Source organism: Pseudomonas sp. fls2-241-R2A-110 (assembly GCF_030209165.1).
Taxonomy (GTDB): domain Bacteria; phylum Pseudomonadota; class Gammaproteobacteria; order Pseudomonadales; family Pseudomonadaceae; genus Aquipseudomonas.
The window spans coordinates 57,672-173,014 of record NZ_JARVSN010000007.1 but is presented as its reverse complement, the minus strand read 5'-3'; the positions used below and the strand labels follow the sequence as shown (position 1 = coordinate 173,014).

Annotated in this window: 93 protein-coding genes, 3 tRNA genes, 1 other RNA gene and 1 pseudogene (2 of these 98 cut by a window edge); 44 read left to right on the top strand and 54 right to left on the bottom strand. The window is 57.7% G+C overall.

What is annotated here, in order from left to right:
* From QRN31_RS06170 to kdgD, 3 genes are all read right to left on the bottom strand, one after another.
* Positions 1-52, bottom strand: the start of a protein-coding gene (locus QRN31_RS06170) for an MFS transporter (RefSeq protein ID WP_259155310.1). The gene continues 1,316 nt to the left of window position 1, outside the view; only the first 52 of its 1,368 coding nucleotides appear in the window; its start codon is at positions 50-52; its stop codon lies beyond the left edge, outside the window.
* Positions 53-204: 152 nt separating this feature from the next.
* Entirely contained in the window at positions 205-1,650 is a 1,446-nt protein-coding gene (locus QRN31_RS06165; protein WP_285430819.1) for an aldehyde dehydrogenase family protein, read from the bottom strand.
* A 61-nt stretch (positions 1,651-1,711) separates the two neighbouring features.
* Positions 1,712-2,623 (bottom strand): 5-dehydro-4-deoxyglucarate dehydratase, encoded by a 912-nt coding sequence (gene kdgD / locus QRN31_RS06160; protein WP_109627960.1) that lies wholly within the window; start codon positions 2,621-2,623, stop codon positions 1,712-1,714.
* A 237-nt stretch (positions 2,624-2,860) separates the two neighbouring features.
* Here kdgD and QRN31_RS06155 point away from each other — a divergent pair, with 237 nt between their 5' ends.
* Together QRN31_RS06155 and QRN31_RS06150 are read left to right on the top strand one after the other, a co-directional pair.
* Positions 2,861-4,138: a phospholipase gene (locus QRN31_RS06155; protein WP_285430817.1), complete on the top strand. Its 1,278-nt coding sequence runs from the start codon at positions 2,861-2,863 to the stop codon at positions 4,136-4,138.
* Between the two features lie 14 nt (positions 4,139-4,152).
* A complete protein-coding gene (locus QRN31_RS06150) occupies positions 4,153-4,344 on the top strand; it encodes a hypothetical protein (RefSeq protein ID WP_285430816.1) in 192 nt (63 codons plus the stop codon).
* Between the two features lie 140 nt (positions 4,345-4,484).
* On the opposite strand, the gene QRN31_RS06145 is transcribed toward QRN31_RS06150, so the two are convergent.
* From QRN31_RS06145 to QRN31_RS06130, 4 genes are all read right to left on the bottom strand, one after another.
* A complete protein-coding gene (locus QRN31_RS06145) occupies positions 4,485-5,234 on the bottom strand; it encodes a FadR/GntR family transcriptional regulator (protein WP_222589771.1) in 750 nt (249 codons plus the stop codon).
* Positions 5,235-5,424: 190 nt separating this feature from the next.
* Positions 5,425-7,152 carry an ABC transporter ATP-binding protein/permease gene (locus QRN31_RS06140; protein ID WP_285430814.1) on the bottom strand — a complete coding sequence of 576 codons (1,728 nt, stop codon included), beginning with the start codon at positions 7,150-7,152 and terminating at the stop codon, positions 5,425-5,427.
* A gap of 96 nt (positions 7,153-7,248) precedes the next feature.
* Positions 7,249-7,809, bottom strand: coding sequence for a response regulator transcription factor (locus tag QRN31_RS06135; protein WP_007901386.1), 561 nt, complete (start codon positions 7,807-7,809; stop codon positions 7,249-7,251).
* Positions 7,802-9,064 (bottom strand): ATP-binding protein, encoded by a 1,263-nt coding sequence (locus QRN31_RS06130; RefSeq protein ID WP_259155316.1) that lies wholly within the window; start codon positions 9,062-9,064, stop codon positions 7,802-7,804. Before QRN31_RS06130 ends, QRN31_RS06135 begins: the two co-directional genes overlap by 8 nt.
* Positions 9,065-9,383: 319 nt before the next feature.
* On the opposite strand from QRN31_RS06130, the gene QRN31_RS06125 reads away from it, so the two are divergent.
* A complete protein-coding gene (locus QRN31_RS06125; RefSeq protein WP_090175552.1) occupies positions 9,384-10,100 on the top strand; it encodes an SIMPL domain-containing protein in 717 nt (238 codons plus the stop codon).
* 131 nt (positions 10,101-10,231) lie between these two features.
* On the opposite strand, the gene QRN31_RS06120 is transcribed toward QRN31_RS06125, so the two are convergent.
* Positions 10,232-10,594 carry a DUF6124 family protein gene (locus QRN31_RS06120; protein ID WP_285430811.1) on the bottom strand — a complete coding sequence of 121 codons (363 nt, stop codon included), beginning with the start codon at positions 10,592-10,594 and terminating at the stop codon, positions 10,232-10,234.
* 1,574 nt (positions 10,595-12,168) lie between these two features.
* Here QRN31_RS06120 and QRN31_RS06115 point away from each other — a divergent pair.
* The 8 genes from QRN31_RS06115 (at position 12,169) to QRN31_RS06080 (ending at position 22,946) form a co-directional block, all read left to right on the top strand.
* Positions 12,169-13,794: an ABC transporter substrate-binding protein gene (locus QRN31_RS06115; protein ID WP_090175557.1), complete on the top strand. Its 1,626-nt coding sequence runs from the start codon at positions 12,169-12,171 to the stop codon at positions 13,792-13,794.
* A 303-nt stretch (positions 13,795-14,097) separates the two neighbouring features.
* Positions 14,098-15,699 carry an ABC transporter substrate-binding protein gene (locus QRN31_RS06110; protein WP_285430809.1) on the top strand — a complete coding sequence of 534 codons (1,602 nt, stop codon included), beginning with the start codon at positions 14,098-14,100 and terminating at the stop codon, positions 15,697-15,699.
* 172 nt (positions 15,700-15,871) lie between these two features.
* On the top strand, positions 15,872-17,305 hold the full coding sequence (locus tag QRN31_RS06105) for an OprD family outer membrane porin (protein WP_285430807.1): 1,434 nt from the start codon (positions 15,872-15,874) through the stop codon (positions 17,303-17,305).
* A 78-nt stretch (positions 17,306-17,383) separates the two neighbouring features.
* Positions 17,384-18,979, top strand: a complete 1,596-nt coding sequence (locus QRN31_RS06100; RefSeq protein WP_285430805.1) for an ABC transporter substrate-binding protein — start codon at positions 17,384-17,386, stop codon at positions 18,977-18,979.
* 72 nt (positions 18,980-19,051) lie between these two features.
* Positions 19,052-20,062 carry an ABC transporter permease subunit gene (locus QRN31_RS06095; protein WP_285430803.1) on the top strand — a complete coding sequence of 337 codons (1,011 nt, stop codon included), beginning with the start codon at positions 19,052-19,054 and terminating at the stop codon, positions 20,060-20,062.
* Positions 20,063-20,075: 13 nt separating this feature from the next.
* A complete protein-coding gene (locus tag QRN31_RS06090) occupies positions 20,076-20,987 on the top strand; it encodes an ABC transporter permease subunit (protein ID WP_090188310.1) in 912 nt (303 codons plus the stop codon).
* 10 nt (positions 20,988-20,997) lie between these two features.
* Positions 20,998-21,966 (top strand): ABC transporter ATP-binding protein, encoded by a 969-nt coding sequence (locus QRN31_RS06085; RefSeq protein WP_090175571.1) that lies wholly within the window; start codon positions 20,998-21,000, stop codon positions 21,964-21,966.
* Entirely contained in the window at positions 21,966-22,946 is a 981-nt protein-coding gene (locus QRN31_RS06080; protein WP_222589761.1) for a peptide ABC transporter ATP-binding protein, read from the top strand. Before QRN31_RS06085 ends, QRN31_RS06080 begins: the two co-directional genes overlap by 1 nt.
* A 117-nt stretch (positions 22,947-23,063) precedes the next feature.
* On the opposite strand, the gene QRN31_RS06075 is transcribed toward QRN31_RS06080, so the two are convergent.
* Positions 23,064-23,315, bottom strand: a complete 252-nt coding sequence (locus QRN31_RS06075) for a hypothetical protein (protein ID WP_285430801.1) — start codon at positions 23,313-23,315, stop codon at positions 23,064-23,066.
* 356 nt (positions 23,316-23,671) lie between these two features.
* A pseudogene (gene prfC, locus QRN31_RS06070) lies at positions 23,672-23,845 on the bottom strand (peptide chain release factor 3); the annotation flags it as partial.
* 551 nt (positions 23,846-24,396) lie between these two features.
* Between prfC and QRN31_RS06065 the strand changes: the two are divergent.
* The 4 genes from QRN31_RS06065 to QRN31_RS06050 all read left to right on the top strand — a co-directional run bounded on the left by QRN31_RS06065 (position 24,397) and on the right by QRN31_RS06050 (position 28,268).
* Complete coding sequence (locus QRN31_RS06065) at positions 24,397-25,497, top strand: alpha-xenorhabdolysin family binary toxin subunit A (RefSeq protein WP_285430799.1); 1,101 nt, start codon at positions 24,397-24,399, stop codon at positions 25,495-25,497.
* A gap of 18 nt (positions 25,498-25,515) precedes the next feature.
* Complete coding sequence (locus tag QRN31_RS06060; protein WP_285430798.1) at positions 25,516-26,520, top strand: alpha-xenorhabdolysin family binary toxin subunit B; 1,005 nt, start codon at positions 25,516-25,518, stop codon at positions 26,518-26,520.
* A 132-nt stretch (positions 26,521-26,652) separates the two neighbouring features.
* Positions 26,653-27,639 carry a hypothetical protein gene (locus QRN31_RS06055; protein ID WP_285430797.1) on the top strand — a complete coding sequence of 329 codons (987 nt, stop codon included), beginning with the start codon at positions 26,653-26,655 and terminating at the stop codon, positions 27,637-27,639.
* Positions 27,640-27,713: 74 nt separating this feature from the next.
* Positions 27,714-28,268 carry a protein-tyrosine phosphatase family protein gene (locus QRN31_RS06050; protein WP_285430795.1) on the top strand — a complete coding sequence of 185 codons (555 nt, stop codon included), beginning with the start codon at positions 27,714-27,716 and terminating at the stop codon, positions 28,266-28,268.
* 66 nt (positions 28,269-28,334) lie between these two features.
* Here the strand turns inward: QRN31_RS06050 and QRN31_RS06045 are convergent, their stop codons facing one another.
* Positions 28,335-29,918, bottom strand: a complete 1,584-nt coding sequence (locus tag QRN31_RS06045) for a peptide chain release factor 3 (protein ID WP_007942808.1) — start codon at positions 29,916-29,918, stop codon at positions 28,335-28,337.
* A 364-nt stretch (positions 29,919-30,282) separates the two neighbouring features.
* Between QRN31_RS06045 and QRN31_RS06040 the strand changes: the two genes are divergently transcribed.
* The 5 genes from QRN31_RS06040 (at position 30,283) to QRN31_RS06020 (ending at position 35,355) form a co-directional block, all read left to right on the top strand.
* Positions 30,283-30,999, top strand: coding sequence for an ABC transporter permease (locus QRN31_RS06040; protein ID WP_090175580.1), 717 nt, complete (start codon positions 30,283-30,285; stop codon positions 30,997-30,999).
* A 20-nt stretch (positions 31,000-31,019) separates the two neighbouring features.
* On the top strand, positions 31,020-31,913 hold the full coding sequence (locus QRN31_RS06035; protein ID WP_285430793.1) for a glycine betaine ABC transporter substrate-binding protein: 894 nt from the start codon (positions 31,020-31,022) through the stop codon (positions 31,911-31,913).
* A 12-nt stretch (positions 31,914-31,925) separates the two neighbouring features.
* Positions 31,926-32,579: an ABC transporter permease gene (locus QRN31_RS06030; protein ID WP_090175586.1), complete on the top strand. Its 654-nt coding sequence runs from the start codon at positions 31,926-31,928 to the stop codon at positions 32,577-32,579.
* Positions 32,576-33,745, top strand: coding sequence for an osmoprotectant ABC transporter ATP-binding protein OsmV (locus QRN31_RS06025; protein WP_208670009.1), 1,170 nt, complete (start codon positions 32,576-32,578; stop codon positions 33,743-33,745). Before QRN31_RS06030 ends, QRN31_RS06025 begins: the two co-directional genes overlap by 4 nt.
* Before the next feature lie 446 nt (positions 33,746-34,191).
* Complete coding sequence (locus tag QRN31_RS06020) at positions 34,192-35,355, top strand: type III PLP-dependent enzyme (RefSeq protein ID WP_285430792.1); 1,164 nt, start codon at positions 34,192-34,194, stop codon at positions 35,353-35,355.
* Between the two features lie 201 nt (positions 35,356-35,556).
* On the opposite strand, the gene QRN31_RS06015 is transcribed toward QRN31_RS06020, so the two are convergent.
* Positions 35,557-36,324 carry a tetratricopeptide repeat protein gene (locus QRN31_RS06015; protein ID WP_285430790.1) on the bottom strand — a complete coding sequence of 256 codons (768 nt, stop codon included), beginning with the start codon at positions 36,322-36,324 and terminating at the stop codon, positions 35,557-35,559.
* Positions 36,321-37,001, bottom strand: coding sequence for a Fe2+-dependent dioxygenase (locus QRN31_RS06010; protein WP_285430788.1), 681 nt, complete (start codon positions 36,999-37,001; stop codon positions 36,321-36,323). Before QRN31_RS06010 ends, QRN31_RS06015 begins: the two co-directional genes overlap by 4 nt.
* Positions 37,002-37,205: 204 nt before the next feature.
* On the opposite strand from QRN31_RS06010, the gene QRN31_RS06005 reads away from it, so the two are divergent.
* Positions 37,206-39,524, top strand: coding sequence for a TonB-dependent receptor (locus QRN31_RS06005; RefSeq protein ID WP_285430787.1), 2,319 nt, complete (start codon positions 37,206-37,208; stop codon positions 39,522-39,524).
* 233 nt (positions 39,525-39,757) lie between these two features.
* Positions 39,758-42,286 (top strand): PepSY domain-containing protein, encoded by a 2,529-nt coding sequence (locus QRN31_RS06000; RefSeq protein ID WP_285430786.1) that lies wholly within the window; start codon positions 39,758-39,760, stop codon positions 42,284-42,286.
* Between the two features lie 131 nt (positions 42,287-42,417).
* Here the strand turns inward: QRN31_RS06000 and QRN31_RS05995 are convergent, their stop codons facing one another.
* From QRN31_RS05995 to ptsP, 4 genes are all read right to left on the bottom strand, one after another.
* Positions 42,418-43,959 (bottom strand): alkaline phosphatase D family protein, encoded by a 1,542-nt coding sequence (locus tag QRN31_RS05995; protein ID WP_285430785.1) that lies wholly within the window; start codon positions 43,957-43,959, stop codon positions 42,418-42,420.
* A 163-nt stretch (positions 43,960-44,122) separates the two neighbouring features.
* Positions 44,123-45,862 (bottom strand): PTS fructose-like transporter subunit IIB, encoded by a 1,740-nt coding sequence (locus QRN31_RS05990; RefSeq protein ID WP_285430784.1) that lies wholly within the window; start codon positions 45,860-45,862, stop codon positions 44,123-44,125.
* Positions 45,863-45,873: 11 nt separating this feature from the next.
* Positions 45,874-46,815 (bottom strand): 1-phosphofructokinase, encoded by a 942-nt coding sequence (gene pfkB, locus QRN31_RS05985; protein WP_285430783.1) that lies wholly within the window; start codon positions 46,813-46,815, stop codon positions 45,874-45,876.
* Positions 46,815-49,676, bottom strand: a complete 2,862-nt coding sequence (ptsP, locus tag QRN31_RS05980) for a phosphoenolpyruvate--protein phosphotransferase (RefSeq protein WP_285430782.1) — start codon at positions 49,674-49,676, stop codon at positions 46,815-46,817. The genes pfkB and ptsP overlap by 1 nt, the downstream gene beginning before the upstream one ends.
* A gap of 283 nt (positions 49,677-49,959) precedes the next feature.
* Here ptsP and cra point away from each other — a divergent pair, with 283 nt between their 5' ends.
* Both cra and QRN31_RS05970 read left to right on the top strand, forming a co-directional pair.
* Entirely contained in the window at positions 49,960-50,955 is a 996-nt protein-coding gene (gene cra, locus QRN31_RS05975; RefSeq protein WP_222589750.1) for a catabolite repressor/activator, read from the top strand.
* 3 nt (positions 50,956-50,958) lie between these two features.
* Entirely contained in the window at positions 50,959-51,735 is a 777-nt protein-coding gene (locus QRN31_RS05970; RefSeq protein WP_285430781.1) for a TatD family hydrolase, read from the top strand.
* Here the strand turns inward: QRN31_RS05970 and QRN31_RS05965 are convergent, their stop codons facing one another.
* The 5 genes from QRN31_RS05965 to QRN31_RS05945 form a co-directional block, all read right to left on the bottom strand.
* The gene (locus QRN31_RS05965; protein ID WP_285430780.1) at positions 51,736-52,125 is read right to left on the bottom strand and encodes a hypothetical protein; all 390 of its coding nucleotides are present in this window, start codon (positions 52,123-52,125) and stop codon (positions 51,736-51,738) included.
* A gap of 175 nt (positions 52,126-52,300) precedes the next feature.
* The gene (locus QRN31_RS31535) at positions 52,301-53,005 is read right to left on the bottom strand and encodes a methyl-accepting chemotaxis protein (protein ID WP_502942452.1); all 705 of its coding nucleotides are present in this window, start codon (positions 53,003-53,005) and stop codon (positions 52,301-52,303) included.
* A gap of 1,511 nt (positions 53,006-54,516) precedes the next feature.
* Entirely contained in the window at positions 54,517-55,353 is an 837-nt protein-coding gene (gene ampE, locus QRN31_RS05955) for a regulatory signaling modulator protein AmpE (RefSeq protein ID WP_285430777.1), read from the bottom strand.
* Entirely contained in the window at positions 55,350-55,910 is a 561-nt protein-coding gene (gene ampD, locus QRN31_RS05950; protein ID WP_285430775.1) for a 1,6-anhydro-N-acetylmuramyl-L-alanine amidase AmpD, read from the bottom strand. The genes ampE and ampD overlap by 4 nt, the downstream gene beginning before the upstream one ends.
* A gap of 63 nt (positions 55,911-55,973) precedes the next feature.
* A complete protein-coding gene (locus QRN31_RS05945; protein WP_285430774.1) occupies positions 55,974-58,181 on the bottom strand; it encodes a DUF1631 domain-containing protein in 2,208 nt (735 codons plus the stop codon).
* A gap of 284 nt (positions 58,182-58,465) precedes the next feature.
* Here QRN31_RS05945 and nadC point away from each other — a divergent pair, with 284 nt between their 5' ends.
* Positions 58,466-59,314 carry a carboxylating nicotinate-nucleotide diphosphorylase gene (gene nadC / locus QRN31_RS05940; protein ID WP_285430773.1) on the top strand — a complete coding sequence of 283 codons (849 nt, stop codon included), beginning with the start codon at positions 58,466-58,468 and terminating at the stop codon, positions 59,312-59,314.
* Between the two features lie 50 nt (positions 59,315-59,364).
* Here nadC and QRN31_RS05935 read toward each other — a convergent pair whose 3' ends face one another.
* The gene (locus QRN31_RS05935; protein ID WP_285430772.1) at positions 59,365-59,670 is read right to left on the bottom strand and encodes a DUF6388 family protein; all 306 of its coding nucleotides are present in this window, start codon (positions 59,668-59,670) and stop codon (positions 59,365-59,367) included.
* A 316-nt stretch (positions 59,671-59,986) separates the two neighbouring features.
* On the opposite strand from QRN31_RS05935, the gene QRN31_RS05930 reads away from it, so the two are divergent.
* Positions 59,987-60,784 carry a hypothetical protein gene (locus tag QRN31_RS05930; protein ID WP_285430771.1) on the top strand — a complete coding sequence of 266 codons (798 nt, stop codon included), beginning with the start codon at positions 59,987-59,989 and terminating at the stop codon, positions 60,782-60,784.
* 7 nt (positions 60,785-60,791) lie between these two features.
* On the opposite strand, the gene QRN31_RS05925 is transcribed toward QRN31_RS05930, so the two are convergent.
* The 16 genes from QRN31_RS05925 to rlmE form a co-directional block, all read right to left on the bottom strand.
* Positions 60,792-60,867, bottom strand: a tRNA-Thr gene (locus QRN31_RS05925).
* A gap of 131 nt (positions 60,868-60,998) precedes the next feature.
* The gene (pnp, locus tag QRN31_RS05920; protein WP_046045794.1) at positions 60,999-63,104 is read right to left on the bottom strand and encodes a polyribonucleotide nucleotidyltransferase; all 2,106 of its coding nucleotides are present in this window, start codon (positions 63,102-63,104) and stop codon (positions 60,999-61,001) included.
* A gap of 195 nt (positions 63,105-63,299) precedes the next feature.
* Positions 63,300-63,569: a 30S ribosomal protein S15 gene (gene rpsO, locus QRN31_RS05915; RefSeq protein WP_003176135.1), complete on the bottom strand. Its 270-nt coding sequence runs from the start codon at positions 63,567-63,569 to the stop codon at positions 63,300-63,302.
* Positions 63,570-63,686: 117 nt separating this feature from the next.
* Entirely contained in the window at positions 63,687-64,604 is a 918-nt protein-coding gene (gene truB / locus QRN31_RS05910; protein WP_208670029.1) for a tRNA pseudouridine(55) synthase TruB, read from the bottom strand.
* A 3-nt stretch (positions 64,605-64,607) separates the two neighbouring features.
* Positions 64,608-65,009, bottom strand: a complete 402-nt coding sequence (gene rbfA / locus QRN31_RS05905; protein ID WP_008149016.1) for a 30S ribosome-binding factor RbfA — start codon at positions 65,007-65,009, stop codon at positions 64,608-64,610.
* A 159-nt stretch (positions 65,010-65,168) separates the two neighbouring features.
* Entirely contained in the window at positions 65,169-67,697 is a 2,529-nt protein-coding gene (infB, locus tag QRN31_RS05900; RefSeq protein ID WP_285430768.1) for a translation initiation factor IF-2, read from the bottom strand.
* Between the two features lie 27 nt (positions 67,698-67,724).
* A complete protein-coding gene (nusA, locus tag QRN31_RS05895; RefSeq protein WP_007900474.1) occupies positions 67,725-69,206 on the bottom strand; it encodes a transcription termination factor NusA in 1,482 nt (493 codons plus the stop codon).
* Positions 69,207-69,253: 47 nt separating this feature from the next.
* A complete protein-coding gene (gene rimP, locus QRN31_RS05890) occupies positions 69,254-69,712 on the bottom strand; it encodes a ribosome maturation factor RimP (protein WP_010463487.1) in 459 nt (152 codons plus the stop codon).
* 138 nt (positions 69,713-69,850) lie between these two features.
* Positions 69,851-69,927: transfer RNA gene (locus tag QRN31_RS05885), tRNA-Met, on the bottom strand.
* Positions 69,928-70,023: 96 nt separating this feature from the next.
* Positions 70,024-70,109: transfer RNA gene (locus tag QRN31_RS05880), tRNA-Leu, on the bottom strand.
* A 22-nt stretch (positions 70,110-70,131) separates the two neighbouring features.
* On the bottom strand, positions 70,132-70,518 hold the full coding sequence (gene secG, locus QRN31_RS05875; RefSeq protein WP_090175639.1) for a preprotein translocase subunit SecG: 387 nt from the start codon (positions 70,516-70,518) through the stop codon (positions 70,132-70,134).
* Positions 70,519-70,522: 4 nt separating this feature from the next.
* Positions 70,523-71,278: a triose-phosphate isomerase gene (gene tpiA, locus QRN31_RS05870; RefSeq protein ID WP_285430767.1), complete on the bottom strand. Its 756-nt coding sequence runs from the start codon at positions 71,276-71,278 to the stop codon at positions 70,523-70,525.
* 66 nt (positions 71,279-71,344) lie between these two features.
* Complete coding sequence (gene glmM, locus QRN31_RS05865; RefSeq protein ID WP_285430765.1) at positions 71,345-72,682, bottom strand: phosphoglucosamine mutase; 1,338 nt, start codon at positions 72,680-72,682, stop codon at positions 71,345-71,347.
* 16 nt (positions 72,683-72,698) lie between these two features.
* Positions 72,699-73,550 (bottom strand): dihydropteroate synthase, encoded by an 852-nt coding sequence (gene folP / locus QRN31_RS05860; RefSeq protein WP_285430764.1) that lies wholly within the window; start codon positions 73,548-73,550, stop codon positions 72,699-72,701.
* Between the two features lie 8 nt (positions 73,551-73,558).
* Entirely contained in the window at positions 73,559-75,469 is a 1,911-nt protein-coding gene (gene ftsH / locus QRN31_RS05855; RefSeq protein ID WP_017336469.1) for an ATP-dependent zinc metalloprotease FtsH, read from the bottom strand.
* Between the two features lie 218 nt (positions 75,470-75,687).
* Complete coding sequence (gene rlmE, locus QRN31_RS05850; protein WP_208670033.1) at positions 75,688-76,317, bottom strand: 23S rRNA (uridine(2552)-2'-O)-methyltransferase RlmE; 630 nt, start codon at positions 76,315-76,317, stop codon at positions 75,688-75,690.
* 105 nt (positions 76,318-76,422) lie between these two features.
* Between rlmE and QRN31_RS05845 the strand changes: the two genes are divergently transcribed.
* Positions 76,423-76,731: a YhbY family RNA-binding protein gene (locus tag QRN31_RS05845; RefSeq protein ID WP_007942889.1), complete on the top strand. Its 309-nt coding sequence runs from the start codon at positions 76,423-76,425 to the stop codon at positions 76,729-76,731.
* 9 nt (positions 76,732-76,740) lie between these two features.
* Here the strand turns inward: QRN31_RS05845 and QRN31_RS05840 are convergent, their stop codons facing one another.
* From QRN31_RS05840 to grpE, 8 genes are all read right to left on the bottom strand, one after another.
* Complete coding sequence (locus tag QRN31_RS05840) at positions 76,741-77,145, bottom strand: MFS transporter (protein ID WP_285430762.1); 405 nt, start codon at positions 77,143-77,145, stop codon at positions 76,741-76,743.
* A 28-nt stretch (positions 77,146-77,173) separates the two neighbouring features.
* Positions 77,174-77,650 carry a transcription elongation factor GreA gene (gene greA / locus QRN31_RS05835; protein ID WP_033058235.1) on the bottom strand — a complete coding sequence of 159 codons (477 nt, stop codon included), beginning with the start codon at positions 77,648-77,650 and terminating at the stop codon, positions 77,174-77,176.
* A 2-nt stretch (positions 77,651-77,652) separates the two neighbouring features.
* The gene (gene carB, locus QRN31_RS05830) at positions 77,653-80,874 is read right to left on the bottom strand and encodes a carbamoyl-phosphate synthase large subunit (protein WP_090175657.1); all 3,222 of its coding nucleotides are present in this window, start codon (positions 80,872-80,874) and stop codon (positions 77,653-77,655) included.
* A 120-nt stretch (positions 80,875-80,994) separates the two neighbouring features.
* The gene (gene carA / locus QRN31_RS05825) at positions 80,995-82,131 is read right to left on the bottom strand and encodes a glutamine-hydrolyzing carbamoyl-phosphate synthase small subunit (RefSeq protein WP_285430761.1); all 1,137 of its coding nucleotides are present in this window, start codon (positions 82,129-82,131) and stop codon (positions 80,995-80,997) included.
* Positions 82,132-82,390: 259 nt separating this feature from the next.
* Positions 82,391-83,197 carry a 4-hydroxy-tetrahydrodipicolinate reductase gene (gene dapB / locus QRN31_RS05820; RefSeq protein ID WP_090175663.1) on the bottom strand — a complete coding sequence of 269 codons (807 nt, stop codon included), beginning with the start codon at positions 83,195-83,197 and terminating at the stop codon, positions 82,391-82,393.
* Positions 83,198-83,206: 9 nt separating this feature from the next.
* The gene (gene dnaJ, locus QRN31_RS05815) at positions 83,207-84,331 is read right to left on the bottom strand and encodes a molecular chaperone DnaJ (protein WP_090175666.1); all 1,125 of its coding nucleotides are present in this window, start codon (positions 84,329-84,331) and stop codon (positions 83,207-83,209) included.
* A gap of 297 nt (positions 84,332-84,628) precedes the next feature.
* A complete protein-coding gene (gene dnaK, locus QRN31_RS05810) occupies positions 84,629-86,545 on the bottom strand; it encodes a molecular chaperone DnaK (protein ID WP_285430760.1) in 1,917 nt (638 codons plus the stop codon).
* A 102-nt stretch (positions 86,546-86,647) separates the two neighbouring features.
* Positions 86,648-87,214, bottom strand: a complete 567-nt coding sequence (grpE, locus tag QRN31_RS05805) for a nucleotide exchange factor GrpE (protein WP_285430759.1) — start codon at positions 87,212-87,214, stop codon at positions 86,648-86,650.
* A 240-nt stretch (positions 87,215-87,454) separates the two neighbouring features.
* Between grpE and recN the strand changes: the two genes are divergently transcribed.
* Entirely contained in the window at positions 87,455-89,128 is a 1,674-nt protein-coding gene (gene recN, locus QRN31_RS05800; RefSeq protein ID WP_285430758.1) for a DNA repair protein RecN, read from the top strand.
* A 75-nt stretch (positions 89,129-89,203) separates the two neighbouring features.
* Here recN and fur read toward each other — a convergent pair whose 3' ends face one another.
* Complete coding sequence (gene fur, locus QRN31_RS05795) at positions 89,204-89,608, bottom strand: ferric iron uptake transcriptional regulator (protein WP_003197684.1); 405 nt, start codon at positions 89,606-89,608, stop codon at positions 89,204-89,206.
* A gap of 97 nt (positions 89,609-89,705) precedes the next feature.
* Between fur and QRN31_RS05790 the strand changes: the two genes are divergently transcribed.
* Positions 89,706-90,233: an outer membrane protein assembly factor BamE gene (locus tag QRN31_RS05790; protein ID WP_285430756.1), complete on the top strand. Its 528-nt coding sequence runs from the start codon at positions 89,706-89,708 to the stop codon at positions 90,231-90,233.
* 60 nt (positions 90,234-90,293) lie between these two features.
* On the opposite strand, the gene QRN31_RS05785 is transcribed toward QRN31_RS05790, so the two are convergent.
* From QRN31_RS05785 to QRN31_RS05775, 3 genes are read right to left on the bottom strand one after another with little or no spacing between them, the layout of a single operon-like run.
* On the bottom strand, positions 90,294-90,608 hold the full coding sequence (locus QRN31_RS05785; protein WP_285430754.1) for an RnfH family protein: 315 nt from the start codon (positions 90,606-90,608) through the stop codon (positions 90,294-90,296).
* Positions 90,601-91,035 carry a type II toxin-antitoxin system RatA family toxin gene (locus QRN31_RS05780; protein WP_285430752.1) on the bottom strand — a complete coding sequence of 145 codons (435 nt, stop codon included), beginning with the start codon at positions 91,033-91,035 and terminating at the stop codon, positions 90,601-90,603. The genes QRN31_RS05785 and QRN31_RS05780 overlap by 8 nt, the downstream gene beginning before the upstream one ends.
* Positions 91,036-91,042: 7 nt before the next feature.
* Positions 91,043-92,446 carry a sodium-dependent transporter gene (locus QRN31_RS05775; protein WP_285430751.1) on the bottom strand — a complete coding sequence of 468 codons (1,404 nt, stop codon included), beginning with the start codon at positions 92,444-92,446 and terminating at the stop codon, positions 91,043-91,045.
* Between the two features lie 118 nt (positions 92,447-92,564).
* On the opposite strand from QRN31_RS05775, the gene smpB reads away from it, so the two are divergent.
* A complete protein-coding gene (smpB, locus tag QRN31_RS05770; protein WP_007900551.1) occupies positions 92,565-93,047 on the top strand; it encodes an SsrA-binding protein SmpB in 483 nt (160 codons plus the stop codon).
* A 151-nt stretch (positions 93,048-93,198) separates the two neighbouring features.
* Here smpB and QRN31_RS05765 read toward each other — a convergent pair whose 3' ends face one another.
* Entirely contained in the window at positions 93,199-93,966 is a 768-nt protein-coding gene (locus QRN31_RS05765) for a GntR family transcriptional regulator (protein ID WP_010463546.1), read from the bottom strand.
* A gap of 262 nt (positions 93,967-94,228) precedes the next feature.
* Here QRN31_RS05765 and QRN31_RS05760 point away from each other — a divergent pair, with 262 nt between their 5' ends.
* The 8 genes from QRN31_RS05760 to ssrA all read left to right on the top strand — a co-directional run bounded on the left by QRN31_RS05760 (position 94,229) and on the right by ssrA (position 103,335).
* Positions 94,229-95,923 carry a lactate permease LctP family transporter gene (locus QRN31_RS05760; protein ID WP_285430748.1) on the top strand — a complete coding sequence of 565 codons (1,695 nt, stop codon included), beginning with the start codon at positions 94,229-94,231 and terminating at the stop codon, positions 95,921-95,923.
* Positions 95,924-96,074: 151 nt separating this feature from the next.
* The gene (locus QRN31_RS05755; RefSeq protein WP_285430747.1) at positions 96,075-96,899 is read left to right on the top strand and encodes a (Fe-S)-binding protein; all 825 of its coding nucleotides are present in this window, start codon (positions 96,075-96,077) and stop codon (positions 96,897-96,899) included.
* Positions 96,896-98,350: a LutB/LldF family L-lactate oxidation iron-sulfur protein gene (locus QRN31_RS05750; protein WP_285430745.1), complete on the top strand. Its 1,455-nt coding sequence runs from the start codon at positions 96,896-96,898 to the stop codon at positions 98,348-98,350. Before QRN31_RS05755 ends, QRN31_RS05750 begins: the two co-directional genes overlap by 4 nt.
* Positions 98,350-99,021, top strand: coding sequence for a LutC/YkgG family protein (locus QRN31_RS05745; RefSeq protein ID WP_285430743.1), 672 nt, complete (start codon positions 98,350-98,352; stop codon positions 99,019-99,021). The genes QRN31_RS05750 and QRN31_RS05745 overlap by 1 nt, the downstream gene beginning before the upstream one ends.
* Positions 99,018-101,837 carry an FAD-binding and (Fe-S)-binding domain-containing protein gene (locus tag QRN31_RS05740; protein ID WP_285430742.1) on the top strand — a complete coding sequence of 940 codons (2,820 nt, stop codon included), beginning with the start codon at positions 99,018-99,020 and terminating at the stop codon, positions 101,835-101,837. Before QRN31_RS05745 ends, QRN31_RS05740 begins: the two co-directional genes overlap by 4 nt.
* A 117-nt stretch (positions 101,838-101,954) precedes the next feature.
* Entirely contained in the window at positions 101,955-102,227 is a 273-nt protein-coding gene (locus QRN31_RS05735; RefSeq protein ID WP_285430740.1) for a PA2433 domain-containing protein, read from the top strand.
* A gap of 348 nt (positions 102,228-102,575) precedes the next feature.
* Positions 102,576-102,842 (top strand): PA2433 domain-containing protein, encoded by a 267-nt coding sequence (locus QRN31_RS05730; protein ID WP_259155445.1) that lies wholly within the window; start codon positions 102,576-102,578, stop codon positions 102,840-102,842.
* Positions 102,843-102,937: 95 nt separating this feature from the next.
* Positions 102,938-103,335, top strand: a transfer-messenger RNA (tmRNA) gene (gene ssrA, locus QRN31_RS05725).
* 1,309 nt (positions 103,336-104,644) lie between these two features.
* Here the strand turns inward: ssrA and QRN31_RS05720 are convergent.
* Positions 104,645-108,400, bottom strand: a complete 3,756-nt coding sequence (locus tag QRN31_RS05720; RefSeq protein ID WP_285430739.1) for a hypothetical protein — start codon at positions 108,398-108,400, stop codon at positions 104,645-104,647.
* A 912-nt stretch (positions 108,401-109,312) separates the two neighbouring features.
* Here QRN31_RS05720 and pstS point away from each other — a divergent pair.
* The 6 genes from pstS (at position 109,313) to QRN31_RS05690 (ending at position 114,547) form a co-directional block, all read left to right on the top strand.
* Complete coding sequence (gene pstS / locus QRN31_RS05715; protein ID WP_285430738.1) at positions 109,313-110,344, top strand: phosphate ABC transporter substrate-binding protein PstS; 1,032 nt, start codon at positions 109,313-109,315, stop codon at positions 110,342-110,344.
* A gap of 73 nt (positions 110,345-110,417) precedes the next feature.
* A complete protein-coding gene (gene pstC / locus QRN31_RS05710; RefSeq protein ID WP_285430737.1) occupies positions 110,418-111,383 on the top strand; it encodes a phosphate ABC transporter permease subunit PstC in 966 nt (321 codons plus the stop codon).
* Complete coding sequence (pstA, locus tag QRN31_RS05705; protein WP_285430736.1) at positions 111,383-112,276, top strand: phosphate ABC transporter permease PstA; 894 nt, start codon at positions 111,383-111,385, stop codon at positions 112,274-112,276. Before pstC ends, pstA begins: the two co-directional genes overlap by 1 nt.
* 2 nt (positions 112,277-112,278) lie before the next feature.
* Complete coding sequence (gene pstB / locus QRN31_RS05700) at positions 112,279-113,112, top strand: phosphate ABC transporter ATP-binding protein PstB (RefSeq protein WP_405046064.1); 834 nt, start codon at positions 112,279-112,281, stop codon at positions 113,110-113,112.
* Between the two features lie 101 nt (positions 113,113-113,213).
* Positions 113,214-113,912 carry a hypothetical protein gene (locus QRN31_RS05695; RefSeq protein WP_285430735.1) on the top strand — a complete coding sequence of 233 codons (699 nt, stop codon included), beginning with the start codon at positions 113,214-113,216 and terminating at the stop codon, positions 113,910-113,912.
* Complete coding sequence (locus tag QRN31_RS05690; RefSeq protein ID WP_285430733.1) at positions 113,912-114,547, top strand: hypothetical protein; 636 nt, start codon at positions 113,912-113,914, stop codon at positions 114,545-114,547. Before QRN31_RS05695 ends, QRN31_RS05690 begins: the two co-directional genes overlap by 1 nt.
* Positions 114,548-114,642: 95 nt before the next feature.
* Here the strand turns inward: QRN31_RS05690 and QRN31_RS05685 are convergent, their stop codons facing one another.
* On the bottom strand, positions 114,643-115,343 hold the 3' portion of the coding sequence (locus tag QRN31_RS05685) for a saccharopine dehydrogenase family protein (protein ID WP_285430732.1). Its footprint extends 544 nt past the window's final position; the window shows 701 of its 1,245 coding nt (coding positions 545-1,245); the start codon falls outside the window, past its right edge — the gene reads right to left on this strand; its stop codon occupies positions 114,643-114,645.

The following is a 115,343-nucleotide window of genomic DNA, read 5'->3' as shown; positions in this document are numbered from 1 at the left end:
AAAGCATGAGCAGAATCAAATAGCGGACGTGGGTCGGCTTGGTCGCTTGCATGTAGATGTACTCCCACTGATTATTTTTATGCGGGTAATAACGATTTCTTTTTGTGGGAGCTGGCCTGCCAGCGATGCGGACACCTCGGCGTGTCAGTCACACCGCGGTGATGCCATCGCTGGCAGGCCAGCTCCCACAGGTATTACGGTGTATCAGGAGCCGATATAAGAGGTCTTCACAACCGTGTAGAACTCTTGCGCGTAGCGACCTTGCTCGCGGGAACCATAGGATGAACCTTTACGCCCACCGAATGGAACGTGGTAATCCACACCCGCCGTCGGCAGGTTGACCATCACCATCCCGGCCTGGGAGTGACGTTTGAAGTGGTTGGCGTACTTCAGCGATGTCGTGGCGATACCCGCCGACAGACCGAATTCGGTGTCGTTGGCCATGGCCAGTGCCGCGTCGTAATCCGCCACGCGAACCACGTTGGCCACCGGGCCGAAGATTTCTTCGCGGCTGATGCGCATCGCGGCTTCGCTGTCGGCAAACAGCGTTGGCGCGAGGTAATAGCCTTCGGTGTCACAGGTCACCAGACCGCCGCCGCTGACCAGACGTGCACCTTCGGACTGGCCAATGTCGATGTACTTCATGTCCTGTTCAAGCTGAGCCTGGGAAACCACCGGACCGATGTCGGTGCCGGTTTTCAGGGCGTGGCCGACCTTGATCGACTTCATGCGTTCGGCCATGGCTTCGACGAATTTGTCGTGGATGCCGGCGGTGACGATGAAACGACTCGAAGCCGTGCAGCGCTGACCGGTGGAGTAGAACGCACTCTGCACCGACAGCTCGACCGCTTGCTTGAGATCGGCGTCGTCGAGAATGATCTGCGGGTTCTTGCCACCCATTTCCAGCTGAACCTTGGCCTGGCGCGAGACGCAACTGACCGCGATCTGACGACCCACACCGACCGAACCGGTGAAGCTGATGCCGTCGACTTTCGGGCTCTGCACCAGCGCATCGCCAACCACTCGACCGCTGCCCATCACCAGGTTGAACACGCCGGCCGGGAAGCCTGCGCGGGAAATGATTTCGGCCAGCGCCCAGGCGCAACCTGGCACCAGATCGGCCGGTTTGAGCACGACGCAGTTGCCGTAGGCCAGGGCCGGGGCGATTTTCCACGCAGGGATCGCAATCGGGAAGTTCCACGGGGTGATCAGGCCGACCACACCCAGCGCTTCGCGGGTGACTTCAACGTTGACGCCCGGGCGCACCGACGGCAGGTAATCACCGGACAGACGCAGGGTTTCACCGGCGAAGAACTTGAAGATGTTACCGGCGCGGGTCACTTCGCCAATGGCTTCGGGCAGGGTCTTGCCCTCTTCCCGGGCCAGCAAGGTGCCGAGCTCTTCGCGACGGGCGAGGATTTCAGTGCCGACTTTATCCAGCGAGTCATGGCGAGCCTGAATCCCCGAAGTCGACCAGGCCGGGAACGCGGCGCGAGCGGCGTCGATGGCCGCGTGGACCTGGGCCAGATCGGCCTTGGCGTAGTTGCCGATGGTGTCGGTCAGTTCGGACGGGTTGATGTTGGCGCAGTAATCGCTGCCTGCCACCCATTCACCGTTGATGTAGTTATCAAAACGCTTTGAATCTGCCACGAGATGTTCTCCTCACGCAAAAGGCCGCTGATCACTCAGCGGCCTTGTTTAATCGGGTGTGTTATTGCGCACCTTGCTTGTCGATCAACGCGGCGAGCATTTCGTACTCTTCGCCGGTCAGGTCGGTCAGCGGCGCACGCACTGGGCCTGCGTCATAGCCGGCAATTTTTGCCCCGGCCTTGACGATGCTTACCGCGTAGCCGGCTTTGCGGTTACGGATGTCCAGGTAAGGCAGGAAGAAGTCGTCGATGATCTTGCCGACAGTGGCGTGATCTTCGCGGGCAATGGCGTGGTAGAAATCCATCGCGGTTTTCGGGATGAAGTTGAACACCGCCGACGAGTAAACCGGCACGCCCAGGGCCTTGTAGGCCGCTGCGTACACTTCGGCGGTCGGCAAACCACCCAGGTAGCTGAAGCGATCACCGAGGCGGCGACGGATCGACACCATCAACTCGATATCGCCCAGGCCATCTTTGTATCCGATCAGGTTCGGGCAGCGCTCAGCCAGACGCTCCAGCAACGGTGCGGTCAGGCGGCAGACGTTGCGGTTGTAAACCACCACACCGATTTTTACCGATTTGCACACGGCTTCAACGTGGGCGGCGACGCCGTCCTGGCTGGCTTCGGTCAGGTAGTGCGGCAGCAGCAACAGGCCTTTGGCGCCCAGACGCTCAGCTTCCTGTGCGTATTCGATGGCTTGACGGGTCGAACCACCTACACCGGCCAGAATCGGCACGCTGGTTTCGCAGGTGTCGACGGCAGTCTTGATGATTTCCGAATATTCGCTGGCCGCCAGAGAGAAGAACTCACCGGTGCCGCCCGCGGCGAACAACGCCGTGGCGCCGTATGGGGCCAGCCATTCGAGACGCTTGATGTAGCCAGCGCGATGGAAATCGCCCTGGGCATTGAAATCGGTGACCGGGAAAGACAGCAGACCGGAAGAGAGGATGGACTTCAGTTCTTGTGGATTCATTATTCGAACACCCTGGGTAGCGACGTATGTTTGTGTGAGAAACCGTTCAGCTTTCGCCGAGTTGTAGGTCATCGTACAACTTAAATAATAACCGTCAACTGCATTTCATCGCGAACCTCACATTTTGAGTCGGAAAGGTATTTTCTTGACGTAGGAAATTTCTCTTCTATGATTCGAATGACTGTATATACATACAGTTAATTGGATTTGTACCGACGACATATCAAGGAGCTAGAAATGTCAGGTCTGCACACACAACCGCAGGAAAACCCCAAGCAGGTCATCGTGAACCTGGACGACCTTTTTACCGAACAGGGCGTCGCCATCGTCGATGGCGATTCGCTGGTATTGCATCTCGGTGAACACAACGACGTACCTTTGCCGGGCGGCGAAGCGCCAAAAAACAAGCCGCAGCTGAGGTTCGAAGGCGGCGAACACACGGCCATCGGCGACAGCACCCTGCTGCGTTTCATCAAAGACGCGCCTGCTGTCCCCGCGTCTCAGGTTGAACTGCACTTACCGAACGGATTGGCGCTGACCTATGGCCAGATCGTTGCGCTGAGCGCTGATTTTTATGGCATCCCCGATCAACCCGCCAGCGCTGCCGAGCGTATACAGCGATTCAACAACGCGTTCAATTCGCTGGCCGTGTTGCCGGCGTCCAATGCCGAGGCCAAGTTGATTCTCGGCGTCATGCAGAAGGAAATCGCTGCCGTTAAACAGGCCATCAAGGACGGTAAACAACCTCATGAGGCGTATGACGCCCTCGGTGATACGTTGTCCGAAGAGTGGAACAGAATCACGGGCGGCGGCAGTGTTGTCTCCGCACTGTTTCCGCTGGGGCGCTACCTGAAACTGGCCGCCAACAACGCCGACCACTTTGGCGAATGGGCGCTACTGGCCTATATCGCCGGGCATGCGGCAGCCCTGCAACACGCGGTGAAAGCGCACAACAGCGGCGATGAAAAGCAGCTTGAACTGGCCTACGCGATGAACGCGTTTGCCGATCACTACCTGACCGACCTGTTTTCCGCCGGTCACTTGCGCGTGCCCCGCAAGCAGCTGGCAGCGGTGGTCACACCGAGTGACCTGGGCTCATTGATTACCCGCTTCATGCACGACGAAGACAGCAAGTTCGGCCTCAATGTGCGTAACGCCAACGGTGCGCAATGGCGCGCCTATGGCGACAAACGCTACTTCGACGACCTCTCCAGCGCCAATCGCGCCCAGGTGAATCTAGCGGTTCAGGTGTCGGCGGATGAAGTGTTTGCGGCGTATCTGAGCGGCATTGCGCCGTCGCCCGGCAGTTTCGGCGCGCTGAAGAATCTGCCGGATTTGCAGGCGGTGCTGAACTTGGCGGGCAATTTTTCGCCGCTGTTCAGGATGGACGGCAACAAGGTGTTGCGACGCAAGGACGTCAACAACTTGAACGACACCGCCACCGTCGATGACTGGTGGGGCTGGAGCACTTACTTGCTGCTCAAGGACTACAAACCAACGGGCAACGTGGCCTGATAAGGAGATCAACGATGAAGATTAAATTGAAACTGGAATTGGCTTCGGGGCAATCGATGAAGGGCGCGCCGCTGGAATTGCTGGCCAAGGGAGTGGCGATTGCGCGGGGTGTGGTTGATGAGTGTGGGAGTGTGACGTTTGATGCCAGGCCTGGGACGGCGCAATTGGCAGTGCGGGTGGATCGGTCGACTTTGAACGAGGGCTGAGGTTACTGCTTTTAGGCTGACGCCCTCATGGCGAGCAAGCTCGCTCCCACAATAGATTTTCGATGAACACAGAACTTGTGGGCATCCAGGATCAATGTGGGAGCGAGCTTGCTCGCGATGGCGTCCTGTCAGGCAGGCAATTACCCGCGCTGTGCCTCTGCCTCTTCATGCGCATGGCGCAGTCGTTCGCGGCTGTTGGTCAGGTGCAAACGCATCGCCGCCCGCGCCGCATCCGAATCCTGACGCGCAATGGCATCGTAAATCTCTTCATGCTCACGGCTCAGGCGATTCATGTAGTGCTGCTGGTCATCATGGGCCAGCCGCGCGGAGTTGAGCCGGGTGCGCGGAATAATGCTGGTGCCCAGGTGGGTCATGATGTCGGTGAAGTAGCGATTGCCGGTCGACAGGGCGATTTGCAGGTGAAACTGGAAATCCGACGCCACGGCATCGCTGGCATGGGAGACGCTTTCGTTCAATGCATCCAGAGCCGCTCGCATCAATGCCAACTGCTCGGGCGTGCGACGTTGTGCGGCAAGGCCGGCGGATTCCACTTCCAGGCTGATCCGCAGCTCCAGAATCGCCAGCACGTCACGCAGCGTGACGACCGTGGCCGGGTCGATACGGAAACCGCTCGGGCTCGGTGTGTCGAGCACGAAGGTGCCGATGCCGTGGCGGGTTTCCACCTGGCCTGCGGCCTGCAAGCGGGAAATCGCCTCGCGAACCACGGTGCGGCTGACGCCATGGGCATCCATGATTGCCGACTCGGTGGGCAATTTGTCGCCACGTTTGAGGTGGCCGTCGCGGATCTGCTCGGACAGCACCGTCACCAATTCCTGTGCGAGGCTGCGGCGCTTGCGAGGGAGGCGGGGTGCGTCGATCGGGTTTTCCATGGTGAACGTCTTTCTCGAAAAATTCGGCTGAAACCGCATCATAGCTCAACACGGTTGTACGATCACCGTCAGCATCCACTATCCCCTGTGGGAGCGAGCTTGCTCGCGATGGCGGAGTGTCAGACACCTTTAATGTTGGATGTCATGCCGTCATCGCGAGCAAGCTCGCTCCCACAGGGATTTGTGGTGCTTATGCGGTCACGGTCTGGTCTACCAGATGCCCGCTTTCAATGCGCACATGCCGTGGGTGGAAACGCTTCAGACTGCTGCGATGGCCGACGCTGACGATGCTCAGCCCCGGAATCTCATCGATCAAGGCCTGATACAACGACCCTTCATCCTCTTCGTCCATCGCCGAGGTCGCTTCGTCCATGTACAGCCACTTCGGTGCAAACAACAGTGCGCGGGCAAAGGCCAACCGCTGCTGCTCTCCCGGCGACAACATGCGCTGCCAGTGATTGGCTTCGTCCAGACGCGCAACGAGGTGCGGCAGACGGCAGGTTTCCAGCACATGCACGTAACGTTCATGCGGGTACGTATCGCCGGCCTGTGGATAACTCAGCGCTTCGCGGAGCGTACCAATGGGCAGATAAGGTTTTTGCGGCAAGAACAGATAACGCGAGGTCGGCAGACGAATACTGCCGTGACCGGCAGGCCACAGATGCCCCATCGCTCGCAGCAAGGTCGATTTGCCACTGCCGGAACGCCCGCTGAGCATCACGCGCTCACCCTCCTCCACCGTCATCTCGGCGTTGGTCAGCAGGTGACGTCCGTCAGCCAGATCAAGACCGAGGTTGTGCACGCGCAATGCCGTACCCGCGTTCTGCACGTCGATGGCTGGCGCACGTTCTTCGTTGTCAGTCATGGCCTGGCGGAAACTCAGCAGACGATCACAGGTAGCGCGCCACTCGGCGAGGTCCTGGTATGCACTGATGAACCAGCTGAAGTTCTCCTGAACATTGCCGAACGCGGAGTTGATTTGCATCAGCTCACCGAGCTCGATCTTGCCGGCAAAGTAACGCGGCGCCGCGACCATGAACGGGAAGATGATTGCGATCTGAGCATAACCGGACGTGAAGAACGTCAGGCGCTTGGACACTTTCATGATGTCCCAGAAATTGTGCCAGACCAGACCGAAGCGACTGCTCAGGCGACGGTTCTCGTTGGGCTCGCCGTTGTACAACGCGATGCTCTCGGCATTCTCGCGGACCCGCACCATGGAGAAACGCAAGTCGGCTTCGAAACGTTGTTGGTTGTTGTTGAGGCCGATCAAACGACGACCGATCACATGCGTCAGCCAGCTGCCGACGGCGGCGTACACCAGTGCGCACCAAAACATGTAGCCGGGGATCGTGAAGCCAAATACTTCGATGCTGCCCGACACGCCCCACAAAATGATCGAAAACGACACCAGGCTGACGATGTTCCGTATCAGCCCAAGGCCCAGGCCCAAGGTGTTGGTGGTGAATTTATTGAGGTCTTCGGAAATCCGCTGGTCCGGGTTATCGGTGTAGCCACCCTGCTCCAGCTGGTAGTAATTCTTGCTGCCCAGCCAACGGGCGAAGTGTTTTTCGGTGAGCCAGGCTCGCCAGCGAATGGTCAGCATCTGGGTCAGATAAAGCCGGTACACCGCGCCCAGGATCGCCACCGCCGCAATGCCGCAGAAATACAGAATCAGCTGCCAGAAGGCCGCTTCGTCCTTCTTTTGCAGGGCGTTATAGAAGTCTTTGTACCAACTGTTGATCCACACCGAAATCGCCACGCTGAACAGCGACAGCGCAATCACGGCGATCAGCAGCGTCCAGGCCTTGCCCTTCTCTTCGCTGCGCCAGTAAGGCGTGGTCATCGCCCAGACTTTGCGAAAAAACTGCCCGCGCACAGCATCGTTGACCGCGGAATATTCAGCGTTCTCATTCATGGATAAGGCTCGATAAAGAAAAGAACACACACGAACCGATCATAGATGATCGGTTCGGGTTACTGCGAGGGCTGGCGATAACCGTTCAGCGCTCGTTCAGCGACGGACCGGGCGCTTCTGCAGTTTGCGCTGCAGCGTGCGGCGGTGCATGCCCAGGGCGCGGGCAGTGGCGGAGATGTTGCCTTCGTGCTCGGTCAACACGCGCTGGATGTGTTCCCACTGCAGGCGGTCCACCGACATCGGGTTTTCCGGCACCAGGGTGTCGAGGTCGGCATGCTCGGAGAGCAGCGCAGCCAGCACGTCATCGGCGTCTGCCGGTTTGCACAGGTAATTGCAGGCGCCACGCTTGATCGCCTCGACGGCGGTGGCGATGCTGGAGTATCCGGTGAGGATCACCACGCGCATTTCCGGGTCGAGTTCGAGCAGTTTGGGCAGCAGCACCAGACCCGAGTCGCCGTCCATTTTCAGGTCCAGCGCGGCGTAATCAGGGATGTCGGCCTGGGCAATGGTCAGGCCTTCTTCGGCGGAACCGGCGGTGCTGACGCGAAAACCACGGCGGGCCATGGCGCGGGCCATTACGCGGGTGAAGGTTGCATCGTCGTCCACCAGCAGCAAATGCGGCAGTTCTTCGCCTTCAACTTGGATCTCGTCACTCATGTTCGTCTCCTCGGGCGACACGGGGCAGGCGCAGCTCGGTGAGCGTGCCGCCTTCCTCATGACTGTAGAGTTTCACTGAGCCGCCGGCGCGTGTCACGCTGGCCTTGCTCAAAAACAGGCCCAGGCCGAAACCTTTGCCCTTGGTGGTAAAAAACGGTTTGCCGATCTGTTCGGCGATGGCCAGCGGCACACCGGCGCCGTGGTCGCGAATGCTGATGGTCAAGTCTTCGGCATTCCAGTCCAGCGTCACTTGCAGCCCTTCGGGGCACGCATCGGCGGCGTTGTTGAGCAAATTCAGCAGGGCTTGCGTCAGGTCTGGCGGCGGCGCCATGCGCGGCACGGTCCCTTGGCCCAGGCGCTGGAAACGGTAGCTGGCTTCCGGGCGCATCAGGTGCCAGCGGTTCAGCGCCTCATCGAGCCAGTCAGTGACGTCCTGCATTTCCACCGCCAGGCGGCGATTGGCTTCCGCCGCTCGAACCAACTGCTGCAAGGTCTCCTTGCACAACTTGACCTGGTCCTGCAGCACGCTCAAATCGTCCTGCAGCAGCGGGTCTGGATGGTCCTGACGCATTTCCTTGAGCAGCACGCTCATGGTCGCCAGCGGCGTGCCCAATTCATGCGCGGCGCCCGCAGCCTGGGTCGCAACGGCCAGCAGCTGTTGGTCGCGCAGGCCTTCTTCACGACGAATGGCGCGCAGCTCTTCCTGACGTCGCAGTTCTTCGGCCATGCGCGCGGCAAAGAAGGTGATCACGGCGGCGGCGAGGGCAAAACTCAGCCACATGCCGTAGATCTGCAGGTTTTCCCGGGCGATAGGGAAGGTTTCCAGCGGATAGAACCGCGCCAGCAGCAAGGTATAAAGCGCCAGGGCGATACCGGACAGCACCACCGAATAGCGCCACGGCAACGTCACGGCGGCGATGGTCAGCGGCACCAGGTAATAAGAGACGAACGGGTTGGTGGAGCCACCGGAGAAATACAGCAAGGCGCTGTGGATAAACAGATCGCAGGCCAGTTGCAGGGCATATTCGAGCTCGGTCACCGGCCACGAAGTACGCAGGCGAACCGCCGTGAATGCGCACAACAGCATCGAGCAGCCGAGGGTCATCGCCAGTTGCACCCATGGCAACGGCAGCAGATCGAACCAGTAGGCCAAACCCACGGAGCCGGCTTGAGCGGCGAGCACCAAAGTGCGGATGATCGTCAGCCGCCAGAGGTTCTGGCGAGTCGCGGAAGTGATTTGTACGGGGGCGAGCATGAGCTCTCCTGATGAGCGCTCCAGGCGGATCGCACGGAGTATAACCAAGCACGGGGGCTGGCAGGCAAAAGTGCGGCAAACAGCCACATGGCACAAAGGAGTGTGGCGTCTATAAGGCAGCCATCGCGGGCAAGCCCGCTCCCACAGGTTCACTGTTGTATTTGTGGGAGCGGCCTTACCCGCGATGGGTCGTAAAGCGGCCACCTGCCTTTCATCTGTATAGAAGTTGTAACTGTGCGAACCGGACCATTACCGCTAGAGTCTGATGGTTTCACGCAGGCTCGGACTTTAACCCCTGCGCATCGCCCAAGGAGTTTTCATGCACAGTTTCCGCCGCAGCGCCGCCCTTCTTGCCCTCAGTGCCGGCACCGTTGCCAGCCTCCCGGCCCTGGCCGCCGACGAGCTTCATTACAACCAGATTTCCCTGCGCGCCGAAGTCAGTCAGGAAGTGCCCCGCGACCTGATGATCGTGACGCTCTACACCGAAGAACAAAACACCGACCCGGCCAAACTCGCCGCCGACGTCAGCACCACCATGAACAAGGCGCTGGCACAGGCTAAAGAGGTCAAGGAAATCACCCTTCGCCAGGGCAGCCGCAACAGCTACCCGATCTACGACACCAAAGGTCAGAAAATCACCGGCTGGCGTGAACGCGCCGAACTGCGCCTGGAAAGCTCAGACTTTGCCGCCCTTTCCAAGCTGACCGGCGAACTGCTGACCGACCTGAAAATGGGCGGCATGGACTTCGCCATCGCCACACCAACACGCAAAGCCAGCGAAGACGCGCTGCTCAAAGACGCCGTCACCGCCTTCAAGGCCCGCGCCCAACTGGCGACTGACGCACTGGGCGGCAAGAGCTACAAAATCGTCAATCTGAACCTCAACAGCAACGGCTATCCACAGCCCTACATGCGCGGCCCGATGATGATGAAAGCGGCGAGCATGGACAGCGCACCGGTGACGCCAGAAGTTGAGGCAGGCACGAGCCAGGTCAGCATGACGGCGGATGGCGCGATTGAAGTGTTGATGCCTTGATTGGCTGATCCGTCTAGAAAAACGGCGATCATTGACGTGGTCGCCGTTTTTTATTGCCTGCCAAAAGCCCGGAGAAACCAGCAAGTGCTGTTGAGTCCTACACCATCGATGAACGATAACGTGGTCTCTGATCAGCCCTGCGGATCGACGTTATCCAGCGCCCTATTCACCGCCAACTCCGCGAGCATGATGATCTGCTGAATCGCCAACACCGTATTGCGCTGCGGACCGATCAGGTTTGTGGCGAAATCGCTGGCCATGACACTCGCGGAAGCCAGGGACTCGCAGGCTTGAACCAACAGGCTTTCGGTGTCCATGTTCGGAGCGACCAGGAACATGGTGCTGGGACGACGGGGGGTTGCCGTGTATTGATTCGGGGGATCGAGGTAGTAGTCGAGGGCGCGTTTTATGGCTTCGCGGTCTTTGAGTAAAGTCTCGGAGGGTAAATCTTCAGCTTCGGATGTGGTGGGTGGATCGGGGATTAACTTATCCATGGAAAAACTCCTACTTGAAATGGGAGCCATCCAATGTCGTTTCCACACGACAAATAGGTGGCGGCTGCACGCAGGGTGGAAATACCGGTTAGTAGGACCCGGCCAGACCGAAGCCTGCCCACGCACAGCCGCCAGGACGCAGTTTGCAGACGAACGAAGACGTCGGCAACGAATACGATGGTTCAGCTATGCGGCTACTAAGAGATCCAGGTTTCCACGCCTGGTCGCTGAAACTGCAGCGACAGCCAGAGATTAGACATACCGCTTCCTACCCGGCAACCTGAAAAATGCGTGGGAAAGCTCTGTGTTTCTTACACATCGTTCAACACAAAAATGGAACGCGGAGCGTCCCTGGCTGCATTCCCACGCGGAGCGTAGGGAACGATCAATGGGCAGCAGGAAGAGATTGGTCGGCTGGCAGGCCAGCTCCCACAGTGGACCGGGTACACCTGAAAGAGACTGGTCGGCTGTCAGGCCGCCATCGCGGGCAAGCCCGCTCCCACAGGGTTCGGTGTACATCCGCAGGAGATTGGTCGGCTGGCAGGCCGCCATCGCTGGCAGGCCAGCTCCCACAGTGGACCGGGTACACCTGAAAGAGACTGGTCGGTTGGCAGGCCGCCATCGCGGGCAAGCCCGCTCCCACAGGGTTCGGTGTACATCTGCAGGAGATTGGTCGGCTGGCGGACCGCCATCGCCGGCAGGCCAGCTCCCACAATGGACCGGTGTCCACCGCCCGCTCCTCACCACTCAACAGGCCGAGCGGTAGCTCGCCTGCAGCTCTTGATCTTGATCTGGCTTTTGATCTGCCCGCCCCGTCGGCAGGCTGAGTGGAGGCGTTCGTCTGGGGGGTAGGCGCGCAGCGCCGTGCGGCGGAGCCGCACACATCGAGAGGAGGTCGTCGCGAAGCAGACCGGAGGCGATGCCCCCAGATGAATGCCGGAACGAAGGAACACCGAGCCCCAGCGAGGGGCCGAACGTCGGGGCAAAGCCTTTTGGTTCCTTTTTGGCGTTTGAAAAAGGGACTCGCCGTAAGGGCGAAACCGCCAGCCGCCGTTACCGCAGCAACGGATATGTACACAAAACCACCACAATCAACAAAGGTTGCACCCGCCGGTACTACCTGAACACCCAAGCCCCAGGCCCAAGCCCGAAACCCAACACCCGATGTCCACTGACCAACAGTAACAAAACAATCTGCCCGCACAGACACAACAACCCCTTAAACAACAATCACCTACCCACCAAACAAGAACTCAATCTCATTCCCCCCCACGATCCCCATATCCCCCCCTCAATGACGGGTATAAATAAGTAACACCGCGCCCCAATCGAGTGCGCAAAACGTCCAGATCGCCCCGCACAAGTGCATCGGACGCACCGAAAAAACCCTGCGCAAACGGTCAAATGAACATGAATTTATACATATGCGACATTAAGGTACGTTCGTGCCACTGTTTAATGCCTGTGGTCGCTCAGGATCTTGCAATGGGTATGGCCCCTGCATAAGTATCCGCAGGCACGACTCACGAGGTCGTCCTCTAATTCCAAAAATGACAACAAATCATGAGGCCAACATGCTTAAACACGCGGTCATTCCGTTTTTAGTCGGCGCAAGCTTGTTAGCTAGCGCACCATTCGCCCAAGCAGCGACTAACCTGGTGTTCTGCTCCGAAGGGAGCCCGGCCGGTTTCGATCCAGGTCAGTACACCACCGGAACCGACTTCGACGCCTCTGCAGAAACCATGTTCAACCGTTTGACCCAGTTCGAACGTGGCGGTACCGCTGTCATTCCTGGTCTGGCGACCAGCTGGGACATTTCCCCGGACGGCCTGACGTACACCTTCCACCTGCGTCAAGGCGTCAAGTTCCACACCACCCCGTACTTCAAGCCCACTCGTGAGTTCAACGCCGACGACGTGCTGTTCACCTTTAATCGCATGATTAACAAGGATGACCCGTTCCGTAAGGCGTACCCGACCGAATTCCCGTACTTCACCGACATGGGGATGGATACCAACATCACCAAGATCGATAAAGTCGACGACAAAACTGTCAAGTTCACCCTGAAAGAAGTTGATGCTGCGTTCATCCAGAACATGGCCATGAGCTTCGCGTCCGTGCAATCCGCCGAGTACGCTGCCCAGCTGCTCAAGGAAGGCAAAGCCGCCGACATCAACCAGAAGCCGGTCGGCACCGGTCCGTTCGTGTTCAAGAGCTACCAGAAAGACTCCAACATCCGCTACACCGGGAACAAGGACTACTGGAAGCCTGACGACGTCAAGATCGACAACCTGATCTTCGCCATCACCACCGACCCGTCGGTGCGTATCCAGAAGCTGAAGAAGAACGAGTGCCAGATCACTCTGTTCCCACGCCCAGCCGACCTGAAGGCGCTGCAAGAAGACAAGACTCTGAAAGTGCCTAACCAGGCTGGTTTCAACCTGGGTTACATCGCCTACAACGTGATGGACAAGATCAAGGGCAGCGATCAGCCAAACCCGATGGCCCAACTGAAAGTGCGTCAGGCACTGGACATGGCCGTCAACAAGCAGCAGATCATCGACTCCGTTTACCAGGGTGCTGGTCAACTGGCCGTCAACGCCATGCCACCAACCCAATGGTCCTACGACACCACCATCAAGGACGCGCCGTACAACCCTGAGAAAGCCAAAGAGCTGCTCAAGGAAGCCGGCATCAAGGAAGGCACCGAGATCAACCTGTGGGCGATGCCAGTACAGCGTCCGTACAACCCGAACGCCAAGCTGATGGCTGAAATGCTGCAATCCGACTGGGCCAAGATCGGTATCAAGGCCAAGATCGTGACCTACGAGTGGGGCGAGTACATCAAGCGCTCCAAAGGCGGCGAAAACGGCGCGATGCTGATTGGCTGGAGCGGCGACAACGGTGACCCGGACAACTGGCTGAACGTGCTGTTCGGCTGTGATTCGCTGCAAGGCAACAACTTCTCCAAGTGGTGCGACAAGAAGTTCGACGGCATCGTTAAAGAAGCCAAGCGTACAACCGACCAGGCCAAGCGCACCGAACTGTACAAACAGGCACAACACGTCCTCAAAGATGCTGTGCCAATGACACCTATCGCTCACTCGACGGTGTTCCAACCCATGCGCGACAACGTGCAGGACTTCAAGATCAGCCCGTTCGGCTTGAACTCCTTCTACGGCGTCAGCGTCAGCAAGTAAGGTTTTGCAGCGGCGACGTTTTTAACGTCGCCGCTGCTTTATCTGCCGAGAAAGCAGGAATCCGCCTACGTCCAAATCCGCTGCGTCGTACAGCAGAGGTTCAGGACGCGTCGCCTTTTCCCACGAGTCTTTCGGACTCTACGCATTTACTGCCGGACCCACGGTACATACCGTCGGGATCCGACCAGTTCATGTGTGGACTCTCGGTTCTTGCTGCACATGATGGTTTGAGATCAATGATGCCTCCACGTCCCAGGACGGGACGGCGGCTCATTGTCAAAACACTAAACAAGAGGGAGCGTCATGCGCCATACCTTGGTTTTATCCGCATTGCTGGGCACCGGCCTGTTGGCCGCCACTTCCATCAGCCAGGCCGCCAACAACAGCCTGGTGTTCTGCTCCGAAGGCAGCCCTGCTGGCTTCGATACCGCGCAGTACACGACCTCGACGGATAACGATGCCGCCGAGCCGCTGTACAACCGATTGGCAGAGTTTGAAAAAGGCGCCACCAACGTCGTGCCAGGCCTGGCAACGAGCTGGGATATTTCCGAGGACGGCCTCAAGTACACCTTTCACCTGCGCGAAGGGGTGAAGTTCCACACCACCCAATACTTCACGCCAACCCGTGATTTCAACGCCGATGACGTGCTGTTCACGTTCAATCGCATGCTGGATCCACAGCAACCTTTCCGTAAGGCTTATCCGACCGAGTTCCCGTACTTCAACGGGATGAGCCTGAACAAGAACATCGCCAAGGTCGAGAAGACCGGGCCGCTGACCGTGGTCATGACGCTCAACAGCGTCGACGCCGCGTTCATCCAGAACATCGCCATGAGCTTCGCCGCCATTCTGTCCGCCGAATACGCCGACAAGCTGCTGGCCGAAGGCAAGCCTAGCGACATCAATCAGAAGCCGATCGGCACCGGCCCGTTCGCCTTCAAGAGCTACCAGAAAGATTCCAACATTCGCTACACCGGCAACAAGCAGTACTGGGACCCTAATCGGGTCAAGCTCGACAACCTGATTTTCGCGATCAACACCGACGCCTCGGTGCGCGTGCAGAAGCTCAAGGCCAATGAGTGCCAGATCACCCTGAGCCCGCGCCCCGCCGACGTGGCCGCACTGAAGAACGACCCGAAACTCAAGCTCATCGAGAAGCCCGGCTTCAACCTTGGCTACATCGCCTACAACGTCCGCCACAAACCCTTCGACCAGCTCGAAGTGCGCCAGGCACTGGACATGGCCGTGAACAAACAAAGCATTCTCAACGCCGTGTACCAGGGCGCCGGCCAACTGGCGGTCAACGCCATGCCGCCGACCCAATGGTCTTACGACGACACGATCAAAGACGTTGCCTACAACCCGGAGAAAGCCAAGGAACTGCTCAGGGCTGCCGGCGTGAAGGAAGGCACCGAAATCACCCTGTGGGCGATGCCGGTTCAGCGCCCTTACAACCCCAACGCCAAATTGATGGCCGAGATGCTCCAGGCTGACTGGGCGAAAATCGGCCTCAAGGTCAAGATCGTCAGCTATGAATGGGGCGAGTACATCAAGCGCACCAAGAATGGCGAGCACGACATCAGCCTGATCGGCTGGACCGGCGACAATGGAGACCCGGACAACTGGTTGGGCACGCTTTACAGCTGCGACGCCATTGGCGGCAACAACTACTCGATGTGGTGTGACCCCACTTACGACAAGTTCATCAAGCAGGCCAAGGTCGTCACCGACCGTGACCAGCGCACCGAGCTCTACAAACAGGCGCAGCACTATCTCAAGCAACAAGTGCCGATCACGCCTATCGCCCATTCGACGGTCAACCAACCGTTGAGCGCCAAAATCGAAGGATTCCAGGTGAGTCCTTTCGGTCGCAACGTGTTCTCGGGTGTCAGTATCGACCAATAACCGATTAGCCAGAAACGCTGGGGGCGCTTTGCGCCCTCAAGCAAGCGTATTGCCGTAATTCGCCAATCCGGCCTACAGCAAACGTTTGCCATGCCTTGAATGAGTTCTAAACCAAATAGCCGGATCACCCAAAAAGACCGGCATTAAAAAAAGAAAGTAAGGAGCTTCACCCATGAAACTGAGCAGCACCGCGTTATTGGCCCTGGCCATCAGCAGCGTAACCGCCACGGCTTACGCAGAAACCCAAAGCCAGGAATTCACCCCGGTTACGGTCAACACCAAAAGTGCTCAAGCCGATGCAACCGGTTTTGTCGCAGGCAGCACGGTGACTGGCAGCACGCGTAACTGGTACGCCAACGAACAACTGAAACGTGGTGGCAAGTTCACTTACCGCAAAGACGGTGTAGCGACCCCGACTGATCGTCGTATCAACTGGGTCCAGGGCACCATCGTCAAATACAACTCCGGCTTCACCGAAGGCACCGTGGGTTTCAGCACTGAAGTGGCGGCCTACAACGCTGTCGCGCTGGAACGTGACCGCGAGAACCTGGCGTCCAACAATGGCGGCGCACCGGGCTCTCGTCCAGGCGCGGGCAACAACCGTACCCTGACCAAAGAAGGCGGCGACGCCCAAGGTCAATGGAGCAAAATCGGCCTGGCCAACATCAAGGCCCGTGTCTCCAATACCACCCTGACCGCCGGCCGCATGAACTTCAGCAGCCCGCAGGTCGACGTCATCGGCAACCGTCCGCTGCCTTCGAGCTTCGAAGGTGTGGCGATCCACAGTGAAGAACTGAACAACCTGGCCTTCGACCTGGGCTCCTTTGACCGTGTTTCGCCACGTACCGAAGAAAGCCTGAGCAAGTTCCGCTCCGAATACGGCAACTCCAGTGCCGAAACCGATCGCGTCAACACCGGTGGCATCACTTACACGCCATTCGCCAGCCTGACCACCAGCCTGTGGGGCACCCAGGCCCAAGATCTGTGGAACCAGTACTACTTCGGCGCCACCCACGTGCTGGGCGACAGCCAGGTCGTAAGCCTGACCACCGGCCTGAACTACTACAAAACCGTTGATTCGGGTTCGGCCAAACTGGGCAAGATCGACAACCAAGCCGGCTCCCTGTCGTTCGGCCTGACTCACCAGGCTCACAGCCTGACCTTCTCGTACCAGGAAATTAACGGTAACGAGTACTTCGACTACCTGCATGAAACCAACGGCATCTACCTGGCCAACTCCCTGCTGTCGGACTTCAACGGTCCGAACGAGAAGTCCTTCCAGATCGCCTACGGCCTGAACATGGCCGAATACGGCGTGCCGGGCCTGAAGTTCAACATCTACCAGGCTCGCGGCTGGGGCATCGACGGTACTCACTACACCGGCAACGAAGGGGTAGCAGGCAAGGGTTACGACGGCATCCAGAACCAGGACGGCGAAACCCATTACGAATACGGTATCGGTGCTTCGTACGCCGTGCAGAGCGGCCCTCTGAAAGCGACCGCGATTCGCGCGACCTACACCGCTCACCGCGCCAGCGAAAACCAGGCGGATGGCAGCATCAACGAGTTCCGTCTCGTGACCACCATCCCGTTCAACATTCTGTAATGCACCTGCCGAACGGCTGATTCAGTGATGAATTGGCCGTTCGGCTTTTGTCCTTTAACCGATTGCAGAGGGTTCTTGATGAAAATGCTTCCCCTACGTGCGGCCATCGCCGCCGCGTTGCTGAGTGTCGCTGTTGGCGTCTCGGCCAAACCCCTGGTGGTCTGCACCGAAGCCAGTCCGGAAGGCTTCGATATGGTCCAGTACACGACTGCAGTCACCGCCGATGCGGTGGCCGAGACCATCTTCAATCGTCTGGCGGACTTCAAGCCCGGCACCACTGAAGTGATTCCGGCACTGGCCGACTCCTGGGACATCAGCGAGGACGGTCTGAGCTACACGTTCCACCTGCGCAAAGGCGTCAAGTTCCACACCACCGATTACTTCAAGCCGACCCGCGACATGAATGCCGACGATGTGGTCTGGAGTTTCCAGCGTCAGCTGGACCCGAATCACCCATGGCACAAACTGTCGAGCGTGGGCTTCCCGTACTTTGAAAGCATGGGCTTCAAGGAACTGCTCAAAAGCGTCGAGAAAGTGGACGACAACACCGTCAAGTTCACGCTGACCCGTCGTGAAGCGCCATTCCTGGCCGACATCGCCATGGCCTTCTCCTCGATCTACTCCGCCGAGTACGCCGACCAGTTGTTCAAGGCCAACAAGACCGGCGACCTGAACAACAAGCCCGTCGGCACCGGCCCGTTCGTGTTCCAGCGCTACAACAAAGACGCCCAGGTTCGCTTCAAGGCCAACCCGGACTACTTCCGTGGCAAGCCGCCAGCCGAAGCGTTGATCCTGGCAATCGCCACCGACAACAACGTGCGCCTGCAAAAGCTCAAGGCCAACGAGTGCCAGGTCGCGCTGTATCCGAAACCGGATGACATCCCGAGCATCAAGAAAGACGAAAAACTGAAAGTCGATGAAATGAACGCGATGACCGTTTCCTACATCGCCATGAACACCACGCACAAGTACATGAGTGACGTGCGCGTGCGTAAAGCCATCGACATCGCCTTCGACAAGGCCGCTTATGTCAATGCGCTGTTCGGCAAAGGCAACGCCACGGTCGCGGTCAACCCGTACCCGGACACGTTGCTGGGCTACAACCACGACCTGAAGAACCCGCCTCGTGACCTGGACAAGGCTCGCGCCTTGCTCAAGGAAGCCGGTGTACCGGAAGGCACCACGTTCACCCTGTTCACCCGTAACGGTGGCGGCCCGACCAACCCTAACCCGATGCTCGGCGCACAAATGATGCAGGCCGACCTGGCCAAGGTCGGGATCAAGATCGATATTCGCGTCATGGAATGGGGCGAAATGCTCAAGCGCGCCAAAAACGGCGAGCACGACATGGTTTCCGCCGGATGGGCGGGCGATAACGGCGACCCGGATAACTTCCTGACGCCTATGCTCAGTTGCGAAGCCGCCAAGAACGGCGAAAACTACGCACGCTGGTGCAATGACAAATTCCAGACGCTGATTGATCAGGCAAGGGCTAAAGTGAACCCGACGGAACGTGCAGCGCTCTACGAACAGGCCCAGGTGGTTTTCAACCAGGACCAGCCATGGATCAGCATGGCGCATACCCGTATGTTCACCGCAATGCGCAACAACGTAGAGGGCTATCACATTAGCCCCCTCACCACTAATAACTTCGCCACCACCCAGGTGAAGTAGATAAGAAACTACCGGCATTCCTGACCCAGGAATGCCGGGCACGCCTAACCGGCTGATGAGGTAGCACACAAGATGTTTAGTTTTATTGCCCGCCGATTGGGGTTATTGATCCCCACGTTCTTCGGCATCACCTTGCTGACTTTCGCGTTGATTCGCATGATTCCTGGCGACCCCGTGGAAGTAATGATGGGCGAACGTCGAGTCGACCCCGAAATGCATGCTCAGGCAATGGAACGCCTAGGTCTGAACAAACCGCTGTATGCCCAGTACATGGATTACATCGGCAAACTGGCCCACGGCGATCTCGGCGAGTCCCTGCGGACCCGTGAAAGCGTCTGGACCGAGTTCACCTCTCTCTTCCCCGCGACCCTGGAACTGTCCATGGCCGCCCTGTTGTTCGCCGGCGTCCTGGGCCTGTTGGCCGGGGTGATCGCGGCACTCAAGCGAGGATCCCTGTTCGACCATGGGGTGATGGGCATCTCCCTCGCGGGATATTCGATGCCGATCTTCTGGTGGGGCCTGATCCTGATCATGTTCTTCTCGGTGTCCCTGGGCTGGACCCCGGTGTCCGGGCGGATCGACCTGCTCTATGACATCGAGCCGCGTACCGGCTTCATGCTCATCGACACGTTGCTGGCCGATGACATCGGTGCCTTCTTCGATGCCCTGCACCACCTGATCTTGCCGGCCATCGTGCTCGGCACCATCCCGCTGGCCGTTATCGCGCGGATGACCCGCTCTTCGATGCTCGAAGTGCTGCGCGAAGACTACATCCGTACTGCCCGTGCCAAAGGCCTGTCGCCAGCGCGCGTGGTGTTCGTGCATGGCCTGCGCAACGCGCTGATCCCGGTACTCACCGTAGTCGGCCTGCAAGTCGGCACATTGCTGGCCGGTGCGGTCCTGACCGAAACCATCTTCTCGTGGCCCGGCATCGGCAAATGGCTGATCGAAGCCATTGGCGCACGGGACTACCCAGTCGTACAGAACGGCATCCTGTTAATCGCCTGCCTGGTGATTCTGGTCAACTTCGTGGTGGATATCCTCTACGGCTTTGCCAACCCACGCATCCGTCATCAGCGCTGAGATCATCATGACCATGACCACTTCAATTCCAGCGGTAGCAGTCGATCAAAGTCTGCTTTATCCGTCCCCGTACAAAGAATTCTGGCAAGCGTTTTCCAAGAACAAAGGCGCCGTCGCCGGCCTGCTGTTCATGCTGCTGGTGATTTTCTGCGCAATCTTCGCGCCTTGGGTTTCCCCGCATAACCCGAGCGAGCAGTACCGCGACTTCCTGCTGACCCCGCCGGCCTGGCTGGAAGGTGGGCAGATCCAGTTCCTGCTCGGCACCGATGAACTGGGGCGCGACCTGCTGTCGCGGCTGATCAACGGTTCGCGCCTGTCCCTGCTGATCGGTTTGTCGTCGGTGGTGATGTCGCTGATTCCGGGCATCCTGCTGGGTCTGTTCGCCGGGTTCTTCCCGCGCGTGCTCGGCCCGACCATCATGCGCCTGATGGACATCATGCTGGCCCTGCCGTCCCTGCTGCTGGCGGTAGCCATTGTCGCCATCCTCGGCCCTGGCCTGATCAACACCATCATCGCCATCGCCGTGGTTTCGTTGCCGTCCTACGTTCGTCTGACCCGCGCCGCGGTGATGGGCGAACTGAACCGCGACTACGTGACCGCCGCGCGCCTGGCCGGCGCCGGTCTGCCACGCCTGATGTTCGTCACCGTGCTGCCTAACTGCATGGCGCCGCTGATCGTTCAGGCCACCTTGAGCTTTTCCTCGGCGATTCTCGACGCCGCCGCACTGGGCTTCCTCGGCCTTGGCGTACAACCGCCAACCCCTGAGTGGGGCACCATGCTGGCTTCGGCTCGCGACTACATCGAACGCGCCTGGTGGGTGGTAAGCCTGCCGGGTCTGACCATTTTGCTCAGCGTGCTGGCAATCAACTTGATGGGCGACGGTCTGCGCGATGCGCTGGACCCGAAACTCAAGAACGCCGCCTGAGGAGATTCAAATGTCACTGTTAGAAATCAAGAATCTCAACGTTCGCTTTGGCGACAAGAACGCCGTTCCGGTGGTCGACGGGCTCGACATTACCGTGGACAAGGGCGAAGTCCTGGCCATCGTGGGCGAGTCGGGTTCGGGTAAATCCGTGACCATGATGGCGCTGATGGGCCTGATCGAGCATCCGGGGATCGTCACCGCTGACGCGCTGAATTTCGACGGCAAGGACATGCTCAAGCTCAGCAACCGTCAGCGTCGGCAAATCGTCGGCAAAGACCTGGCCATGGTCTTCCAGGACCCGATGACCGCGCTGAACCCGAGCTACACCGTCGGTTTCCAGATCGAAGAAGTGCTGCGCCTGCACCTGAAAATGTCCGGCAAGCAAGCCCGCGCACGGGCCATCGAACTGCTGGAAAAAGTTGAAATCCCGGGCGCCGCCAGCCGTATGGATGCTTACCCGCATCAACTGTCCGGCGGCATGAGCCAGCGCGTTGCTATCGCCATGGCGATTGCCGGCGAGCCGAAACTGCTGATCGCCGACGAACCGACCACGGCACTCGACGTGACCATCCAGGCCCAAATCATGGACCTGCTGCTGGCGTTGCAGAAAGAGCAGAACATGGGCCTGGTGCTGATCACTCACGACCTCGCGGTCGTGGCCGAAACCGCTCAGCGCGTGTGCGTGATGTACGCCGGCCAAGCAGTGGAAGTCGGTCAGGTGCCTCAGTTGTTCGACATTCCGGCGCACCCGTACAGCGAAGCGCTGCTCAAGGCAATTCCGGAACACAGCCTGGGCGCCACACGCCTGGCCACGCTGCCGGGCATTGTTCCCGGTCGTTATGACCGTCCGCAGGGTTGCCTGCTGTCGCCGCGTTGCCCGTATGTGCAGGAATCCTGCCGTCAGCAACGCCCAACCCTTGACCCGAAAAGCAACAGCCTTGCCCGCTGCTTCTACCCGCTGAATCAGGAGGTGGCGTAATGGCCGTCGTACTTACCGCCCGCGACCTGACCCGTCACTACGAAGTGTCCCGTGGCCTGTTCAAGGGCCATGCGACCGTGCGCGCCCTGAACGGTGTGTCGTTTGAACTCGAAGCCGGCAAGACCCTCGCGGTCGTTGGCGAATCGGGCTGCGGCAAATCCACCCTGGCCCGTGCCCTGACGCTGATCGAGGAGCCGTCCTCCGGCTCCCTGAAAATCGCAGGGCAAGAAGTCGCCGGAGCCGACAAGGCTCAACGCAAGCAACTGCGCAAAGACGTGCAGATGGTGTTCCAAAGCCCATACGCTTCGTTGAACCCACGGCAGAAAGTCGGTGACCAGCTCGGCGAGCCGCTGCTGATCAACACCAACCTCTCCGCCGCCGAGCGTCGCGAGAAAGTGCAGGCGATGATGAAGCAGGTGGGCTTGCGCCCTGAGCACTACCAGCGTTATCCGCACATGTTCTCCGGCGGTCAGCGTCAGCGGATCGCGCTGGCCCGGGCGATGATGTTGCAGCCAAAAGTGTTGGTGGCGGATGAACCGACATCGGCGCTGGACGTGTCGATCCAGGCCCAGGTGCTGAACCTGTTCATGGATTTGCAGCAAGAGTTCAACACCGCCTATGTGTTCATTTCGCACAACCTGGCAGTGGTGCAACACGTTGCCGATGACGTGATGGTGATGTACCTCGGTCGCCCGGTGGAAATGGGCCCGAAGAACGACATCTACGAGCGTCCTCTGCATCCGTACACCCAGGCGCTGCTGTCGGCCACCCCGACCATTCACCCGGACCCGAACAAGCCGAAAATCAAGATTGTCGGCGAGTTGCCCAACCCGTTGAACCCGCCGTCGGGTTGCGCTTTCCACAAGCGCTGCCCGTACGCGACCGAACGCTGCAGCACTGAAGAGCCGGCCCTGCGCCTGCTCGACAGCCGCCAGGTTGCGTGCCACTACGCCGAGCAATTCCTCGACGGCGCGGCATAAAAATGTGGGAGCGAGCCCGCTCCCACAGTGATACCTGACCGGCCTCAACAGCCCCTTCTATTTCGATTGCGCATCAATCGGAGCAGAAGGGGTTTTCTTTTGCCCGCGATTTAGCGGCTAGGTCTGACCGTCGTCCGCTTCGTCACTGTCGGGCTCGTCCGTGGTCGAATCGTCATCGCCTTTGCTTCCGCCCTGATCCTGATCGCCCGGTTCCGATTCGGATTTGGCAATCATCTGGCCCGTGTGCATCGCCTGCCCGCTGGACGCATGTTCTCCCTGATCCGTGCACTGCGCCCAAGCTGCAGACATGCTTACGGACAGCATCACCAAAACCTTTAGCAACAACACAACGCGTTGAAAAATGCTCATAGCCGAATCCATCCTTTCTTGAGGTAAAGCATGGTTGCCTGTTGGAGCGCTGATTGAAATCTAGTCTTGATCGGCGCAGTTCTCCAGATAGGACGCTAATGAATAGACGGAATGCCGCTGATGGGGAGATTGGTTTTGAATAATCGCTATGGCGAACAGTTATTTCGAATCCTGAAACGATCCCGTGTGGGAGCGAGCTTGCTCGCGATTGCGGTCATCTATTCAACACTACAGGCGACTGAACGGACGCCATCGCGAGCAAGCTCGCTCCCACAAGGGGATTGCTTCAGGCAATAAAAAGCCCCGGTGCTTTCGCAACGGGGCTTTCGGTGTTTCAGCTCAGCTCAGCTCAGCGCTTAGTGATGCTCACGCGTCGCACGGAATTTCACATCCGGCCAGCGCTCTTCCATCAGCGCCAGGTTGACCCGTGTCGGCGCCAGGTAGGTCAGGTGGCCACCGCCGTCGACCGCCAGGTTTTCCACCGCCTTGTTGGAGAAGGCCTCAAGCTTCTTCTTGTCGCTGCAGTCGATACAGCACCCAACAGCACTACATGAATGGCTCGTTGAAAAACCCTCACGGAACTCTTCTTTTCAATAGGTGGGTTTCATCCTGCATCCCAAAAGCTAGACCCAATACGCGACTCTCGCCAAAAAATGGTCAGTCAGGTTAGTCCAACGCTTACTAAAGCCTTGGACCAAACCGAGTTGACGACTTGGATAGTGCCGCGGCCTTTGATGCTGACTCCGTGATAATCGACTAAAAACCAACACCGTAATGTAATAGTAAAGCATTGATTCGACAACGAACTATTTCAATAGGAAATCACTCCAGCATTTATTATTACTAAATTGTTGACTCATCCGCTGGATTGATGAGGCGAACCTATGGAATTTTAATATAAAGCAACAACACTAAAATCCCTAGCGCGCCTAAATTTTTGTTTTTATTGCGCTATTCCTACCACACCATGAACAAGCCTATAAATGCAAATTGTCAACTGTCACAAATGACAGTATACCGTTTTAAGAGTGCTTGCTAAATTCGACAACGTATTAACGCCATTTAATAAAAGGAACACCCCATGAGCACCGATATTGAGTACACCCCTCCGAACGCCAAAGTAACCAGCAACGATGTCGATAAAGTAAGAAAGTATGTAAATACTGGATTATCACTTCCCACGACACTAGACAGCATCAACATTGCGTATCACGGTGCCGTTAACGACGATGGCATTAGCGCTGCAGATCTTTTGACCACGTTTGTCAATATCAATAGGCATGCCAGTCAGTGGTCAACTCTAGAAACTGACATCATAAAGGTTGCTGTTTCTCTTAAAAGATTTGCAGGCGACCTTAAGGACTATACAGAACCTGCAATTGACGAAATCAAAGAAATGGAGGGTTACAATGATTATGCACTTAAAACCAGTAGCCTGACGGAAGATCAGATCAGTATGTTTCGATCCCCTCTAGACGAGGGAGATACCAATACAAAAAACACGTATGCGACTATCGACGAGTACGTAACCTCAATCATTCAATCCATTCAGAGCAAACAAACTGAAGCAACTAAAATAAAAGACCAATTAGTGGAATTTGACAAAAACCTGAATTCGATTGAAGTAGATGTGGGTCAGAAGACTGCGAAAGCACTCGCATCAAAGACATTGCAAGAACTAAGAGACATCACGGTAAAACTTGTCGCCATTAACAATTCGATCAGTGATCTAAGAAAAGAATCAAAATATAGCGTTGGCGAGTGGTTTATGTTTGCCACTATTTTAAATCCACTGATAGGTGTACCGCTGTGCGCCTTATATTTTGGCGATCGAGACAGGGGATATAATTCTAAAATCAACGACCTGCAAAACGAAGAAAACACGTTATTATCCAGGCAAGCCGAGCTACAAAAAGTAGCCGCAGTACTTAATAACATTCAATCCGCGATGCGTAGCCTTGGCATTTTTACACGCGGCGCCATCGAAGGCTTGATGCAAATTGAGACACTGTGGGGTACAACGCTTAAGGAAGTGATCGCATCGAAAAACATACTGAGCAAAACTAAAGATTTCAGTGAACTTACCATCTTTATTATAAAAATGACCACTGTGCTCAATCGATGGAAAAAAATCAATGATTACATGGCAGATATGACAACCGCCTTTAGCCAAAGAAACTAATTTTGGAGGACGAAAAAAATGACCATCGAATTGCTCCCCTGCTGTAAACCTAACATTCTAAAAGCGCGCATCCTGATACGCGAGTACGCGAACATCAAACTGAGCAACGCCTATATTCCAGCGCTAAGTCAAGAGTTCCAAAGCATTAAAATCTCACTCGACGATGCCGATCGAGTTTTTAATGAATCCCTAAGCAACGTATCAAGCATTTTGGATGACAGCGAAATCAGAGACTACTTAAAAGTCCTCAAGAGCAACGTTCAAGAGTCTACTATCATCCCTTTTAAAAAGGAGCTGAAAAAGGCTCTTGAAACACTCAAGTCAGAACTTGAAGCGCTTACCCGCCGAATGAAGGCTACTTTGGGTAATTTTGAAACAGCTACTATCTCCGACTATTCTGGGGAGCTTTCCACTCTGGAATCTGAGCGCATCAAATTATTAAGCAACCTTCCCAGCGACCAAAAAAAACTAAGCACCCTTCGGGAGCAATATGACGTGCTTGAAAAGGCAATCATCGAGTTCCAGTCAAAAACGTTCATCGATAGAGGTCAGCCAATTTTTGACGAGCTACAAAAAGCAGTCACAGAAGTTGTTGACCAACCCTCTGAAAAGACGAAAACGGCGGTCAAGGCAGGTATGAATATTGCGCAAAGCCTGCTTAACATTGCGAATGAGAACCTTAAGTATAATAACTTGATTGAGGCGCGCGACAAACTGTCCGGTGAAATTAACATCTGGCAGTCACAAATGAACTACGAGCAAAAACAGGTCAACATTATAGATGACAAAAAATCACAACTGATGGCACTTTTTGACATTATCGACCCCCGTAAGCTTTATGTAGTAGAAAGCCAAAAAATTATTGACACACTTACAAAACTTATAACCCATGTTTTTTTTATAAATAGCGATTTAACTACTACGGAAGGACTGGTTGCCGTGGCAGATAAGCTTCTGGAAAATTACCCTGCGTTCCCGGACCATATTGACTCACTCGCGTATTATTGGTTACGCGACGCGTAACCATGTAAGCAGCCAATACTCTTAACCGCGACAAAAAGTGCATTTCCTGGTGTTTTCAGGGAGTCAGTTGTAAACATGACATAGCTCAACCTACCTATTTGACAAGTCGAATTTTATAACGAGGAACACAACATGGATAGTTCAACAATCAATCTTTTCCTAGAAGAAGAGGCGTCTACCTGCTTAGATACGAAGTGGAGCTATTGGGCGTTAATTGAAAATTCCGAAGGATGGCTGTGCGCACTTCTCGGCTCTGTCAGTTGGTTTGAGGAGTGCTGGCCTCATCTGCCGCACTACTGGTCAGGCGACAGCAAGAAGCTTGAACAATTCGCTCAAGACACCATTACCTATTCAAACACACGCAAATATCTTGGTGCAGAGACTTTAGCCGTACGAAGTAAACTATTAAATATAGCGGAAAATATTCAACTTTTTGGCGACTCAGTCATTAAGGCAATCGATGGCACCTCCGCAGGCACCAACACTCAAAACCTCAGCCAGGCACAGATAGATGACTTTAACTCTTCGCTATTGAGCATTGAAGATTCTGGTTGTGTGCAGAGCTTTTCAAGTCATATGGACGCACTTCGAGAGTCCATTTCCGGCGCTCTGGATGACGTCTCTACATTTCAAAGCAAGGTGTCAAAACTAAAGTTTCTATTAGCTAACAACGTGCGCCCCAATGTTGAGGGAGCGCTAGCCTTTAGTTACCCGCGCGAAACATCCTCAATAAATGACGCTCGCACAAGAATAGAAGAAGGGAAAAAAAATGGAATATCTATCGAAAAAGCACTCTTTGAAGAAAAAATGTTTTTAGACCTGCGAAATGCTCTAGCCAAAGCAAAGCATGAGGAGGTTAGTTCACCTCTGATATTTGGTCACCTACTAATGGCTTTCTTAGAACTTTCTGAATCCATATCTCGCGTGCAGCCAGCCCTGTCAAAATTTGAATTACTCTGGATAGAAACGAGCAGCTTTATTCTTAATTCAAAAGACAATGTCAACACTATCAAAGACATAAAGATGCTTAAAGTCTTTAGGGTAAGAATGAAAAAAATCATGGAAGACTGGAACAATGTAAAAACAACCCTAGGTGCTCAACCCGTGATTAGGCAGTAAAAAAACACACCTAAATTCGCTCGAGCATCTCCCCGCACTTTATGGACCTGAATAATTAAACAACGAGAATTAAAATGAAAATAAAAGTCAGCACGCTCCCAGGCTACGTAGCAAAACTATCGCATGGCAAATTGGTTGTGTACCAAAACTGGGTGACATTCGATAAAGGCACGACCAAGGTATTCCGAAGTTCACAACCCTACTATAACGACAAGGATGACACGCTTCAAAAATTTGACGCCTCGGCTATTACACTTCTAAAAAACTACGGAATCAAAGGCATTATCAGCCTGAATCAAAAGCTATTAGAGGGCACTAGTGCATCTGAATTAAGCAAGGAAAGTATCACCTATCACCATCTTGAAGTTAAAGACTTTAATACCCCTACAGCCCAAGAGCTCATGCAGGGTTGCAAGGCAATCGATAGTGCCCTGAGCAAAGGGAATGTTTTGGTCTATTGTGGCTTTGGCCAGGGAAGAACAGGGACGATGATGACGGCTTATGAAATATACAAACTTCCCAAAGGAAGTGCGGCCTCCAAGCTAGAAGCCGTTATCGCCGCGTCTACTGCAGAAATCGATGACCAGGAAAAAAGCCTGCGCGCACTCTACAAACTACAAAACCCGTAGTAAGACAGCCCCGCTTTGAAAATGAGAGTGGCCATCATGACCACTCTCTATTCGCTCCTGCAGCGCTTAGTGATGCTCACGCGTCGCACGGAATTTCACATCCGGCCAGCGCTCTTCCATCAGCGCCAGGTTGACCCGTGTCGGCGCCAGGTAGGTCAGGTGACCACCGCCGTCGACCGCCAGGTTTTCCACGGCCTTGACCCGGAATTCCTCAAGCTTCTTCTTATCGTCGCAATCAATCCAGCGCGCGGAATACACGGTGATCGGCTCGTAGGAGCACTCGACCTTGTATTCCTCTTTCAAGCGGCTGGCGACCACATCGAACTGCAGCACACCCACGGCGCCGAGGATGATGTCGTTGCTGCGCTCGGGGAAGAACACCTGGGTCGCGCCCTCTTCCGCCAATTGCTGCAAGCCCTGGCGCAGTTGCTTGGATTTGAGCGGGTCACGCAGACGCACACGACGGAACAGTTCCGGGGCGAAGTGCGGGATGCCGGTGAAACCCAGGACTTCGCCTTCGGTGAAGGTGTCGCCGATCTGGATGGTGCCGTGGTTGTGCAAACCGATGATGTCGCCGGCAAACGCCTCTTCCAGCTGCTCACGCTCGGAGGAGAAGAAGGTCAGCGCATCGCCGATCCGCACGTCCTTGCCGGTGCGCACGTGGCGCATCTTCATGCCCTTTTCGTACTTGCCGGAGCAGATACGCATGAAGGCGATACGGTCGCGGTGTTTAGGGTCCATGTTCGCCTGGATCTTGAACACGAAGCCGGCGAATTTCTCTTCGACTGGCTCAACGGTGCGCTCGTTGGCGACGCGGGCCAACGGTTTCGGCGCCCAATTGACCACAGCGTCGAGCACGTGATCGACACCGAAGTTGCCCAAGGCCGTACCGAAGAACACCGGGGTCAGTTGACCGTCGAGGAATTCCTGCTGGTTGAACTCGTGGCAGGCGCCCTGCACCAGTTCCAGCTGATCGACGAAACGATCGTATTCGTCGCCCAAATGCGCGCGAGCTTCATCGGAGTCGAGCTTCTCGATGATTTTCACATCGGTGCGCTCGTGGCCGTGACCGGCGGTGTACACGATGATGTAGTCGTCGGCGAGGTGATACACGCCCTTGAAGTCGCGGTAGCAACCGATCGGCCAGGTGATCGGCGCAGCCTTGATCTTGAGGACCGCTTCGATCTCGTCGAGCAGCTCGATCGGGTCGCGGATATCGCGGTCGAGTTTGTTGATGAAGCTGACGATCGGCGTGTCACGCAGACGACAAACGTCCATCAGCGCGATGGTCCGTGGCTCTACACCCTTACCGCCGTCGAGAACCATCAAGGCCGAGTCCACCGCCGTCAGTGTGCGGTAGGTATCTTCGGAGAAGTCTTCGTGGCCCGGGGTGTCGAGCAGGTTGATCATGTGGTCGCGATACGGGAACTGCATGACCGACGTGGTAATGGAAATACCCCGTTGTTTTTCCATTTCCATCCAGTCGGAAGTGGCATGGCGGTCGGACTTGCGAGACTTCACCGTGCCCGCAATCGCAATCGCCTTGCCCATCAGCAAGAGCTTCTCGGTGATGGTGGTTTTACCGGCATCGGGGTGGGAAATAATGGCGAAAGTGCGGCGTTTCGCGACTTCGGCGGCCTGTTTGGTCATGGGAAATCGCCTGGCAGGTGATTCAAAAAAGGGCGGCGAGTATAGCGCAAACCGGCATCGACGGACCACCGTTCGCCCTGTCGCCAATGGCGATTGACGGCTCCCTGAAGGATCAACGGTGGCTAAATGCTGCTAAATATGGAACCTTTTAAAAGGTGGAGGCGTCCACTCCCCTGTTACAGCACTCGTAGCAGGGTTTGAAAAATCTGCAAGTTAGCCTGACGAGGCTGCGCTTATGGCTCGATTCATGTCCCTTTGCGGACATAGAACGCGCTGCTTTTCGCGAACGCTTATGACCGGCAGCCAGCAATGGCATTGCCACAAAGGACTGCGTTCGCCGACCAAGAAAAAAAGGAGTCCGCCTGTGGCTATTCGCTATGGCAAGGGGCTTATTGGAGGTGCGGTTGTCGTCGCTCTCCTGGCCCTGCTGGTCCACTGGATTGGCATCAATACGATCGAACATTACCGCGACGATTTGTTGTTTTACCTGCAAGCTCATCTGATTCTCGTCCTTGTCTCCATGCTGGCCGCCCTTGTCGTGGGCATACCCGCCGGTATCTTCCTCAGCCGCCCGACCATGGTCGACCGTGCTGAACGCTTCATGCAGATCTTCAACATCGGCAACACTGTGCCGCCTCTCGCCGTACTCGCCATCGCCCTGGGGATTCTGGGCATCGGCAGCGGCCCCGCGATCTTCGCCCTGTTCCTCGCCTCGCTGTTGCCGATCGTGCGCAACACCTATGAAGGCCTGAAAAACGTCCAGGGTTCACTCAAAGAAGCGGCGGTCGGTATCGGCATGACACCGACTCAGGTGCTGTGGCGGGTCGAATTACCCAACGCCGTACCGATCATCATTGGTGGCGTGCGCGTGGCCCTGGCGATCAACGTCGGGACGGCACCGCTGGCGTTCCTGATTGGCGCCAACAGCCTGGGCAGCCTGATTTTCCCTGGCATCGCCCTGAATAATCAGCCGCAACTGCTGCTCGGCGCGGCCTGCACCGCCTTGCTGGCCTTGCTGCTCGACGGCCTGGTGACACTCGCCAGCCGCCTCTGGCTCGAACGCGGCCTACGCCCGTCTTAAGCCTCGGCAAAGGAATAATCATGAAACGACTGACCTTTATATTGGGCTGCGCCCTGCTGTTCGCAGGAATCGCCCAAGCCGCTGAAAAACCGGTAATCCGCATCGGCGCCCGGGTGTTCACCGAACAGACCCTGCTGGCCGAAATCACCTCTCAATACCTGCGCACCAAGGGTTATGACACTCAAGTCACCGGCGGTCTGGGCAGTAACCTGGCCCGTAGCGCCCACGAAAGTGGTCAGCTGGATCTGATGTGGGAATACACCGGGGTCTCGCTGGTGGCGTACAACCACATCACGGACAAGCTCGACAGCGCCCAGTCCTACGCCAAGGTGAAAGAACTCGACGCGAAAAAAGGCCTGGTCTGGCTCACTCCGTCGAAGTTCAGCAACACCTACGCCCTGGCGCTGCCGGAAAAAACCGCGAAGGCTTATCCGCAGATCAACACCATCAGCGAGCTGAACACGGTGTTGCAGGCTGAGGCGAAGTCAGATCACCTGGTGGCGCTCGACACCGAGTTTGCCAACCGTTCCGACGGACTGGACGGCATGGTCGAGCTCTACGGCATGAACCTGACCCGCAAGAACATCCGCCAGATGGACGCCGGGCTGGTTTACACCGCGTTGCGCAATAGCCAGGTGTTTGCCGGTCTGGTCTACACCACCGATGGTCGTTTGAACGCCTTCAAGCTCAAGCTGCTCGAAGACGACAAGCACTATTTCCCGGATTACACCGCCGCGCCCGTGGTGCGTCAGGACTACCTCGACGCCCATCCGCAACTGGCGCAAGAGATCAAGCCGCTGGCTGAACTGTTCGACGACGCCACCATGCGCCAGCTCAACGCGCGGGTCGATGTCGATCACGAAAGCCCTTCATCCGTTGCCGCAGATTTCCTGCGCCAGCACCCTATCAACTGAGGAGGAAAAGCCATGGAATTTTTGAACGCCTTTTCCCATCTCGACTGGCCGCTGGTGCTGCACCTGACCTGGCAGCACATCACTCTGGTCGGCATTGCGGTGACGCTGGCGATCCTCGTTGGCGTGCCGCTCGGCGTCCTGATGACGCGCTTCCCTACACTCGCCGGTCCGCTGCAAGCCAGCGCCACGGTGTTGCTGACGGTGCCGTCGATTGCCTTGTTCGGCCTGCTGCTGCCGTTCTACTCAAAGTTCGGCCAGGGCCTGGGCCCGATGCCGGCGATCACCGCGGTGTTTCTGTATTCGCTGCTGCCGATCATGCGTAACACCTACCTGGCGCTGACCGGCGTCGACCCTGGTATTCGCGAAGCCGCCCGCGGCATCGGCATGACCTTCGGCCAGCGCCTGCGCATGGTCGAACTGCCCATCGCGGTGCCGGTGATCCTCGCTGGCGTGCGCACCGCCGTGGTCATGAACATTGGTGTCATGACCATCGCTGCGACCATCGGCGCCGGTGGCCTCGGTGTACTCATTCTCGCTTCAATCAGCCGCAGCGACATGTCGATGCTGATCGTCGGCGCCGTGCTGGTCAGTCTCCTGGCCATCTTCGCCGACCTGCTTCTGCAATGGCTGCAACGCACGCTGACTCCAAAAGGACTGCTCAAATGATCGAACTTCAAAACCTCAGCAAGACCTTCCAAAGCAACGGCAAAGACGTAAAAGCCGTGGACTCGGTAAGCCTGACCGTCAATGAAGGCGAAATCTGTGTGTTCCTCGGGCCATCGGGCTGCGGCAAAAGCACCACGCTGAAGATGATCAACCGCCTGATCAAGCCGACCTCCGGCAAGATCCTGATCAACGGCGAAGACACCACCGATCTCGACGCGGTGACCCTGCGCCGCAACATCGGCTATGTGATCCAGCAGATCGGTCTGTTCCCGAACATGACCATCGAGGAAAACATCACCATCGTTCCTCGTCTTCTCGGCTGGGACAAACAGAAATGCCACGACCGCGCTCGCGAGTTGATGAGCATGATCAAGCTCGAGCCCAAGCAGTACCTGAATCGCTACCCGCGTGAGTTGTCGGGTGGCCAGCAGCAGCGGATCGGCGTGATTCGTGCGCTGGCGGCCGATGCCCCGTTGTTGTTGATGGACGAACCGTTTGGCGCGGTCGACCCGATCAACCGCGAGATGATCCAGAACGAGTTCTTCGAGATGCAACGGGCGCTGAACAAGACGGTGATCATGGTCAGCCACGACATCGACGAAGCGATCAAGCTGGGCGACAAGATTGCGATCTTCCGCGCCGGCAAGCTGTTGCAGATCGATCACCCGGACACCCTGCTTGCGCACCCGGCGGATGACTTTGTCAGCAACTTCGTTGGCCAGGACAGCACCCTCAAGCGCCTGTTGCTGGTGAAAGCCGAAGACGCGGCGGACAACGCGCCGTCGGTCAGCCCGCAAACGCCTGTGGCCGAAGCGCTGGAGCTGATGGACGAACTGGACCGTCGCTACGTGGTGGTCACCGACGGTGAGAACAAGGCGCTCGGTTATGTACGACGTCGCGACCTGCACCGTCAGACCGGGACGTGTGCGCAATACTTGCGCGAGTTCAATGCCACGGCGGCATTCGACGAACATTTGCGCATCCTGCTGTCGCGCATGTACGAGTTCAATCGCTCGTGGTTGCCGGTGATGGATGCCGAGCGCGTGTTCCTTGGTGAAGTGACGCAGGAATCGATTGCCGAGTATCTGAGCTCCGGTAAGTCCCGTGGCGGCAAGACCAGCATTGTTTCGCCGGCCGAAGTTGCCGAACAGGCTGCAATGGTCTGACCTCCCGCACTGATCGTTCCCACGCTCCGCGTGGGAATGCCGCCCCGGACGCTCTGCGTCCCCCTCTTTGAGACGCAGAGCGTCTCTTGATGCATTCCCACGCAGAGCGCGGGAACGATCGTTTGAGGGAACATCACACTGTCATGCAGGTCGGTTACATCAGTAACTGTCGAGGACCGCACGACGGAAGCGTGCAAAAACGCGACATTTTTAGTTGATCTCAAGCCCCTCACGCCCTAAAGTTCGCGCCGAACGTCCATGCTGGAAACGATCCATCCGGCTCAAGTACTGACGACGAGACAGCAAGGCCAAGGGAAGCACCGCTCCCCATGGCCTTTTTGCTTTCGGCGACATGCCTTGGGAAGTAGGCGAACCAAAGTGGGGATACGGAGGACGTTCATTTGCACCCATTGATTACTAACGTTTGCCAGTAGGAGCTCCCAAGTATGTCGATCAACGTCGAAGACTATTTCGCGCGCGATACCTTCAACAAAATGAAGGCGTTCGCCGACAAACAAGAAACCCCGTTCGTGGTGATCGACACCGCGATGATCAGCCAGGCCTATGACGACCTGCGCGCCGGTTTCGATTTCGCCAAGGTCTACTACGCGGTCAAGGCCAACCCGGCCGTCGAAATCATCGACCTGCTCAAAGAGAAAGGCTCGAACTTCGACATCGCTTCGATCTATGAGCTCGACAAAGTGATGAACCAGGGCGTTGGCCCGGATCGCATCAGCTACGGCAACACCATCAAGAAATCCAAGGACATCCGCTACTTCTACGACAAGGGCGTGCGTCTGTATGCCACCGACTCCGAAGCCGACCTGCGCAACATCGCCAAGGCTGCTCCGGGTTCGAAAGTCTACGTGCGTATCCTCACCGAAGGCTCGACCACCGCTGACTGGCCTCTGTCGCGCAAATTCGGCTGCCAGACCGACATGGCCATGGACCTGCTGATCCTCGCTCGCGACCTGGGCCTGGTGCCTTACGGCATCTCGTTCCACGTCGGCTCGCAACAGCGCGACATCAGCGTCTGGGACGCGGCAATCGCCAAGGTCAAAGTGATCTTCGAGCGCCTGAAGGAAGAAGACGGCATCCACCTGAAGCTGATCAACATGGGTGGCGGCTTCCCGGCCAACTACATCACCCGCACCAACAGCCTGGAAACCTACGCAGAAGAAATCATCCGTTTCCTCAAGGAAGACTTCGGTGACGACTTGCCGGAAATCATTCTGGAACCAGGCCGTTCGTTGATCGCCAACGCTGGCATCCTGGTCAGTGAAGTGGTGCTGGTCGCTCGTAAATCCCGTACCGCGGTAGAGCGATGGGTATACACGGACGTGGGCAAGTTCTCCGGCCTGATCGAAACCATGGACGAAGCCATCAAGTTCCCGATCTGGACCGAGAAGAAAGGCGAGATGGAAGAAGTGGTCATCGCCGGCCCGACCTGCGACAGCGCCGACATCATGTACGAAAACTACAAGTACGGTTTGCCGCTGAACCTGGCGATTGGTGATCGTTTGTACTGGTTGTCGACCGGTGCCTATACCACCAGCTACAGCGCGGTTGAATTCAATGGCTTTCCGCCGTTGAAGTCGTTTTACGTGTAAACGCAAAACACAGAAATCAAAAAGCCCATGACGTGTCATGGGCTTTTTTGTGTCCGACTGATCGTTCCCACGCTTTGCGTGGGAATGCAGCCCAGGACGCTCCGCGTCCAGTCAAAGCCGAACGCAGAGCGTCCGTTGAGGCATTCCCACGCAGAGCGTGGGAACGATCTTTGACGTGTCATGGGCTTTTTTGTGTCTGCGTTACAGCGGTGTCAGTTGCCGCTCAAGTTCGATAACACGTTGGGCATATTCGGGTGCCAGCGTGCGAAATTGTGGATTCTCTGCGTTTGCCAGGCTCTTGCTCGCAACTCGCAGGAAATTCAGATTTCCACCAGCCAATGCCTTACGCAACCAGATCAACGCCTCTTCGCCACTCCCCGCCTCGGCCAGCACTGCGGCATAACTGAATTGCCCGCGGAAATCTCCGCCAACCGCCGAACGTCGATACCAGTCGCGAGCGCCCGTTAGATCCCTCGGACAAACCCGTCCTTCTTCCAGATACCGCCCCAACAGGTTCATCGACTTCGCATGGCCCAGTTCGGCGGCGAGGCGATAAAGATGCAGCGCTTGCGCCTGATCCTCCATCACCCCGCGCCCGGTCGCCAGCAGGTTGGCATAGTTGTACATCGCCCAATCAAGACCGGCTTCGGCGGCGATTCGATAATGCCCCGCCGCAACCGATGCATCAGCAGCACAACCCCAGCCATGTTCATGACAACGACCGAGCATGTTGCGCGCCATCAAGTGCCCGCGTTGAGCGGCAATCTCGAACCAGCGCAGTGCCAGCGGATGATCCTGCGCGATGCCCTGCCCGTCCAGCAGGATCTGTCCGAGCAGCGCCTGAGCTTCGAGTATGTTTTCGCGCGCGGCGATCAGAATCGCCTGGGCTGCGCGTGCGGGGCTTTCGTCGAGCATGGCCTTGAGTGAATCACCGTCGAGGACTTCTTCGCGGCGCAATTGGAAACTCATACGTCGACCCAGCGGCGCAACAAGTTGTGGTAAGTGCCGGTGAGGCGAATCAGTGAAGGATGATCAGGCATGTCCTGCGTCAATTGCTGGATCGCGCCATCCATCTCGAACAGCAAGGCGCGCTGGCTGTCTTCTCGCACCAGGCTTTGGGTCCAGAAGAAAGAGGCGTAGCGGGTGCCGCGTGTCACGGCATTGACCTTGTGCAGGCTGGTGCCCGGATACAGGACCATGTCACCGGCCGGCAACTTCACGCGCTGGGTGCCGAAGGTGTCCTGGATTTCCAGTTCACCACCGTCGTAATCCTCAGGTTCACTGAAGAACAACGTCGCCGAGAGGTCAGTGCGCACGCGCTCGATGCTGTTTTTCGGCTGGCGCACGGCGTTGTCGATATGGAAGTCGAAACTGCCACCGGCCGTGTAACAGTTCAGCAATGGAGGGAAGACTTTGTGCGGTAACGCGGCGGACATGAACAGCGGATTCTTCCACAGCCGCTCAAGCAGCGCCGCGCCCACCTCCTTGGCCAGTGGATGGCCTTCGGGCAGCTGCAGATTGTGCTTGGCTTTGGCCGACTGGTAACCGGCGGTGATTTTACCGTCGGCCCAGTCCGCCTGCTCCAGCGCCTCGCGGATGCGCTGCACTTCTTCTTTCGCGAACACGCCGGGAATGTGCAGCAGCATGGGGTGGCACCTGAGAACAAAGAGGCGTCAATGGTATTGATTCTTATTGCCCGTGTAAAACCCCATCACGAACGAGCTCGTAAAAACCGTTGGGTCAAAGTGTAAAGAATGTAAATTCGGCGCGAATAATAACGTTTCGCAATTGATACAAATACTTGTTTACCCTATATTCCGCGGCCTCAAATCCTTGGGAGGGGAATTCACATGTCACGCCAACAATCAAAATTACCGGTCAATTCACCACGTTTGCTCGCATCTGCAATTGGCGTGGCGATCACTGCCAGCTCTGCCGGCCATATGGTCTTCGCGGCTGAAAAAACCAACGAAAAAGCACCGGGCAATTCGATTTCCCTTGGCGCCACCGCTATCACTGGCGAAGCCCAGGATGCGACTTCCTACAACGTCGAAAAAGCTTCCTCGCCCAAGTACACCGCACCGTTGGTAGACACGCCACGTTCGGTCACCGTTATCCCGCAACAAGTCCTCAAGGACACCGGCGCGCTCAATATGCAGGACGCGCTGCGCACCGTTCCTGGCATCACCTTTGGTGCCGGTGAAGGCGGCAACCCACAAGGCGACCGTCCGTTCATTCGTGGTTTCGACGCCCAGGGCGATACTTATCTGGATGGCGTGCGCGACACCGGCTCGCAAAGCCGCGAGATTTTCGCGGTCGAGTCGATCGAAGTCAGCAAAGGCCCGAACTCGGCCATTGGCGGCCGTGGCGCGGCGGGTGGCAGCATCAACCTGGTGAGCAAGAAGGCGCACCTGGGCGACTCGCTGGACGGTGGATTTACCTGGGGTTCGGACCAGACCCAGCGTTACACCCTGGACGGTAACTACCAGTTCACCGATACCGCCGCTGGCCGTCTGAACCTGATGAGCCACGAGAGCAACGTCGCTGGCCGTGACAGCGTCGATTACGACCGCTGGGGCGTCGCGCCGTCGTTGGCGTTCGGTCTGGGCACCGACACCCGGGTTAACCTCGATTACTACCATCTGGAAAGCAACGACACGCCAGACTCGGGCATTCCGTACACCATTCCTGTCGCAGGCTCGACCGCACGTACCAAGTCGAACCCGGATAAACCCAACGACGGCGGCAACAGCAGCAACTTCTACGGCTTGAACGATCGCGATTTCCGCAAGGGCCGTACCGACACGGCGACCTTCGCCATCGAGCACGACCTGAACGACGCGCTGACCGTCAAAAACACCTTGCGCCACGGCACCAGCATGCAGGACTACATCCTGACCCAGCCGGACGACAGCAAGGGCAACGTCAACAACGGCAGCGTCTGGCGTCGGGCCAACACCCGCGTCAGCAACACCGAGACCACCACCAACCAGACAGATCTGTTCGGTGACGTCTACATCGCCGGGTTCAAGAACAGCTTCGCCACCGGTATCGAGTTGAGCCACGAGGAAAGCCGCAAGTCCTCGTACAACGTCAACACCGACACCACGCCGGCAACGGCGGCTGTGACCACCAACTGCAATCCAGCAATCATCGGCGCACGGAGCGGCTACAACTGCACCTCGCTGTCCAACCCGGCCCCGAACGATCCATGGAACGGTGCCATCTCGCGCAACTACGCCGGGACCGACACCAAGGCCAACACCTACGCGCTGTATGCGTTCGACACCTTGGAGCTGTCCAAGCAATGGCTGGTGAACATGGGGCTGCGTTACGACCATTTCGACACCGACTACAAAACCTTCAACGCCTCCAGCGTGACCACGTCCAAGGGCGATGACACCAGCGAGTTCGTGACTGGCCAGTTCGGCGTGGTCTACAAGCCCGCAGAAAACGGCAGCATCTATGCGTCCTACGCCACCTCCGCCACCCCGCCGGGCAACACCCTGGGCGAAGGTCAGGAAGGCAACCCGCTGGGTGGCACGCCGGACCGCAACGGCAACTTGCTGAAAAGCGACATGGAGCCGGAAACCACCAAGAACTACGAAATCGGCACCAAGTGGGACCTGTTGAACGATCGTCTGTCGCTGACCGCCGATATCTTCCGCACCGAGAAAGATAACGCCCGCGTTCAAGTCGACACCACGTCCTTTGAAAACGCCGGCAAAACCCGCGTCCAGGGGGTCGAACTCTCGGCCAGCGGCAAGATCACCGACAAATGGCAAGTGTTCGCCGGTTACGCCTACATGGACAGCGAGCAAGTCGACGGCGGCCCACTGGGCGCGGCCAACGATGGCAACGAACTGCCTAACACGCCGAAAAACAGCGCCAGCCTGTGGACCACCTATCAGGTCACGCCGAAGCTGACCGTCGGTGGCGGTGCGTTCTACGTCGACGATGTATTCGGTAGCGTGGCCAACACCACCATGGTTGATTCCTACGTTCGTTACGACGCGATGGTGGCCTACAAGCTGAGCAAAAACGTCGACCTGCAACTGAACGTGCAGAACCTGACCGACGAAACCTATTACGACAAAGCCTTCTCGACCCACTTCGCCAATCAGGCGGCGGGCCGTACGGCATTGCTGAGCACCAACTTCCACTTCTAAAAAATGTGGGAGCGAGCCTGCTCTCGATGAGGGCGCCACATTCAACATTTGTGTTGGCTGACCCACCGCATTCGCGAGCAGGCTCGCTCCCACAAGGAGTGGCTGGCAATTAAAGGTCAGGCCCCGTTCATCTATATGAACGGGGCTTTCGTGCGTAAAAAAGAATGCTTCTCGACCACCCACGGCATAATGCGCGCCGTGATGACAATTTTCGAACGAACAAGGCGAGCGATGTGTTGAAGAAAACCCTGTTCCAGTTGCACTGGTTTTTCGGCATCAGCGCCGGGCTGGTCCTGGCCCTGATGGGCATCACCGGGGCGACGGTATCGTTTCAGGATGAAATCCTGAGCGTGCTGAACCCTTCTGTGTTGCAGGTCGAGAAGCAGGTGGCAGGCGTGCTGCCCCCTGTCGAACTGGTCGAGCGCATCGAAGCCGCTTCCGGTAAAAAAGTCTCCATGCTCAGTGTCGAGACCGACAGCGGTGCTGCGGCCAAGGTGTTCTTCACGCCACCGCCCGGCGAGCGCCGTGGCGAGATGCGTTATTTCGACCCGTACACCGCCGAGTTCATGGGCGATGCCACCGGGCAAGACTTCTTCGGCTTCATGCTGCAACTTCACCGCTTCCTCGCCATGGGCGATACCGGTCGGCAAATCACCGGCGCGTGCACGCTGATCCTGGTGTTCTTCTGCCTCTCGGGTCTGTACCTGCGCTGGCCACGCCAGTGGAAAAACTGGCGCGCCTGGCTGACCCTCGACTGGAAGAAAAAGGGCCGTAGCTTCAACTGGGACCTGCACTCGGTGGCCGGTACGTGGTGCCTGGTGTTTTACCTGTTGGCGGCGCTGACCGGATTGTCGTGGTCCTATGAGTGGTACAACAAAGGCCTGACCCGACTGCTTTCCGATGCCCCGCAAAACGAGCGCATGCGCGGCGGGCGTGGCCCTGCACCAAGCGGCCCGGCACCGACCGCCGATTACGCGTTGATGTGGAGCAGCATCTACAGCGCTGCCGGTCCGGCACTCAGTGCCTATAACATCCGCATGCCGCCAGTGGCCGGGCAACCCGCCACTGTGTTCTATCTGTTGAAGACCTCGCCGCACAATCGCGCGTTGAACCAGATCACCCTTGATCCAGCCTCTGGCGTGGTCAAACGGATTGAGCGTTACAGCGACAAGAGCCTCAAGGCACAACTGCTGACCAGCATTTACGCGCTGCACGTGGGCAGCTATTTCGGCATTGTCGGGCGGATCATCCTGACCATCAGCGCGCTGACCATGCCGTTGTTTTTCATCACCGGCTGGTTGCTGTACCTCGACCGTCGGCGCAAGAAAAAACAGATCAACGATGCCCGCAAAGGCTTCGCGCAAACGGGCAGCAACACGCCAGCCTGGTTGATCGGCTTCGCCAGCCAAAGCGGGTTTGCCGAACAACTGGCGTGGCAGACCGCAGGACAGTTGCAGGCGGCCGGCGTGCCGGTGAAAGTTCAGCCGCTGGCGAAAGTCAGCGAACAGGATTTGCGTGAGTCCAGCAACGCATTGTTCGTGGTCAGCACCTTCGGCGACGGCGAAGCACCGGACAGTGCCCGCGGTTTCGAACGCAAAGTGCTGGGCCGGGCGCCGAGCCTGGAGAGCCTGAACTACGCGGTACTGGGCCTGGGTGATCGTCAGTATCAACACTTCTGCGGCTTCGCCCGACGCCTGCATAGCTGGCTAGGCGAGCACGGCGGCAAGACCTTGTTCGCGCCAGTGGAAGTCGACAGTGGCGATCCGTATGCCCTGCGTCACTGGCAACAACAGCTGGGTCTGCTGACCGGACAAACACCGGCCGACACCTGGCAGGCGCCGAGCTACGACAACTGGACCCTGACCCGCCGCGAATTGATGAACCCGGACAGCAGCGGCTCGCCGGTGTACTTGCTGGGCCTTGCAGCCCCGACCAGCAGCAGCTGGCTGGCCGGTGACCTGGTGGAAGTGCTGCCACGCAATAGTTCATGGGCGATCGAGCACTTCCTTGATGGCCTGGGCATCGAAGGCCGGGCCACGGTGACCTACGATGGCCTGACACAACCCCTGGAGCAGGCCCTGGCAAGTCGCCAATTGCCCGAGAACCGAACGCATCTGGTCGGCCTGCACGCCCAGGCGCTGTTGGACGCCCTGGTGCCATTGGCCATGCGCGAATACTCCATCGCCTCGATAGCGGCGGACGGCGTGCTGGAACTGATCGTGCGTCAGGAAGTGCATCCGGACGGCAGCCTGGGCGTCGCTTCCGGCTGGCTGACCGAGCATGCGCCAGTGGGCAGCACCGTCAGTATGCGGGTGCGACGTAACAGCGGTTTCCATTTGCCTACCGAGCCAGTGCCTATGATTTTGCTGGGCAACGGCACCGGTCTCGCGGGACTGCGCAGCTTGTTGAAAGCGCGGATTGCCGATGGACAACAACGCCATTGGCTGTTGTTTGGCGAGCGCAACCGCGAACACGATTACCTGTGTCGCGACGAACTCGAAGAGTGGCTGATCTCAGGGGACATCGAGCGACTGGACCTGGCATTTTCGCGGGATCAGGCCGAAAAGATCTACGTGCAGGATCGACTGCGCGAGTCCACCGAAACGTTGAAGCAATGGCTGGCTGAAGGTGCCGTGATCTACATCTGTGGCAGCCTGCAAGGCATGGCTTCAGGGGTGGATCACGTGCTCAACGAAACGCTCGGCATTGAAGAAGTAGACCGGCTGATAGAACAAGGCCGTTACCGCCGCGACGTGTACTGACCCGACACTATCCCTGTGGGAGCGAGCCTGCTCGCGATGACGGCTTAACATTCAACAAATACAGTGACTATTACACCGCCATCGCGAGCAGGCTCACTCCCACAGGAATCTGCGTCTGCTCGCGACTTTTTTCAGACTGGCTGCAACTTCTGCTCAAACACCTCGACCCCATCCAGATCTCGCAACACCACACTCATCTCCCCCGTCTGCCCGTCGATATTCACCTCGCCAAAAAACTGAAACCCGGCAAACGGCGAAGTGTTCTGCGCGGGCGGGGCTTTCTCGAAGATCACCTCGGGGCCAAAGGTTTTATCCAGCGGATTGGGGCCGAAACTCCCCGCATTCAACGGCCCGGCGACAAACTCCCAGAACGGTTCGAAGTCCTGAAAAGCAGCACGTTCCGGGTGGTAATGATGCGCGGCGCAGTAATGCACATCCGCCGTCAGGAACACGAAATTGCGCACCTGTTGCGCCCGCAAGAAACCCAACAACTCGGCGATTTCCAGTTCACGTCCCTGAGCCGGGCCGGGATCGCCGTTGGCCACCGCTTCCCAGCGCGCCACTCCTGGGCTGACTTCACCGTCCGGTACGCCGAGGCCAATCGGCATGTCGGCGGCAATCACTTTCCACTGAGCGGTGGAGCCTTTCAACGAAGCCTTCAACCAGTCCAGTTGCTCGCGACCGAGAAAGGGTTTTTCGCCGCCAAGGTTGTCGTCATTGGCCCCTCGATAACTGCGCATGTCCAGCACGAACACGTCCAGCAACGGCCCGTAACCGAGCTTGCGATAAATCCGCCCACCACCGTCGGCGCTCTGCAGGCGCATCGGTGCATATTCCAGCCAGGCTTGCCGCGCACGGCCCACCAGGCTGTGGATATCTTTGCTTTGGTAACGCCCGTCGAGTTGCTTGCCCGGCGACCAGTTATTCACCACTTCATGGTCGTCCCACTGCCAGATCTGCGGGACTTCGGCGTTGAAGCGACGAATGTTTTCGTCCATCAGGTTGTAGCGGTAATTGCCGCGATAGTCGTCGAGGGTTTCAGCGACCTTGCTCTTGGCTTCGCTGGTGATGTTGCGCCACACACGGCCGCTTTCCGTGGTCAGTTGCGCCGGCACCGGGCCGTCAGCGTAGATAGTGTCGCCGCTGTGGATAAAGAAGTCCGGCAGGCGCAGGCGCATGGCTTCGTAAATGCGCATGCCGCCAATGTCGGGGTTGATGCCAAAGCCTTGGCCGACGGTGTCGCCGCTCCAGACAAAACGGATAGCGCGACGGGCTTGCGGCACGCTGCGCAAGTGGCCGAACCAGGGTTCGCTGGCGGCGCCACTCTGGGCATCTTCGAAGGACACTCGATAGAAAATCGCCTGGTCGGCGGGCAAGCCGGTGAGCTCCACGCGAGCGGTGAAATCGCTGCGCGCATCGGCCACTGGCGAGACGAGTCGGCGGGGGTTGCCGAACAGGCTGCGTGTGTCCCATTCCACCACCATCCGCGCCGGGCGGTCGCAGCGACTCCAGATCATCGCCCGATCGCCCAGCAAGTCACCGGACTGCACGCCGTCGGTAAGTTGCGGACGATCCTTGACTGACGCGATCACTGCTGGCGCCAGACCAGGAAGCAACAGACCGGCGCCGACAGCCTGGATGACACGGCGGCGACCGAGGTCGAATTCGCTCATGGTGTTCTCCCTGAAAAGGAAAACTTAAACACGCGCGCGTGACGCCCGTGTGAAACGCGATCCTGTGGGAGCGAGCCTGCTCGCGATAGCGGTGTAACAGTCACAATTTCTGCTGGATGTTAAATCGTCATCGCGAGCAGGCTCGCTCCCACAGGGTTTTGTGTCAGGCGTTGACGGGCTCTATTGCCAGCTCGACAACTTCCGGCCGTTTGAGCAGCGCATACGCCACCGCCGTCAGCAGACTGCCAGCCACAATCGCCAGCAAATACAGCAGCGCATGGTTGATCGCATTCGGGATCGCCAACACAAACAAGCCACCGTGCGGCGCCATCAGTTTGCAGCCGAAATACATCGACAACGCACCGGTCAGCGCACCACCGGCAATGCTCGCCGGAATCACCCGCAGCGGGTCCTTGGCGGCAAACGGAATCGCGCCTTCGGAGATAAAGCACAGCCCCAGGACCAGCGCGGCCTTACCCGCCTCGCGCTCGGTCTGGGCGAATTTGCGACGCGCAATGAACGTGGCGATGCCCAGGCCAATCGGCGGCACCATACCGGCGGCCATCGTCGCGGCCATCGGCGCATAACTCTGCGATGCCAGGAGCCCGACCGAGAACGCGTAAGCCGCCTTGTTGATCGGCCCGCCCAGGTCGACGCACATCATGCCGCCCAGCAACACACCGAGCAGAATCGCGTTGGTGGTGCCCATGCTGTCGAGGAAGTGCGTGAGCCCCAGGAGCATGCCCGCCACCGGTTTTCCCACCACGTAGATCATCACAAGGCCAGTGAACAGGCTCGCCAGCAACGGGATGATCAGGATCGGCTTCAGTGCCTCAAGACTTTGCGGCAAACGTGCATATCGATTGATCGCCTGCGCCGCGTAACCGGCGATGAAACCGGCAATGATCCCGCCGATAAATCCGGCGCCCAGAGTGCTCGCCAGCAATCCGCCAATCATCCCCGGCGCCAGGCCCGGACGGTCGGCGATCGAGTAGGCGATGTAACCCGCCAGCAGCGGCACCATCAGCTTGAACGCGGTCTCGCCGCCGATCTGCATCAGCGCCGCCGCCAACGTGCCCGGCTCCTTGAACGCGGTGATGCCGAACACGAAGGACAAGGCGATCATCAAGCCGCCCGCCACCACCATCGGCAACATAAACGACACACCGGTCAGCAGGTGTTTGTAGACGCCGGTCTTCTCTTGCTTGGCCGGGCCTTGGGCGCCGCTGGCAGCGGTTTCCTGCTTGCCTTCGGCCAGGGCTTTTTTCAGTGTCGCTTCAGCTTGCTTGAGGGCAATACCAGTGCCACAACGATAAATCTTCTTGCCAGCGAAACGCTCGGTAGCGACTTCGATGTCGCACGCCAACAACACCACATCGGCATCGGCAATCGCGGCGGCGCTCAATGGATTGCGCGCACCGACCGAGCCCTGGGTTTCGATTTGCAACTCGTAGCCCAGGCGTTTGGCCGCTTGCTGCAAGGCTTCGGCGGCCATGAACGTGTGCGCGACGCCGGTCGGGCAGGCCGTGATCGCCACCAGTCGCGGCGCGTTTTGCACGACAGCAACCGACTCGGCGACGGCTTCGGTAGCGATGTAAACCTGAGCCTCCTCTGCACCTCGGCGCAGCACCGCTTCGACATCCTGCAAGGCCTGTGCAGGCGTGCTCTGGAAGACGCGCTTGCCGACGAATCGAGACATGTCGACCGGGGCGCTGGTGACCAGCAACACCCACTCGGCGCCCTCGATCGTGGCCGCCGACAATTGGCGTTCCGGGTGCGCCGCATCGTTGACTTCAACGCAGGTGCTCCAGCCCTGACGCTGAGCCGCTGCATCGAGCAAACGGGCGCACAGCACACTGGTGACCATGCCGTTCGGACAGGCCGTAACAATGGCTAACTTCATGTCAAACCCTCTTATTGTTCTGTCAGGGGGCGCACGCGCACACCCTGTTCGAGCTGCGTCAGTTGCGCAGCGTCGTTGATGCCGAAACCGATCTGGGTGACCGCCATCGCGGCAATCGCCGTGGCCGTGCGCAGGGTCTGTTCAGGCGTATCGGCGCTGAGCAAACCGTGGAGCATGCCGGCCAACAACGAATCACCCGCGCCCACCGTACTGGCGACGCTGACCTTGGGCGGCGTGGCGTGCATCGCCGAACCGACACTGAACCAGTTCACCCCGTCGGCGCCGTGGGAGATCACCACATGCTCGATGCCTTGAGCGTGCAAACGGCTTGCCGCTTCGGCTTGGGCGGTGATCGAAACCACCTCGCAACCCAGCACCTCGGCCAGCTCTTCGGCGTTCGGCTTGATCAGCCAGGGACCGGCCTTGAGCGCGGCACGCAAGGCTTCGCCGCTGGTGTCGAGGGCGACTTTCAAGCCAAGGTTTTTCAACCGTGAAATCAACGCCTGCAGCCACGCGGGACTGATGCCTTGAGGCAGGCTGCCGGCGACGACAACGGCCTCATGGCCCGGCGCAATCTGCTCGAGTCGATCGAGCAAAGCTTGTTGCGCGGCGTCATCCACCATCGGTCCCGGACCGTTGATATCGGTGATGCGCCCATCGCTTTCTGCCAGTTTGATGTTGCTGCGCGTCTCGCCGGGAACGCGAATAAACGCGTCGACAAAACCACGTTTGGCGAACAGGGTTTCGAACGCTTGCAGGTTGTCTTCACCGAGGAAACCGCTGACGGTGAGCTGATGCCCAAGGTCCGACAGTACTTGCGCCACGTTCACGCCTTTGCCGGCGGCGTGGGTGTGCATCTCGTCGCTGCGATTGACTTGACCGGGGGCCAGCAGCGGTAACTGGACGGTGAGGTCCAGCGCCGGATTGAGGGTCAGGGTTAGAATCTTGGCCATTACAGGGCCTCCACTAATGCGCGCACTTCATTCGCGCTACCCACGGCCAATGCCTGCTGGGCGAGAATTCGGGTCTGGGCCAGGCTGAGCTCGCGCACGCGCGCCTTGACCTCGGCGATGCTGCGGCCCGACACACTGAGTTCGTCTACACCCAGCCCGACCAGCACCGGCACCGCCAGCGGATCAGCCGCCAACTCGCCGCACACACCGACCCATTTGCCGTGGGCATGGGCGGCGCGCACGGTGATGTCGATCAGTTGCAGCACCGCCGGGTGCAACCCGTCAGCCTGGGCCGACAAAGTTGGATGACCACGGTCGATGGCCAGGGTGTATTGGGTCAGGTCATTGGTGCCGACGCTGAAGAAGTCGACTTCTTTGGCCAGCACCGGCGCCAGCAACGCTGCCGACGGCACTTCGATCATGATCCCCAATTGCAGGTCTGCAACCGGGATTTCCAGACGCAGGCGTTCGGTCATGTCCCGAGCCTGGCGCCACTCATCGACGCTGCCGACCATCGGGAACATGATCCGCAGCGGACGGTTGTCGGCGGCACGCAACAAGGCGCGCAATTGCGCTTCCATGATCTGCGGTCGCTGCAAGGTCAGGCGAATGCCACGCACGCCGAGGAACGGGTTTTCTTCTTTGGCGATCGGCCAATACGGCAGCGGTTTGTCGCCACCGACATCAAGGGTGCGCACCACCAGCGGACGACCGGCCAGGCCATCGAGGACGCGACGGTATTCGACTTCCTGAGTGGCTTCGTCCGGCGCTTGCGAGTGGGCCATGAAAATCAGTTCGGTGCGCAGCAAGCCGATGCCTTCGGCACCCTGCTCCACCGCGCTGGTGACGCCTGCGCTCTCGCCGATGTTGGCGAACACTTCGACCGCGTGGCCATCGGTGGTCAACGCCGGTTGATGGCGTTGTTCGGCGGCGGCCTTGAGACGTTGTTCGCGGGTGTCACGCTCTTGCGTGGCGCGCTGCAAGGTCGCTGCGTCGGCATCGACGTGCAAGCGACCGCGCTGGCCATCAATCAGCAACGGCGTGCCCGGCGCCAGCAGCAACACCGCCGCACCTGCACCGACCAGCGCTGGAATACCCAGCGCCCGGGCAACGATCGCACTGTGCGCGGTGGCGCCGCCACGGGCGGTGAGAATGCCGGCCACGCGCAGCGGATCGAGACGCGCCACGTCGGACGGGCCGACTTCATCCATCACCAAAATGTACGGTTGCTCGGGCTCGCTCGGGGTTTCGATGCCACTGAGTTGCGCCAGCACGCGACGGCCGATGTCGCGCAAGTCTGCGGCGCGTTCGGCGAGCAACGCGTCCTGCAAGGATTCCTGCTGTTTGGCCGCCGCTTCAATCACCGCCATCCACGCCGCTTCGGCGCTTTCGCCTTGCTTGAGGCGCGTGTCGACTTCATCGGTCAGTTCCGGATCGTCGAGCATTTCCTGGTGGGTGATGAAAATCTCGCGAATGGCCTTCGATTTGCTGCGCTCGATCAGCCCTTCGATGTCGCGACGCACGTCGGCCAGCGCCTGTTTGAGACGCTCGCGCTCGATGGCGGCAGACTCACCGCGCAGCGGGTATTCGATGGTTTGCAGCACTTGGATATGTGCCGGGCCGATGGCGATTCCTGGCGCGGCGGCAATGGCCTGAATCAAACTGCCGGATGTCGGTGCGAGCAGCACTTCGGCGACATCGGCGAAGACTTCACGCTGCTGACTGACCGCCGGCAAAGGCTCGATTTCTTCTCCCAGGCCTTCTTCGATGGCCGCCAACAGGGCCGGCAACGCGTCGGCGGCGATGCTCGGTTCGGCAACGAATTCCAGCACCTGTCCACGACGGGCGCCAAGGCTGAGCAGCTTGCTCAAGCTCTTCACCGACACGGCGCTGTCCTGACCCTCGACGATGCGGACGCGGATTTCACCGTCGAAGCTTTTCGCCAGTTGCGCAAGGATCTTCGCCGGGCGGGCATGCAAGCCATGGGCGTTGGCCAGGGCGATACGAGCGCTTGGCCAATCCGCCGGCAACTCACCGCCCAGGACTTCAAGCACCGCACGGCTGCTGGTGGCGCGGCCCAATTCGTGGCCGCGACCTTCGATCAGCAACGCACACAGGCGTTCGAGCAGGGCTTGATGCGCCTCGCCGAGGCTGGCCAGGCAAAACAGGCCGCTGAGCGGCTGGCCGAGGTAACGCATCGGCTTGTCCGGGGTGACGAAGGCCAGGCCGGGGCGCTTCACGGTTTGTTCGCTGTGCAACCACCACAAACCATCGCCCAGGGGCAGCGCTTCGACTTGTTGCAAGACGGCGGAGAATCCGCTGCTCACACAATCCGCCTGACGCAGCAAACGCGCACCGCGCCAGACCAGTTCTTCGAAGTCATCGGCGGAAACACCGAGGCCAATCATCTGTGCATCCAGCGCCAGTTCCTGCGGCGCGCCTTGCAACAGTTTCAGCAAGGCTTCGGCGGTGCTGGCGCGACGCAGGGCCTGACCCAGATCGGTCTCGCCGAGGGCGCGTGTCAGCAGTTGCAGCAAACGCAGGTGTTCGTCGGACTTGGCCGCAATACCAATCGCCAGGTAAACAATCTGGCCGTCGCCCCAGTCCACGCCCTCGGGGAACTGCATGAGGCGCACGCCAGTGGAAAACACCTGATCGCGGGTATCCGGGGTACCGTGGGGGATGGCAATACCTTGACCGAGAAAGGTCGAGCCCTGGGTTTCACGCGCCTGCAAACCGGCGAGATAACCCTCGGCAACCAAACCATCGGCAACCAGATGTTGGGCCAGCAAGTGCAACGCTGCGGACTTATCCACAGCCGATTGGCCCATGGATATCTGCTCTATGGTGAGCTCGAGCATGCTTTCTCCTTTTTGGCGCCTGTAGGCGCCAGGTATTGTTTTGAATGATTCAGCTTAGGCGCTTGGTCATAACTTTTGGCGGTTTCGCGGCAGAACCGTCCAAATGCACCTATAACGTAGAAAATACGCTTGCTGAATCGTTTAATCTAGAATGATTGGCACGTTACTCGATAATGTCCCATCCTTGAAGTCCAACTTGTCGGATACGTTGCGACAATGGTCGCCTGTCCGAATCGGGTAGGATTGTCGAAAATGTCGGGCGAAAAACAAGGAAACCCCCGAGTTGAAACTCAGTGATATCGCACAATTGGCCGGTGTGTCCGTTACCACCGCCAGTTACGTCATCAATGGCAAGGCCGAACAGCAACGCATCAGCAGCGCCACTGTCGAGCGCGTGCGTGCCGTCGTTGAACAACATGGTTTTACACCTAATCCCCAGGCGGCCGGGCTGCGCAGTCGGCACACCCGCACTTTGGGCTTCATTCTGCCGGATCTGGAAAACCCCAGTTACGCACGAATTGCCAAATTGCTCGAGCAAGGCGCCCGGGCTCGCGGCTATCAGTTGCTGATCGCCAGTTCGGACGATGCGCCGGACAGCGAGCGCCAATTGCTCAAACTGTTCCGCGCGCGACGCTGCGATGCGCTGATCGTTGCCAGCTGTCTGCCGGCAGGTGACGACAGCTACCGTCAGCTGCAAGCCAAAGGCATTCCGATCATTGCCATCGACCGGGTGATGGAACCCGAGCATTTCTGTTCGGTGATCAGCGATGACCGCGAGGCCAGCCTGCAATTGACCCGTAGCCTGCTCGACCCGCTGCCCAAGCAAATTGCGTTGATTGGCGCGCGTCCCGAGCTGAGCATCAGTCAGGAGCGTGCTGCGGGGTTCAAAGAGGCGTTGGCCGGGTTCAAGGGCGAAGTGCTGATTGAACACGGCGAGTCGTTCAGCCGTGAATGCGGCAAACAGTTGATGGAAGAATTGCTCCAGCGCCTGGGGCATTTGCCGGATGCGCTGGTGACCACCTCCTACGTGCTGCTTCAAGGCGTGTTCGATGCCTTGCACGATTTCCCGCTCAAGACCCGCCCGCTGCGCCTGGGCACCTTCGGCGACACGCAGCTGCTGGACTTCCTGCCACTGCCGGTCAACGCCATGGCCCAGCAGCACCAACTGATCGCCGACAAAGCGCTGGCGCTGGCGCTGGCCGCCATCGAGCAGTCCGATTACCAACCCGGCGTGCAGGCCATTGCGCGGACCTTCAAGCAACGTATTCGCCAGGACTGAACCGTGGAGCTGATCGACAGCCACACTCATCTGGATTTTCCGGACTTCGACGAAGACCGCGCGGCGCTGCTGACCGAAAGTCGCGCCCTCGGGGTGCGGCGGATGGTGGTGCTGGGGGTGTTCCAGGGTAACTGGCAGCGGGTTTGGGATCTGGTGCAAAGCGATCCTGACCTGTATGCGGCATTCGGCTTGCACCCGGTGTATCTGGACGATCATCGCCCTGAAGATTTAGCGGCGCTCGGTGATTGGCTGACCCGACTCGCCGGCCATCGGCAATTGTGCGCCGTGGGCGAGATCGGCCTGGATTACTTCATCGAAACCCTGGATCGCGAGCGCCAGCAGGCGTTGTTCGAAGCGCAGTTGCAACTGGCGGCGGACTTCAATCTTCCGGCGCTGATTCATGTGCGACGCAGCCATGCGGCAGTGGTTGCCACGCTCAAGCGGTTCAAGCTCAAACGCGCAGGGATCATTCACGCGTTCGCCGGTAGCAAGGAAGAAGCCCGCGAATACATCAAGCTGGGGTTCAAACTCGGCCTCGGTGGCGCGGCCACCTGGCCTCAAGCGTTGCGCATGCACCGCGTGCTCGCCGATTTGCCGCTGGATTCAGTGGTTCTGGAGACCGATTCACCGGACATGGCGCCTGTGATGTTTCCCGGTCAACGCAACTCCCCCGCGCACCTGCCGGCAATCTGCTCGGCACTGGCGCACATCATGGCGATCAGTCCCGAACAATTGGCCGAGACGAGCACGGCCAATGCCTGTGCGCTGTTCAACTGGTGATCAGTCGGCGTGAGCCTTGGCGGCTTCCAGAATCAGCGTCATGTGTTGCTTGTGCCGAGCGAATTGCACGACACCGAAATAGATCAGAATCGCAATCAGCGAAAAATTCAGCTGTTCGACCACGCTGATTATCCTGATCCATTCCATCACCAATGCCACCAGCAATGCCGTGCACACGGTCACCAGCGTGCTTGCCCGCAACATGGCCAGGGAGTCGACGGACTTCAAGCGTTTGATCTGATGCGGGTCGCTCAATTTCAACGCTTTATGGCAGTGGGCACAGGCGAACGATTCGTTGATCGCGATAGCGTTGAGCTGCCAGGGTTCGAGCAAAAGCGTGGTTTCACAGTGGGCGCAACGCCCCTGGATTCCAATTGTTGCAGATGACATCACCGAGCCTCCTCAGGGCGGGTCAGAGTGGTTGATCTTCCTTCATTGAAGACTAAAAAAAGAGAACTTGCAGGAAATCAGGAAGTTGCCGACCTAATTAGGGAAAAAATACTACAGACGCAACACAAAAAAGGTGGGAGCGAGCCAGCTCCCACCGTTGAAGTTCGGCGCGCAATCACACCCGGAACGCGCTGATCAATTGCTTGAGCTCCACCACCTGAGCCGACAACGCGCGACTGGCATCCTCCGTCTGGTGCGCGCCTTCAGCGGTGCGCTCACCGGCCCGATTGATCTCGACGATGTTCTGGTCAATATCATGGGCAACAGCAGTCTGCTGCTCTACCGCCGCCGCGATCTGCTGGTTCTGGTCGACGATCATGCCGACAGCGCCAAGAATGTTTTCCAGCGCCTGCTGGACTTTTTCCGACTGTCCGACGGTGCCATCGGCCATTTGGTGGCTGACGCCCATCGCTTTCACGGCAGCGCCGACACCGCTGTGCAGCTTGGCGATCATCTGCTCGATTTCCTCGGTCGATTGCTGCGTTCGCTTGGCCAGGGTCCGCACCTCATCGGCCACCACCGCAAAACCACGGCCCTGCTCGCCGGCGCGTGCGGCTTCGATGGCGGCATTGAGGGCCAGAAGGTTGGTCTGTTCGGCAATGCTCTTGATCACTTCCAGTACACGGCTGATGGACTGGCTGTCGCTGGCCAGTTGATTGACCACCCGCACCGACTGGTCGATCTCGCTGGCCAGCCGCGCGATGCTGCCCTGCTGGGACTCCACCAGCCCGCGGCCGCTGATGGTCTCGTCGTTGACGCTGTGGGCACTGCTGACCGCCGCGGCGGCACTGCGCGCCACCTCAAGCGAGGTCGCCGACATCTGGTTCATGGCGGTGGCGACCTGCTCGATCTGCGAGCGCTGCCCCGCCACGGCCTGGTTGCTTCGAGCAGAGACACTTTCGACCTGCCCAGCCTGGCGCTCGACCTCATTGACGGTTTGCCCTACGCGCTCGATCAGGTCGTGGATTTTTTTCACCGTGCCGTTGAACACCTCGCCCAATTCGCCGAGTTCATCGCGGCTTTCTGCGCGGAACGTGACAGTCATATCGCCCGCCGCCACTTTGTCCAACGTCGCCCCAAGCCGTTTGAGGGTGGTGCGGGTCGACGCGTAGAAGCCGCCGTACAGGTAAAAAATCAGCACAAACACCACCGTCAACGCCACGGCCTGCATAACCATGTGGGTGCGGTTCTGCTCCAGTCGCTGCTGCAACTGAGTGCCGAGAAATTTCAGGGTGGCTTCATTGAGTTGGTAGGTCTTGTCCATCAGGCCTGTGACCTGATCGTAAAAGCCCTGCCACGGCGCATCGAGCGTATCGGCCATCACCACTTGCTCTTCGAACAACTCACTGGCCTTTTTCAGCGAAGCCTTACTGCTATCGGCCAGGGCCGCCAGGGTTTCGCGCGCGGCCTTGCTGGAGCCCATGGCGTCCTGCAACTTCAAACCGTATTCGCCCTGGAGCTTTTCGATCTGCGCCAGCAACTCATCGAATCGCGTGCTCGACGACGAATTGAGAAAGCCCTGACCCAGCGAATAGGAACCCATCGCGCGGCCATCGCCCAAGATCTGGGTAACGGGTGGGGTGACGTTGGTAATGAGTTCGCTCAGTTGCCGCATGTCGCTCTGAGTGTCGCGGCTCAGGCCGGCCTGACTGGCGATGATCTGACTGAAAATCTGCGCGCTGCCCAGCAACTTTCCGATCATTCCGCTTTTGCTTTGCAGGGAATTTTCCGCTTGCTGGGCTTTGAACGCGGCAATCATTTCGTCGCGCTTGGCATCGAAAATCGCGATCTGCTCAGCATCGGTGGTCATCGCCGTCATGCCCTGCAAACGGGTCAGCACGCTCTGTCCCAAAGTGCTGATCTGAGATTCGACGTTGCCGGCCTTGCCGGACTGGCCAAGGGTGACGTTGATTTGCACCAGGTTGTTCAGCGTTTCCAGATCCCGTCGCAGAGTCAGGCTGCTGCCCAGCAGATCGAGGCTCTGCAATTCCACCTGCGTGCCCTGGAATTCACGATAGGAATCGCGCACCAGATAGAAGTTGGTCACCAGCATCGGCACGAGAAATAGCACACTGATCAGGCTGAACTTCATACCGAAGCTCAGGCGATTCATCAGCGCGACGGCGGGATAGAGCAAGCTCTTCACTGGAAGTCTCCCTTTGAATTCTTATTTTTATTGGCAGGCGCAGTGCTACGGCAGATAGCCACTATTGAGCGCTATGCCTGTATAGCTTAAATCGACGGGAGGTTTTGTAACTTAAGGTTAACGAGGGGCGGGCGTACCCGTAGCCGCTGACGCAGTTTGCGCCAACGATTACGGGTATCGATGTGTCAGGGAAGGACGGTCCACAGCGCAAAACCGGCGTACCAGAGCACCGCCGCACGCAGCAGCAATTCCCAGATCCGGTCCAGGCTGTTGATGCCGTCCGGTCCGACGACTGGTGCAGGGATTTCACCGGCGACCAGTCCGACTTTTTCGATCAACTGGGCCGCGCTGATGTTCCAGTTCAGCAGTTCGTGCAACATCACCCGGCTGACGGCCACAAAGTTGCCGACCAGCGCGAAACTGGCCGCCAGCAGGCGCACAGGCACCCAGTCAAACGCGTGACGCAACTGGCCGGCACGCTCGACCACGGCCGGATTCTGCCCGTGCTCTTCAGCCAGCGCCAGCAGTCGGTAGCTGAGGCCGGCAACCGGTCCCAGCACGAAGTACCAAAAGATTACGGCGAAAAAGCTTTGATAAGCCTCCCACAGCAAATGGCCCTGGACCCGTTCAAGCAGTTGTTCGCCGCTGTCGGCGCAAATATCCAGGTCGCGTTTCGCCACATGGGCCGCCGCTTGCAGATCTTCCCGGCGCCAGGCATCGCGAAATGGCCCGAGACCGGCCAGCAAATCGCCACGCCCCAAGCTGTAAATCACCACCAGCAGGTGCACCGGCAATGCCAGCAACCCGTAAGCCACCGGATCCAGCACCACCAACAACAAACCCAGCAGCGCTACGGGCAGCAACACCAGCACCACCAGGATCAGCCATGGCCGATTGATCAGTCGCGGGCTGACTTCAAGCTTGTTCAGTTCACGTATCCAGCCGCCATCACGTTGAACCCGATGGCGCAGGGCCGAGAACTTCTCGATCCAGACAGCCAGCAGCAGCACCAGAAAACTCATTGTTGTTCCTCTTTTGCCAGGGCGGCGCGATAGCGTGCCCAGTCGAACGCAGGTCCCGGATCCGTTTTGCGTCCCGGTGCGATGTCGCTATGGCCACAAATGCGCTGCGCAGTGATGGCCGGGAAAGTGCGTTGCAGCTGGCGGGTCAGCGCCGTCAACGCATGATACTGAGCATCGGTGAACGGCAGCTCATCCGTGCCTTCCAATTCAATCCCCAGGGAAAAATCATTACAGGTTTCCCGTCCCTCGAAAATCGATACACCGGCGTGCCAGGCACGCTCAAGACAGGAGACAAACTGAGTGACAGTGCCGTCACGTTCAATCAGAAAGTGCGCAGACACCCGCAGGTCGGCAATCCCTTCAAAGTAGGGGTGCTCCGTGACATCCAGGCGATTCTGGAAAAATTCCTGCACCTTGCCAGTGAGAAACTGCGCAGGCGGCAGGCTGATGTTGTGGATCACCAGCAGGGAAATTTCGCCCGTGGGGCGCGCATTGAAATTGGGCGAGGGGCACAAGCGCACGCCCTGACACCAACCGCTCGCGGGGTCCAACTGCATACAGGTTCCTTCAACGACGACTGTGTGGCCCCCAGTATGCCGCGATAGGCCCTCGGGGCGCGATCACTTGCCGCGATTGAGACGCCGCAGGTTGCCAAGCACCGACTCCAGAGCCCGGTCGAACAGCAAGGTGTCGTCAAGCGCCCGGACCGCGCCGCGACGAAATTCCAGGGCCAGGCCGATTCGACTGCGCTCCAGCACCTTCATCCCGGTGCGGTCGACGAAAATATATTTTGCGGGGGCTTCGATAATCGCCGCCAGCTTGCAACGCAGAGTGTTTTCCTCGTCCTCCTGAAACTCGACCCAGGCGCCCAGACGCAATTGAACGACCTGAAGCAAGCCCGGATCGTCCGCCGGCAAGCGCACCGATACGCCATCGTCCGGTCCTTCGCCAGCACTGCGCAGCACGATTTCCTCCAGCACCTGGACCATCATCGGCGCCTCCACGGGCTGTTCGACGGCGTGCCCCGGGCGTTCAAACAACTGAAGATGCAAGGTTTCCAGCCCACTGAAAAACTCACTGGTGGCGAACGGGTCGAATGCCGAGCTGCTCAGCCCGTCGCGCAGGGACTTCAGCAATCCAGGCACCAGTGCCAACAAACGCATACCCGCATCAGGGTCGTCATGACGCTGCACGCTCCAGATCAATTGCTCCATGGTCTGCACATCGGCGTGCCACTCCGTGGAGTGCTCGCCGTGCTTGAGGCAGGTCAACAACAGCACTTTGCTCCAGGCTTGCTGGACGAAGGCCACCACCGCTTTCGGCAGCACTTTGCCCAATAACGCCTGATTGAGCGCCTGCTCGACATGCTGGCGCGCCAACTCAGTCTTGGCGCGGCCTTCTTCGGCGTCACGGGTGCGCTGCTCCAGCAGCTCACTGCGCCGGCGCTCGTCGCTGGTAAAGGCGAGAAAATCGGCCAGCAATTCGGAAAAAATCGCCGGGTCGTCGACAAAGTCGTTCAACAGGCGCTGTACGACCTGCTCGATGCGCAGGTACAGGCTGTCTCGCTCATGGTCATCGCACTCGCCCCAGCCCATGGCGGCTGCGGCGATTTCGTTGAGCAGACGCCGAGCCGGATGACTGGTGCGGCTGAAGAAGCTCTTGTCGAGCACCGCGACTTTGAGCATCGGAATTTGTAGACGACCAATCAACGCCTTGAGGGAATCCGGCAGGTTGCGGTCATCGAGGATGCATTCAAAGAGCATGGCGATCAGATTGATCACGTCCTCGTCGGCACCGTCGACCACGCGCGACTTGCCACTCTTGACGCTGACACGGGTCAGCAGTTGTTCGAGCTGGTTACGCAAATCGAAATCGTCCTGCAGCGTCAGCGCCGGCACGTATTGCTGCAAGTGCGAGAGCATGCGCAACAGGTCGCGGGTGGAAATGGGTTGTGTCTGGGCACTGGCCTCCAGGGTCGGCGCCACGCTGCCGCGTACGTGCAGCAGCAACGCCTGCAGCGCGGTGAAGACTTCATGAACGCCCTCATCGAGGAGCGTGTTGCCTGGATGCCCGGGGGCTTCCATCGGCTCGGCATAGGCACTGGCCGTCGCATGATCGGTGTAACGACGCATGGGGGCGGGCTTGAGGTCTGGCAAAACACCGGTCGAAATGAGCAACTGATTCGCTTCGGCATACAGCTGATCAGCGCTGCTGAGCACATAACGGTCGAACAGCTTGAGGATGATCAGCTTGACCTTGATCTCCACCCCGAGGTTGCGCCCGGCCTGCAAGAAATACTCACAGAGCATCGCCGGCCCCAACGGGTTGTGCTCATCGTCCAGGTCTTTGTCCAAGAGCGCACCGAGCCGGGCCGTCAGTTGGTCGAGGGCGAAACCGTCGCGGTTCAGCACTTTGCCGACCATGGCCTCCACCGCGATGCTGCGCTCAAGTTCGTCACTGGGTAATGCATCGGTGTCGAGCGCCAATGCCTGAGGCAAGGCCGACCGAGTGCTGTCGTAATGAGAGAGGCTGACAAATGCCGAAAAGAATTGCTCGAGAAAACCGCGTTCAATGCTTTTTCGCTTGAGTCGCAAGTCGCGCATGGCTTCGAAAAAGAGGTTCTGTTCAACATCGCTGCGCGCCCGATCGGCCATTTCGAATAGCGTATCGTCAGCGTTATCGAACAGCGCCTGTAAACCATGCCGTAGCTGTTGAGTGGCCTTGTCGCGAACCTGAAGCAGAATCACAGGCAGGCGGGCGAGTGGCGATTGTGTCGCCTGATCGGTAGCCGCCTTGCGCAAAGGCACTACATTCCCGTCGTTGTGCATCCAGGCCTCCAGAAGCGGTGATTCTTCGAATAGTCGAGAATCCAAGATTTACGTCAAAGCCATGACGTCAAAAGCAAGGCGGATTATCTGCAAAAGGTGTCCGATGTACCAGCAGACTCTGTGCCTGCCATTGAATTAGACGCTTCTGGAAGACGCCGCCGTTGTGCCGATGACTCAAATGAATCGACCAAATGCAGGTTTGCAAGCGACGAGACGCCTCTGATGCCTTGGGTTGCTTCGCGCCATAGCCCTATAATCGGACCACTTTGTTTGTGGAGCCCGTTATGCCGAATCTACGTCTCGCCGACTTGACCGCCGAAATCGAAGCCAACGTGCGCCGTGCGTTGCTCGAAGACATCGGCAGCGGCGACATCACCGCGCAACTGATCCCCGCCGAACGCCTGGCCAAAGCGACCATCATCACCCGCGACGCCGCTGTCATCGCCGGCACGGCCTGGGTCGATGCGGTTTTCCGGCAACTGGACCCTCGGGTTGCGGTGCACTGGCAGGTGCGTGACGGCGAACGGGTCAAACCCAATCAAGCGCTGTTTCATCTGGAAGGCCCGGCACGTTCGCTGCTGTCCGGCGAACGCTGTGCACTGAACTTCCTGCAATTGCTTTCGGGCGTGGCCACGCGCGCGCAGTACCTGGCGGATTTCGTTGCCCAGACTCAGGTGAAGTTGCTCGATACCCGCAAAACCCTGCCTGGCCTGCGCCTGGCGCAAAAGTACGCCGTGACCTGCGGCGGCTGCCACAATCACCGCATCGGCCTCTACGACGCCTTCCTGATCAAGGAAAACCATATCGCTGCCAGTGGTGGCATTCCCGAGGCCATCAACGCCGCCCACAAGATCGCCCCGGGCAAGCCGGTCGAGATTGAAGTGGAAAGCCTGGAAGAATTGAAAGAAGCCCTGGCAGCAGGTGCTGACATCATCATGCTTGACGAGCTGAGCCTGGATGACATGCGCGAGGCAGTGCGCCTGAACGGCGGCAAGGCGAAACTGGAGGCCAGCGGCGGTATCAACGAAAGCACGTTGCTGCCGATTGCCGAGACCGGAGTGGATTACATTTCGATCGGCGCGATGACCAAGGATGTGAAGGCTGTCGATCTGTCGATGCGTTTAAGCCTCTGAGCACACCAGGCTGAATGAAAAACGCCAGCCCCATGAGGCTGGCGTTTTTCTCAGACCACCAGATTGTTCATCTCGCAGTACTCTTCCCATTCGACGCCCAAGACCTCGGCCGCCTCTTTGTGCAGTACAAGGCGCGCAGCCTCGAACTCTTCCGGGGTCGAGGTGTACTTGAGCGTCAGCTCCCACGGCTGCAAGCCCTGGGATTCCGCCTCATCCTCGAACGCCCACTGGATCTGGTCTTTCTGATCGTCGGCTGGCAGGTCCTTGATCTCTTCGGCTAGCTGGGGCGATTCCAGCAAGTACTTTTTCAGTGCTTCTTCGTGTCTGGCTTCTTGGGTCAATTCTTTAACGTTCATGTCGTTCTCGCTGATCTGGGGAATGGAAGATGGATCTGGATCATCAAGGATCTCTCTGACGCAAAAAACCGTTTGAAGCCCGGTTTGTCTGGCCTTCAGAACCATTCGGGGATCATCTGAAAACTGCAAGGTGGTACGTGTGCAGGGTCCGAATATAGGACGTTTGTTCGACGATTTATACGGACTTTTACATCAAATCAACAAAAAAAACCGTCGAGCAGACTTTCTGTGAATTTTTCCGTACTACCCAGGAACAACATTCAAAAGGCAAAGTCATAGCGATGTGCCATCTAGGCACTTCACAAGGAACCTGGTGATGCGTAATTTTCCAAAGCTTGCGTCTACTCTGTCTGCAACCGGCATGGCCGCCCTTCTTCTTGGCAGCCTGGCACTGCCCGTTACAGCTCAGGCCGATCTGGAATACAAATCCGACAGCGCTTCTTCTTCCGACAAATTCCTCGCCTACCACAACTATTACGGCACCTACGTGATGGCCAAATCCAACGTCAGTGCGGATGACGTGGAAGGTCTGCAACGCGTCGTCAAAACCAATACGGCCGATATGGAAGCGCTGAAAAAAACCGTCAGCGAACAGGCGCGACTCATTGAAGAACTCAAGCGCAACAACGGATCGAGTTCCAACACCAACGCCAGCGAAGTGGACAAACTCAAGCGCACGGTCAGCGAGCAGAACACCGGGCTGGTAAACCTCGCCAAAGCAGTGGACGAACTCAAACGCAATAGCGGGTCCAGCTCCAACGCCAACACCAGCGAAGTGGACAAACTCAAGCGCACCGTGAGCGATCAGGACAACAACCTGAAAAAACTTGCCAGCCAGATGGACGATCTCAAACGCAGCGGCAGCTCGAACTCCAGTTCAAGTTCCAGCTCCAGCTCCAGCGAAGTCAGCGACCTCAAGCGCACGGTCAACGAACAGCAAAACGATTTGAAAAGGCTTGCCAGCCAGGTGGAAGACCTCAAGCGCAGCGCCGGATCGAGTTCCAGTTCAAGCTCCAGTGACCTGTCCAGTCTGAAGCGAGACGTCAGCGCCCAGAACAGCCAGATGGATCAGCTCAAACGGACCGTGGATGATCTGAGCAGAAAGGTGAAATAAAAGGGGATGGTGCCCGAGACAGGAATCGAACCTGCGACCTTCGCGTTACGAGTGCGCTGCTCTACCGGCTGAGCTACACGGGCGGTGGGCTAAACCTAGCACCGGGTTTAAGCCTCAGCAACTTCATGCGCTGTTTCACAGACAAAAAAATGCCCCGCAGCTTTCACTGCGGGGCATTTTTCATAACGTTGAAGCGGTCAGACCTGGGGGTTGATTAAACGCCCGATGCCTTGGCTGCTGCTACGTCTTTGATGGACAGCTTGATACGGCCGCGGTTGTCCACGTCCAGTACCAGTACTTCCACTTCCTGGCCTTCTTTCAGAATGTCGGTCACTTTCTCTACGCGAGCGTCGCTCAGCATGGAGATGTGAACCAGACCGTCCTTGCCCGGCAGGATGTTGACGAATGCGCCGAAGTCGACGATGCGCTCAACCTTACCCACGTAGATCTTGCCGATTTCAGCTTCTGCGGTGATGCCCAGAACGCGCTGACGTGCAGCTTCAGCCGCTTCTTTGGTTTCGCCGAAGATCTTGATCGAGCCGTCGTCTTCGATGTCGATCGAAGCCTTGGTCTCTTCACAGATCGCACGAATGGTCGCGCCGCCTTTACCGATAACATCACGGATTTTGTCGGTGTCGATTTTCATCGCGATCATGGTCGGAGCGTTTTCCGACAGTTCGGTACGCGACTGGCCAATGATCTGGTTCATCTGACCGAGGATGTTCAGGCGCGCTTCCAGGGCTTGGCCCAGAGCGATCTCCATGATTTCTTCGGTGATGCCTTTGATCTTGATGTCCATCTGCAGCGCGGTAACACCTTTGGCGGTACCCGCTACTTTGAAGTCCATGTCGCCCAGGTGGTCTTCGTCACCCAGGATGTCGGTCAGGATGGCGAACTTCTCGCCTTCTTTAACCAGACCCATGGCGATACCGGCAACCGGTGCCTTCATCGGAACGCCAGCGTCCATCAGGGCCAGGGAAGCGCCGCAGACCGAAGCCATGGAGCTCGAACCGTTGGACTCGGTGATTTCCGACACAACACGGATGGTGTACGGGAACACGTCAGCAGCAGGCAGCATGGCTGCAATCGAACGACGGGCCAGACGGCCGTGACCGATTTCGCGACGACCAGCGCCACCCATGCGACCACACTCACCTACCGAGAACGGAGGGAAGTTGTAGTGCAGCATGAACGGGTCTTTTTTCTCGCCTTCCAGGGTGTCCAGCAGTTGTGCGTCACGGGCGGTGCCCAGTGTTGCAACAACCAGAGCCTGGGTTTCGCCACGGGTGAACAGTGCCGAACCGTGGGTCTTTGGCAGAACACCGACTTCGATGTTCAGCGGACGTACGGTCTTGGTGTCGCGGCCGTCGATACGTGGCTTGCCGTTTACGATGTTTTCGCGAACGGTGCGGTATTCGATTTCGCCGAAAGCCGCTTTGACTTCGCTGGAAGAAGGCTGGCCTTCTTCACCGGACAGCTTGGCAACAACCTGGTCTTTCAGCTCACCCAGGCGAGCGTAACGGTCGGCCTTGATGGTGATGGTGTAAGCCTGGGAAATCGCGTCGCCGAACTCGGCACGGATGGCGCCCAGCAGAGCGGTGGCTTCTGGCTGTGGAGTCCAGGTCCAGGTTGGCTTGGCCGCTTCGGCAGCCAGTTCTTTAACGGCGTTGATCACAACCTGGAACTCGTCGTGAGCAAACAGTACCGCGCCCAGCATCTGGTCTTCGGTCAGCTCTTTGGCTTCCGATTCAACCATCAACACGGCTTCCGAAGTGCCGGCAACGACCATGTCCAGGCTCGAAGCTTTCTGTTGTTCGTAAGTCGGGTTCAGCAGATAGCCGGTGCTTTCGTGGAACGCAACGCGTGCACAGCCGATAGGGCCATCGAAAGGAATGCCGGAGATGGCCAGGGCAGCCGAGGTACCGATCATCGCAGCGATGTCCGGATCGGTTTTCTTGCTGGTGGAAACGACGGTGCAGACAACCTGCACTTCGTTCATGAAGCCTTCTGGGAACAGCGGACGAATCGGACGGTCGATCAGTCGGGAAGTCAGGGTTTCTTTCTCGGAAGGACGGCCTTCGCGCTTGAAGAAACCGCCAGGGATCTTACCGGCAGCGTAAGTCTTTTCCTGGTAGTGAACGGACAGAGGGAAGAAGCCCTTGCCTGGATCAGCTTGTTTGGCACCGACTACGGTCACCAATACGCTGACGTCGTCGTCGACGGTGACCAATACTGCGCCGGAGGCCTGACGGGCGATACGGCCAGTCTCGAGGGTAACGGTCGACTGACCGAACTGGAATTTTTTGATTACCGGGTTCACGGTGTCCTACCTTCTTTTGTGGCTCTTGGGGAACTTGTCTTCTTGCGAAATTCTTGGGCAATGTCGGGAATCGGCCCAACGCCTGTCCAGGGTAAAACGTGTGTCCAGATAAAACTTGAGGCTGGGAGCCTGCCATGCGCCAGCGGGAAACCCGCTGACGCACGACAGACAACCAACCTCTAGCGCAATCGCTTATTAGCGACGCAGACCCAGGCGACCGATCAGAGCCTGATAACGACCCAGATCCTTGCCTTTCAGGTAGTCCAGCAGCTTACGACGCTGGTTAACCATGCGGATCAGACCACGACGGGAGTGGTGATCTTTACCGTTGGCCTTGAAGTGACCTTGCAGCTTGTTGATGTTGTGGGTCAGCAGTGCAACTTGCACTTCTGGCGAACCAGTGTCACCAACAGCTTGCTGGTAGTCAGCTACGATTTGAGCTTTTTCTTGAACGTCGAGAGCCATGAGGCAATCCTTTTATCAGGAAACTGTTTCAAAGAAACAGCTTCAACAGGCCAGGGACAAATCCCTGTATCTATAAATGAGTAGTGACCGTGCCTGTTGACAGCCACCCTCGTCCGGTCATTCTGACCGAATCAGTCGACGTGGCGCGATGCGCCCGTCTTCGCTCACTTCACCGATACCGATGAAGCGACCATTGTGATCCTGTACCCGTACCATGCCGAACTTCGGTGCATCGGGGGCACGTACCGGTTGGCCGTTGAGCCAGTAGAACGTGCTGTGCTCCGAGAACTGCAACAGTGGCCAATCCAGCAGGCCGCTGTCCGATGGCATCAGGAAGCGGTCGACCGCTTCGTTGCCGCCTTCGGCGTGTACGGCTTCCAACTCTTCAAGCGTGACCGTCTGCGCCAGCGTGAAAGGCCCGGCCTGGGTACGTCGCAATTCAGCTACGTAAGCGCCACAACCGAGTTGCTCACCGATATCCTCCACCAGGGTGCGAATATAGGTGCCTTTGCTGCAATCCACCGCAAGCCGCGCAGTATCACCCTCAAAGGCCAGCAATTCCAAGCGCGCAATAGTAACAGAACGCGGTTCGCGCTCCACTACTTCGCCCGCACGGGCCAACTTGTACAACGGCTGGCCATCACGCTTGAGTGCCGAGTACATCGGCGGTATCTGACTGATTTGCCCACGAAATTTCGGCAGTACGGCTTCGACATCGGCGCGACCAACGGTCACCGGACGCTCCTGCAAAACTTCACCCTCGGCATCCGCCGTGGTGGTGGTCTTGCCCAGTTGCGCCAAGGTTTCGTAACCCTTGTCCGAATCGAGCAGGTATTGCGAAAACTTGGTGGCCTCTCCGAAGCACAGCGGCAACACGCCGGTGGCCAGCGGATCGAGACTGCCGGTATGTCCGGCCTTCTCGGCGTTCAGCAACCAGCGAACCTTCTGCAACGCGGCGTTGGAGGTAAACCCCAGCGGCTTGTCGAGCAGAATGATGCCGCTGACATTACGACGGATACGTTTGACCTGAGCCACCGATTACTCCTTGGTGTCTTCGGCTTCAGCCGCAACCGGGTGCTGATTATCTTCAGCCACCGCACGCTCGATCAGGGCCGACAGGTGCGCACCACGCACGACGCTTTCGTCGTAGTGGAAGTGCAACTGAGGAACGCTGCGCAACTTCATTTCGCGGGCCAACTGCATGCGCAGGAAACCGGCGGCGGAGTTGAGCACCTTGATGCTTTGCGCGATGTCTTCGGCGTTGTCCTGCCCCATCACAGTGATGAAGATCTTGGCGTGACCGACGTCACGGCTGACTTCAACAGCGGTAATGGTGACCAGGCCGACGCGCGGGTCTTTGACTTCACGACGGATCAGCTGTGCCAGCTCACGCTGCATCTGATCGCCGATACGTTGGGTACGGCTGTATTCTTTTGCCATGTCTTGTTACCTGTTACTGCCCCACGGCGAAACCCGAAGGGTCTGAAAGCGGCAAACGCCCGGCCTGACAAAAGCCAGACCGGGCGTTGCGTTTAGAGTCCTGACGCTGTGCCGCGCATCTGCATGCAGCGGCTCATCGTGGCCCTTGAAGTGCGCGAGTTAGAGGCTGCGAGCAACCTGAACCTTCTCGAAGACTTCGATCTTGTCACCGACTTTGACGTCGTTGTAGCTCTTCACGCCGATACCGCATTCCATGCCGGCACGTACTTCGGAAGCGTCATCCTTGAAGCGGCGCAGGGATTCCAGCTCGCCTTCGAAGATAACGATGTCTTCACGCAGTACACGGATTGGACGGTTACGGTGAACAACACCTTCGATAACCATGCAACCGGCGATCGCACCGAACTTCGGCGAACGGAACACGTCACGCACTTCAGCGATACCCAGGATGTTCTCGCGAACATCGCTGCCCAGCATACCGGTGAGGGCTTTCTTGACGTCTTCGATGATGTCGTAGATCACGTTGTAGTAACGCATATCCAGACCTTCCTGCTCGACGATCTTGCGAGCGCCAGCATCGGCACGCACGTTGAAGCCAAACAGTACAGCGTTGGAGGCCAGTGCCAGGTTGGCGTCGGATTCGGTGATACCACCGACACCGCCACCGACAACACGCACTTGCACTTCGTCGTTACCCAGGCCGTTCAAGGCACCGTTCAACGCTTCCAGCGAACCACGGACGTCGGATTTGAGGACGATGTTGAGCGTCTTCTTCTCTGCCTGACCCATGTTTTCGAAGATGTTTTCCAGCTTGCCGGCGTGAGCGCGAGCCAGTTTGACTTCGCGGAACTTGCCTTGACGGAACAGAGCCACTTCACGGGCTTTCTTCTCGTCCGACAGCACGCTCATCTCGTCGCCAGCGTCCGGGGTACCGTCCAGGCCGAGGATCTCGACAGGGATGGAAGGACCGGCTTCCTTGATTGGCTTGCCGTTCTCGTCGAGCATGGCACGTACACGGCCATAGTTCGAACCGACCAGCACCATGTCGCCTTGGCGCAGGGTACCGTCTTGAACCAGAACGGTTGCAACCGGGCCACGACCTTTGTCGAGACGCGATTCAACCACGACACCACGGCCAGGAGCCGAAGGCGTTGCTTTCAGTTCAAGAACTTCAGCTTGCAGCAGAACAGCTTCGAGCAACTCGTCCACGCCGGTACCGACTTTCGCCGAAACCGATACGAACGGGGTGTCGCCGCCCCACTCTTCCGAAGTCACACCGTGAACCGACAGTTCGCTACGAATGCGATCGAGATCAGCGCCCGGCTTGTCGATTTTGTTCACTGCAACAACCAGTGGAACACCGGCAGCCTTGGCGTGCTGGACCGCTTCAATGGTCTGCGGCATTACGCCGTCGTCCGCTGCAACGACCAGGATCACGATGTCAGTCGCCTTGGCACCACGGGCACGCATTGCGGTAAACGCGGCGTGACCAGGAGTGTCGAGGAAGGTGACCATGCCGCGTTCGGTTTCAACGTGGTACGCACCGATGTGCTGGGTGATACCGCCGGCTTCGCCAGCAGCTACTTTGGCACGACGGATATAGTCGAGCAGCGACGTCTTACCGTGGTCAACGTGGCCCATTACGGTCACGACTGGCGCACGGGAGAATGTCTCACCTTCAAACTTCAGGGACTCGGCCAGGGAATCTTCCAGGGCGGTGTCGCTGACCAGGGTCACTTTGTGGCCCAGTTCTTCGGCTACCAGTTGAGCAGTTTCCTGATCAAGCACCTGGTTGATGGTCGCTGGAGTACCCAGTTTGAACATGAACTTGATGATTTCAGCAGCCTTGACCGACATCTGATTGGCGAGATCGCCAACAGTGATGGTCTCGCCGATCTGCACATCACGCACGACAGGGCCGGTTGGGCTCTGGAAACCGTGGGCGTTGCGCTTTTTCAGCTTGGCCTTGCCGCGACCACCACGACGGAAGCCATCGCTTTCTTCGTCGGTGGTACGTGGGGCAACACGCGGAGCAGGCGCTTTTTCCTTGACCGAAGCACGATGCGGAGCGTTTTTGCGCTCACCATCGCCACTGCCACGACGATTGTTATCGTCGGCCCGTGGTTTGTCCGGACGGCGCTGTTCGTTCTGCTTGTTGCGAACGTCGGCAGACGGCGCTGGAGCAGCCGCCACAACCGGTGCGCTTTCACGTACTGGTTCGGCAACTGCAGCAGGTGCTGCAACAGCGTCATTAGTAGCGGATTGCGCAGCAGCAGGCTGGCGACGCGCTTCTTCTTCGGTGCGACGCTTGGCTTCTTCTTCAGCCTTCTGACGAGCAGCATTTTCTACTGCGCGACGTTCTTCCAGTTCGCGTTTGCGCTCGGCTTCGATTTCTTCCGGGCTGCGCTGTACGAAAACTTTCTTTTTACGCACTTCAACACTGATGCTTTTGCTGCCAGCAACACGCAGGGTGCTGGTGGTTTTACGCTGCAGTGTAATCTTGCGTGGTTCTTCCACTTTCGCCTTGTGGCTGCTTTTCAAGTGAGTCAGCAAAGATTGCTTCTCACTGTCAGTCACATGTTCTTCGGCGGCGGTGTGCGGCAGACCTGCCTCACGCATCTGCTGCAACAGGCGCTCTACCGGTGTTTTGACCTCATCGGCCAGTTGTTTCACCGTGACTTGCGTCATGCACTTCTCTCCTCAGGCCGCGCCTAATTACTCGAACCAGTGGGCTCGGGCGGCCATGATCAACTTGCCGGCACGATCATCGTCAATGCCGTCGATGTCGAGCAGATCGTCAATAGACTGCTCGGCCAGGTCTTCGCGGGTAATTACGCCGCGCACCGCCAGTTCCATCGCCAAATCCTTGTCCATACCCTCAAGCGAGAGCAGGTCTTCGGCCGGATGGGCGTCTGCCAGCTTTTCCTCAGTAGCGATGGCTTTGGTCAACAAACGATCCTTGGCGCGAGCGCGAAGCTCGTTGACGGTTTCTTCGTCAAAGCCGTCGATGTTGAGCATTTCTTCCAACGGTACGTAGGCAATCTCTTCCAGGCTGGTGAAGCCTTCATCTACCAGCACCTGTGCCAGGTCTTCATCGACTTCCAGCTCGTCAATGAAATTGCGCAGGATGTCGCCGGTTTCTGCTTGCTGCTTAGCCTGGATGTCCGATTCGGTCATCACGTTCAGGGTCCAGCCAGTCAACTGGCTAGCCAGACGCACGTTCTGACCACCACGACCGATGGCCTGAGCCAGATTGTCTGCGCCAACGGCGATGTCCATTGCATGGGCATCTTCGTCAACGATAATTGCCGCCACTTCAGCCGGCGACATTGCATTGATCACGAACTGAGCCGGGTTGTCGTCCCACAGAACGATGTCCACACGCTCACCGCCCAACTCACCCGACACTGCCTGGACGCGCGAACCGCGCATACCGATGCAAGCGCCTTGCGGGTCAATGCGTTTGTCCTTGGAGCGGACCGCGATCTTGGCGCGCGAACCCGGATCACGGGACGCAGCCATTACTTCGATCAGGCCTTCAGCAATTTCCGGCACTTCGATGCGGAACAACTCGATCAGCATTTCCGGCGCGGTACGCGACAGGATCAGCTGCGGGCCGCGGTTCTCGGTGCGGATTTCCTTGAGCAGCGCACGCAAACGCACGCCAACCCGGAAAGTTTCGCGAGAGATGATGTCTTCACGGGCCAGCAACGCTTCAGCGTTATTGCCCAAGTCGACGATCACGTTGTCGCGGGTGACTTTTTTCACGGTGCCGGAGATGATTTCCCCCAGGCGCTCGCGATAGGCATCAACGACTTGAGCGCGCTCGGCTTCGCGCACTTTCTGCACGATGACTTGCTTGGCTGTCTGTGCAGCGATGCGGCCGAACTCGATGGATTCGATCTTTTCTTCGACTACATCACCAACTTTGGCGCCAGGATGCGTTTCGGCAACCTTGCTCGGCCAGGTTTCGATGGCCGGATCGTCCAGGTCTGCTTCTTCGACGACCGTCCAGCGACGGAAAGTCTCGTAAGCGCCGGTGTGGCGATTGATTTCCACACGCAGATCGACTTCGTCCTCAAAACGCTTTTTGGTAGCAGTGGCCAGAGCCAGCTCCAGCGCTTCAAAAATTACGTTTGCCGGTACGCCCTTTTCATTGGATACCGACTCAACAACCAGCAGTACTTCTTTGCTCATCGTACGCCTCGCCTTTCGCAAGCCATTGGATCCGCGGGATCCGCGTCTCAGTCAAAACTGGGAATAATGTTGGCCTTGTCGATCATATCGATCGGCAACAGGAACTCATGGTCTTCTACCTGCACCACGACGTCCTGCTCTTCTACACCGCGCAGAAGGCCCTGAAAGTTGCGTCGTCCTTCAAAGGGCGAGCGCAGCTTGATCTTCACTTGTTCACCGGCAAATTTTGCAAACTGCTCAATAGTGAACAGCGGGCGTTCCATGCCAGGCGAGGAAACTTCAAGGGTGTATTCAACGGCGATTGGATCTTCAACATCCAGGACACCGCTGATCTGACGGCTGACGATGGCACAATCGTCCACCAGCACGCCGCCTTCCTTATCAATATAAACGCGCAACATTGAGTGGCGACCTTGAGCCGAAAACTCAATACCCCAGCATTCATAGCCTAGGGCCACGACCACCGGGGCCAACAAGGCCTGCAACTCTTCTAGCTTGCTCGACACCTGAACCCCCTCGTGCATGTATGTGCATGCTATGCAAAATAAAAAAATGGGCGAAACGCCCATCCTTGAAACGCCGTCGAACAGCGGCGTAGAAAGTATCCAGCTAACAAAAAGCCCCTTAAAAGGGGCTCCTTAAACTGGTTGCGGGGGCCGGATTTGAACCGACGACCTTCGGGTTATGAGCCCGACGAGCTACCAGACTGCTCCACCCCGCGACAAAGCTGGGGCGGAAGTATACGACCGATCCCTGACAGGGTCAATGTAACCTTCCACCTACAAGAAAGCCCGCAACAGCGGGCTCTCCTGATAATTGGTACCGAGAAGGGGACTCGAACCCCTACACCCTATGGGCACAACCACCTCAAGGTTGCGTGTCTACCAATTCCACCACCTCGGCAATACTACGTTTGAAACTCTTCTTACTTCTGCTCTTGAGCTGGAGGCACGTCAGTCGCTGGAGTAGCCGACTTTTGCTCTTGAAGCACCGGGACATCATCAGAAGCCGGTTGTTGTTGCTTTGGAACTTCCAACACTGCTGGGTTTGGCAAACCTACTTGAGTCAGCTGGTGAGCCTTCTCTTTAGCAAAGTAACCTAACCCCAAGCTGGTTATGAAGAAACCGGCGGCAAGTATAGCAGTAAACTTACTAAGAAAGGTAGAGGAACCTTGGCTTCCGAACACAGTATTTGAAGCACCTGCACCGAAAGACGCGCCAGCATCCGCACCTTTACCCTGCTGAAGCAATACCAGAGCAACTACGCCCAATGCACCCAGCAGATGAAAAACGACTACGACTGTTTCCAGCATTTTTTCAGTTTCCCGCGGCGCGACAAATCGCACCGAACTCATCTGCATTCAGGGAAGCTCCACCAATGAGCCCCCCATCGATATCCGGCATGCCGAACAGTTCGACCGCATTGGCCGCCTTCACGCTGCCGCCGTATAGAAGTCGCACACCTTGTGCGATTTCAGAATTCTCTGCCGCCAACTGAGCGCGAATGGCTGCGTGCACATCCTGCGCCTGTTGCGGCGAAGCAGTCAGCCCGGTGCCAATGGCCCAGACCGGCTCGTAAGCAATTACTGCATTGGCAAAGGCACCAACACCCAGCTCCTCTATGATACTGCCAAGCTGACGCCCGACAACCTCAAGAGTTTTCCCGGCTTCACGCTGCTCAAGGGTTTCCCCTATGCACAACACCGGAATCAAGCCACATGCCTGTGCCGCTGCGAACTTGCGATTCAGCATGCCGTCCTGCTCGCCCATAATCTGGCGGCGCTCGGAATGCCCGACAAGTACCAGGGAACACCCTGCATCCACCAACTGACTCGGCGCAACTTCACCGGTCAACGCACCTTGCATGGATTCCACCGCAGAGTTCTGCGCGCCGACCAAAATCGACTGACCTTTCAAACCATCAATCACTTGATTGATATGCAAGCAAGGCGGGAATACCGCTACATCAACACCGCTCGGCAAGGCCAGATGACGAAGGCCATTGATCAGCTCAGCGACGCTGGCGCGGGTACCGTGCATCTTCCAGTTACCAGCTACCATAGGGCGACGCATGCTGTACCTCGTCGGTCAAAGTGGGCGCAGATGTTACCCAACACAATCATGGCTGGCAAGCCGAATTCAGGCAGAAACTTCAGTAACCAGTTTTGCCAGCTCTTCGGCGTAACCACGAACCTGTGTTTCGTCCTCGCCTTCGACCATCACCCGCACCAATGGCTCTGTCCCGGACTTGCGCAACAGTACGCGTCCGCGACCGGCCATCGCCTGGGTAACACGATCGCTGGCTTCCTTGACCGCCGGATGGTCGAGCGGGCTCGCACCCCCACCGAACCGGACATTGATCAGCACCTGAGGGCACTTGCGCAACGCCTGACGAGACTGCGCGAGACCTTCAGCACGAGACTTCAGCGCCATCAGCACCTGCAATGCAGCGATGATCGCATCACCCGTCGTGGTGTGATTGAAGCAGACGATATGACCCGAGTTCTCACCGCCGACCAGCCAGTTACGCTCCAGCAACTCAGCGATCACATAACGGTCGCCAACGTTGGCGCGCACAAAAGGAATCGACAGGTCAGCCAGCGCAAGCTCCAGCCCCAGGTTACTCATCAACGTGCCGACGACGCCACCTTGCAGCTTGTTACGCTCATGCAGATCGCGGGCAATGATGTACAGCAACTCATCACCATCAACAACGGCACCCGTGTGATCGACCATCAAGACGCGATCACCATCGCCGTCGAAGGCGATACCCAGATCGGCATGCTCGGCCAATACGGCAGCCTGCAATTGTCCCATATGGGTCGAACCGCAATTGTCATTGATGTTCAGGCCGTTAGGCTGAGCGGACAGCACAATGACCTCTGCACCCAATTCACGGAACACGCTCGGCGCAACCTTGTAGGTCGCACCGTGGGCGCAGTCGACCACGATTTTCAGGCCAGCGAAGCTGGTGCCGGTCGGGACGCTGCTTTTGCAGAATTCGATGTAGCGGCCAGAGGCATCGTTGATGCGCGACACTTTACCGATCTTGCTCGACTCAACCACGGTCATCGGGGTATCGAGCAACTCTTCAATCATCAACTCGAGTTCATCCGGCAGCTTGGTGCCTTTGCCCGAGAAGAACTTGATACCGTTGTCATCATGAGGATTGTGCGAGGCACTGATCACGATACCGGCTTCAGCATGGAAGGTACGCGTCAGGTACGCGATCGCCGGAGTCGGCATCGGGCCCAGCAACATGACATCTGCACCTGCCGACGTCAGGCCGGCCTCGAGCGCGGACTCAAACATGTAACCGGAAATCCGGGTGTCCTTGCCGACCAGCACCTTGCAGGCGCCCATCTTGCGGAACGCCATGCCAGCAGCCCAGCCGAGCTTGAGCATGAAGTCAGGAGTAATCGGGTACTCGCCGACCCGACCACGGATACCGTCGGTGCCAAAATATTTTTTGCTCATAAGTGCTCCATCATTCTTATTCGGCTGATTCCACTGCGGCGATCATCCGGACCACGTCCACTGTTTCGGCTACATCATGGACGCGCAATATACGCGCACCCTTGGCCGAAGCCAGCGCCGCGAGCGCCAGACCACCAAACAGGCGTTCTCCAACCGGGCGATTCAAGGCCAGGCCTATCATGCTCTTTCGCGAAACCCCGACCAACAGGGGCCGCCCCAAGGCATGCAAGGCTTCCATATGTTTGAACAAGCTTAGATTGTGCTGCAACGTTTTCGCGAACCCGAAGCCTGGATCAAGAATAATCCGCTCGGCCGGAATGCCCACCGCCGCGCATTGGGCCATGCGCTCAGCGAGAAATTCGCCGACCTCACGTGTGACATCCTGGTAGTACGGATCGTTCTGCATATCGCCAGGCTCACCAAGCATATGCATCAGGCAGACAGGCAGCCCGGTGGCGGCGGCGGCATCCAGGGCACCGTCTCGACGCAGCGACCGCACGTCATTGATCAAGCCCGCGCCCAACCGCGCCGTTTCGCGCATGACCGCTGGCGTGGACGTATCGACCGAAATAATCACGTCCAGCTCACGACTGATGAGCTCAACGACAGGCGCTACGCGCTCCAGCTCCTCAAGCGGCGAAACGGCCCTTGCACCAGGCCTTGTCGATTCGCCACCCACGTCAATCAACGTCGCGCCGGCCGCCACCATTGCTTCGGCATGGCGCAAGGCCGTATCGAGCTGACTGTATCGGCCGCCATCGGAAAAGGAATCGGGGGTGACATTGAGAATGCCCATGACATGCGTCTGGGACAAATCAAGAACCCGGTTGCCGCAAGGCAACCGGGTCGAGGACTGAACAGAAGTCATTTCAAACCTTATACGTCAGCAGCCGGGCCGCCAATCGGTGTTTCCGGACGCGGGTCCTGCACTGCCGGAGGTGTGCCGGAAGTACCGGTTCCACCCGACCAGTCACGAGGTTCGCGCGGCGTACGACCAGCCATGATGTCGTCGATTTGATCGGCATCGATCGTTTCGTACTTCATCAGGGCATCGGCCATCGCGTCGAGCTTGTCGCGGTTGTCCGTAAGGATTTGCTTGGCCGTGCCGTAGCACTGGTCAATGATGCTGCGCACTTCGGAGTCGATCAGCTTGGCCGTTTCACCGGAGAAGCTTGCACTCTGACCACCGCCGCCACGACCGAGGAACACTTCACCCTCTTCTTCGGCGTACATCAATGGACCGAGTTTTTCCGACAGGCCCCACTTGGTGACCATGTTCCGCGCAATCTGGCTGGCTCGCATGATGTCGTTGGACGCGCCAGTGGTCACACCGTCGAAGCCCAAGGTCATTTCTTCAGCGATACGGCCACCGTACAGCGAGCAGATCTGGCTGATCAGCGCACGCTTGGACAGGCTGTAACGATCCTCTTCCGGCAGGAACATCGTTACACCCAGCGCACGACCGCGCGGGATGATCGAGACTTTGTAAACCGGATCGTGCTCAGGCACGACACGACCCACAATGGCATGGCCTGCTTCGTGATAGGCGGTGTTCTGTTTTTCTTTCTCGGACATGACCATGGATTTGCGCTCGGCGCCCATCATGATCTTGTCCTTGGCCAGCTCGAATTCTTTCATTTCAACGATGCGCTTGCCGGTACGGGCAGCGAACAACGATGCCTCGTTTACCAGGTTAGCCAGGTCAGCACCGGAGAAGCCAGGCGTACCACGTGCGATCACAGCCGGAGCGACGTCGTCACCCATTGGCACTTTGCGCATGTGAACCTTGAGAATCTGCTCACGACCACGAATATCCGGCAGACCGACCACGACCTGACGGTCGAAACGGCCAGGACGCAGCAACGCAGGGTCCAGTACGTCCGGACGGTTGGTTGCGGCGATGACGATGATGCCGTCATTCATTTCAAAGCCGTCCATCTCTACCAGCAACTGGTTGAGAGTCTGCTCGCGCTCGTCGTGACCACCACCCATGCCAGCACCACGATGGCGACCAACGGCATCGATTTCATCGATGAAGATGATGCACGGCGCGTGTTTCTTGGCTTGTTCGAACATGTCGCGAACACGGCTGGCACCCACACCGACGAACATTTCGACGAAATCGGAACCGGAAATGGTGAAGAAAGGCACTTTGGCTTCGCCGGCAATCGCCTTGGCGAGCAGGGTTTTACCCGTACCTGGAGGGCCAACCATCAGAACGCCGCGCGGAATGCGACCGCCCAGACGCTGGAACTTGCCCGGATCACGCAGGAACTCAACCAGCTCGCCGACTTCTTCCTTGGCTTCGTCGCAACCAGCAACGTCAGCCAGGGTGGTCTTCACCTGATCTTCGGAGAGCAGGCGCGCCTTGCTCTTGCCGAAGCTCATCGGCCCGCCCTTGCCACCGGCACCGCCCTGCATCTGCCTCATGAAGAACATGAAGACGGCGATGATCACCAGGATCGGGAAGCTCGCGACCAGGAGTTGAGTCCAGATGCTTTGCTGTTCAGGCTGCTTGCCTTCGACCACGACATGGTTATCCACGAGGTCGCCGATCAAGCCGTTATCCTGGATAGCAGGACGAATGGTCTTGAAGCTGTCGCCGTCGTTGCGTTTACCGGTAATCACATAGCCATCAACGGCTACGCGCTCGACCTTGCCATCCTTGACCTGCTGGATGAAGTCGGAATAGTTGAGGGTCTGCGGCTCGTTAGGGCTGGAGAAGTTGTTCATCACCGTCACCAGGACAGCCGCGATGATCAACCACAGGATCAGATTCTTTGCCATATCGTTCAATTAACTACCCTCTGAAGCAAGCTCCGCTAATGGCGCGTGCTTCGCATGATATTCACCGGCCTAACTTACTACATTACCTACGGCTCTGGCAGGCGCCGTCTGTAACCCTTTGTGAAACACTTTCTACACAATATTCGTTAAAGCTCACGGGGCGAAATACGAAAAACCTATCGCCCCGCCAAAAAACCTCGTTTTACTCACTACGCCCGTTACTCACTACGCCCGCGGTAACCCCAGGCCAGCATGTATTGCTCGCGGGAACTGCCACGAGAAGAGTCTGGCTTGATCATTTGGATCTTGTCGAATTTCCGACGAGCATCCTTCAGGTACACATCAAACCCTTCGCCCTGAAAAATCTTGATCACGAAATTACCACCCGGTTTGAGTATCCGTTCCGCCAAATCAAGCGCCAGCTCGCAAAGAAACATGGCTTTTGGCATATCCACTTCAGGCGTACCACTCATATTGGGGGCCATATCGGAAATCACAAGGTCCACCTGCGAATTACCGACAGCTTCAAGGATCTGCGCGAGCACTTTGTCCTCGGTGAAGTCACCCTGGATGAAAGTCACGTCTGGAATGCTGTCCATTTCCAGAATGTCCGAGGCGATCAAACGCCCCTCACCACCGATCAGACGGCTAGTCACCTGCGACCACCCCCCAGGCGCCGCACCCAGGTCGACAACGGTCATGCCGGGACGGATCAGTTTGTATTTCTCCTGGACCTCCAGAAGCTTGTAACTCGCACGCGAGCGGTAGCCATCCTTCTGCGCCTGCTTTACATAGGGATCATTGACATGTCTTTGCAACCACTTAAGGCTTGTCTTGGAACGGGCCACGGGCCACCTCGAAAATAAAACGGGTCGTGATTAACTGGGCGGTCCCGGACTCGCTCGGGTAAACTGGCCGCCGCTTTTTACAAGATCAGACGCAGGGGTCAGATTATGCCGCTCACTCAAGAGCAGAAGAAACAGTACAAATCCATTGGCCACCATCTGAAACCAGTTTTGATTGTGGCTGACAACGGTTTGACTGAAGGTGTGTTAGCCGAACTTGAACGCGCGCTGGCGGATCACGAGCTGATCAAAATCAAGCTCAACATCCTCGATCGCGAATCGCGCCTGGCGTCCATTGCAGAACTCTGCAAGGTCGGCAAAGCGGATCTGGTTCAGGTCATCGGCAAGATGGCACTGATTTACCGCAAGAACTTCAGCGTCAACAAGCAGCTGTCGAACGTCCATCGCTTCAAATGATGGCAAGGGTCAAGGGTGTGCTTCGCGCACCCTGCCACTCCATCCAGGCACCGGTTGCAACACCAGCACGAGCCCGGAAAAACCCAGAGCAAGATAGCTGAACACCTGCCAACGCATGGCGTCCGGCCAGCCAATATGCACTGCGACGAACATCGCACACGCAAACAGCGCCATCAGCAGCAGTTGCCCGCGAATATCGCACCATAGACTGACAAGGCCCTCGGCCTGAACCAGCACCAAAGCCTGAAAAACCAAGCACGCTGCGGCGAACTCCACCACCAGCGCATTCAGCATGCCTGCAATTTCGTCGATCAGCAGCGGCGCCAGGCCTATCTGGCCCAGCACCGGCAGCAGACCGATGTGTAACAGCCACAGGCCGCCGACCCACAACATCTGAGCCAGTTGCCAAAGCATGGCGCCTGCACGGAGCGGGCGCCTGCGTTCAGATGTGGCGGACTTCGACAATCTCGTACTCGATAACGCCACCAGGCGTTTTCACGGCAACGACATCACCCTCTTCCTTGGCAATCAAGGCGCGGGCCAATGGCGAACCTACCGAAATCTTGCCCAGTTTGAAGTCAGCCTCATCCTCACCCACGATGTGGTAAGTGACGCTTTCATCAGTCTCGACATTGGCGATTTCTACGGTGGTGCCGAAAATCACTTTGCCAGTGTGAGGAATGGTCGTGACATCAATGATCACTGCATTCTGCATGCGACCTTCGATGTCACGGATCCGCGCCTCGACCATACCCTGCTGCTCGCGGGCAGCATGGTATTCGGCGTTTTCCTTCAAATCACCCAACTCGCGGGCCGTACCGATGTCCTGGCTAAGCTTCGGACGGACGACCTTGGTCAGGTGAGCGTGCTCTTCTTCCAGGGCTTTGGCGCCCTGAACGGTCATTGGGTACTTGGTTATGCTCATGCCTTCAATCCTGCGTGTAGATCCTGCAAGCGGCGCACAGTCTTCTCGGGACCGAACTTAAGCGCTTCACAGATAGCTTCGCCAGCAGCAATGGTAGTGGTGCAGTAAATCTTGTGCTGCAAGGCATTACGACGAATGGAGTACGAATCAGCGATCGACTGACGGCCTTCGGTAGTGTTGATGATCAAGGTGACTTCGTCATTCTTGATCATGTCCACCACGTGTGGACGACCTTCGGTCACCTTGTTCACACGACGCACTTTCAGGCCTGCGGCTTCGATCAGCTTGGCAGTCCCGGCAGTGGCAACCACTTCGAAGCCCAAGTTGATCAGATCACGGGCCACGCCTGCAACCAGTGGCTTATCGTCGTCACGCACGCTGATGAACGCGGTACCGCCGGTCGGCAGCACTTCGCTGGCGCCCATTTGAGCTTTGGCAAACGCCTCACCGAAGGTATCGCCCACGCCCATCACTTCACCGGTGGATTTCATCTCTGGACCCAGGATCGGGTCCACACCAGGGAATTTGGCGAATGGGAACACCGCCTCTTTCACGCTGTAGAAGTTCGGAATGATTTCTTTGGTGAAGCCGATTTCCTTCAGGGTTTTACCGGCCATGACGCGTGCCGCGATCATCGCCAGGGAAACACCGATGCACTTGGAGACGAACGGCACGGTACGGGAAGCGCGCGGGTTGACTTCGATGACGTAGATGTCTTCGCCTTGCAGCGCCAACTGCACGTTCATCAGGCCGACCACGCCCAGTTCCAGGGCCATTTTCTTGACCTGTTCGCGCATCTCGTCCTGGATGTGGGCAGGCAGCGAGTACGGCGGCAGGGAGCACGCGGAGTCACCGGAGTGAACGCCGGCTTGCTCGATGTGCTGCATGATCGCGCCGATCACTACATCGGTGCCGTCGCAGACCGCATCCACGTCCATTTCGATGGCGCAGTTGAGGAAGTGATCGAGCAGCACCGGGCTGTCGTTGGACACTTTCACCGCGTCACGCAGGTAGCGCTTGAGCTCTTCTTCTTCGTAGACGATTTCCATTGCGCGGCCGCCCAGAACATAGGACGGACGAACCACCAGCGGGTAACCGATCTTGGCGGCGGCACGAATCGCTTCGTCTTCGCTGCGCACGGTGGCGTTTGGCGGCTGACGCAGGTTCAGACGCTCAACCATCTGCTGGAAGCGCTCACGGTCTTCGGCACGGTCGATGGCGTCAGGGCTGGTACCGATGATCGGTACGCCGGCTTCTTCCAGGGCACGCGCCAGTTTCAGCGGGGTTTGGCCGCCGTACTGGACGATCACGCCTTTAGGCTTCTCGACCCGGCAGATTTCCAGCACGTCTTCCAGGGTTACTGGTTCGAAGTACAGGCGATCGGAGGTGTCGTAGTCGGTGGAAACGGTTTCCGGGTTGCAGTTGACCATGATGGTCTCGTAACCGTCTTCGCGCAGGGCCAGTGCCGCGTGTACGCAGCAATAGTCGAACTCGATACCCTGGCCGATACGGTTAGGACCGCCGCCGAGGATCATGATCTTGTCGCGGCCCGACGGCGCTGCTTCGCACTCTTCCTCGTAAGTCGAGTACATGTAGGCGGTGTCGGTAGCGAACTCGGCCGCGCAGGTGTCAACGCGCTTGTAGACCGGGAAGATTTCCAGCTTGTGACGATGACGGCGCAGAGCCTTCTCGGTCACGCCCAGCAGCTTGGCCAGACGCATGTCGGAGAAGCCTTTGCGCTTGAGGCGGAACATCAAGTCGCGGTCGATGCTGGCCAGACCCAGGGTCTTGACCTTCTCTTCTTCCTTGATCAGATCTTCGATCTGCACCAGGAACCACGGGTCGATCATGTTCATGCCGAAGATGTCTTCGACCGACAGGCCGGCGCGGAAGGCGTCAGCCACGTACCAGATACGCTCGGCGCCCGGCACGGTCAGTTCGCGCTTGAGGATGCTCATGCTTTCCGGGTTGCTCAAGTCGAGCTTCTCGTCCAGACCGCAAACGCCCACTTCCAGACCGCGCAAAGCTTTCTGCAGGGATTCCTGGAAGGTCCGGCCGATGGCCATGACTTCACCAACCGACTTCATTTGAGTGGTCAGGCGTGCGTCGGCTTTCGGGAATTTTTCAAAGGCGAAACGTGGCAGCTTGGTCACGACGTAGTCGATGGACGGCTCGAAGGACGCAGGAGTAGCGCCGCCGGTGATTTCGTTCTGCAATTCGTCCAGGGTGTAGCCGATCGCCAGCTTGGCAGCGATACGCGCAATCGGGAAACCAGTGGCTTTCGACGCCAGGGCCGAGGAACGGGATACCCGCGGGTTCATCTCGATGACCACCATGCGGCCAGTGTCCGGGCAGATGCCGAACTGGACGTTGGAGCCGCCGGTTTCCACGCCGATTTCACGCAGTACCGCCAGGGAGGCGTTACGCATGATCTGGTATTCCTTGTCCGTCAGGGTCTGCGCAGGAGCAACAGTGATCGAGTCACCGGTGTGCACGCCCATCGGGTCAAAGTTTTCGATGGAGCAGACGATGATGCAGTTGTCCTTCTTATCGCGGACAACCTCCATCTCGTATTCTTTCCAGCCGATCAGGGATTCGTCGATCAGCAGCTCTTTGGTCGGCGACAAGTCGAGACCACGGGCGCAGATTTCTTCGAACTCTTCACGGTTGTAAGCGATACCGCCACCGGTGCCGCCCATGGTGAAGGACGGACGGATGATGCACGGAAAACCGAGCTTCTCGAGGACCGCATTGGCCTCTTCCATGCTGTGGGCGATACCCGAACGCGGGCAGTCCAGGCCGATGGATTTCATCGCCTTGTCGAAGCGCGAACGGTCTTCAGCCTTGTCAATGGTGTCAGCGTTGGCGCCGATCATCTCTACGCCGAACTTCTCCAGAACGCCTTCGCGCTCCAGGTCCAGTGCGCAGTTCAGGGCGGTCTGGCCACCCATGGTCGGCAGCAGCGCGTCCGGACGCTCTTTCTCGATGATCTTGGCAACGGTCTGCCATTTGATCGGCTCGATGTACGTGGCGTCAGCCATGTCCGGGTCGGTCATGATGGTCGCCGGGTTGGAGTTCACCAGGATGACGCGGTAGCCCTCCTCGCGCAGGGCTTTACAGGCCTGGGCGCCGGAGTAGTCGAATTCGCAAGCCTGGCCGATCACGATCGGGCCAGCGCCGAGAATCAGGATGCTTTTAATGTCTGTACGTTTTGGCATGGGTTTGTCACTCAAATCCGCAGGTCAGTCGGCAAGCCGTCTTGTTCAATCTTTGAAGCCTTGAGGGGGGCCGCCGGTTATCAGGACCGCCCCTCAAGCTTTGCTCATCAAGGCCAGCGATTAGCGTCGCTTGGCCATTTCGTTGATGAAGCGATCAAACAGTGGCGCTACGTCGTTCGGGCCAGGGCTGGCTTCAGGGTGACCCTGGAAGCTGAAGGCGCTCTTGTCGGTACGCTCGATCCCTTGCAGGGTGCCGTCGAACAGCGATTTGTGGATCGCGCGAACGTTGGCTGGCAGGGTCGTTTCGTCTACCGCAAAACCGTGGTTCTGGCTGGTGATCATCACGACGCCGGTGTCCAGGTCCTGGACCGGGTGGTTGGCACCGTGGTGGCCGTGACCCATTTTCAGGGTCTTGGCGCCGGAGGCCAGAGCCAGCAGTTGGTGACCGAGGCAGATGCCGAACACCGGAATCTCGGTTTCCAGCACTTCCTTGATCGCCTGGATCGCGTAGTCGCAAGGCTCCGGATCACCAGGACCGTTGGACAGGAACACGCCGTCCGGCTTCATCGCCAAAACGTCGGCGGCTGGCGTCTGAGCCGGCACCACGGTCACGCGGCAACCGCGCTCGACGAGCATGCGCAGGATGTTCAGCTTGACGCCGTAGTCGTAGGCAACCACGTGGTATGGCAGCTCGGAGGCTTCGATGGTCGCGTGGCTGTCGGTTTTCAGGTCCCAGACAGTCGAGCGCCACTCGTATTTCTCTTTGGTGCTGACGACTTTCGCCAGGTCCATGCCCTTCAGGCCAGGGAAGCCCTGAGCTGCGGCGATGGCGGCTTCTTCGGAGATGTTGTCACCGGCCATGATGCAGCCGTTCTGCGCGCCTTTCTCACGCAGGATGCGCGTCAGGCGGCGGGTGTCGATACCGGCGATTGCCACAACGTTGTTGGCTTTCAGGTAGTCGGACAGGGACATCGTGTTACGCCAGTTGCTCGCAACCAGTGGCAGGTCACGGATAACCAGGCCAGCAGACCAGACGCGGTCGGACTCGGCATCTTCCGGCGTGGTGCCGGTGTTGCCGATGTGCGGGTAAGTCAGGGTAACGATTTGTTGGGCGTAGGAAGGATCGGTAAGGATTTCCTGATAGCCGGTCATGGCGGTGTTGAACACCACCTCACCAACGGTTTGACCGTCGGCTCCAATGGCTTCGCCGCGAAAAATGCTGCCATCAGCAAGGGCGAGTATGGCTGGCTTAGTCAAGAAGACCTCCCGTAAATAAAGCCTGAAAGGGCGATCGCAGGTTGTAAAAAAGCGGAGTGACGTATGGACACGTCACCCCGCTTCTTCACCGAATAATTCTGCGCGCTTTTAGTGGACACACTAAAGCTGTAGCTTACAGAAAAAGGCTTTTTTGGTCTACCGCCAATGAGCCCTAAAGGCCGGAGAATGCGACAGGACGTCGCTTGGCGGGATAAAACCGGGCTCAAACGCTGGGTTTGAACCCGATTTCGGGCGCATCTTAACGCAGGTCGAGCACGTCTTGCATGTCATAAAGGCCCGGCTCACGACCGTCCAGCCACAACGCAGCACGGACCGCGCCCTTGGCAAAGGTCATGCGACTGGATGCCTTGTGGGTGATCTCGAGGCGCTCACCTTCACAGGCGAACAGCACCGTATGATCGCCAACCACATCACCACCGCGCACAGTGGCAAAACCGATGGTCTCGCGCTCACGTGCACCGGTGTGGCCTTCACGCCCGTAGACCGCAACCTTCTGCAGATCACGATCCAGCGCGCTGGCAATCACCTCTCCCATGCGCAAGGCCGTGCCTGACGGTGCGTCGATCTTGTGCCGGTGATGAGCCTCGATGATTTCGATATCCGCATCATCGCCCAACACGCGAGCAGCCATGTCGAGCAGCTTCAGCGACAGGTTTACACCGACGCTGAAATTGGCCGCGAAGACAATCGGAATATCCTTGCCCGCGTCGACCAGCAACTGCTTTTGCGCAGCGTCCAGACCGGTCGTGCCGATCACCATGGCCTTGCCTGCCTTGCGGCAGAACGCCAGGTTTTTCAGCATGACTTCCGGGAGCGTGAAGTCGATCAACACATCGAATTCTTCAGCCACGGATTCCACATGACCGGACAGCGGCACGCCGATCCGCCCCAATGAGGCCAGCTCACCGGCATCCACACCAATCAGCGTGCTGCCAGGGCGCACGATGGCTGCCGTCAGACCGGTCAGCGGCGCCCGTTGCTGCACCGCCTCGACCAGAATCTTGCCCATGCGGCCAGCCGCACCCATCACAGCAATACGTCGCATGCTCACCCCTTACAAATCACCGAAGAAGCGCTTCACGCCTTCAAACCAACCAGTGGTTTTCGGCGAATGGCTGTTGTCGTCGGCCAGCGAACTGCGGAACTCTTCCAGCAACTCGCGCTGACGACGACCCAGGTTGACCGGGGTTTCAACCGCCACACGGCACATCAAGTCACCAGCACCGCCGCCACGCACAGGCGCAACGCCTTTACCGCGAACACGGAATTGCTTGCCGGTCTGAGTCCCTTCAGGGATTTTCAGTTTGACGCGACCATCAAGGGTCGGAATCTCCAGCTCGCCGCCCAACGCCGCATCGACAAAGCTGATCGGCACTTCGCAGAACAGGTGCTTGCCATCACGCTGGAAGATCGCGTGCTCGCGCACATTGATCACCACGTACAGGTCGCCAGTCGGGCCACCCTGCGCACCCGCCTCGCCTTCGCCGGACAGACGAATGCGATCACCGGTATCGACACCCGCCGGCACTTTAACCGAGAGGGTTTTGTATTCTTCGACACGGCCTTCGCCGTTGCACGAGTTGCACGGATCGGAAATGATCTTGCCTTGGCCGTGGCAACGCGGACAGGTTTGCTGCACCGAGAAGAAGCCTTGCTGCATGCGCACCTGACCAATGCCGCCGCAGGTCGGGCAAGTAACAGGCGAGGAGCCTTTTTTGGCGCCCGAGCCATCGCACGGTTTGCAGTTGACCAGTGTCGGAACGCGGATATTGACGGTCGTGCCGCGCACCGCCTCTTCCAGGTTCAGCTCCAGGGTGTAGCGCAAGTCGCTGCCGCGCTGGGCGCCGCCACGGGCACCGCCGCGACCACCACCGAAGAAGTCGCTGAAGACATCGCCAAAGATGTCGGAGAAGTTCTGACCGCCAAAGCCGGCACCGCCGCCACCCATGCTTGGGTCGACGCCGGCATGACCGTATTGGTCGTATGCCGCGCGCTTGCTCGAATCGGACAGCACTTCATAGGCCTCGTTGGCCTCTTTGAACATATCTTCCGACGCTTTGTCATCGGGATTACGGTCCGGGTGGTGCTTCATTGCCAGGCGACGGTAGGCCTTTTTCAGGTCCGCTTCGCTTGAGCCACGCTCAACACCCAATACTTCGTAATAGTCACGCTTTGCCATAAGTCTTTGCACTCTTAAGGACGTTCGGCAAACCCCTCCTGAGCCTCGCCAAACTCGTTGAGCCCCAATACAGGCCCGGACCCAACTCACGTCAATTCAACGATCCTGGTCTTTGATTCAATGCGGCACTTTCGGTTCGAGAAGCAGGAGCATTCCCGACCCTACCGCCAGCATCCGAACGTTGTCGCACGCTGTAAAAATTCGCTAACTCCAGACACGCCAACGCGGGAGCAAGCTCCCGCGCGGCGACATCCTACCAGTCACCGCCTGAAGGCAGTCAACCGGGCGACCAACAACTTACTTGTGGTCTTTTACTTCTTCGAACTCGGCATCAACGACGTCGTCGGCTTTTTGAGCTTTTTCGTCGTGCGGTGCAGCGCCTTCAGCAGGCTGAGCCTGTTCGGCATACATCTTCTGCGCCACTGGAGCGGAGACTTTCGACAGCTCTTCAACCTTGGCGTCGATGGCAGCCTTGTCGTCGCCTTTAATAGCGGCTTCCAGGGCAACCACTGCCGCCTCGATTGCAGTCTTCTCTTCAGCGCTCACTTTATCGCCAGCGTCAGCGACCATTTTGCGTGTCGAGTGAACCAGCGCATCACCTTGGTTACGAGCGCTTGCCAGCTCTTCGAACTGACGATCCGCATCGACGTTGGCTTCAGCATCGCGAATCATTTGCTGAATTTCTTCCTCGGACAGACCGGAGTTGGCCTTGATCACGATCGACTGGGTCTTGCCGGTAGCCTTGTCTTTGGCGCCTACGTGCAGGATGCCGTTGGCATCGATGTCGAAGGTCACTTCAATTTGTGGCACACCGCGTGGCGCTGGTGGAATCTCGGCCAGGTCGAACTTGCCCAGGGACTTGTTCTGAGCAGCTTGCTTACGCTCGCCTTGCAGCACGTGAATGGTCACAGCGCCCTGGTTGTCGTCGGCAGTCGAGAAGACTTGCGATTTCTTGGTAGGAATCGTGGTGTTTTTCTCGATCAGCGCGGTCATCACGCCACCCATGGTTTCGATACCCAGGGTCAGCGGGCTGACGTCGAGCAGCAGAACGTCTTTCACGTCGCCGGCCAATACCGCGCCCTGGATAGCAGCACCCATGGCAACAGCTTCATCCGGGTTCACGTCTTTACGTGCATCTTTACCGAAGAATTCGGTCACCAGCTTCTGAACCAGTGGCATACGGGTCTGACCGCCTACCAGGATCACGTCGTTGATGGCGCCAACGTCGATGCCGGAGTCTTTCAGAGCGATACGGCAAGGTTCGATGGTGCGTTGAACCAGGTCTTCTACCAGCGCTTCGAGCTTGGCGCGGGAGATTTTCACGTTCAAGTGCTTAGGACCGGTGGCGTCTGCAGTGATGTACGGCAGGTTCACGTCGGTCGACATGCTCGAGGACAGTTCGATCTTGGCTTTTTCAGCGGCTTCTTTCAGGCGCTGCATGGCCAGCGGGTCACCTTTGAGGTTCATGCCACTTTCTTTCTTGAATTCGTCAACGAGGTAGTCGATCAGACGAATGTCAAAGTCTTCACCGCCCAGGAACGTATCGCCGTTGGTGGCCAATACTTCGAACTGGTGCTCGCCATCGACTTCAGCGATCTCGATTACGGAAACGTCGAAAGTACCGCCGCCCAAGTCGTAAACGATCACGGTGTGATCGCCTTTCGCCTTGTCCATACCGTAAGCCAGGGCAGCTGCGGTTGGTTCGTTGATGATACGTTTTACGTCCAGGCCCGCGATGCGGCCGGCGTCTTTGGTGGCTTGACGCTGGCTGTCGTTGAAGTAGGCCGGAACGGTGATCACCGCTTCGGTCACTGGCTCGCCGAGGTAGTCTTCGGCAGTCTTCTTCATTTTCTTCAGAATTTCAGCCGAGATTTGCGGCGGCGACATTTTCTGGCCGTTCACTTCAACCCAGGCATCACCGTTGTCGGCCTTGGCGATTTTGTACGGGACCATCTTGATGTCTTTCTGTACGACTTCTTCGTCGAACTTACGACCGATCAGACGCTTCACCGCATACAGGGTGTTGTGCGGATTGGTCACAGCCTGACGCTTGGCCGACTGGCCCACGAGGATTTCGCCATCGTTGGCGTACGCAATGATCGACGGCGTGGTGCGCGCGCCTTCAGCGTTTTCAATAACTTTGGCTACGCCGTTTTCCAGCACGGAGACGCAGGAGTTGGTAGTCCCCAGGTCGATACCGATAATTTTGCCCATGTTCACTCTCCCGAAACTTTGGATTTGGTTGCCGCAGCAGTGGTGGCTAACTGCGGTAGCACTTAAACGCTTGACTTCTAAATGGGGGCCTTGCGGCTAATTTCAAGCCTGCTCGTCAATAGAAGGCGAAACTGGCGCAGGCGCCTTGCTCACCACGACCATGGCCGGGCGCAGCAGACGACCGTTGAGCTGGTAGCCTTTCTGGAAGACCTTGAGCACGCTGTTCGGCTCGACGTCGGCGCTTTCCTGCATGGCCATTGCCTGATGCTGAACGGCATTGAACGGTTCGCCATGCGGATCGATCGCTTCCAGGTGATAACGTTTCAGGGTGTCCTGGAACATTTTCAGCGTCAGCTCGATCCCTTCACGCATTGGACGGATGCTTTCGTCGTCCGGGCTGGACAACTCCAGGCCACGCTCCAGGCTGTCAACGATCGGCAACAGGTCACCGGCGAATTTTTCCAGGGCGAATTTGTGAGCCTTTTCTACATCTTGCTCGGCGCGACGGCGGACGTTCTGCAGATCAGCCGCTACACGCAAAGCCTGATCATGAGCACCCGCCAATTGCTCTTCGAGCACTTGTACACGAGCCGCCAGTTCATCACCCGAATCCTGGGCAGCCTGATCGGCGTCTAGATTTTGCGTATCCACTGTCTGTTCGTCAGCCATAGAATTCTCCTTTCAATATCGTCCGTGAGCTCAACTCACGCTTCTGTCCCGGTATATGGGGCCGCAAAAATGAGCTTCAAGGGGTGACTTGTGATTAACCCTACAAAAAACGCTGCATTGTGATTACCCGACGCGCTAAGCATTTCGTCAGACCGAGCAAATCGAGCTAAGAGGGGGCATTGTCAGCCACAAATAAAACACTGTATAAATAACCAGACCTAAAGCCTGGGAGCGGCCTTTATGCTGGTGCACCTGTCCGTACATAACTACGCCATCGTTGAACACCTCGATCTCGAACTCGATCGTGGGATGAGCGTGATCACCGGTGAAACCGGTGCCGGCAAGTCGATCATGCTCGACGCCCTGGGCCTGACGCTGGGCGACCGTGCCGACAGCGGCGTGGTTCGTCCCGGTGCCGACAAGGCCGACATCCTGGCAACCTTTGACCTGGTCGATATCCCCGAAGCCAGCGCGTGGCTGGCCGAACGCGACCTCGAAAGCGACGGCCCGTGCATCCTGCGCCGGGTGATCACCGCCGAAGGACGCTCGCGTGGCTACATCAACGGCACGCCCTGCCCACTCGGCGATTTAAAAGCCCTGGGCGAATTGCTGATCGACATCCACAGCCAGCACGAACACCAATCACTGCTCAAGACCGACACTCACCGCCGCCTGCTGGACGAGTACGCCGGCGCCACCGACCTTGCCCGCCAAGTTCATCTGGCTGCTCAACGCTGGCGCCAGACCCGCCAGGAACTGGAGCGCCTCTCCAATTCCGGCGACGAACAGCGCGCTCGCCATCAATTGCTCAGCTATCAGCTCGAAGAGCTGGAGAATCTTGGCCTCGGTGAAAACGAGCTGGAGCAGCTGGAACAGGAACACAAGAACCTCACCAACGCGGAAACCCTGCTGGGCATCTGCCGGCAAGTGGTCGAGCAATGCAGCGAAAGTGATTCCGGGAACGTCCTGAACGCGCTGACCGCCAGCCTCAATCGCCTGTCGAGCGTCAACAACTCGATCGGCGCACTGGGTGAAGCCAGCAGCCTGCTGACCAGCGCACAGATTCAGGTAGAAGAAGCCGTGGGCGAGCTGAACCGCTTTCTTGATAACTTCGACGCCGATCCTGCCCGCCTTCAATACCTCGAAGAACGTCTCGACGCGATCTACACCATGGCGCGCAAGCATCGCATCCAGCCGACCGAGGTCGCGGAGATGCAGCAGCGCTTGCTGGATGAAATCGAAACCCTGAACGCCAATGACGAGTCCATCGAACGCCTGAGCGATGAGCTGGCGTCCTTTGCCCGCCATTATCAGGAGAAGGCCCGGGAACTGAGCGACTTGCGTCACCATGCGTCGAACAGCCTAGCCAGCGCCGTCGAGCAGGAAATCCAGCGACTGGGCATGCCCGGCGGACGTTTCACCATCGAGCTTCGCCCCAATAGCAGTGATGAACTGTTGCCCAACGGGCTTGAGCAAGTGGAACTGCTCGTCAGCGCCAACCCCGGCCAACCATTAAAAGCCTTGGCCAAAGTAGCTTCGGGCGGCGAGCTGTCGCGGATCAGCCTCGCGATTCAAGTCATCACCGCTCAGACCTCGCGCGTACCGACGCTGGTGTTCGACGAAGTGGACGTCGGCATCGGCGGCCCGACTGCTGAAATCGTTGGCCAGTTGCTGCGCCGGCTCGGGGAGCGCGGACAAGTGTTGACCGTGACTCACTTGCCGCAAGTGGCTGCTCAGGGCCATCAACATCTATTCGTGCACAAGGTGCGTGGCGAAGATGCCACCCACACGGCTGTTTCCAAGTTGAGCAAAAATGATCGCGTTGAAGAAGTAGCGCGAATGCTGGGGGGCATCGACCTGACCAAGGAATCCCTGGCCCACGCGAAAAAAATGGTCGTTACCGCAAAAATTTAAGAACGGCAGAAAGCACGAAGGCGACCCTGGGGTCGCCTTCGCTCGTTTCGCGAACGTGAAATTCGCGCGACTTGCTTACTTTTTCTTACGTACGTACAGCACCAGATTGTGATCAACCATCTCGAAGCCATACTTGTCGACGATTGCTTTCTGCAGGCGCTCGATTTCTTCGTCGAAGAATTCAATCACTTCGCTGGTTTCGACGTTGACCATATGGTCGTGATGCTTGCCGTCATCCAGCTCGAAGACCGCATGGCCTCCGTCGAAGTTGTGCCGCACCACAAGGCCAGCTGCCTCGAACTGAGTCAATACACGGTAAACCGTGGCCAGACCGACGTCCTCACCAGCCTCCATCAGCGCCTTGTAAACATCCTCGGCACTCATGTGGCGTTGCTCGGCGGAATCGAGCATTTGCAGAATCTTGACCCTTGGCAGGGTCACTTTGAGACCGGCTTTGCGTAGTTCGCTATTTTCAACCATGGTCAGCTTTCTCGCGATGCTGCTTCGCAGCTTCTCTTAATGCGGGTATGATCGGCGTTTACGTTGTCCCAGCCAAGATAGTGGAAGTCGCCCACCGATGCAAAACACCAAGCTCTTGCTAACCAGTTTCACCTTTGTGGGACTGCTCGCACTCGCCGGTTGTTCATTCCCCGGGGTTTACAAAATCGACATCCAGCAGGGCAATGTCGTCACGCAGGACATGATAAACCAGTTACGCCCGGGAATGACCCGCAAGCAAGTACGGTTTATCATGGGCAACCCTCTGCTGACTGACACGTTCCATGCCGATCGCTGGGATTACCTGTACAGCCTGCAGCCCGGTGGCGGTGAACGCCAACAGGAACGCATTAGCGTTATCTTCAACCCAAATGACCAACTTGTCAGCCTCTCAGGCGATTTCATGCCGGGCGTGAGCCGCGACGAGGCCATTCTCGGCAAGGACAGCACCACTAACGTGGCCGCTCCTGTAGAAAACGTCGAGAAGCCGAAACCGGAAAAACCGGTCAAGCCAGGTTCGTTGCTGGATCAGATTCAGAAGGACGTCGACGGTGTAGAAACCGTTCCAGTCCCGACGCCAGAACCCCTGGACACCGCGCCACAATAATTTGCGACGCAATAAAAAACCCGGAAATTCCGGGTTTTTTATTGTCCAGCGTTCAGTGATTTACTGATTCCGGGCTTTAGCTTCAGCTGCCTTGGCGGCGCGCAACCGGCGAACTTCCTTCGGATCAGCCAACAAGGGCCGGTAGATCTCGATGCGATCCCCGGCCTGAACTGGCCGAGTCTGCGGATCAGCGATCACTTTGCCGAAGATTCCCAACGGGCAATCGGCCAGGTTCAACTCTGGAAACGCCTCCCCGATACCTGATTTCAGCAAGGCCGCGCGCACTGTCGTTCCGACAGGCACCGCCACCGAGAGAAGCGCCTGTCGATCAACGGCGGCATAGACCACCTCGACATCAACCATCGAATCAACCATGCATTTGTTTGGCGCGCTGGCAGAACGCGTCCACCAGCGTATTCGCGGCTTGATTGAACAGCGGCCCCAACGTCGCGCGCACGATCGGTCCGGCGTAATCGAACGACAGGTCCAGGCTGATCTTGCAGGCCTTTTCGCCCAAGGGCTTGAACACCCAGATACCGTGCAACTGGGTGAAAGGACCTTCTTCGAGGTTCATCTCGATGGAATGGCCGGGCACCAACGTGTTTCGGGTAACGAAATGCTGACTCAAGCCCCCCTTGGCCACGCCTACGCTGGCGCGCATGTGTTCGGGGCTGCTTTCCAGCACTTCGGCGGCCGAGCACCACGGCAGAAATTCCGGGTAACGCGCTACGTCGTTAACCAGGTCATAAAGCGCTTGCGCCGGATAGGGCAGCAGCGCCGAGCGTTGAATGTGTGTCGTCATGTCAGCGTCACTTCCACAGCTGTGCGGCAAACACTACGAGAATGCCGATGGGCGCCACATAGCGCATCAAGAACAAGGACAGGGCGAACAACGCCGGGCTGCGGATCGACAATTCGTCGCGTACCGCTTCACGCCCCATCACCCAGCCTGCAAACACCACGAAACACAAACCACCGAGTGGCAACATGATCCGCGAGGTGAAGAAATCGATCACGCCAAAGAAGTCCAGGCCGCCGGCCGCTCCCCATTGATAGAGGTGGAACATTCCCCCTTCGTTCACGAAAAACTTGGCTTCCTTCCAGATATTGAAGGAAAACACCGTACCCAGGCCGACAAACCAGCAGGTAAATGCCAGCCAAAAGGTTACCCAGGCTCGACTCACCTTCGTGCGTTCAACCAGGTAGGCCACCATCGGTTCAAGCAGGGAAATCGCCGAACTCCAGGCCGCCACTGCGACCAGCACGAAGAACACTACGCCCATTAACTGGCCGAACGCTACGTTACCGAACGCAAATGGCAGGCTGACGAACATCAGGCCAGGGCCTTCACTAGGGTTCAGGCCGGCGGCAAACACAATCGGAAACAATGCCAGGCCAGCCACCAGAGAAACAAAAGTGTCGAGCAGCGCCACGCCGACCACGGTACCGGAGATCGACGAATGCTTGGGCATATAGGCCCCGTAGATCATGATCGAACCGACGCCCACGCTCAGCGAGAAGAAGGCGTGCCCCATGGCGGGCAACAAGCCGTCGAGCACTTTTTCCGGGTGAAAGTCGAACATGAAATGCACGCCTTCCATGAAATGACCCGTGGTCATGCTGTAGCCCAGCAACACCAGGATCATGACAAAGAGCAGCGGCATCATGATCCGCAGACTGCGCTCAAGCCCCGCAACCACGCCTTTGGCGATGACGACCGCCGACAGCAACATGAACATCGTGTGCCAAAGTGTCAGGCGCCAAGGGTCAGCGATCACCCCGCCAAAGTACGCGCCGACCTGATCAGGCGTAACCCCCTGGAAGTCGCCGCGGCCCATGTCGATGATGTAATCCAGCGACCAGCCGCCCACCACGCTATAGAAAGACAGGATCAGCAACGCCGTGACCATCCCGGCGAACGCGCCCCAGGACCACTTACCCGAATGCCCGGCTTCCTGCGCCAGAACCTTCAAGGCGTTGGCCGGACTCTGCCGCGCGCGACGGCCGATCAGGGTTTCGGCGAGCATGACCGGCACACCGATCAGCGCGATACAGGCCAGGAACATGAGCACGAAGGCACCGCCGCCGTAGACGCCAACCATGTACGGGAATTTCCAGATACTACCCAGGCCCACGGCCGAACCGGTCGCGGCGAGTATGAAGACCCAGCGGCTAGCCCAACTGCCGTGGACAGAAACCTTGTCTGTCGACATCGTTATCACGCCCAAGCGTTCAAAAAAGAGGCCGCATTGTCCGGGATTCAATCAACCTGCTCAAGCACGTAGCGATACCGTAGCCGACTCGCGTGCAACTCCCTATAATGCCGCCCCTATGGCTAAACAGAAGAAACACCCAACAGGGACCATCGCGCAAAACAAAAAGGCGCGACACGATTACTTCATCGAGCATAAGTTCGAGGCTGGTCTGGTCCTGGCCGGCTGGGAAGTAAAGAGTCTGCGGGCAAGCAAGCTGCAACTGGTCGACAGTTACGTGCTGCTCAAGGATGGCGAAGCCTGGTTGCTCGGCAGTCACATCACGCCGTTGATGACCGCCAGCACCCACGTCATCGCCGACCCGACCCGCACCCGAAAATTGCTGCTCAACCGCCGCGAGCTGGAAAAGCTGGCCGCCGCCGTGCAGCAAAAAGGTTATGCCTGCGTGTGCCTGTCCTGGTACTGGAGCAAGCACATGGTCAAGTGCGAGATCGCACTGGGCAAGGGCAAGAAGGAATACGACAAGCGTGATACCGAACGCGAGCGCGACGCCGGTCGTGAATTGCAGCGTGCGGTGCGCAACAAGGGCAAGGAAGATTAATTCTTTCGCCTTGAGACCGCTTTCGTCGGATACCTGATCGTTCCCACGCTCTGCGTGGGCATGCATCCCGTGACGCTCCGCGTCACACAGCGGACGCAGAGCGTCCATTGCTGCATTCCCACGCAGAGCGTGGGAACGATCAATCCACTGACTACATCCCTTTGCGCCGCTCCGCCCGAGCCATGCGCTGTACTTCCTGACGCACCTCTTCCAGCACTTCCTGCACATACAGGATGTGTCGACTGGAGACTTCCCGCGCCTGCTCCGCCCTTCCTTCAATAATCGCCAGGTACAACTCCCGGTGCTGTGTGATCAGCATGTCGCGGGTTTCGGTGCGCTGCTTGTACATGCCACCGATGTTGGTCACCACGTTGCGCTTGAGCAGATCGAACAGCCCGCGAATGGTGTGCAACAGCACCGCGTTATGGCTGGCTTCAGCAATGGCCAGGTGAAATTTTGCGTCCGCCGCTCCCTCTTCCGCCCGACTCACCTCGTCGTGCCGCGTGTAGCAATCCTGCAATTCGTTGAAGGCCGCGGTCAGCCGCTCGCGATCCACATCAGTGGCGCGCAGTGCCGCGTAATAGGCGCAAGACGCTTCCAGCGTATGGCGAAACTCCAGAAGATCGCGCTGAGCTTCGGGATTGCTTTCCAGCAGGTGCAGCAGCGGATCGCTGAAAGTCGACCCCAGCGATTCCACCACATAATTGCCGCCACCCTGGCGACTGACCAGCAAGCCCTTGGCCGCCAGTTTCTGAATCGCCTCGCGCAACGAAGGACGTGACACGCCGAACTGCTCGGCCAACGCGCGTTCGGCCGGCAAGCGCTCACCGGACTTCAACGTGCCTTCGAGAATCATCCCCTCGAGCTGCTCGACAATATCGTCAGACAAACGGCGCTGACGAATCTGATCAAACCCCATAACTCATTTCTCCACGGTCCCGACGGCTCGCCGGGCTCTCTATTCTGGCCTATCGGCGCTGTGCCAGCACCTACCAGACAGCGTTTGTTAAGACAGATCAAGCACACGTCCATGGGCTTATTCGACAAAAGTTTTAGGGCGGCAAATTGACACACCGCCTACAACGCTTTTACCCTAGCCAACAGCGATTGTAAATTGGTATTACCAATTATCCAAGAACGCTGACCAGTGCCTGACCAACAACAATTAGGGGCCACCCCATATGCAAACCTGGCAACAGCTCTATACCCCGCTCGGCAGCCTCGGCGTCTCTGCGCTCGCGGCCGTCATTCCCATCGTGTTTTTCTTTTTGGCATTGGCCGTGTTCCGGCTCAAAGGGCACGTGGCGGGCAGCATCACGCTGGCCTTGTCCATCGCCGTCGCCATCTTCGCTTTCCAGATGCCGGTCGATATGGCCTTCGCTGCCGCAGGCTATGGCTTTGCCTACGGACTTTGGCCCATTGCGTGGATCATCGTCGCGGCGGTGTTCCTTTACAAACTGACGGTCAAGAGTGGCCAGTTCGAAGTGATCCGCAGCTCCGTGCTGTCGATCACCGATGACCAGCGCTTGCAGGTTCTGTTGATCGGCTTCTGCTTCGGTGCGTTCCTGGAAGGGGCCGCCGGCTTCGGTGCTCCGGTCGCGATTACCGCCGCCCTGCTGGTAGGGCTGGGCTTCAACCCGCTGTACGCCGCCGGCCTGTGCCTGATCGCCAACACCGCGCCAGTGGCTTTCGGTGCCTTGGGCATTCCGATCATCGTCGCCGGGCAAGTGACCGGCATCGACGCGTTCAAGATCGGTGCCATGACCGGCCGCCAACTGCCGCTGTTGTCGTTGTTCGTGCCGTTCTGGCTGGTGTTCATGATGGACGGCATGCGTGGCGTGCGGGAAACCTGGCCGGCCGCGCTGGTGGCCGGCTTGAGCTTTGCCATCACCCAATACTTCACGTCGAACTTCATCGGCCCCGAGTTGCCGGACATCACCTCGGCGCTGGTCAGCCTGATTTCCCTGACGCTGTTCCTGAAAGTCTGGCAGCCAAAACGCGCCGCAGGCCAACACATCGCCGGTGCCGTCTCGGCTTCGGTGGTAACGGCCAGCGCCGGCGGTTTCGGCCAGCCACGCACCACCGTGGCTTCGCCTTTCAGCCTCGGCGAAATTTTCAAAGCCTGGTCGCCGTTCCTGATCCTCACTGTCCTGGTCACTATCTGGACCCTCAAACCGTTCAAGGCAATGTTTGCCGCCGGCGGCTCGATGTACAGCTGGGTGTTCAACTTCGCCATCCCGCACCTGGACCAAATGGTGATCAAGGTTGCGCCGATCGTGACGGCACCGACCGCTATCCCGGCGGTGTTCAAACTCGACCCGATTTCCGCGACCGGCACGGCGATTTTCTTCTCCGCGCTGATCTCGATGCTGGTGCTGAAGATCAATATCAAAACTGGTCTGACCACTTTGAAAGAGACCTTCTACGAGCTGCGCTGGCCGATTCTGTCGATCGGCATGGTGCTGGCATTTGCCTTCGTCACCAACTACTCAGGCATGTCGTCGACCATGGCCCTGGTACTGGCTGGCACCGGCGCTGCGTTCCCGTTTTTCTCGCCATTCCTCGGCTGGCTGGGCGTGTTCCTGACCGGTTCCGATACCTCGTCCAACGCGCTGTTCAGTTCGTTGCAAGCGACCACCGCACACCAGATCGGCGTCAACGATGTGCTGCTGGTGGCGGCCAACACCAGTGGTGGCGTGACCGGCAAGATGATCTCGCCGCAATCGATCGCCGTGGCCTGCGCCGCGACCGGTCTGGTGGGCAAAGAATCGGACCTGTTCCGCTTCACCCTCAAGCACAGCCTGTTCTTTGCAACCATCGTCGGCTTGATCACCCTGGCTCAGGCCTACTGGTTCACTGGCATGCTGGTGCACTAAAACCTGCACGGCAAAACGCAAAAACCGACGCCGGACCACGATTCCGGCGTCAGCAATTCACCACCCGGTCTGTAGGGCTGCTGAAAGCTTGCCTCTCTATATTCAGCAGCCTCAGCGGACGGATAACCGGGCCCACCCGGAGACACGCCTGATGAGCGAGCTTTTTTACAACGCCGTGCCGAACGCGACCCGTGTCGCCCCGCCACTGCCCAAGCCTCGGCAATACCCCAGCGAAAAACCGTCCCGGGTCTACCTGTTCGGGACTTGCGTGGTGGATTTGTTCTACCCCGAAGCCGGCATGGACGCGATTCACTTGCTGGAGCGTGAAGGCATTCGTGTCGAGTACCCGCAAGGGCAAAGCTGCTGCGGACAACCGGCCTACACCTCCGGTTACACCGAGCAGGCACGTACCGTGGCGCGCTCGCAACTGGCGTTGTTCGCCGGGGATTATCCGGTGGTGGTGCCTTCAGGTTCTTGTGCCGGGATGTTGCGCGAACACTACGCCGACTTGTTCAAGGACGAGCCGCAGACGTTGAAACAGGTTCAGGCGCTGGCCGCCCGGACTTACGAGTTGGCCGAGTTCCTGTTGTTTGTCTGCAAGGTGCAGCTCAAGGACAGCGGTAAACCGGTAAAAGTGGCGTTGCACACGTCGTGCTCGGCACGCCGTGAAATGAACACCCACCTGCACGGTCGCGAGTTGTTGGCGCAATTGAGCAACGTGGAGCGGGTCAATCACGATCACGAAAGCGAATGTTGTGGCTTCGGCGGGACGTTCAGCGTCCGTATGCCAGACATTTCCGGCGCGATGGTGGCTGACAAGACCCGGTCGTTGAAGGAGTCCGGCGCGCACAAGGTACTGAGTGCCGATTGTGGTTGCCTGATGAACATCAACGGCTCGCTGGAGAAACAGCAGGCAGCGTTGCGCGGCCAACACCTGGCCAGTTTCCTCTGGCAGCGAACCGGAGGTGCTCAATGAACGCTTCTGCGATTATTCCTACGGTTGCCGTGGAAGAAGATTTTCGCGTCCGGGCTCACAAGGCTTTGGACGACAAGCAATTGCGAAACAACTTTCGCACTGCGATGGATTCTCTGATGACCAAACGGGCAGCGTCCTTCAGCGATGCCCACGAAAGAGAACATTTGCGCGCGCTGGGCAATGCTGTCCGCGCCCGCGCGTTATCCAAGTTGCCCGACCTGCTCGAGCAGCTTGAACAGAACCTGACCCGCAACGGTGTGACAGTGCACTGGGCGGAAACGGTGGACGAAGCCAATGGCATCGTCCTCTCGATCATCCGCGCTCACGAGGGGCGGCAAGTGATCAAGGGCAAATCGATGGTCAGCGAAGAGATGGAAATGAATCACTTCCTCGCTGAACAGGGCATTGAATGCCTGGAATCGGACATGGGCGAGTACATCGTCCAGCTCGACCACGAGAAGCCTTCACACATTATTATGCCGGCGATCCACAAGAACGCCGGTCAGGTCGCGTCCTTGTTCCACGACAAACTTGGCGTGGAATACACCAAGGACGTTGACCAACTCATTCAGATCGGTCGCAAAGTCTTGCGACAGAAATTCTTCGAAGCGGACATCGGCGTCTCCGGCGTCAACTTCGCCGTGGCCGAAACCGGCACCCTGCTGCTGGTGGAAAACGAAGGCAACGGCCGCATGACCACCACGGTGCCACCGGTGCACATCGCCGTCACCGGCATCGAAAAAGTCGTGGAAAACTTGCGCGATGTGGTGCCGCTGTTGTCGTTGTTGACCCGCTCGGCCCTCGGCCAGCCGATCACCACCTACGTCAACATGATCTCCGGTCCGCGCAAGGAACATGAACTCGACGGTCCCCAGGAAGTGCATCTGGTCCTGCTCGACAACGGTCGCAGCCAGGCCTTCGCCGACAGCGAACTGCGCCAGACACTGAACTGCATCCGCTGCGGCGCGTGTATGAATCATTGCCCGGTCTACACTCGAATCGGTGGCCACGCCTACGGTGAGGTTTACCCGGGACCTATCGGAAAAATCATCACCCCGCACATGGTTGGCCTGGCGAAAGTCCCGGACCATCCGAGCGCATCATCGCTGTGTGGCGCTTGCGGCGAAGTTTGCCCGGTAAAAATTCCTATCCCTGCATTGCTGCGGCGCCTACGGGAAGAAAACGTCAAATCCCCTGACAGCCCGCATCAAGTCATGCGCGGCCAGGGCAGCAAGTATTCACGCAAGGAACGCTTTATCTGGAACGCCTGGGCCACACTCAACAGCTCACCAACGCTGTATCGTTTGTTCGGCTTCTTTGCCACGCGCCTGCGTGCGCTTGCGCCGAGCAACGTTGGCCCGTGGACGCAAAACCACAGCGCACCGAAACCCGCTGCCCGCTCACTGCATGACATGGCCCGCGAGCATTTGGCCAAACAGGGAGATCGTTGATGAGCGCCAAGCAAAACATCCTCGCCAAGTTGCGCAACAGTCTGACCGGCACCACGCCTGTGCCCGACGATTTCGACGTCGAACTGGTGACAGCGCCTTACACCTACACCGCCGAGCAACGCATCCCGCAACTGCGCAAACTGATGGAAGCGGTGCACACCGAAATCCACCTGACGTCCGCCGAAGATTGGCCTGCGTTGCTTGCTCAGTTGTTGCGGGATCGTCAGTTGCCGAGCCTGTTGATCGCACCGACTACACCTCACGGCCAACGTGTCACTCAGCACTGGGAGAAAAATCCGGGACTGCCGTCACTCAAGTCCTACAACCGCCCGGTTGAAGAATGGAAAGCCGAACTGTTCAACGACACCCCGGCCAGCCTGACCACCACCCTCGGCGCCATCGCCGCCACAGGTAGCCTGATTCTCTGGCCGACACGCGAAGAACCACGCCTGATGAGCCTGGTGCCACCGGTGCATTTCGCCCTGCTCAAGGCCAGTGAAATCCGCGATAACTTCTATCAGGTGCAGCAGGAATTCGAATGGGCCCAAGGCATGCCGACCAATGCGTTGCTGGTGTCTGGCCCGTCGAAAACCGCGGATATCGAACAAGTCCTGGCCTATGGCGCACATGGTCCCAAAGACCTGGTGGTTTTGATTCTGGAGGACCAATGAGTCTACCGGCGGCTTTCCTGCGAGATGCGCAGCAACTGATTCCTCAGGCGCGGCGTTTCGACGACCCACTGTCGACATTGGCCTTCGGCACCGACGCCAGTTTCTATCGGCTGATTCCGAAACTGGTGATCCGCGTCGAGTCCGAAGACGAAGTCGTGGCGTTGTTGAAATTGGCGCAGCGCGACCGCGTCCCAGTGACCTTCCGCGCCGCCGGCACCAGCCTGTCTGGCCAGGCCATAAGCGATTCGGTGTTGATCGTACTGGGGGATAACTGGAACGGGCGTGAGATTCGCGGCCAAGGCATGCAAATCCGCCTGCAACCGGGCGTGATCGGCGCGCAGGCCAACGCATGGCTGGCGCCGTTCGGCCGCAAGATCGGCCCGGACCCGGCCTCGATCAACGCCTGCAAAATCGGCGGCATCGTCGCCAACAACGCCAGCGGCATGTGCTGCGGCACGGCGCAGAACACCTACCACACGCTGGCCGGAATTCGTCTGGTGCTGGCCGATGGCAGCCGTCTCGATACCGAAGATGCGGCGAGTGTTGCCGCGTTTCGCCAGAGTCACTCCGCCCTGTTGGAACGCTTGGCGACATTGGGCCGCGAGACCCGGGCCAATGCCGAACTGGCTGCGAGAATCCGTCACAAATACCGTCTGAAAAATACCACCGGGCTGTCGCTTAATGCGCTGGTGGATTTCGACGAGCCTGTGGATATCTTGAGCCACTTGCTGGTCGGCTCCGAAGGCACACTTGGTTTCATCAGCGCAGTGACCTACGACACAGTCATCGATCATCCGAACAAAGCGTCGGCGCTGATCGTGTTCCCGGATGTGGAAACCTGCTGCAACGCCGTCACCGTACTGAAAAGCCAACCCGTGTCCGCCGTGGAGCTGCTCGACCGTCGCAGCCTGCGCTCGGTGCAGGACAAACCCGGCATGCCGGCTTTCGTACAACAGCTGTCGAACAATGCCTGCGCGCTGCTGATTGAATCCCGCGCAGCGTCGTCCACTTTGCTGCAAGAACAATTGGCGCAGATCATGGCGTCGCTGGCGGCTTTCCCTGTGGAAAAACAGGTCGACTTCACCGAAGACCCGGTCGAGAACGCCCGGCTCTGGGCGATCCGCAAAGACACCTTCCCCGCCGTCGGCGCGGTGCGTAAAACCGGCACCACGGTGATCATCGAAGACGTGACCTTCCCGGTCGAACAACTGGCGACCGGCGTGAACCGCCTGATCGAGTTGTTCGATAAACATCACTACGACGAAGCGATCCTTTTCGGACACGCGCTGGAAGGTAATCTGCACTTCGTCTTCACCCAAGGCTTCAACAACCCGGAAGAAGTCGCACGCTACCAGGCGTTCATGGACGACGTGGCGCAGTTGGTGGCGGTGGAATTCGGCGGCTCACTGAAGGCCGAACACGGCACCGGTCGCAACATGGCGCCGTTCGTTGAGCTGGAATGGGGCAGCGACGCCTATCAACTGATGTGGCAGCTCAAGCGCCTGCTCGACCCCAACGGCATACTCAACCCGGACGTGGTGCTCAGCGAAGACCCGCAGATCCATCTCAAGCACCTGAAACCGCTGCCGGCCGCCGATGAAATTGTGGATAAGTGCATCGAGTGTGGCTTCTGCGAACCGGTCTGCCCGTCGAAAGGCCTGACCCTGAGCCCGCGCCAGCGCATCGTGATCTGGCGGGATATCCAGGCGAAGAAACGCGCAGGTGTCGACACCTCCGAGCTTGAAGCCGCCTACGAATACCAGGGCATCGACACCTGCGCCGCCACCGGCCTGTGTGCGCAACGCTGCCCTGTAGGCATCAACACCGGCGAGCTGGTGAAAAAGCTCCGCGCCCGTAACGCGACGCATACGAAAACCGCCAACTGGCTTGAAGGAAATTTCGCCACCGCACTGCAAGGTGCACGCTTCACCCTGCACGTTGCCAATGGCGCGCGGATGCTGCTGGGCGCGCCACGTCTGGCGAAGCTGTCGGCGACGTTGACCAAGTTATCCAAGGGCCAGGTACCGCAATGGACCAACGCGATGCCGCAACCGGAAAAAGCCATTCGCTTCAGCCCTATCGTGTCGGATGAGCGTCCTCGGGTGGTCTATCTCGCCGCCTGCGTCTCGCGGGTCATGGGCCCGGCGGCGGGTGATAAAGAGCAGATGTCGCTGTACGACAAAACCCGTGGGCTGCTGGAAAAGGCCGGCTATCAAGTCGTCTTCCCGGACAATCAAGACAGCCTCTGCTGCGGTCAGCCGTTTGCCTCAAAGGGTTATGCCGAACAGGCCGAACACAAACGCCAGGAACTGATCGGCGCGTTGCTGCATGCCAGTCGCGGCGGGCTCGATCCGATCTACTGCGACACCAGTCCGTGTACGTTACGGCTGGTTCAGGACCTGGGTGATGTGCGCCTGGACCTGTACGACCCGGTGCGTTTCATCCGTACGCATTTGATGGATCGACTCGATTTCACGCCGCAGGAAGCGCCGATTGCGGTGCACGTCACGTGCAGCACACAGCACCTTGGCGAGAGCCAGGCGCTGATCGATCTGGCACGTAAATGCAGCAAGAACGTGGTCATTCCCGAAGGCATTCACTGCTGCGGTTTTGCGGGGGATAAAGGCTTCACGACGCCGGAACTGAACGCACATTCGTTGCGTACGCTCAAGGATGCGGTGCAGCAGTGTAGCGAGGGGATTTCGACCAGTCGCACCTGTGAGATCGGTCTGACGCAACACGGCGGAATTGACTACCACGGGCTAGTCTATCTGGTGGATCGGGTAACGCAGGCGAGGGTCATGCAAGAAAGATAGAACCCTGATGCGCTGCCGCAGTCCACACAATAAGCCCGGACGACCGGGCTTTACCTAAACTCGGCAGCCCGTCCTGATGGCCAGCGATGCCTGGACCCTCAGTTCAAGGAGATACACATGAAACGTTCTGTACTGTTAGGTCTGTTCGTTACTGTCTCACTGATGGCGTCCACTTCGTTTGCCGCTGAAGACCAATGTGCGGTCAACTTGAAAACCATCGAAAATGCCAGGACACAGATTCCTGAGGAAATCTCTGACCAGGTAGAGGACTCCGTAAAACAAGCCCAAGCGGACCACGCAAAAGGCACCAAGGAAGGTACTGACGATTGCATCGCCGAGACCAACGACACCATCAAGATGATCAAGGACGCGAACAAAGGCGGGAAGTAACGCAGCACTATCCAGTACGAAGCAAGACAAAACCCGCCATTTGCGGGTTTTGTTGCATCTGGGATTTGGTCAGGCGTGCACCGCCCGCGTCGTCATGAAAGCTTACCCCATGCTTGAGTCCCAGAGCCCATAGGAGCGAAGCTCCGAAAGAGGCTACCAATGAAAAGAGGCGATATCCCCTCTGCTTCTATCAAACAATTTTTTCATAGCCATTCTGCTAAAACCGAATTACTGCGCCCCGCCGTAGTCTTTTATGTAGGCCCCATCAATCGTGATTAATTTTTCCGTCCTCGGCCAAGCCGCTCGCTCACACAGCAGCACCGAGACCATCAGGTAAAGGAGATATCCATGAAACGTACCGCACTCGCTGGCCTGTTGATTTCTGCTGCAATGTTGGCCTCTCCCGTATTTGCTGCGGACAACAGCCAGTGTATGAGCAAGGTGCAAGAGCTCGAAAATAAAGTCAGCTCACTGCCGGCGACCTCCACAAACACCATAGTGGAGGTCAAAAGGCTTCTGGCCAGCGCCAAAGCTTCACAAGCCTCCAAGGACGACAAAAAATGCGTCACCGAGGCCACTCAAGGATTGTCACTCGCCAACCAGGTCACCCCGTAACGTGCGATGGACAACCTTCGGGTTGGCCTTCTGAGCCGTGTTGGCGTACACTGCACGTGCTTGTTGCTCACTTTGACTCACAGAGCAACAGGCTCGGGGCCGTTTAGGATTCGACGCCGGTTGCGAAACTTTAGGTGCATGCCGAGTTGGTAACAGAACTCGTAAATCCACTGTTGCAACTACTTATAGTTGCCAATGACGAAACCTACGGCCAGGAATTCTCTCTCGCTGCGTAAGCAGCTTTAGATCCTGAGCTTCTGGTACCTTCGGGTCCAGCAATCACCAGGGGATGTCTGTAAACCCAAAGTGATTGTCATATAGAACAGAATCGCCGTGCAGTACGTTGTGGACGAAGCGGCTAAAACTTACACAACTCGCCCAAAGCACCCTGCCCTTCGGGTCGCTGAGGGTTAACTTAATAGAAACGGCTACGCATGTAGTACCGACAGCGGAGTACTGGCGGACGGGGGTTCAAATCCCCCCGGCTCCACCAAATACGAAGCAAAACAAAACCCGCCAAGTGCGGGTTTTGTTGCATCTGGGGGTTGGGGATTTTGGCTCGACCATGCCCTGCGAAATGCGCAAGCTCTCGGGGCAGCGTAAAGCTGTGGGCGCGAGGCTTGCACGCGACGAGGCGTGTTTAGCTACCAAAAATCTGACACACCGTGTGCGCTGATGGGCCAATTCCATCACAACCGAATTCACGCCTTAGAAGTCCTCCAAGATTGCCAGCGTGACACTAAAAGCTGACTGCCTAGTCCCTATGGTGCAGAGGAAAAGCCAAGCGCGACTTTTAAATAAATGCGTCCCCTTTTCTTATGGCTAACGTGCCGACACGTTAACCAAGCGCAAACGCCGATGTTTCGGTATCGGTGGATGAATTACTAGAAACTGATCGGTTACCTCGCCTATCATTTGATCGAGGTTGTGCAAGTCGCGCCCCAGCGGCGCCTCGCTGGACAGCAGGACGGATCGGCCATTTTCTGTGGATACGACAGAATCTAACGCCCCGCGACTTCCACCCGTGACTTGCGCGGCCTCACTTCTATCGATGGACTGGTCACGGACAAACTTACCATCGACCAAGTTACTCATAAGATCACTAGATCTTGACTGCCTCCCCTGTGCTGAGATGTTTTCATCTTCGGCGTGCGAGTGGAGCAATGACCGACGCAAAGCCCGCAAGTCGCGCCAGTACCTGCCTTCACGGCCAACACCATCGCCTGTATCGAGCATCAGGCCACCGCCCACCGTCGCTTGAAGCGGGAAGACCTGTGCACATCAATGCGCAGGCGTGACGGTAACAGGACTTCAGACTGACTATGCAAACCTGCGTCGCTGCGCTCCGACTGCCTGTCCAAATGGACATGAATCAGGTATCCAGGTGAGCGTGGAACGAGCGTCCGAATGATCGTTGGTTGGGTGTCCAAGTGACGTGAAACCCGCAATCAAAGGTGCCTCAGTTACGGGGACGCATAGGGCAGCTTAATGGACAGGCGCGGATTGCGCCTGGTTGATCACACGCTGCGCTGGAGCGTGTCCGCGTTCAGGAGCCTGAGAATTACCATATGCGGGTGGCCCTAGAGCGCTGGCACACCTGACTTGATGAGCGTAGCTTTGCTTGCCTTCACCTGCGGGGTGGGGCAGGTGTTCACAAGACATAACTGAGACACATAAAACCCTGCCCTGCTCGTAGAGGCTTGCTGCTACAGGGCTGGGCATGTGTTCAGACATTGATTACAGGGGAGTCAACTGCCTACCTCAATAGAACAGCCGGCCCCTACAAATATGCGCACGATTTCTCATCGTTTCAATTTGTCGATTTCAGCACTCAAGTCTTCTCGTTCAGCGTAAGCGATCCATGAATCAGCAACTCTTTGCAACATGGCAGCGGAGCGAGGAAACTCAGACGCTGCTTCAGCCCAGCGCTGATACATTCCCGCTAGCGCCCGCTCCTGTGCACCCCCCTCATGCAATGCCTTTGAATAGACTCCTCGTTTATTTATGCACTCGAGTACGAACCCCTTTTCAATCTGCTCCGACGCAAATCGTTCGATAACGGTGCAAACAGCGGAGGGAGGCCAAAGTAACTCCTCTGTTGGAGAATGCTCAGCGTAGGCCAACACCTTCCCGATGTGCTGATCGGCCATATCTGAAAGATCACGCTTAGCAGCTTCTTCTCGAACGCCTAATACCCACGATTCCAACTCTGCCAAGCTAACCAGTCCATTCTTGGTGCCTGGGACTCGTTTGAAAGATAAAAGCAGACGATACGACACATTCGCTCGTGACTTTTCTTGATCGCTAACTTCAGTTTTTGGCTCGGATTTCTTGCCTCGAAAAACATGAGATAGCACTTCGACAAAAAGCGCTGAATCTTGGGCTAGAAACTCATACAACACAAGTAAGCGCTGACTATTTGACAACAGCGGAAGATATGCATATTCCCACCGTGCGATCTCCTCTCGCCTTGCATCTTCTCTGGACTCTAGCTCTTTAAATGCTTCATCCAAGTAATAAGAGAGCATGCCGCCTCCTCCTTGAACATTGGCATGTGCAAGCTGTTCCTGCCCCTCTTCAAGAAGAGAAAAAATAATTTCAGTTGGTAGCTGCCTAATCCGTGAATTTACGGCACCTAATGCTTCAATACTCCGCCGCATACGGCGCAACTCTCCTACAGCAAGTAGGAGCATATCCAGTGGACAATCCAGTGGCAGAAAATTTATGCGTTGCCAGTATTCATCGTAAACGTCCTTACCGAGCGACTTCGCAAACTCCCAAGTCCACAAAGTCATTGGCCAGCCAAGAAGAAGTTTTGCCTTCTCACTTGAAGTACCCACCAGCGGAAATATTCGCTCGCGAAGGACTTCTGCCCATTCTTGACCAAAGCGTCTAGCGCCTATAGCGGAAGCACACATCGCCAGCTCCCCAGGGGCAGTTGAGCTTAAGGCTGCATCGAGTAGCGTGAGAAGTTGTTGCTGCGTAATTTCAGATCGATCTAAGGCCTGGCCAACTAGATTGGGTAATGCAACTCGGTGGGCAAGCTCAACAATCCCTTGCGGACCATCGCGCAAAAGAATGCGCTCTAGCGCTTCCTTTCTATAATCATCAGGATTATCAAGGTCTTCAGGCTTGTAACGTGCTACATGTGGTAACCAATCATCGAACAATTGCTTGTCCTCGACAAAAGGATCAGTTGGGCGGTGGCGATCAAGCAACTCCTCAATACCCTTTCTTTCCTCCTCCGCTATAGCCCAGTCACTTTCAGCATAAAACTCATGCTTAGCGACCTCAGAGCGCAGTGTGCTCCATACTGAATTTATCTCACCACTTTTTTGTCCGGCAAGATAATCATTCAAAAACAGCAACATAGCCTTTCTATCATCAGGATTGAACGAAGAAAGTGACTTGACGAGCAATATAACTCTATCTTCGTTCCTTTCAGCCATTCGAATGGCACGACTAACCACTGCATGTTCAAAGTCCCAAACCAACCCGAATGTCAACGACTCCTCATTGATAGGCGCAACATCACGTAATTTTGGCTTCTGAGTTGGCGCGGATGTGTCATGTGATCGCGGCAATAGTTTCACTAACAACTGCCACCCTACGGCCGGGCACGCAGCTATAATTTGGTCGAGGCAGGAAATGCGCTGCCTAAGTGTGGCGTGAGTGTTCGGCGACCAACTTAGCAAGATCGCTCGCAGGCTGTTTATCGGACGATTCGAAGCACGCGAATCTTGACCCGGATCGATCTCAGCGAGCCTAGCGAGAATAAGAGTGGCCCGATTCAATAATTTCGGATCCCAAGCTAAAATTTCAAGCGCCCATAAGATATATATGTGTGGACTAGTAGACCCAAAAATATCATCGCCTTGATCGGCAAAGAGGCGAACGACTTCGCTACGTTCGCCCCCGAGCATACACTCGAGGGCCGTCAAAAAAGGGTTAGGCGCGGCCTCCGCCAACAGCATGATCTGCTCCGAGAGCCCTATTAATATGCGGTGGTTTCTTCCCCACTCTGGAAGCGTATTTAGAATCTCGTCAACGAAGTTTTGCGAGGTGCCTTTGGTGATTTTAAGGCCACCAACCTTGTCCATGGTAGCAATGATGAGAAGCGTGAGAGCCAGCCCATCTCGAAGCCATTTACTGTAGTCCGCAGGAGAAACGTAGTTAAGGCTAAATTTTTGATCACGAGAGGGTTTATCTACAACATGACTGAATACCTTAATAGCGGCAGCTTTCAGGCGATGTAGATCAGGCTCACCTATCAGATGACCATAAAAACTAAAGGCATCAACAGGTGCCCGTACTTGCCAATAGTCACTTATACAATCAAACGGCGGATCAGCAAGCATGATGGTGGGGTGAAGCTTTTCCTCCAACGCAGCATAATCCGCGAGCCCCGATAGCTCTTTGAGAACGGTTTTGTCCAGCTCCTGCTCCACAGACCAACCTCCGGCTAAGAATGCAGCCTTCAAGTCGTTGGCCTGACGACCCCATTCTGGAGGTTGGTAAGGCCGGTTTGAGATCAGCCGTTCAAGGATTGTAAGACTGCGGCCGCATCGATGGGCGAGTTCGTACCCATCCTCCCGCTCGAGACCCATTTCCATGAATCCATCGACCATTCCATTGGCCGTAGAGCGCGTAAGCCCTTTGTGCTTCCTTGCCTGCACACCAGTGGCGGCGGACAAAGTTGGTCCGATGGAAGCTAGCATTCCCGACATATCATCACCTTTCTGGGTGGTAATAAATGTCAGGTTTGTATGCCTACTCAGAAAGCGGGCAGCCGCTTCAGACTCCACAATAAGGGTTCTAACCTCCAGGGCTCTCCGCACCTCTGGCTTTGCCATGCGAATCGCCGCAACCGCAAATGCTACTACCTCAATTGCCGCTTCTACCCCCAGCATCACTGCTTGAGCAGGCCCAACTAGCTTTTGCAATAATTCATCGGCGATTTCCTGTCGGTCACCAATCACTACTTTCTCGTGAAGGGAGGGCTTGAACCGAGTACTGTACATTTCCCAAAACTCGTCCGTACTAAGTGCCCCATCCTTTGGTGCCGTTAGTAGAACGGTCCTTGCATAGAGCGCAGCTACCGCGGGGTGACGATCAAGCCAGTGAACCAGCTCAACTGCGTCCAGATAACGGACATCTTTCCATTTGCCCTCTGCTTTTCGCTCGCTCTCCCAGGCTGTTAATAGCTCTCGCGGCGTATCCCACTTCTCCAAATTAACCAATATGAGGGTATTTTCTGCCATTTCCGCAGGGTCAGTTTTCCCCGTACGCTTCGTATAGTCGGCAGAAGCCTTAGCAGCACCTGCACCTGAACCAAACTCCCACTTGGACTTGCCGGCCGGAACAAACTCTGCTGATTCTGTAGTCTCCAGGCTTCCGTCCCAGCCACGAACCTGACCTGAGTCGCCTCCGGGAAACCTAAAGCGGCTGAGGTCGGTAATAGATGCTCTTATTAGATCGGCAATCATGTCCGGGAGGTACGCACGGGCATCGAGTCGTTTCGCCCAAGCAGCTAACCCCGCCTCATCTATCCACTGCATGTACTCTGTCCTTTGTTGTGGCAATGATTTGTAGATTGATAACAAACCAAGTGCGATGGAGATTCTTAGTATCGCAAGCTCGCCGTTCTACTAGCAAAATGCAATCGTGAAATTTAAGCACGTGAGGGCGAACGCCCCGCGCAGTACAGTGAGGAGGGGGAATTTCGAAAAGGTACTCCCGCCCCCCACCCCTATAGGGGGTAATTCGTGCCCCGCTCGTTCGCTTTATATGACCTTGTTTCGGTGGTTGGTTGTTGCTTAGTTAAAGCAACCAAAGCCCCAGCCAATAAGGGTTTCACCCCAGATTCGATGCAACGAAGACTGAATCCGCCCCGCTGACACGACAACCGACAGGTTGGTCCGAGTTGGTTGGCACGTTACGCAAGGCACTTTCGGAATTTTTGACGCGGGTTCAGATGCTCAATGAGGATTCCAATCGCCAGCGTCACGCGTAACGATCAGTTGCAGGAATGGAACTTAAGGTTATGGCCTTAGGTATACTCATCACCGGTCATTTTTTCTTGCCTGACACGTCACAGCAACCAGCAGCGTGTATGCCCCTGTGTATGCCTTGGGTAACGCAACCACACCAAGCCCAATGATTACTGGGGCAACATAGGCCGGTTCAAACGGCCCCGGCCACCTATTCAACATCTAAAGACGTCTACGAAATACCAAATAGTGTCATGAAGTACATTTCATATGCGCTCAAACCACCCACCTCTCCAACCGCCTGCTCAAGGCGATCAAACCGAAAAACAAGGATGACATCCTCACCGATAGATTCGGTGGCCCTGCCCCTACCCTGACACCGGGGGCCCCCTCCAAAACACCCTAACCGCCCAACCATCATAAAAACTTAACAAACTTACTTCAAAGTCCGGGAGCCCGTTATCACAAGGAGTTCCTTTAATGAAAAGTTTGATCAAGTCTGCTGCGCTCGCCGTTACGGTTTCTCTTTGTGCCTCCTCAGTGTCTTTCGCTAATGACAGCGTCCGCCTGACAGGTTCTGGTGCCAGTTTCCCAGCACCGATCTACCTCACCTGGTTCAAGGATTTCAGCAAGAAAGCCACTGGCGTCACCGTGGATTATCAATCCAAGGGCAGCGGTGCGGGTGTGCAGGACTTCCTGAACAAAACCGTAGATTTCGCGGCCAGTGACTCGGCCATGAAAGACGAAGACATCGCCAAGGTTGCAGAGGGCGCGCAGTTGCTGCCGATGACCGCGGGTGAAATCGTGCTGGCTTACAACCTGCCGGGCAGCCCCAAAGGGCTTAAATTGCCGCGCGACGTTTACTCCAATGTGTTCCTGGGCAAGATCACTCGCTGGAACGATCCAAAGATCGTCGCGGCCAACCCGGAACTGAAACTGCCTGACATGCCGATCACGGTTGTCGTGCGTGCGGACTCCAGCGGTACTACCGCGGTATTTACCAAGCACATTGCGGCAATCAATCCTGAGTTCAAAAAGGAGCTGGGTGAAGGCAACACAGTCAACTGGCCGGCCAGCGACAAGTTCATCAAATCGCCCAAGAATGACGGTGTAACAGCCACCGTACGCCAGACCCCAGGTGCGATTGGCTACATCGAATACGGTTTCGCCAAGCTGGCTAAGGTCGACTTTGCCCAGTTGCAGAACAAGGCCGGCGCTTACGTTGTACCGAACGCGGAAAGCGGAGCTGAGGCTCTGGCTGCGGTGAAGATGCCGGAAAGCCTGGTGGCCTGGCTGCCCGATCCAGACGGTGCCAAGTCCTACCCGATCACGTCCTACACCTGGATGATTTTCCGCAAGCAGAACGAGAGCCCGGCCAAGGCCAAGGCCATGCGCGAAATGGTCGAATACAGCCTGACTGAAGGCCAGAAAATCGCCGATTCGATGGGTTACATCCCCCTGCCGCAATCGGTCGTCGAGCAGGTTCGTAAAGCTTCCTCCAACATCCAGTGACGCTCGCGAGGTTCCTTCGGCGTGCGCTATCAGCCTCGCCGAAGGAATTTCCCCCACGCTCCGGAATTAGCCCATGAACAAGCCATTTGTCGTACCGGTTAATCCGGACTCTGCATGCCAGCCCCCTTCTGCAAAGGATTTCCTGCTTGATCGCACCTTCCGCGCGCTTGCGCGGATAGGCGTGGTTCTCGTTCTGGCGCTGGTGTTTGCCTTGGTATTCGAGGTGGGACGCAAGGCACTTCCAGGCATTGAGAAGCACGGTCTGGACGTCCTTTTGGGCACCGTCTGGGATGTGAACCAAGGCAAGTACGGCATTCTGCCGGCCATTTGGGGCACGCTCTACAGCGCCCTGATCGCGTTGGTGATCGCAGGCTTTTTCGGCGTCAGCATGGCGATTTTCCTGACCCAGGATTTCCTGCCTGCCCAGCTTGCCGCCATTTTTCGCACCATTGTCGAGTTGCTCGCGGCGATTCCCAGCGTCGTTTACGGTCTGTGGGGGATCTACGTGGTGATTCCGGCCATTCGGCCCCTCACGGACTGGTTGAACAGCGAACTTGGCTGGATACCTTTTTTCGGCACGACCTTGAGCGGACCAGGCCTGTTACCCGCCGCCTTGGTGCTGGCCATCATGATCCTGCCGACGATTGCCGCCGTTTCGCAGGATGCCCTCACGGGCGTACCGATGAAAACCAAGCAAGCCGCCTACGGCATGGGGACCACCCACTGGGAAGCGATTCTCAAGGTGATGGTGCCATCCGCTGCCACCGGCATTTTCGGCTCACTGGTACTGGGCCTGGGTCGGGCCTTGGGTGAAACGATGGCCCTGGCGATGTTGGTCGGCAACTCAAACAATATTTCTCTTTCTCTGTTTGCACCGGCCAACACGCTGGCAGCTTTGCTGGCGCTGAATTTTCCCGAGGCCGGGCCGACCGAGGTTGAGGTGTTGATGTATGCCGCACTGGTCCTGATGTTGATCACCCTGATAGTGAACGTCATCGGTTCCATGATCATGGTCTATGCCCAGCGGGGTACTAAATGATGAATAACCTCAGTTCTCCTGTAGCCGCGCTGCCAAGTCTGCAGCGCAAATTTGAAGGCCGCGCCCTGCGCAGCCTGGTGTTGACCACTCTGGTCTGGGCGGGCGCCCTGCTGGCCAGCGTGCCCCTGATTTCCGTGCTCTACATGCTGATTACGCGCGGAGGTGCCCGTCTGCGCCTTGAGGTGTTTACCGAACTTCCGCCGACCGGGTTCGAGACCGGCGGCGGCTTCGGCAACGCGATGGCAGGCACCTTTGTCATGGTCGGTATCGCAGCCGCAATCGCGGTTCCGGTCGGCATCATGGCGGCAGTCTTCCTGGCTGAACTGGGACCGGACAGCAAGCTGGCCAACGCCGCGCGCTTCGCCGCCAAGATGCTCACGGGGCTGCCTTCGATTCTGGCCGGGGTTTTCGCCTACGCCCTGGTGGTGATGACCACCGGTACGTACTCGGCACCGGCGGGCGGCGTGGCACTGGCAGTGCTGATGCTGCCTATCGTCGTGCTTACCGCTGAAGAGTCGATGCGGATGGTGCCCAAGATCATGAAGGATGCGGCCTACGGCATGGGCTGCACCCGCTCGCAGGTCATCTGGAAAATCGTATTGCCTACCGGCATGCCGGCGATGCTGACCGGCGTGATGCTGGCGGTGGCGCGCGCAGCCGGCGAAACCGCGCCATTGCTGTTTACCGCCCTGTTCAGCAACTACTGGATCTACCACGACGGCAGCCTGGCGGTCATGAACCCGACCGCATCGCTTGCCGTACTGATTTATAACTTCTCCGGCATGCCGTTCGACAATCAGCTTGAGCTCGCATGGGCGGCCTCGCTTGTGTTGGTGATGATCGTGCTGATCGTGAATATCGTCAGCCGTATTTTCGGCAAGCCGAAGTTTTGAGAATGGGAGCAAATACTGTGAACGTATTATCTGCGCAAAAAGCCGCCCCGTTCGAGGCCCAGGCATCTGTGGTCATGGACTGCAAACTCGACAAGATTTTCTACGGCAACTTCATGGCGGTCCGTGACAGCCATGTGCCGATCGAGAAGAACAAGATCACCGGATTCATCGGTCCTTCCGGCTGCGGCAAGAGCACCGTGCTGCGCAGCCTCAATCGGATGAACGATCTGGTAAAGGGCTTTCGTTTCGAGGGCCATGTGCATTTCCTCGGGCAAGACGTGTATGGCAAGGGCGTCGATCCAGTGGTCGTGCGTCGCTATATCGGGATGGTGTTCCAACAGCCGAACCCGTTCTCGATGAGCATTTTCGATAACGTTGCTTTCGGCCTGCGCCTCAATCGCTACCAGGGCGACCTGGGTGACCGCGTCAAGCACGCACTGCAGGGCGCCGCGTTGTGGGATGAAGTCAAGGACAAGCTCAAGGTCAGCGGCCTGTCCCTCTCGGGGGGCCAGCAGCAACGGCTCTGTATCGCCCGCGCTATCGCCACCGAACCGGAAGTCCTGTTGCTGGATGAGCCGTGCTCGGCACTCGACCCGATTGCCACCCGCCGTGTCGAGGAATTGATGGTCGAGTTGAAGAAGGACTACACCATCGCTCTGGTCACCCACAACATGCAGCAGGCGATCCGTGTCGCTGACACGACGGCATTTTTCTCGGTGGATATTTCGCAGGGCACGCGTACCGGTTATCTGGTTGAGATGGGCCCCACTGCGCAGATATTCGACAATCCGCGTGAGCAAATGACCAGCGATTACATCAGCGGCAAATTCAGCTAGTCGACAACCATCCGGTCAGGACCGAATGCCGCCAACGGCCACACGACATTGGCGTGCATTCGGTCGCTTCACCTTCTCACTCATCTTCATCAGGATTACCAATGTTCGCAAAGCGTCGTCTTGATTTGCCTGCGATTGAACGTGCGCTGCGTGAGGTGCAAAGTCGGTTTGCCGAGCTCAGCACGCAATTCACCGAGCAGCGAGATCCCTTGACGGACGAAGTGCTGCAGAACGTGCTTGAAGGCTATGCCCTGATTGACGATTACGTTGCACGGGATGTCGACCTGTTTGATCTTCAGCAGTTGAATCTGATGCTGGAGATCAATGCCACGGTGCTGTGCGGCCGAGACCCGGCCCGCCGGCTGGAATTCGCTCAACACCTTGCCGCCACTGAGGAACACTTCTTCAACAACGTGGAAGGTGGAATCAAAGACTTGTTCAACTGGTACTCTGCGCATCGCAGCGAATCAGTCTGGAAGCGTGCCGCCGGTGTGTATGTGCGCATCCTCAGCAAGCCGCAATTGTTCATTGAAGGCAACAACCGTAGCGGCTCGCTTATCGTCAGCTATCTGCTGATGCGCGCAGGTCTGCCGCCGTTCGTGCTGACACTGAAAAACGCCGAGGGCTACTTCAACCCGTCCTCGGTCATACGCAACTCCGCCAAGCATGGCGTCAAGGCGTTGTACGAATTGCCCAAAATCAAGAAAAAATATGCAGCTTTCCTGGAAGAACAGGCGCCTGATCCCTTGAAGTTTTTTCTCAAAGACAAACGCGTGCCCGCCCATCAGGGAGGCCGTTGATGGATTGGTATCCAATGCTCGCCAAATGCCGAACGTCCGCCAGCCGGGTATGGCACGCCATCCAGCGTGCCATCCCGATGCCCGCGTTCAGGCGTGCACGCATACGGATTTCGTTTGATATCGATGACACGCTGGCCTGCCAACTCCACCACTGCGCAGTCGAGAAAAGCCGGCTGCCAGCCTGTGTTCACCGTTGGCTGGGTGAGCCGTTGCGGATCGGAACACGCTCCCTGACCCGAGAATTACGTCGCCAGGGCTGCAGCATCTGGGTCTACACATCGTCGGGGCGCACGCCGTCCTACATCCGGCGCTGGTTATTGCTTTACGGGATCCGTGTCGACGGCGTGGTCAACAGTGTGCGGCATAACCGTGCCCTGACGGTGCATGGGCTGTCGAACGCGCCCTCGAAGTTTCCGCCGGCATTCGATATCGACTTGCATGTCGATGATTCCGAAGGCGTACGGATTGAAGGTCATGACCACGGTTTTCGCGTGGTTGTCGTGCACCCGGAAGATGAGCGCTGGGCGCAGAAAGTCCTGGATGCAGTCACTGACGTCCAGGCGCGGCTAGCCCGGCAGCAACCGCACAGACACAAGGAGCCCGCGCAACAACGCTCGGAAGTTTTTTCCTCCTGATGTTCACAATCCACAAATCACGTACAAACAAAAACGCCGCTCAATGAGCGGCGTTTTTGGCGCTGGCAATGAAGCTCAGCGGCAGGTTACGAGCCTCAGACGTTGCCGTTCCAGGGACGATCTCCATTCTCGTCCTTGATGCGGGTTGGAAGGCCCATCACATCCAGTGCCTTGAGGAACGGCTCAGCCGACAGCTCCTCGACGTTGACCATGCGTTGCACGTCCCACTCGCCACGGGCAACCAGCAGCGCTGCGGCCACGGGCGGCACGCCAGCTGTATAGGAAATGCCCTGGCTGTCGGTTTCTGCGTACGCTTCTTCGTGGTCGGCCACGTTGTAGATGAAGACTTCGCGCGGCTGGCCATCCTTGGTGCCCTTGACCAGATCACCGATGCAGGTCTTGCCTGTGTAGCCCGGCGCCAGCGAGCCTGGATCAGGGAGCACGGCCTTGACCAATTTCAGTGGCACGACCTCCAGACCTTCAGCAGTCTTGACCGGTTGCTCGGAGAGCAGGCCGAGGTTTTTCAGTACGGTGAACACATTGATGTAGTGCTCGCCGAAGCTCATCCAGAAACGCACGTTGGGCACGCCGAGGTTTTTCGACAGGGAGTGCACTTCATCGTGGCCGGTCAGGTACAGGTTCTGCGACCCTACAACCGGCAGGTTGTCGGTGCGTTTCACTTCGAACATGGCGTTGCTGGTCCACTGGCTGTTCTGCCAGCTCCACACCTGTCCGGTGAACTCGCGGAAATTGATTTCCGGGTCGAAATTGGTAGCGAAATACTTGCCGTGCGAAC

Bases quoted from the DNA above. Each gene is read 5' to 3' on its own strand.
- QRN31_RS06125 (WP_090175552.1), top strand. From the start codon at position 9,384: ATGCACAGTTTCCGCCGCAGCGCCGCCCTTCTTGCCCTCAGTGCCGGC.
- QRN31_RS06145 (WP_222589771.1), bottom strand. From the start codon at position 5,234: ATGGAAAACCCGATCGACGCACCCCGCCTCCCTCGCAAGCGCCGCAGC.
- tpiA (WP_285430767.1), bottom strand. From the start codon at position 71,278: ATGCGTCGCCCTATGGTAGCTGGTAACTGGAAGATGCACGGTACCCGC.
- QRN31_RS06025 (WP_208670009.1), top strand. From the start codon at position 32,576: ATGATCGAACTTCAAAACCTCAGCAAGACCTTCCAAAGCAACGGCAAA.
- ptsP (WP_285430782.1), bottom strand. From the start codon at position 49,676: ATGCTCGAGCTCACCATAGAGCAGATATCCATGGGCCAATCGGCTGTG.
- QRN31_RS05935 (WP_285430772.1), bottom strand. From the start codon at position 59,670: ATGAACGTTAAAGAATTGACCCAAGAAGCCAGACACGAAGAAGCACTG.
- QRN31_RS06055 (WP_285430797.1), top strand. From the start codon at position 26,653: ATGGATAGTTCAACAATCAATCTTTTCCTAGAAGAAGAGGCGTCTACC.
- QRN31_RS05755 (WP_285430747.1), top strand. From the start codon at position 96,075: ATGAGCGAGCTTTTTTACAACGCCGTGCCGAACGCGACCCGTGTCGCC.
- QRN31_RS06130 (WP_259155316.1), bottom strand. From the start codon at position 9,064: ATGCTCGCCCCCGTACAAATCACTTCCGCGACTCGCCAGAACCTCTGG.
- dnaK (WP_285430760.1), bottom strand. From the start codon at position 86,545: ATGGGCAAAATTATCGGTATCGACCTGGGGACTACCAACTCCTGCGTC.
- QRN31_RS05790 (WP_285430756.1), top strand. From the start codon at position 89,706: ATGCAAAACACCAAGCTCTTGCTAACCAGTTTCACCTTTGTGGGACTG.
- QRN31_RS06050 (WP_285430795.1), top strand. From the start codon at position 27,714: ATGAAAATAAAAGTCAGCACGCTCCCAGGCTACGTAGCAAAACTATCG.
- QRN31_RS05745 (WP_285430743.1), top strand. From the start codon at position 98,350: ATGAGCGCCAAGCAAAACATCCTCGCCAAGTTGCGCAACAGTCTGACC.
- QRN31_RS06045 (WP_007942808.1), bottom strand. From the start codon at position 29,918: ATGACCAAACAGGCCGCCGAAGTCGCGAAACGCCGCACTTTCGCCATT.
- QRN31_RS05730 (WP_259155445.1), top strand. From the start codon at position 102,576: ATGAAACGTACCGCACTCGCTGGCCTGTTGATTTCTGCTGCAATGTTG.
- QRN31_RS06150 (WP_285430816.1), top strand. From the start codon at position 4,153: ATGAAGATTAAATTGAAACTGGAATTGGCTTCGGGGCAATCGATGAAG.
- QRN31_RS05965 (WP_285430780.1), bottom strand. From the start codon at position 52,125: ATGTCATCTGCAACAATTGGAATCCAGGGGCGTTGCGCCCACTGTGAA.
- fur (WP_003197684.1), bottom strand. From the start codon at position 89,608: ATGGTTGAAAATAGCGAACTACGCAAAGCCGGTCTCAAAGTGACCCTG.
- QRN31_RS06080 (WP_222589761.1), top strand. From the start codon at position 21,966: ATGGCCGTCGTACTTACCGCCCGCGACCTGACCCGTCACTACGAAGTG.
- QRN31_RS05840 (WP_285430762.1), bottom strand. From the start codon at position 77,145: ATGCTTTGGCAACTGGCTCAGATGTTGTGGGTCGGCGGCCTGTGGCTG.
- QRN31_RS06095 (WP_285430803.1), top strand. From the start codon at position 19,052: ATGTTTAGTTTTATTGCCCGCCGATTGGGGTTATTGATCCCCACGTTC.
- recN (WP_285430758.1), top strand. From the start codon at position 87,455: ATGCTGGTGCACCTGTCCGTACATAACTACGCCATCGTTGAACACCTC.
- pfkB (WP_285430783.1), bottom strand. From the start codon at position 46,815: ATGGCCAAGATTCTAACCCTGACCCTCAATCCGGCGCTGGACCTCACC.
- QRN31_RS05750 (WP_285430745.1), top strand. From the start codon at position 96,896: ATGAACGCTTCTGCGATTATTCCTACGGTTGCCGTGGAAGAAGATTTT.
- QRN31_RS05845 (WP_007942889.1), top strand. From the start codon at position 76,423: ATGCCGCTCACTCAAGAGCAGAAGAAACAGTACAAATCCATTGGCCAC.
- pstC (WP_285430737.1), top strand. From the start codon at position 110,418: ATGAACAAGCCATTTGTCGTACCGGTTAATCCGGACTCTGCATGCCAG.
- QRN31_RS06065 (WP_285430799.1), top strand. From the start codon at position 24,397: ATGAGCACCGATATTGAGTACACCCCTCCGAACGCCAAAGTAACCAGC.
- nusA (WP_007900474.1), bottom strand. From the start codon at position 69,206: ATGAGCAAAGAAGTACTGCTGGTTGTTGAGTCGGTATCCAATGAAAAG.
- QRN31_RS06015 (WP_285430790.1), bottom strand. From the start codon at position 36,324: ATGAGTTTCCAATTGCGCCGCGAAGAAGTCCTCGACGGTGATTCACTC.
- QRN31_RS06020 (WP_285430792.1), top strand. From the start codon at position 34,192: ATGTCGATCAACGTCGAAGACTATTTCGCGCGCGATACCTTCAACAAA.
- carB (WP_090175657.1), bottom strand. From the start codon at position 80,874: ATGCCAAAACGTACAGACATTAAAAGCATCCTGATTCTCGGCGCTGGC.
- rpsO (WP_003176135.1), bottom strand. From the start codon at position 63,569: ATGGCTCTCGACGTTCAAGAAAAAGCTCAAATCGTAGCTGACTACCAG.
- rbfA (WP_008149016.1), bottom strand. From the start codon at position 65,009: ATGGCAAAAGAATACAGCCGTACCCAACGTATCGGCGATCAGATGCAG.
- dnaJ (WP_090175666.1), bottom strand. From the start codon at position 84,331: ATGGCAAAGCGTGACTATTACGAAGTATTGGGTGTTGAGCGTGGCTCA.
- dapB (WP_090175663.1), bottom strand. From the start codon at position 83,197: ATGCGACGTATTGCTGTGATGGGTGCGGCTGGCCGCATGGGCAAGATT.
- QRN31_RS06085 (WP_090175571.1), top strand. From the start codon at position 20,998: ATGTCACTGTTAGAAATCAAGAATCTCAACGTTCGCTTTGGCGACAAG.
- QRN31_RS06135 (WP_007901386.1), bottom strand. From the start codon at position 7,809: ATGAGTGACGAGATCCAAGTTGAAGGCGAAGAACTGCCGCATTTGCTG.
- QRN31_RS05930 (WP_285430771.1), top strand. From the start codon at position 59,987: ATGCGTAATTTTCCAAAGCTTGCGTCTACTCTGTCTGCAACCGGCATG.
- QRN31_RS05780 (WP_285430752.1), bottom strand. From the start codon at position 91,035: ATGACGACACACATTCAACGCTCGGCGCTGCTGCCCTATCCGGCGCAA.
- QRN31_RS05775 (WP_285430751.1), bottom strand. From the start codon at position 92,446: ATGTCGACAGACAAGGTTTCTGTCCACGGCAGTTGGGCTAGCCGCTGG.
- smpB (WP_007900551.1), top strand. From the start codon at position 92,565: ATGGCTAAACAGAAGAAACACCCAACAGGGACCATCGCGCAAAACAAA.
- QRN31_RS06060 (WP_285430798.1), top strand. From the start codon at position 25,516: ATGACCATCGAATTGCTCCCCTGCTGTAAACCTAACATTCTAAAAGCG.
- QRN31_RS06105 (WP_285430807.1), top strand. From the start codon at position 15,872: ATGAAACTGAGCAGCACCGCGTTATTGGCCCTGGCCATCAGCAGCGTA.
- QRN31_RS06030 (WP_090175586.1), top strand. From the start codon at position 31,926: ATGGAATTTTTGAACGCCTTTTCCCATCTCGACTGGCCGCTGGTGCTG.
- nadC (WP_285430773.1), top strand. From the start codon at position 58,466: ATGCCGAATCTACGTCTCGCCGACTTGACCGCCGAAATCGAAGCCAAC.
- infB (WP_285430768.1), bottom strand. From the start codon at position 67,697: ATGACGCAAGTCACGGTGAAACAACTGGCCGATGAGGTCAAAACACCG.
- QRN31_RS06035 (WP_285430793.1), top strand. From the start codon at position 31,020: ATGAAACGACTGACCTTTATATTGGGCTGCGCCCTGCTGTTCGCAGGA.
- QRN31_RS05690 (WP_285430733.1), top strand. From the start codon at position 113,912: ATGGATTGGTATCCAATGCTCGCCAAATGCCGAACGTCCGCCAGCCGG.
- QRN31_RS05735 (WP_285430740.1), top strand. From the start codon at position 101,955: ATGAAACGTTCTGTACTGTTAGGTCTGTTCGTTACTGTCTCACTGATG.
- QRN31_RS06110 (WP_285430809.1), top strand. From the start codon at position 14,098: ATGCGCCATACCTTGGTTTTATCCGCATTGCTGGGCACCGGCCTGTTG.
- QRN31_RS06120 (WP_285430811.1), bottom strand. From the start codon at position 10,594: ATGGATAAGTTAATCCCCGATCCACCCACCACATCCGAAGCTGAAGAT.
- kdgD (WP_109627960.1), bottom strand. From the start codon at position 2,623: ATGAATCCACAAGAACTGAAGTCCATCCTCTCTTCCGGTCTGCTGTCT.
- secG (WP_090175639.1), bottom strand. From the start codon at position 70,518: ATGCTGGAAACAGTCGTAGTCGTTTTTCATCTGCTGGGTGCATTGGGC.
- pstA (WP_285430736.1), top strand. From the start codon at position 111,383: ATGAATAACCTCAGTTCTCCTGTAGCCGCGCTGCCAAGTCTGCAGCGC.
- ftsH (WP_017336469.1), bottom strand. From the start codon at position 75,469: ATGGCAAAGAATCTGATCCTGTGGTTGATCATCGCGGCTGTCCTGGTG.
- grpE (WP_285430759.1), bottom strand. From the start codon at position 87,214: ATGGCTGACGAACAGACAGTGGATACGCAAAATCTAGACGCCGATCAG.
- pstS (WP_285430738.1), top strand. From the start codon at position 109,313: ATGAAAAGTTTGATCAAGTCTGCTGCGCTCGCCGTTACGGTTTCTCTT.
- QRN31_RS06155 (WP_285430817.1), top strand. From the start codon at position 2,861: ATGTCAGGTCTGCACACACAACCGCAGGAAAACCCCAAGCAGGTCATC.
- QRN31_RS31535 (WP_502942452.1), bottom strand. From the start codon at position 53,005: ATGTCGGCGACCTCGCTTGAGGTGGCGCGCAGTGCCGCCGCGGCGGTC.
- QRN31_RS05990 (WP_285430784.1), bottom strand. From the start codon at position 45,862: ATGAAGTTAGCCATTGTTACGGCCTGTCCGAACGGCATGGTCACCAGT.
- QRN31_RS06005 (WP_285430787.1), top strand. From the start codon at position 37,206: ATGTCACGCCAACAATCAAAATTACCGGTCAATTCACCACGTTTGCTC.
- QRN31_RS06090 (WP_090188310.1), top strand. From the start codon at position 20,076: ATGACCACTTCAATTCCAGCGGTAGCAGTCGATCAAAGTCTGCTTTAT.
- QRN31_RS05945 (WP_285430774.1), bottom strand. From the start codon at position 58,181: ATGCACAACGACGGGAATGTAGTGCCTTTGCGCAAGGCGGCTACCGAT.
- QRN31_RS05720 (WP_285430739.1), bottom strand. From the start codon at position 108,400: ATGCAGTGGATAGATGAGGCGGGGTTAGCTGCTTGGGCGAAACGACTC.
- QRN31_RS05785 (WP_285430754.1), bottom strand. From the start codon at position 90,608: ATGGTTGATTCGATGGTTGATGTCGAGGTGGTCTATGCCGCCGTTGAT.
- ampE (WP_285430777.1), bottom strand. From the start codon at position 55,353: ATGAGTTTTCTGGTGCTGCTGCTGGCTGTCTGGATCGAGAAGTTCTCG.
- QRN31_RS05765 (WP_010463546.1), bottom strand. From the start codon at position 93,966: ATGGGGTTTGATCAGATTCGTCAGCGCCGTTTGTCTGACGATATTGTC.
- QRN31_RS06140 (WP_285430814.1), bottom strand. From the start codon at position 7,152: ATGAATGAGAACGCTGAATATTCCGCGGTCAACGATGCTGTGCGCGGG.
- ampD (WP_285430775.1), bottom strand. From the start codon at position 55,910: ATGCAGTTGGACCCCGCGAGCGGTTGGTGTCAGGGCGTGCGCTTGTGC.
- folP (WP_285430764.1), bottom strand. From the start codon at position 73,550: ATGACTTCTGTTCAGTCCTCGACCCGGTTGCCTTGCGGCAACCGGGTT.
- QRN31_RS06100 (WP_285430805.1), top strand. From the start codon at position 17,384: ATGAAAATGCTTCCCCTACGTGCGGCCATCGCCGCCGCGTTGCTGAGT.
- QRN31_RS06115 (WP_090175557.1), top strand. From the start codon at position 12,169: ATGCTTAAACACGCGGTCATTCCGTTTTTAGTCGGCGCAAGCTTGTTA.
- QRN31_RS06075 (WP_285430801.1), bottom strand. From the start codon at position 23,315: ATGAGCATTTTTCAACGCGTTGTGTTGTTGCTAAAGGTTTTGGTGATG.
- QRN31_RS05760 (WP_285430748.1), top strand. From the start codon at position 94,229: ATGCAAACCTGGCAACAGCTCTATACCCCGCTCGGCAGCCTCGGCGTC.
- QRN31_RS06010 (WP_285430788.1), bottom strand. From the start codon at position 37,001: ATGCTGCTGCACATTCCCGGCGTGTTCGCGAAAGAAGAAGTGCAGCGC.
- glmM (WP_285430765.1), bottom strand. From the start codon at position 72,682: ATGAGCAAAAAATATTTTGGCACCGACGGTATCCGTGGTCGGGTCGGC.
- QRN31_RS05740 (WP_285430742.1), top strand. From the start codon at position 99,018: ATGAGTCTACCGGCGGCTTTCCTGCGAGATGCGCAGCAACTGATTCCT.
- QRN31_RS05995 (WP_285430785.1), bottom strand. From the start codon at position 43,959: ATGAGCGAATTCGACCTCGGTCGCCGCCGTGTCATCCAGGCTGTCGGC.
- QRN31_RS05695 (WP_285430735.1), top strand. From the start codon at position 113,214: ATGTTCGCAAAGCGTCGTCTTGATTTGCCTGCGATTGAACGTGCGCTG.
- pstB (WP_405046064.1), top strand. From the start codon at position 112,279: ATGGGAGCAAATACTGTGAACGTATTATCTGCGCAAAAAGCCGCCCCG.